Source organism: Pseudonocardia sp. MH-G8, assembly GCF_002262885.1.
Classification (GTDB): Bacteria; Actinomycetota; Actinomycetes; order Mycobacteriales; family Pseudonocardiaceae; genus Pseudonocardia.
Window position 1 is genome coordinate 1,082,360 of sequence record NZ_NKYF01000001.1, and the last position, 113,089, is coordinate 1,195,448.

The window sequence follows — 113,089 nt, forward strand, 5'->3', positions numbered from 1 at the left end:
TCCCGCTGGATGCGCTGCGCTCGGTGGACCGGGACAACCTGCTGGTCGCCGGGCGCGCCATGGACGGGGACCGGGGAGCCGGCGCGTCGCTGCGCGCGATGGGCACCGCCTTCGCCACCGGGCACGCCGCCGGCGTCGCCGCCGCCCTCGGCGGCGGTGCCGGACCGGCCGAGGTCATCGCCGAGCTCGAGCGCCAGGACGCGCGGCTACCGTCGGTGCCGGTCGCCGGAACCGGCCCGGCCACGACGTCCACCTGAGCTCCTACCCACGTCCAGGGGGATCGGATCATGCAGTTCTACCTCGATGGCTACCGGCCCGGCGACCCGCTCGTCGAGGACCCGCACCCGTCGGTCGCGCAGCGGCCGGAAGGCCTCCCGGAGGAGACGGACGTGCTGATCGTCGGTGGCGGCCCCGCCGGCCTCGTGCTGGCGGCACAGCTGGCCCGCTTTCCCGAGATCAGCACGGTGGTCGTCGACCGCAGGCCCGGGCCCCTCGAGGTGGGCCAGGCCGACGGGGTCGCGTGCCGGACGTTGGAAATGCTGGAGGCGTTCGGGCTGGCCGACCGGCTGATCGAGGAGGCGTACGCGGTCAACGAGGTCACCTTCTGGCGCCCCGCCCCCCGGGACCGCACCAGGATCGTGCGCACCGGCCGCATCGAGGACGTCGAGGACGGCCTGTCCGAGATGCCGCACGTGATCCTCAACCAGGCGCGGTTGCTCGAGCACCTGCGCCGGCACATGCGGCGCTCGGCCGCGAAGGCCGAGCCCTTCTACGGACTGCACGTCGACGACGTCCAGGTGGGTAGCGGCGACGTCGAGCACCCCGTGACCGTGACGCTGCGGCACCTGGACGAGCAGGGCGGCACCGACCGGGCCTCGACGATCCGGGCCCGCTACGTCGTCGGCTGCGACGGCGCGCGCAGCCGCACCCGCGAGGCGATCGGGCGCGAGCTGGTCGGCGACCGGACGGACCAGTCCTGGGGAGTGCTGGACGTCCTGGCCGTCACCGACTTCCCCGACATCCGGCTGAAGTCCGCCATCACCTCCGCGCAGGGCAGCATCCTCGTCATCCCGCGGGAAGGCGGGTACCTGGTGCGGCTCTACGTCGAGCTGGACAACGCCCGCGACGCCGAGATGCTCCGCCGCGGCGCCACGCCGGAGGAGCTGGCCGCGGTGGCCAACCGGATCCTGCACCCGTACACGCTCGAGGTGCGCGACGTCGGTTGGTGGGCGGTGTACGAGATCGGTCAGCGCCTCTGCGAGAGGTTCGACGACGTCCCGGCCGAGGACGCCGACACGCGCCTGCCCCGGGTGTTCATCGCCGGGGACGCCTGCCACACGCACAGCGCGAAGGCCGGCCAGGGCATGAACGTGTCGATGGCCGACGCCTGGAACCTCGGCTGGAAGCTGGCCTCGGTGCTGCGCGGCACGGCGCGAGCGGAGCTGCTGCACACGTACTCGGCGGAGCGCCAGGAGGTGGCCCGGGAGCTCATCGAGTTCGACCGCGAGTTCTCCGCGCTGTTCCGCGCCCGCCCCGACGGGTCCACCGGGGGCGACCCCGCCGAGTTCCAGCGGTACTTCCGCGACCAGGGACGGTTCACCGCGGGCGTCGCGGTCCGGTACGGCCCCTCGCTGATCACCGCCGGGGCACCGGCGCAGCACCTCGCCGCGGGGTTCCCGGTCGGGATGCGGTTCCACTCCGCGCCCGTCGTCCGGCTGGCCGACGCCCGCCCCGTGCACCTGGGGCACGCAGCCCGGGCCGACGGCGCCTGGCGCCTCTACGTCTTCGCCGACCGGTCGGACCCGACCGCGGACGGCTCCCCGTTGCGGGACCTGTGCACGTTCCTCGCTTCGGGCGCCTCGCCGATCACCCGGTTCACCCCGCCGGGCGCCGACAGGGATTCCTTGATCGATGTTCGAGCCGTCCTGCAGCAGGGGCATCGTGACGTGGCGGTCGACGCACTGCCGCCGGTCCTGCTCCCGCGCAAGGGCCGCTTCGGGCTCGTCGACTACGAGAAGGTGTTCTGCCCCGACCCGGCGAACGACGTCTTCGACCTGCGCGGCGTGGACCGGGACGCGGGTTGCGTGGTCGTGGTCCGCCCCGACCAGTACGTCGCGCACGTCCTGTCCCTCGACGCGCACGAGGCGCTCGCGGACTTCTTCGGCGACATCCTCGTCGACGCGACCCGCTAGATCCGCTGCCGGATCGTCGGCACGCCGTCGCCGGTGAGCTCGTCGAGGCAGGCACGCCGGCCCGCGAGGACCATCACGAGCGCCTCCGTGCTCCCCCGCACCGACGGCCCGTTTCCGCTGGTGAACGGCCCGTCCGTCGCCTCGAGGTGCAGCCCCTCTGCCACCGTCCGGCTGTTCACGGCGAAGTTCTTCGCCGCGAAGAACTCCGCGACCGCGGTGGTGGCCTCGATCGCCGGCACGCGGGTGAGCCCCAGCGGGCGGCGGACGTCCTGCCCGTGCACGACGACCTCGCCCAGCCAGGCGGCCGTGTGCCCGGACGGCGCGCGCGTGAGCGGAACAGCCGCTCGGAACCGGGAGAGGGTCTCCGCGGGCGTCGCGCCGCGGTGCTCGTCGAGGCGGCGCCGGTTGTGCACGTCGGCGCGGAAGCCCGCGCCGGCCATGCTCAGGATCCAGCGGGCGGGGGTCATGTGCGCGGCGGACGTCAGGTGCGCCACCGTCTCCTCGACGGTCCAGGGAGCGCACAGCGAGGGCCTGGCCCATTGCGCCTCCGTCAGGGCGTCGAGATCCTCGGCGAGGTCGGCACGGGCGGCGTGGATCAGGCCCTGCAGGGCCTCACGGGTGTCTGTCACGACGATGAGACGCAGCCCCGCGCGCAGATTCATCGCCCGTTGCGCGTCCCCCGTGTGCAGCGGGAGCGAGCGGCCGTGCGGGGGTGCTAGCTTCCGCGCTCATGCGATGCCGCTTCGTCCCGGCCGGCTGGTTCTGACGTGGCCACGATCGAGGACGTGCGGAGCCTGGGCTCGAGCCTGGAGCGCTCGTACCAGGTGTACGTCCGGGGCAGCCTGAAGTTCCGCGTCAAGCAGATCGTCTACGTCGCGTTCTCGCTCGACGAGACGGAGATGGGTTTCGCGTTCCCGAAGGAGGAGCGGGCGGCGCTCGTCGCGGCGCAGCCACACCGTTTCCACCTGCCCCGGCCGTCGGAGCTGCGGTTCAACTGGGTGGAGGCCGACCTCGCCGCCCTCGACGCGGCGGAGGCACGCGAGTTCGTGGTCGACGCCTGGCGCATGGTCGTGCCGAAGAAGCTCTCCCGCGCCTACGACCTCGCCCATCCCGACGGACCGGGGTGACCCGCTGATCGGCTCAGTTCGGGACGCGGACCCGGGCCACCACGGCGCGGTGGTCGCTGCCGGCCAGCTCGTGGACCACGAAGTCCTCTGCCGCGATCGGGTCGGTGACCAGGACGTGGTCGATCTGCGCACCGAACCAGCTCGGCATCCAGGTCGGCCAGGTCGGCTGTAGACCCCGCCCACGCTGCGCGGCGATGTCGGAACAGCCGGCGGTGGCATCTCGCAGCGCTGAATGGTCCAACGTGGCGTTGAAGTCGCCGGCGACGATCGTCGGGGTGCTGTCGGTGCAGTACCGCGCCAGCGCACCCAGATCAGACCTCCACTCCGAGACGTCGCTGAGGCGCGGTGCCACCGCGTGGAACGCCACGAACCGCGTTGCGCCCAGCCCGCCGCCCTCGATCTCCACGATCGGGAACTGCGTCGACCTGTCGACGGTGGCCCGCACGTCACCGAGGTGCGCGGCGGCGAGCACCGTCACCCCGAAGACGTCGGTGACGCCGTCGGAGTCGGTCCCGGTTGCGGTGATCATGCGGTAGCCCAGGGGCTCGACCAGCGGCGCGAGCCGATCCCGGTACCACGGCCCGACCTCGATGAGCGCACCGAGATCGGGCCGCTCCGTGCGGATGAGCTCCGCCAGCCCGGTGGGGTCCGCCGAACCGTCCAGCGTGTTGGCGGCCAGCACGGTGAACGGCCGCCCGCCGCCGGACGGCAGCAGTCCGGCTTGCGCGCGGGGAGCGGTGATCGCGACACCGACGATCAGGACGGCCAGCAGCGCCACGGCGGGCAGGATCAGCCGCCGGACGCGCCACGAGAGCCCGGCCAGGACCAGCACCAGCGCTGCCAGGCCACAGAGCACGTACGGCCGGAACGACACGAGCTGGGCGAACGGGGCGAACCGGTCGATGCGCAGGAGGTCGGGCAACGCCAGCAGGCCGACCCCGATGACGAGTCCGACCTCCACCGCGCCGGGGCGCATCCGGCGGCGCCGAGGCGGGCCGGCCGGCGACAGTCCGGCCGTGGGGTGGAACCCGGGGTCAGGCAGTGAACTCACGCGGTGAGTCTTGCGTGCGGTACCTGTGGATGCGGTGAGTGGAGATCACCGAGCCTCGGCCGTCCATCAGTGGCCCACCAGGCGACGGGGTGCCCCCGGTGGGATTCGAACCCACACTGTGACCCTTTTAAGGGGCCTGCCTCTGCCGGTTGGGCTACGGGGGCCGTGCCGGCGACAGACTACGGCGGCCGTGCTCAGGCGTTCACCGACGCGGGGCTGCGCTCCCACGCCCGCGGCGCGGCCGGCGCGGTCCACCCGCTCGCGAACGCGCGCCGGCGCAGCGCCGGCACCGCCGCGCACAGCCGGAAGAACGCGCGGGTCGCCGCCGTCGCCGCCGCGCCCGGGGTGAGCAGTTGCTCGGCCTGCCCCACCGCGTACCGCACGGCGGCGGTCCCGTAGTCGCGCATCTCCGCCTCGTACTCGCCGAGAGCGTCCGGCAGCGCGCGGTCGCCGCGGGCGGCGGCCGGGAGGAGCCTGCTCAGCAGGTGCGCGTCGCGCAGAGCGGTGTTGCCGCCGAGCCCGCCGATGGGCGGCATCACGTGGACCGCGTCGCCGAGGACCGTGACGGCGCCACTGGGCCAGACCGGCACGGGCGGCGCGGCACGGAAGGCGACGGCGCTGCGGCTCTCCGGGTCGGCGCCGGCGAGCGCGCGCCGCAGGTCCGGGTGCCACCCGGCGACGAGGACGTCCACGACGGCACGCAGCGCGGCCGCGTCGAGCTCGGTGACATCGGACGGGAACACCTCGGCCCTGGCGACCAGCGCGCACAGCACGTAGGGCCGGGCGCCGGTGGCGGCAGGCGGCTCGAACACGGAGGTGAACAGGAAGCACGGGGCATTCGGCTGCACCGCGTTCATGCCCGTGCCCAGCCGGCCCAGCGACGCTCGCGCATCGTCGTCGTCGAGCCAGATCTTGTGCGCGACGCCGACCACTCCCGCGTCCACGGGAACGGCCTGCGGCAGCAACTGCCCGCGGACCCGCGAGGCCGGCCCGTCCGCGCCCACCAGGACGTCGCCGACCGCCGTGCTCCCGTCGGCGAAGCGCGCCTCGACCCGCCCGTCGGATCGCTGCTCGTAGCCGACGAACTCGGCCCCGAACCGCACGACGTCCTCCAGCCCGCCGGTCAGCAGGCGACGCAGCGTCGCACGGTCGGCCGCGTAGTGGCCCTCGCTCGCCTCGGCGGCGTCCGGATACATGATCGTCTCTTCGACCACCATCAGCTGCCGCAGCTGCTCGGTGAGGAACCCGAAATCGCCGCCCGGGCCCGCGGTCGCGAGGAACTCCTGCCAGGCGCCGGCGGGCAGGAGCGCGTTCAGCGCCCGCGCGCCCGTCGGGTTGATGTGGATGCGGTATCCCTCCCAGCGACTCCCCACCGCGCGGTCACGCTCGTGCACGGACACCTCCACCCCGGCGCCCCGCAGGCCGTGGGCAAGGGCCAGCCCTCCGATACCGCCGCCGATGACCAGAACGCGCACGTCAGCTCCTCTCGTCGCCGGCCAGCTGGTCGGCCAGCCGTTCGAGCACCGGCCCCGCAACCTGCGGCACCAGCCGCACCCCCTTCACCGCGGCGATCACGAGCTCGGCCGCGGTCTCCGGGTCGGGCACGAGGTCGGTCAGGGTCCGGACGAGCACTTCGCGCCACCCCGCCTCGTACGCGGCCATCGCCGCGGCGACCGCCGGATCGCGCCGGGCCCGCAGGTCCAGCTCGACGGTGACGGCGAACAGGTCCGGCCGCTCGTCCATCAAGCGGTGCAGTGCCCGCAGGTGTCCCCGCAGCCCGGCGCCGGGTGCCTGCGGGCTCGTGCCCCAGAACTGGCGCGTGGTGTAGGCGGCGACCGCCTCGACCAGGTCCTGTTTCGTGGCGAAGTGGTGGTGCAGCGTCGAGTGGTCGATGCCGACGTCCTCGGCGACCTGGCGCAGCCGCAGCCCTTCGAACCCCGCGTCCGCCACGCGCCCGAACGCGGCTTCGACGAGCTGCGTCCTCCGTCCGTCCTGCTCTCCACCAACCACTTGGTTGAGGTTAGCGGTAACGGGTCTACCTGTCCAGGAACAGCAGAACGCCCCGCCCGGCGGATCGCCGGACGGGGCGTGGAGGCGGGGGTCAGGCGCCCTTGGACACCGGGGGAACGGGCTCGCCGCGCGGCGCCGGCGGCTTCGGGGCGCCCGCGACCCGGCTGAAATCGGCCTTCGGATCCATGATCTGCCCGAGCGGCACGACCTCGCGCCCCATCAGCAGCGCCGCGGTCCAGTCGACGACGATCCGGATCCGCCGGTTCCAGGTGGGCATCCGGCTCACGTGGTACGTGCGGTGCATGAACCAGGCGATCGGCCCACGCAGCTTGATCCCGTAGATCTCCGCCACGCCCTTGTACAGGCCGAGGCTCGCGACCGAACCGGCGTAACTGTGCTTGTACTTCGTGAGCGGGCGGCCGTGCAGGTGCGCGACCACGTTGTCGGCCAGCACCTTCGCCTGCCGCACCGCGTGCTGCGCCGACGGGCTGGTGCGCGCCTCCGGGTCGTCCTTGGACAGGTCCGGCACCGAGGCGCAGTCGCCCGCGCTGAACACGTCGGGCATCCCGACGACCTGCAGTTCCGCGGTGCACTCGATCCGGCCGCGGGCGTCGCGGGGCAGGTCGGTGTTCTCCAGCATCGGGTTGGGCTTGACCCCGGCCGTCCAGACGATCGTGTCCGTGTCGAACTCGGTGCCGTCGTCGAGGACGACGTGACCGTCCTCCATCGTCTTCACGCGGGTGTCCAGGTAGACCTCGATGCCGGCGTCGATCAGCCGCTCGACCGTGTAACGGCCCATGCGCGGCCCGACCTCGGGCATGATCCGCCCGGCGGCCTCCACGAGCACCCAGCGCAGGTCCTCGGCGGCGATGTTCTCGTAGTAGCGCGTGGCGTAGCGCGCCATGTCCTGCAGCTCGGCGAGCGCCTCGATGCCCGCGTACCCGCCGCCGACGACCAGGAACGAGAGCAGTCGCCTCCGGAGCGCCGGGTCGAGCGTGGTGGCGGCGGCGTCCAGCCGGGACAGCACGTGGTTGCGCAGGTAGATCGCTTCGCCCACGGTCTTGAACGCGATGCCCTGCTCGGCGAGGCCGGGCACCGGCAGGATCCGGGCCACCGAGCCGGGGGCGACCACGAGCACGTCGTAGCCCACGGTGGTGACGTTGCCCGCGGCCAGCTCGGCCGTGACCTCCCGGGTGGCGTGGTTGATCGCCGTGACCCGCCCCGTGAGGTGGTGGCACTTGCGCAGCACCTTGCGCAGCGGCACCACCACGTGGCGCGGCTCGATGTTGCCGGCCGCGGCCTCGGGCAGGAACGGCTGGTAGGTCATGTGCGGCTGCGGGTCGATCACGGTGACCTCGGCCTCACCACGCCGCAGCTTCTTCTGCAGCCCGAGTGCGGTGTACATGCCGACATAGCCGCCACCGACGACGACGATCCGCGTATTGCGCGCCATACCTCTCATGTTCCCACCGCGCGGATCAGGACACCTCCCCCCGCGGGGTGAGCCTGACTACGCCGGCCGCGTGCGCGGCCCGGTCGAGGACCTCCTCGAGCATCGCGGGGGTCAGACGTCCGGTGAAGGTGTTCTGCTGGCTCACGTGGTAGCAGCCGAAGACGTGCAGCGGCCCGCGCTCACCCGCCAGCTCCACGTGCGCGCCGTGGCCGAACTTCGGCCGGGGCCGGGGCACCGCCCAGCCCGCCTCGGCGAGTACGGGGAGCAGCGCCTGCCACCCGAAACCGCCGAGGACCATGACCGCTCGCGGTCGCAGCAGCGCAAGCTCGGCGCGCAGCCACCCGCCGCAGCGCTCCCGCTCGTCGGGGGTCGGCTTGTTGTCCGGAGGGGCGCAGTGCACCGGGGCGGTGATACGGGTGCCGACGAGCTCGAGCCCGTCGTCCGCGTGCACCGCGGTGGGCTGGGTGGCCAGCCCGACGGCGTGCATGGCCGCGAACAGGACGTCCCCCGAACGGTCGCCGGTGAACATCCGGCCGGTGCGGTTCGCGCCGTGTGCCGCGGGGGCGAGCCCGACGATCAGCAGCGACGCGTCAGCCGGACCGAGGCCGGGCACCGGGCGTCCCCAGTACTCCTGGTGGCGGAACGCCGCCCGCTTCTCCCTGGCCACCAGCTCGCGCCAGGCGACCAGCCGCGGGCAGGCGCGGCAGTCGACGAGCGCGGCGTCGAGATCGCCTACTGTCGCGAACGTGGCCGACGACGACTCCCCTGCCGCGGACGAGACGCCCGCACCGCCCACCGACGACCTGGTCACCACGTCCCACACGCTACGCACGCCCTCGGGCGACCTGGCCTACACCGCGACCGCGGGCCGGATCGTGCTGCGGCACGAGAAGCACACCGACGGCACGTTCGACGGGTACGAGCCGCACGCCGAGGTGTTCGTCGTGGCGTACACGCTCGACGGCGCCGACCCGGGCAGCCGACCGGTCACGGTGGCGTTCAACGGCGGGCCCGGCTCGTCCAGCGTGTGGCTGCACCTGGGGCTGTTCGGGCCGCAGCGGGTCGTGATGGGTGACGCCGGGGCGCTCACACCGCCGCCGTGGGGGCTCACCGACAACGTCGAGTCCCTGCTCGCCCACTCCGACCTGGTGTTCGTCGACCCGGTCTCCACCGGCTACTCCCGCGCCGTGGCGGGCGGGAAACCCGCCGACTTCCACGGCTACACCGCCGATGTCGAGACGATCGGTGAGGTGATCCGGCTGTGGATCACCCGCAACGAACGCTGGCTCTCGCCGAAGTACCTGGCCGGTGAGTCCTACGGCACGCTGCGCGCCGCCGCGCTCGCCGCGCACCTGCAGGACCGCTACGGCATGTACGTGAACGGCCTCATGCTGATCTCCAGCGTGCTGGACATGGGCTCGATCCGGTTCACCGAGGGCAACGACCGGCCCTACCCGCTCTTCCTGCCGACCTACGCCGCGATCGCCCACCACCACGGGCGGCACCCGGGCCGCTCGCTGCCCGACGTGGTGGCCGAGGCGGAGGAGTTCGCCGCCGGGGAGTACCCGTGGGCGCTGGCCCGCGGGAACCGCCTGCCGGCCGAGGACCTCGACCGCGTGGCCGCCCGGCTCGCCGCCCTGTCCGGGCTCGACGAGGGCTACGTGCGCCGGGTGCGGCTGCGGATCGAGCACCACCGGTTCTTCCGCGAGCTGCTGCGCGACTCCGGGCGCACGGTCGGCCGCCTCGACGGGCGGTTCACCGGGTGGGAGGCCGACGACGGGGGCGAACACCCCAGCTACGACCCGTCGATCGCGGCGATCACCGGGCCGTACACCGCAGCGCTGAACGCGCACGTCCGCAGCGCGCTGCGGTACGAGAACGACCTGCCCTACGAGATCCTCACCGGCCGTGTGCACCCCTGGTCGTACGCGGAGTTCGAGGGCCGCGGCGTCTCGGTGGTCGGGCAGCTGTCGGCGGCGATGCGGGCCAACCCGCACCTGCGCGTGCACGTGGCCTGCGGCTACCACGACGGCGCCACCCCGTACTCCGCCGCCGAGCAGGTCCTCGCCCAGCTCCCGATCCCCGACGAGCTGCGGGACCGGATCGAGTTCCGCTACTACGAGGCCGGCCACATGATGTACGTGCACGAGCCGAGCCGGCAGCAGCAGTCCGCCGACCTCGCCGCCTTCGTCACGACCACCTGAGCGCGACACCCGCGCGCCGAGACCCCGACTCGCGGGAAGTAGGGGTGCCCCCCTTTCCCGCGAGTCGGGGTCTGAGCCGCGCGAGTCGGGGTCTGGGGTGCGCGAGTCGCGGGTCAGGCGATGCTGCGGGCGATTCCGTCGAGGATGTCGTGCTCGCTCACCACGAGCTCGCCGACGCCGGCGCGCTCGTGCAGCTCGGCCGCCAGCACGTCGACGATCAGTGCGCCCCCACCGATCACGTCGATGCGGCCGGGGTGGATCGCCGCGTGCTGCCCACGCTCCTCGCGCGACATGCCCAGCAGCTCCTCGGCCACGCGGTGCAGCTCCGCGTGCGGGAGCCGGGACAGGTGCACGGCGTCCGGGTCGTACTCGCGCAGGTTCTGGGACACGGCGGACAGCGTGGTGATCGTGCCGGCGACGCCCACCCAGGTGCGCACGCCCCCGACGGGCACCGCGGCGAACGCCTCGTCGAGGATCCGGGTGGCCAGCTCGCGCGCCTGCGCCACCTCCTCGGGGCCGGGAGGGTCGCCCGGCAGGCAGCGCTCGGTGATCCGGACGCTTCCGACGTCGACCGAGCGCGCGGCCTGAACGGCCGCCGCGCCGTCGGTGATCGTGCCGACGACGAGCTCGGTGGAGCCGCCGCCGACGTCGACCACGACGAACGGACCGTCGTCCGGGTCGAGGTCGCCCACGGCGCCGGTGAACGACAGCTGCGCCTCCTCGTCGCCGGAGATGACCTCCGCGTCGCTGCCGAGGGTCGCGCGGACCATGCCGAAGAAGTCGTCGCGGTTGCGGGCGTCGCGCGTGGCGCTCGTGGCGACCATGCGCACCCGCTCGGTGCCCTTGCGCCGCAGCACCGCCGTGTAGTCGGCGAGCGCGGCCCGGGTGCGCTCGAGCGCTTCGGGGGCCAGCTCACCGCTGGCGTCGACGCCCTGCCCGAGCCGGACGATGCGGGTCTCGCGGTGCACGTCGCGCAGCGCAGGCACCCCGTCCGACCCGGTGGTGACGTCGGCGACGAGCAGGCGGATCGAGTTCGTCCCGCAGTCGATGGCGGCCACGCGCGACATGCACTCTCCTGGGCGGTCCGGCGACGGTGTGCGGGCACGACCGTACGCGGAACCGGTCGACGGACCGACCGCCACACGCGGCCGGCTGCCCCGTCACACACCGACATCTGCCCCGGCACACCGACTGCAACCGGTGTGCCGGCGCCACGATCGGTGTGCGAGCGCCCGGACGGCCGGTCATCGGCGCGTCTCCGACAACCTCGTCGAGCGCCGCTCAGCCGCTACGCTCCCGACGTGGATCCGCTGCATCCCGGCGACGGGCACACCCACCTCGTGGAGAACCAGCCGCCCCCGCTCGACGGGGTCGACCTGCTCGCCTGCGACCCGGCGCTCGCCGACGCCGTGGCCCGCGAGGGCGCGCAGGAGGCCCTGCCGGCGCTTCGGGAGCTCGCCGGCATCGTCGCGTCCCCGGAGGCGCGCGAGCACGCCCGGCTCGCCGACGCCCACCCGCCGGTGCTGCGCACCCACGACCGGTACGGCCACCGCGTCGACGAGGTCGAGTTCCACCCCTCCTGGCACTGGCTGATGCGCACGTCCGTGGGTCGGGGCCTGCACGGGGCGCCGTGGGCGGCCGAGCCGGGCACGGGCGCGCACGTCGCGCGGGCGGCGGGCTTCTACCTGATGAGCCAGCTGGAGGCGGGCCACGGGTGCCCGATCTCGATGACCTACGCCGCCGTTCCCGCGCTGCGCCACGCCTCGGAGCTCGCGGCGCGCTACGAGCCGGGCCTGCGTTCCACCACCTACGAATTCGGCCTGGCCGAGCCGTCGACGAAGGCGGGGCTGCTCGCCGGGATGTCGATGACCGAGAAGCAGGGCGGTTCCGACGTCCGCGCCGGCACCACGACGGCCACCGCGACGGCCGAGGGCACCTACCGCCTCGTCGGGCACAAGTGGTTCACCTCGGCGCCGATGAACGACCTGTTCCTCACCCTCGCGCAGGCGCCGGGCGGCCTCACCTGCTTCGTGCTGCCCCGCGTGCTGCCCGACGGCACCCGAAACGCGATCCGTCTGCAGCGACTCAAGGACAAGCTCGGCAACCACTCCAACGCCTCGGCGGAGGTCGAGTACACCGGCGCCACCGGGTGGCGGCTCGGCGACGAGGGCCGCGGCGTGCACACGATCATCGAGATGGTGTCGATGACGCGGCTGGACTGCGTGCTCGGTTCCGCCGCGCTCACCCGGGCGGCGCTCACCGAGGCCGCGCACCACGTCGCCCACCGCAGCGCGTTCGGCACGCGGCTCGCCGATGCCCCGCTCATGCAGACGGTGATCGCCGACCTGGCGTGCGAGTCGGAGGCGGCCACGGCGTTGGCGCTGCGCCTCGCCGGGGCCGTCGACCGTGGCGAGCGGATGCTGCTGCGCCTCGCGCTGCCCGCCGCCAAGTACCTGGTCTGCAAGCGGACCCCCGCCGTGGTCGCGGAGGCCCTGGAATGCCTGGGCGGCAACGGCTATGTCGAGGAGTCGGGGCTGCCGCGGCTGTACCGGGAGGCGCCGCTCAACTCGATCTGGGAGGGCTCGGGCAGCGTCACCGCGCTGGACGTGCTGCGCGCCGTCACCCGAGCACCCGAATCGGTCGACGCCGTGTTCGCCGAGCTCGAGGCCGCGGCCGGGCTCGACTCCTGGTTCGACCGCGGCGTGCGGGAGCTGCACACCGAGCTGCGTGACCGCGAGGAGCGGCGCGCCCGACGGCTGGCCGAGGTGCTGGCGCTGTGCCTGCAGGGCTCGCTGCTGCTGCGCCATGCCCCCGACGAGGTGGCGCGCGCGTTCGTGGCGAGCCGCTTCCCGCCCGACGGCCCGTGGCGCACCGCCGGCACGTTGCCCGCCGAAGCACACACCGCCGCGCTCCTCGCCCGCGTCACCCCGGGCTGACCGCGCACCCCATCGCCGCTGCATCGAAATTCCATCGGTGCCCCCTACCGTCGCCGGCTGATCCCCCTGGACCAACCCGACGGACGGAACCCCGAATGAGCCCTGCCCCGAACACCGCCCCCTCGCCGCAGGTCCTCGCTCTCGCGGCGGAGCGCGGACTGGGCCGGCACATGACGACGCAACAACTCGGCTACCCGGTCTCCACCGCCCGGCTCGTGGCGGCCTCGGTGTTCACCGCGCTCTGCGCGGCGTGGCTCGTGTTCGCCTGGGTCGGCGACTGGGGACTGCTCCTGCTGTCGCTGGGGCTGCCGTTCTTCCTGATGACAGCGGTCAAGATGTTCGGCACCGTCGCGCTCTACCGCAACCAGCGCGACATCCACCTCTTCGACGACGGCGTCGTCGTGGTCGCGCGCGGGCGGCCGACGGCCTTCCGGCGGTCGACGCTGACCGTGACGCCGAACCGCCTGGGTGACAAGCTCCTCGACGTCCGGCTGAGCGGCGACGGGAACGAGGCCCTCCTCGTGGCGGGGTCGTTCGGCGACGACGTCCTCGCGCGGGTGACCAGGCAGCTCCAGGGTGCCGCCGGCTGACCACGCGCGGGTCCGTCCGATCCCGCCGGTTCGCCCCTACGTCGCGCGTTCCGCGTGGACGCAGGGACCGGCCCGCCACCACTCGCCCAGCTCGGCCAGCGCCTCGTCACCGAACGGGTTCACGCCCGGGCCGGCGGCGAGCGCGTGGGCCACGCAGACGTGCAGGCACTTCACGCGGTCGGGCATGCCGCCCGCGCTGACGTCCGTGCCGAGCGGCTCGATCGCGTCCCGCTCGGCGAGGTAGGACTCGTGCGCGCGGCGGTAGGCGGCGGCCAGCTCGGGGTCCTCGGCGAGCCGCTCGGTCATCTCCCGCATCCACCCGGACGCCTCAAGCCCGCCGATGCGCGAGTTCAGCCGCGAGCAGGTCAGGTAGTACAGCGTGGGGAACGGGGTGCCGTCCTCCAGCCGCGGTGCGGTCTGCACGACGGCGGGCAGGCTGCAGGGGCAGCGGTGCGCCACCTCCCGCAAGCCGCGGGGAGTGCGTCCCAGCTGCGCGGTGACCGCCGCGACGTCCTCGGCGGCGACCTGCTGCTCCGGGGTCATCGCGGTCCCTCCGTCACTTCTCGCCACAGCACGTGGTACCAGGGAACACCGGCGTCGGCTCCCGTGGGCGCGGCCGGTTCCGGCGCAACCGGCAGCTGCACCACGTACGGCACCTCTCCGGGCATCACGTACCCGAGCCGGGACCGCGCCTGCGCCTCGATCTCGGCCGGGTCGGACAGCCGCGCCCGCTGCTGCGTCAGCTCGGCGACCTCCACCCCGAGGGCCTGCTGCTGCTCCGACACCGCCGCGAGCTCCTGGCGTTGGGCCACGTAGTTGCGCAGCGGCACCGCGACGGTGAGCGCGAGCGCGCACACGACGAGCGCGAGGATGGCCGCGCGCTTCGTGGAGGACAGCCCGAGCAGCCCGGTGGTGGCCGCGACCACGCCACGGGCGCGCGGCACCCGCGTCAGCCGCGGTTCGCGGTTGCGACGCCTCGAGGCACCGGTACCCGAGCGTCGCGGGCGGGGGGTGCGACGCGTGCGCTCCCCCCGTGCCTTGGCCCGCTCGTCCCCCACAGCCCCGATGTTCCCTTCCCGGACCGGCTAGGCGCCGGCGTCCGCGGAGGAGTAGCGCGGGAATGCGAGGTCGCCCGCGTACCGGGCGGCGTCCCCGAGCGCCTCCTCGATGCGCAGCAGCTGGTTGTACTTCGCCACCCGCTCGGATCGGGCCGGTGCGCCGCTCTTGATCTGACCACAGCCGGTGGCGACCGCGAGGTCCGCGATCGTGGTGTCCTCGGTCTCGCCCGAGCGGTGGCTCATCATGCAGCGGTAGCCCGAGGACTGCGCGAGCGTGACCGCGTCGAGCGTCTCCGACAGCGTGCCGATCTGGTTGACCTTGACCAGCAGCGCGTTGGCCGCGCCCCGGCTGATGCCCTCGTCGAGCCGCTCCGGGTTGGTGACGAACAGGTCGTCGCCCACGAGCTGGACCTTGTCGCCGAGTGTGTCGGTGAGCGCCACCCAGCCGTCCCAGTCGTCCTCGGACAGCGGGTCCTCGATCGAGACCAGCGGGTAGGCCTCCACCAGCTCGCTGTAGACCGCGGCGAACTCCTGGGAGGAGAGCTTGCGCCCCTCGTAGGAGTAGACGCCGTCGCTGTGGAACTCGGTGGCGGCCACGTCGAGGGCCAGCGCGATGTCGCGCCCGAGGGTGTAGCCGGTCTTCTCGATCGCCTCGGCGATGAGGTCGAGCGCGGCGCGGGTGCCGGGCAGGTCGGGAGCGAAGCCGCCCTCGTCGCCCAGCCCGGTGGCCAGGCCCTTGCCCTTGAGCACCGACTTCAGCGCCTGGTAGACCTCGGCACCCCAGCGCAGCGCTTCCTTGAACGAGTCGGCCCCGACCGGCGCGATCATGAACTCCTGCACGTCCACGGAGCTGTCGGCGTGGGCGCCACCGTTGATGATGTTCATCATCGGCACCGGCAGCACGTGCGCGTTGGGGCCACCCACGTAGCGGAACAGCTCCAGACCCGACGACTCCGCCGCAGCCTTCGCCACGGCGAGCGACACGCCCAGCAGCGCGTTGGCGCCGAGGCGCGACTTGTCCGGGGTGCCGTCCAGGTCGACGAGGCGCTGGTCGACCAGGCGCTGGTCGACGGCCTCCATCCCGGTGAGCTCCGGCCCGATCTCGTCCAGGACGGCGCTCACGGCCTTCTCGACGCCCTTGCCGCCGAAACGCAGCGGGTCGCTGTCACGCAGCTCCACCGCCTCGTGCTCGCCCGTCGATGCGCCCGACGGCACCGCCGCCCGGGCCAGCGTCCCGTCGTCGAGCGCGACCTCCACCTCGATCGTGGGGTTGCCCCGCGAGTCGAGGATCTCCCGCGCGCCGACCTGCTCGATGACCGCCACCAGTGCTCCCGTCGAAAAGGTTCGCTCGTCCGGGGGGCAAGCCTAGTCGGGGAGCCACCCGGAGCCGTGCAGGAACCCGCCCGACAGGGCGGATGACGGCCGGGGTTCACCGCTCGGATCACCGCACGGCGCGCGCAGATCGCGCCATCGACACCTGGCGGCATCGACACCTAACGTAGAGCGACCATGACGAGTCAGCCCGCCGCCGACGGCCTGTTCGAGTCGTTCCGCCGTGCCGAGATGCTCATTGCACGCAGCAGACCGCTCGACGCGCTGCAGGCGCTCTCCCCGGTCCTCGCCAGCCAGCCGAACGACGCATCCGTCCAGTTGCTCGCCGGTCGCGCCTACCTCAACTCCGCGCAGCTGGAGCAGGCCGAGGAGGCGTTCGCGCGGGTGCTCGACCTGGACCCGTCCGACCACTACGCGCGCTTCGCCCTCGGCAAGGCCCTGCACCGCCAGGGTCGGCTCGCGGAGGCGCTCGCCCAGCTCAAGATGGCCGCCGCGATGGACCCGCGCCCCGAGTACCAGGAGGCACTCGGCGAGGTGCGCGCCCGGATCGCCGTCGACGCCGATCTGGACGATCGGGACTGAACCGACAAACCTCGCGCTGACCTGCGGAGACCTACTCCACTCGGCTCTTCCGCGGCCCGCACGGCAAGGCTAGCCTTCGCTCGCTACTGGGAAGCCTGGCCTGAGGGAGCAGCGTGCTCGGCAACGCACTGATCGGACTGCGGGAAGGCCTCGAGGCCGCCCTGGTGGTCAGCATCCTCGTCGCCTTCCTCGTGCGCACCGGGCGCCGCTCGGCGCTGCCGATGGTCTGGCTCGGCGTCGGGATCGCCGTCGTGGTGAGCGCCGCCGTCACGCTCGCCCTCGCGCTCGCGCAGCAGCAGCTGACGTTCGAGGCGCAGGAGGCGTTCGGCGGCGTCCTCTCGATCGTCGCGGTCGGCTTCGTGACGTGGATGGTCTTCTGGATGCGCAGGGCCGCCCGGTCGATCTCCGCCGAGCTGCAGGGCAGGCTCGAAGGCGCGCTCGCGATGGGCCCGACGGCCGTGGTCGTGATGGCGGCGCTCGCGGTCGGTCGCGAGGGTCTCGAGACCGCGCTGTTCTTCTTCACCGCGGCCCGGGCCGCCGGGGAGACCGCGCGGCCGCTCATCGGTTTCCTGATCGGGATCGCGGTGGCCGTCGCGCTCGCGTACCTGATCTACCGCGGCGCGGTCCGTCTCGACCTCGGCCGGTTCTTCACCGTCACCGGGGTGCTGCTGATCCTCGTGGCCGCCGGCATCCTCGCCTACGGCGTGCACGACCTGCAGGAAGCGGGCATCGTGCCCGGGCTCACGACCCTCGCCTTCGACGTCAGCGCGGTGATCCCGCCCGATTCCTGGTACGGCGTCCTGCTGAAGGGGATCTTCAACTTCTCCCCGGCCACGACCGTGGCCGAGGCGATCGTCTGGGTCGCCTACGTGGCCGTCGTCCTCCCGCTGTTCCTGCGACCGCGACGCAGCGCGACCACCCCCGCCTGATCCTTCCTCCTGAATCGTTCCGAGGAGCACCATGTCCCGCACGTCCCGAGCCGCCCTGTTCACCGCCTTCGCGACGGTGGCGGTCGCCGGCTGCACCAGCACCGCCCCGCCCGCCGCCGACGCCGGGGGTGGCGGCGGTCCGATCGCCGTGACTGCGGGCGACACGAGCTGCGAGGTCGCCGCCGCCGATGCACCGGCAGGCACGATCACGTTCGCCGTGCGCAACACCGGCAGCAAGATCACCGAGTTCTACCTCTACGGCACCGGCGACCGGATCATGGGCGAGGTCGAGAACATCGGGCCCGGACTCACCCGCGAGCTGATCGTCGAGGTGCCCGACGGCGGCACCTACACCACGGCGTGCAAGCCGGGCATGGTCGGCGACGGGATCCGCGCCCCCTTCGCCGTCACCGGCGCGGCCACGCGGTCGGTCGACTCGGACACCCGGCTGGCCGAGGCAACCGCGGGATACCACCGCTGGGTCACCTCGCAGATCGAGGCGCTGGTGCCCAAGACGCAGGAGTTCGTCGACGCGGTGCAGGCCGGCGACGTGGAGACCGCCAAGGCGCTGTTCCCCGTCTCGCGGACCTACTGGGAGCGGATCGAGCCGGTCGCGGAGTCGTTCGGCGACATCGACCCGAAGATCGACGGCCGCGAGGACGACGAGCGCGACCCGGGCGTCGGCTTCACCGGCTACCACCGGCTGGAGAAGGACCTGTGGGTCGACGGCCTGCAGCCCGACTCCCCCGCGATCGCCGACCAGCTCATGACCGACCTCGCCGACCTGCAGTCGCGCGTCGCCACCGTCGAGCTCACTCCCGTGCAGCTCGCGAACGGGGCGAAGGAGCTGCTCGACGAGGTCGCCACCGGCAAGATCACCGGCGAGGAGGACCGCTACTCGCACACCGACCTCTGGGACTTCAAGGCCAACGTCGAAGGCTCCCAGGGTGCCGTCGCCGCGCTCCGCCCGGTGATCGACGCGAAGGACCCGGCGCTCGGCCCGCTGCTCGACGAGCGGTTCGCCGCCGTCGACGCGCTGCTCGAGGAGTACCGCGACGGCGACGGGTACCGGCTCTACACGGAGCTGAGCGAGGACGACATCCGCCGCATGACCGAGGCCGTGGACGCGCTGGGCGAGCCGGTGAGCCAGGTCGCCGGCGTCGTCACGGCATGACCGGTGGGCTGCGGCGACGGCAGCTGCTCGGTTGGGCGGGCGCCGGCGCCGCGCTGGCCGGCGCGGGCGCCTTGGCGGGCTGCACGACGCCGGCCGCACCCGCCGTCGACGGGGTGGTCCCGTTCCGCGGGACGCGCCAGGCCGGGATCGTCACGCCCGCGCAGGACCGGCTGCACTTCGTCGCGCTCGACCTCACCACCGGCGACCGCGACCGGGTTCGCGCGCTGCTGCAGAAGTGGACGGTCGCGGCCGAGCGCATGACCGCGGGCGCGGAGACGGCGCCGGGCGGCGCGACCGGCGGCAACCCGGCCGCCCCTCCCGACGACACCGGCGAGGCGCTCGGCCTGCCGGCGTCGTCGCTCACGCTGACGTTCGGCGTGGGCCCCGGGTTCTTCGACCGGCTGGGCCTCGACCCCGCCCTGCGCCCGCCCGGCCTCGCCGAGCTGCCCCGGTTCACCGGCGACCAGCTCGACCCGGCCCTGTCCGGCGGCGACCTGTGCATCCAGGCGTGCTCCGACGACCCGCAGGTGGCGGTGCACGCGGTGCGCAACCTCGTCCGCTCCGGGTTCGGCACCACCACGGTGCGGTGGTCACAGCTCGGGTTCGGGCGCACGTCGTCGACGTCCACTTCACAGGCCACGCCGCGCAACCTGTTCGGCTTCAAGGACGGCACCCGCAACCTCAAGGCCGAGGACGGCGCCGAGCTCGACCGGCACGTGTGGGTGCGGCCCGGGGACGGGCCCGCGTGGCTCGAAGGCGGCAGCTACCTCGTCGCGCGGCGGATCCGGATGCACATCGAGATCTGGGACCGCACGTCGCTCGCCGAGCAGGAGACGATCATCGGCCGGACGAAGGGTGAGGGCGCCCCGCTCGGCGCGGCCGCCGAGTTCGACCCGCCCGACCTCTCCCCCGGGAGCGCCGTCGGCGCCGACGCGCACATCCGGCTCGCCTCCGCCGAGCACCTCGGCGGCGCGCGGATCCTGCGGCGCGGCTACAACTTCGTGGACGGCAGCGACGGTCGCGGCCACCTGGACGCCGGGCTGTTCTTCGTCGCGTTCGCGCGCGATCCCCACGCCCAGTTCGTGCCGATGCAGCGAGCGCTGGCGAACGACGACGTGCTGATGGAGTACATCGAGCACACCGGCTCGGCCGTCTTCGCCTGCCCACCCGGCCTCGGCGAGGGCGAGTACTGGGCCCAGCGTCTCCTCGCTCCGTGAGCACCCGCGAGACGCGCCCAAACACCCGCGAATCGCGCCCAAACACCCGCGAGTCGGGGTCGAGCACCCGCGAGTCGGGGCCTCAGCGCGCACGTATCGCGGTCCGGCTGCACCACAGACGCAAGGACCCTCACCTGGAGCCCGACACACACGCACACCCAAAGCCCGACTCGCCGAGGAGCGGAGCCCGACACACGCAGACCCAAAGCCCGACTCGCGGAAGGGCAGAACGCGACACACACGCACCCAAAGCCCGACTCGCGGAAGGGCGGGGCGCGACATGTGCGCGCCTAGAGCCCGACTCGCGGAGGGGTCAGGCGGCGGTCGTGGTGTTGTACCGGTCGGCGGCGGCCCAGACCAGGCGGGCGTACTCCACCGAGCTGTTGTAGGTGAGGATCCCGTCCCACCAGCCCTCGCCGCTGGCGGTGTCGCGGCCGTCGGCGCAGAGGTAGCGGGCCGCGGCGAGGGCAGCGTCGTCGAGCTGGTGCGGGTCGCGGACGCCGTCGGCGTTGCCGTCGGCGCCGTAGCGCTCCCAGGTGCCGGGCAGGAACTGCATGGGACCGACGGCCCGGTCGAAGGTCGTGTCGCCGTCGAACCGGCCCGTGTCGGTGTCGCGGATCTCGCGGACGCCGGGCGAGCCGTCCAGCGGGACCCCGATGATGCGCGGGCGCGCGACGCCGTCGGCGTCCACCTCCGCGCCGCCGTAGCGGCCGTGGTCGGACTCGACGCGGCCGATCCCGGCCAGGGTGATCCACGACAGGCCGCAGTCGGGCGTGTCGGCCCGCTGCCCGAGCTCGGCCGCGGCATAGGCGCGCAGTGCACGTGCCGGGACACCGCTGCGCTCCTGCGCGGCGCCGGACCACGCGGCGAGGTCGATGCCCTCGGCAAGCGGTGCGGGCTGCGGGACCGGGGTGTTCCGGTCCACGTCTGCAGGGGTGAGGCCGTCCCCGCGTCGGGGCTCGTCGGCGCCGTCGTCGGGGGCCGAGAGGGAGGAGAGGGCGGCGACACCGACCACCACCAGCATCGCCATCACGCCGAGCACTGCCAGCACGATCGGTCCGGCACGGCGAGGGCGGCGCCGGTCGGGTGCGGTCACCCCATCCAGACTAGCGATCTCCGCGGCGGCGCGCCGTCAGCTCCGCTCGCGGGGCCAGTACCGCTTCCAGGCGTCGGGGTCGAGGGCGTGGGGGTCGGCGCCGTCGGCCGCAGCCGTGCGCTCGGCGCTGCGCACCGCCTCGGCGAACCGGCGTGCGGCGGTGCGCAGCGCGGCCTCCGGGTCGATCCCGGCGAGCTTCGCCTGCGCGGCGAGGGCGAACAGCTGCTCGCCCACGCCCGAACCGGACGGGAGCAGGTCGGCGGGCAGGTGGGCCCGGGCCGTGCGGCTGGTGAGCTTCGCGGCGAGCGCGACGGCGGGCTGCCCGAGCGGCACGCCGTCCACGCTGGACTCGCGCTGCTTCTCGGCGCGCTTGAGCTCCTCCCAACGGTGCTCCTGGCGCTCGGCGGTGTCGATCCGCTCGCTGCCGGCGAAGACGTGCGGGTGCCGCCCGACCAGCTTGGCGACGAGGTCGCCTGCCACGTCGTCGATCGTGAACGGCCGCTCCGGGTCCTCTGCGGCGACGCGCGCGTGGAACAGCACCTGCAGCAGGACGTCGCCCAGCTCCTCGCGGACGGCGTGGCGGTCACCGTCCTCGATCGCCTCGTAGAGCTCGTAGGACTCCTCGATGAGGTACTGCAGCAGCGACTCGTGGGTCTGCTCGGCGTCCCAGGGGCAGCCGCCGGGCGAGCGGAGCCGGTCCATCACGGCGGCGGCGTCGAGCAATGCGGCGCCAGGGGGCGGGTCCGCGCGGACGAGGTCACCGTCGTCGCGGGCCGGGTCCGTGGTCAACAGCACCTCGGCGCCGTCACCCCACCCGTCCGACCGCACCGCACCCGTGGCGGCCACGACCTCGGCGGGGACGCTCGCGTCGGCGAGCACCCGGTCGGCGGCACGGAGGGCGGGCAGCGCCGCGGCCGGCAGGACGCCGGTCCACCGCTCGGGCAGGACGACGACGGTGCGGCGCACACCCGGGTTGCCCACCGGCTCAGGCCGCCGCCGGTGGCAGGATCATCCCGGCCTGCTCGTCCTCGCCGACGACGCGGAGCTGGATCGGGTCCATCACCCCGTAGCGGGGGTTGATCTCCACACCGACCTCGTCGATCGTCTGCTGCAGCGAGCGCAGCCCGATCGCGACGAACTCGGCCTGGCTGAGGCTGGAGAGCGCCGCCGGGTCGGTGGGGGCGTCGGTGCGCCGGTCGGTGACGCGCAGGATGAGCCAGCCGTTCTGGCGCGGGTCGGCCTGGTAGGCCACGACCGAGCCGGTGGGCACCCAGAACGCGGGCGACGCCGCGTCGCCGGGCGAGGCCGCTGCCTGAACGGTGAGGCCGCTGCGCCCGGTCTGCGGGTTCGCGGTCAGCGCGTCGGCCTCCGGGCCACCCCGGGCGAGCACCTCCGACTTGGCCTGCGCGTCCTCGCGGGACGTGGCGGCCACGAGGTCGACGGTGACCTGCAGCCCGGGCACCAGACGCTGGCCCAGCTGCGCGGCGATCACCTGGTCGCGCGCCCAGTCGCGCAGCTCCTGGCCCTGCAGGAAGTCCTCGACACCCAGGCGACCGTTCGGGTCGGGCTGGGCGAGCAGGGCCAGCTGCGCGTCGATCTGCGGCTCGGCGACGCTGATGCCCTCTTCGGCGGCGCGGCGCGCGAGCAGGCCGTGCATCACCTCGCGGGTGACGATGTCGCGCGCGAGCCGGGCCGGGGTGACCTGCCGCGCGGCGAGCTCCGCCTGGTCGTGCATCGACAGCGCCGCGTCGAGCTGGCTCTGGACGCGCTCGAGCGGGACGGCCTGGCCGCCGACGACGACCGCCGTACCTGCCTGGCCCGGTCCACCACATCCGCTGACGACCGCAGCGACGACCACGACGGCCGCGGCAACGCGTCCCACCCGCATCCGCATCCGCACGTCCGACACCCTCTCACGGGGGGTGTGGGGTCCGGATCAGAGGTCGGCCTGCACCACCAGCGTGCCGCAGATCTTGTCGGCGAAGGTCTGGTGCTGCTCGTCCCACAACGGCCACACATACCCCAGTCCGAGGGTGAGCCCGTCGAGCAGGTGGGCGATCTGGCGGCCCACCGCCCGCCCGAACCCGACCGGCTCACCGGTGCGCGCCGCGACGAGGCGCGTGCCGAGCGCACTCTTGCCGAGACTCTGACCCGAACGGCCCTGCCGGTAGCCGCTGTTCCACAGCAGGAACACCGACCCGACCACGGCCGCGGCCGGGTACACGAAGCCGATCACGAGGACGTCCCTCGTGGCGAGCGCGGCGATCAGCGCAACGGCGAGCAGCCCGCCGGGGATACCGATGTCGATCAGGAAGCCGCCGACGCGCTGCCCGTACGTGGCGAGCAGCGGGAACCCGTACAGCGGCGGCCGGGCTCCACCTGCAGCGTCCTGACGGAGCGGGTCGGACTCCGGACGGGGTTCGGGCACGCAGTTCTCCGGCGACGTCGTGCCCGCCCGAGCCGGTCTCGGGGGGCTCCAACTAGAAGATCGCCACGAACGGCGGTTCGTTACTCCACGCAGGTGAACGGATGCGGATCGTCAGACCGCAGCAGGGTGACGCACCGGGCTGACGATGTCGGTGAGCAGCTTCGTGCACCACTCGAGCAGGGCGACGTCCCGCAGCGGCGCCCCACCGATCCGTCCGCCCTCCACCGGCTTCGGCACCGTGACGAGCTTGGACGCCGGCTTGTACTGCGCCTTCGGGTGCAGCCGCCGCAGCCGCAGCTGCGCCGAGTCGGGCAGGTCCACCGGGCCGATCCGGACGCTCGCCCCGGCCACCGCCACCTCGCCGACGCCCAACGTCCGGCAGGTCTGCCGGAACGTCGCGACGGCGAGCAGGTTGCGCACCGCGGTGGGCGGCTCGCCGTAGCGGTCGACGAGCTCCTCGACGATCGCGTCGAGCGCGGCGGCGTCCGACGCCTCGGCGATCTTGCGGTAGACCTCGAGCCGCAGCCGCTCTCCCGTGACGTAGTCGTGCGGCACGTGCGCGTCGATCGGCAGGTCCACCCGCACCTCGGCCAGCTGCTCGGGCTCCTCGCCCTCGCCGGCGCCCGCCTGCTGGCGGAACGCCGCAACGGCCTCCCCGACCAGACGGATGTAGAGGTCGAACCCGACGCCGGCGATGTGGCCGCTCTGCTCGGCGCCGAGGATGTTGCCCGCGCCGCGGATCTCCAGGTCCTTCATCGCGACGGCGGCGCCGGACCCCAGGTCGGAGTGCTGGGCGATGGTGGCCAGGCGATCGTGCGCGGTCTCGGTGAGCGGGTGCTCGGGCGGGAAGAGGAAGTAGGCGTAGCCGCGCTCGCGGCCCCGGCCGACCCGGCCGCGCAGCTGGTGGAGCTGGGAGAGCCCGAGGGTGTCGGAGCGCTCGACGATCAAGGTGTTGGCGTTGGAGATGTCCAGGCCGTTCTCCACGATCGTCGTGCAGACCAGGACGTCGTACTCCTTGTGCCAGAACCCGGCGACCGTCCGTTCCAGCAGGTCCTCGTTCATCTGCCCGTGCGCGATGCCGATGCGCGCCTCCGGGACGAGGTCCCGGATCTGCCGCGCCGCGCGGTCGATGGTCGAGACCCGGTTGTGCACGTAGAACACCTGGCCGTCGCGCAGCAGCTCGCGGCGGATCGCCGCGCCCACCTGCTTGGTGTCGTACCCGCCGACGTAGGTGAGCGTGGGGTGGCGGTCCTCGGGCGGCGTGGCGATCGTCGACATCTCGCGGATCCCGGCCAGGCTCATCTCCAGCGTGCGCGGGATCGGCGTGGCGGACAGGGTGAGCACGTCGACGTAGGTGCGCAGCGCGGTGATGTGTTCCTTGTGCTCCACGCCGAAGCGCTGCTCCTCGTCGACGATCACGAGGCCGAGGTCCTTCCACCGGATCCCGGTCTGCAGCAGGCGGTGGGTGCCGACCACGATGTCGACCTCGCCCCCGGCGAGCCCCTCGACCGTCTGCTTCGCCTCCATCGCGTCGGTGAACCGCGAGAGCCCCTTGACGGTGACCGGGAAGGCGCGCATCCGGTCGGCGAAGGTCTGCAGGTGCTGGGTGGCCAGCAGGGTCGTGGGCACGAGCACGGCCACCTGCTTGCCGTCCTGCACCGCCTTGAACGCCGCCCGCACCGCGATCTCGGTCTTGCCGAACCCGACGTCGCCGGAGATCACCCGGTCCATCGGGACCGCGCGCTCCATGTCGCGCTTGACCTCCTCGATGGCCGCGAGCTGGTCGGGCGTCTCGGTGAACGGGAACGCGTCCTCCAGCTCGCGCTGCCACGGCGTGTCCGTGGCGAACGCGTGGCCCGGCGAGGACTGGCGGGCCGCGTAGAGCTGCACCAGCTGGGCGGCGATCTGACGGACGGCCTTGCGGGCGCGCCCCTTGGTCCTGGCCCAGTCGGCACCACCGAGCTTGTTGAGGCTCGGCACCTCGCCGCCGACGTAGCGGCTGATCTCGTCGAGCGCGTCGGTGGGGACGAAGAGCCGGTCCGCGGGCTGCCCGCGCTTGGAGCTCGCGTACTCCAGCACGAGGTACTCGCGGGTGGCACCGGCGACGGTGCGCTCGCGCATCTCGACGAACCGGCCGATGCCGTGCTGGGAGTGCACGACGTGGTCGCCGGGGGTCAGGGTGACCAGGTCGACGGCGTTGCGCCGCTTCGACGCCAGCTTGCGCGGTTCGGTGCCGGTGGCGCGGTTGCCGGTGAGGTCGGACTCGGTGAGCAGCACGAGCCCGGACGCGGTGAGGCCCTCGGTGAGCCGGCCGCAGGTGACGGTGACCAGGCCCGGCTGCGGAGCCTCGAGCAGCTCCTCGACGAGGGTGGCCGGCACGTCGGCCTCGCGCAGCTGCTCCAGCGAGCGCTGCGCGGTGCCGTGCCCGGCCACGACGAGGACGGCGGCGCCCCCGGTGGCCACGTGGGCGCGCAGGTCGACCAGGGCGCGGTCGGTGTCGCCGCGGTAGCTCTCGACCTCGTGGACGGCCGGCGCGAGCACGTCGTCGCGTCCGGAGAGCAGCGGGCTGAGCGTGACGACCGGGCGCCCGGTGCTCGACGCGCGCCCCAGGACCTCGCCGAGGTCGCGGTAGGCGGACGCCCCGACGTCGATCGGCGAATCAGCACCGACACCCGCCGCGAACCAGGACGCCTCGAGGAACTCCTGCCCCGTGCGCACGAGATCGGCGCTGCGGGTGCGGATGCGCTCCGGGTCGGCGAGGAGCACGAGCGACCCGGCGGGCAGCAGGTCGGTGAGCAGCTCGAGCTCGCTGCCGACCAGCGCGGGCACGAGCGACTCCATGCCCTCGGTGGGGATGCCCTCGGCGAGGTGCTCCAGCAACTCGCGCAGCTGCGGGTTGTTCTCGTGGGTGCGGGCCAGGGCGGCGGCCCGCTCGCGCACGGGCTCGGTGAGCAGCAGCTCCCGGCAGCCGGGGGCCAGCAGCTCGTCGACGGGTTCCACCGAGCGCTGGTCCGCCACGGAGAACGAGCGCAGCTCGCTGACCTCGTCGCCCCAGAACTCCACACGCACGGGGTGCTCGGCCGTGGGCGGGAAGACATCGACGATCCCGCCACGGACGGCGAACTCGCCGCGACCGGTGACCATCTCGACCCGGCGGTAGGCGAGCTCGACGAGCCGGACGAGCATCTCGTCGAAGTCGGCGGTGTCGCCGACGCGCAGCCGCACCGGGTCGAGCGTGCCGAGCCCGGGGGCGATCGGCTGGATCAGGCTGCGGGCGGTGGCGACCACGACGCGCGGGGCCGTGGCAGGCGAGGCGAGGCGGCGGAAGATATCCAGGCGGCGCCCGACGGTGTCCGGGCGCGGGGAGAGCCGCTCGTGCGGCAGCGTCTCCCACGAGGGCAGCACGGCCACCGCGGCCGGCTCGAGCAGGTCGGCAACCGCGGCCCCGGCATCCTCGGCCTCGCGGTCGGTGGCGGTGACGAGCAGGACGGTGCGCCCCGCACCACCCTGGTCGGAGGGGATGCCGAACGCCGCGGCGAGGAACGGGCGCAGCGCCGACGGGCCCTCCACGGCCAGAGCGGGCACCTCGTCGGCGCGGGCGTCACGGGCGGCGTCGAGCACCGCGCGCAGATCGGGGTCGGAGAGGGGGAAGCGGAGCAGACCGGAGAGCTTGGCCACGGTTTCAGGACCCCTTGCAAGGCAGGAGAAGCGCACGCAGAGCAGACCCCTGCCCGGGATGCTCCCCCGGCCGGGGCCTCCCCCGCAGCTTACGCCCGCGGCCGGGCGGTTCGTGAGTGGATGCAGCCGGTCGAGCCCGTCAGGGCACACGCCGGCTGCGGGGCAGTGGCAGCATCGCTGCCCATGACCCAGCTGTCGAAGCTGCCCGATGTCGACCCCGAGGTGCCCAACGCCGCCCGCATGTACGACTACTTCCTCGGCGGCTCGCACAACTTCGCGGCCGACCGCGAGGCCGCGGAGCGCATCAAGCGCGTGATGCCCTTCGCCGTGGCGGTGATCCAGGCCAACCGGTTCTTCCTCGGGCGGGCCGTGCGGTTCTGCGCCGAGCAGGGAGTGGACCAGTTCCTCGACCTCGGCTCCGGGATCCCCACCGTCGGCAGCGTGCACGACGCCGCTCGCGCCGTCGTGCCGCAGGCCCGCGTGGCCTACGTCGACAACGAGCCGGTCACCGTCGCGTCCGCGGCCGCGCTGCTCGACGGCGACCCGAACGCCACGATCACCGCGGGCGACATGCGCGAGCCCGACGCCGTGCTCGCCGCCCCCGGCGTGCGCGACCTGCTCGACCTGACGCGCCCGGTGGCCCTGCTCACCGTCTCGATGATGCAGTTCATCCACGACGACGCCGAGGCGATCGGGCTGCTCGAGCGGTACCGCAGCCGGCTCGCGCCCGGGAGCCTCCACGTGCTGACCCACGTGACCGGTGATCACGACACGAGCGAGCTCGAGGCCGCCGAGGAGGTGTACGAGACGACCGCCAACCCGGGGAAGCTGCGCCCCCGGGAACGCGTCGCGGCCTTGTTCGGCGACACCGAGCTCGTGGAACCCGGCCTCGTCGACGTCACCGACTGGCGACCGCAGGAGATGGCAGGCGCCCAGCACCGCGGGCTGTGGGCGGGCGTGGGACGCATCGGCTGAGTTCCGGCTCTCGTGCCCGCCGCCCACCGCTGGCACCATCCACCACCATGACCGAGACGTCGAAGCTGCCGGCCGTCGACCGCGACACCCCCAACGCCGCGCGCATGTACGACTACCTGCTCGGCGGCTCGCACAACTTCGCCGCCGACCGCGCCGCCGCCGATCGGATCAAAGCCACGGTGCCGTGGCTGGCCGACGTGGCCCGCACGAACCGGTTCTTCCTCCACCGTGCCGTCCGGTTCTGCGTGGAGGCGGGCGTCGACCAGTTCATCGACCTGGGGTCGGGCATTCCGACGGCGGGGAACGTCCACGATGCGGCGCGGGCGATGAACCCGGGAGCTCGTGTGGCGTACGTCGACAACGAACCGGTCACCGTGGCCTCGGCGACCGCCCTGCTCGAGGGCGACCCGCTCGCCACCATCTCGGCGGTGGACATGCGGGACCCGGATGCCGTCTTCGCCGCGCCGGGGGTGTGCGACCTGCTGGACCTGAGCCGCCCGGTCGCCCTGCTCACCGTCGCCGTCCTGCACTTCGTGTCCGACGAGGACGACCCCGCCGGTCTCGCCGAACGCTACCGGAGTCGACTCGCCCCTGGCAGCCTCCACGTACTGACGCACGCCACAGGTGATCACGATCCCGACGATGTGACCACGATCGACAGCGTGTACCGGAACACCGCGAACCCGTCGACGCCGCGAACCCGCCGGCAGGTCGCGGCTCTCTTCGGCGACACCGAACTCGTGGATCCCGGCCTCGTCGACGCCACCGAATGGCGGCCGCTCGACAACGTCGGCGCGCAGCACCGAGGGCTCTGGGCCGGCATCGGCCGCATCCGCTGACGCTTCAGATCGTTGCGACGGTTCGGTGACACCGCGCGTCCAGGGCGGGTCCCCAGTGGACGTTCGCGGGGGGTAGCGGCACGATCCGCCTGATGAGCGACGCGTCGGAGCTGCCCCCGCTCGACCCCGACGTGCCGAACCCGGCCCGGATGTACGACTACTACCTCGGCGGCTCGCACAACTTCGCCGCCGACCGCGCCACCGCGCAGCAGGTCGAGGCGAACGTGCCGTGGGTCGTGGCCGCGGTCCGCGCCAACCGGTTCTTCCTGGGGCGCGCCGTGCGGTTCTGCGTCGACGAGGGTGTGGACCAGTTCCTCGACCTGGGGTCGGGCATCCCCACGGTCGGGCACGTGCACGAGGTCGCACAGGACGCCGCCCCGCTCGCGAGGGTCGCCTACGTCGACGTCGAGCCGGTCACCGTCGCGTCGGCAACCGCCATCCTCGGCGGCGACGCCCGCACCACCATCACCGCCGCGGACATGCGCGACCCGGACACCGTCTTCGACGCCCCCGGCGTCCGCGACCTGCTCGACCTGTCCCGCCCGGTCGCCCTGCTCACCGTCGCCGTGCTGCACTACCTGTCCGACGACGACGACCCGGTCGCGCTCGTCGAGCGCTACCGGCGACGGCTCGCCCCCGGGAGCATGCACGTCCTCTCGCACGTCACGGGCGACCACGATCCGGATCCGATCGCTGCGGCGGAGCGCGTCTACCGCGGTACCGCCACACCGTTGACGTTCCGGACGCGGCAGCGGATCGAGGCGATGCTCGCCGGCACCGAGCTGGTCGTGCCCGGCATGGTCGACGCGTCGCAGTGGCGCCCGCAGGACCCGGCGGACGCCCAGCACCGCGGGTTCTGGGCCGGGGTGGGCCGGATCGGGCAGTATCGGCGGCTGTGACGGATCTGTCCCGGCTCCCCGACGTCGACATCACCGTGCCGAACGCCGCCCGCATGTACGACTACCACCTCGGCGGCTCGCACAACTTCGCCGCCGACCGCGCCGCGGCCGACCGAACGCGCGAGGTCATGCCCTGGATCGTGGAGGCGGTGCGGGCGAACCGGCGCTTCCTGGGGCGCGCCGTGCGGTACTGCCGGGCCGCCGGAATCGACCAGTTCCTCGACCTGGGCTCGGGCATCCCGACGGTCGGCAACGTGCACGAGGTCGCCCGAGCCGGCGGGGGGACGGCCCGGGTGGCGTACGTCGACAACGAGGCCGTGACGGTCGCGTCCGCGATTGCCCTGCTCGAGGGCGATCCGTTCACCACGATCACCACGGCCGACATGCGCGACCCCGATGCCGTATTCGCGGCACCGGGCGTGCGGGACCTGCTCGACCTGTCCCGACCGGTCGCCCTGCTGACGGTCGCCGTCCTGCACTTCGTGTCCGACGACGACGACCCGGTCGCGCTGTGCGCCGCCTACCGCAGCCGGCTGGCGCCGGGCAGCATGCACGTGCTCTCGCACGTCACGGGCGACCACGATCCCGACACCGCCGCGGCGGCGGCGAGCACGTACCAGCGCACCGCCCACCCGATCTGGCCGCGTTCCCGCGAGCGCATCAGCGCGATGCTCGGTGACGCGCAGCTCGTGGAACCCGGCCTCGTCGACGCGAGCCGCTGGCGGCCCGGCGACGACGTCGCGGACGAGCACGTGGGCTTCACCGCAGGCGTCGCGCGGCTCCCCTGACCGGACCGCCACGGTGGCCACGGACGTTCACCGGTCCACTCCGCCCGACCCGGCGCTCCGGCGGGTGCGCGGCGCGGATCCGGGGGGGTGTGTGCGAGACGTACGCCAGCAAGGTCGAGAGGCCGCCGGCGTACGACTCGCACACCCTCGCCACCGCGTGTCAAAGCCGGCCGGGCCTCTACCGCGAGCCCCGGATCATGTCGTAGACGCAGGCCGTGACCAGCCCGTAGGCCAGGTGCGGCACGAGGTCGGACACCCAGGAGCTACCCGACCAGGTGCGCGGGTCCGTCACGCCCAGCGCGGCCATCGGCCCGGTCGTCCCCACGTTCACGGCGATCCCCACTCCCGCACCGAGAACCGGCAGCGGCACCCCCGGCAGCCGCCTGCGCACCAGCCCGTAGGCCGCTCCCGTGCCCAGCCCGGCGGCGATCCCGAGCAGCGCGCCGAGGCCGGACCGGCGGTTGCCCGCCTCGTCGCTGTCGGGGCCTTGCGGGGCCAGCTCGACGCCCGCCATCTCCTCGGTCCTGCGCACCGTGGTCTCCGGGGTCGTGCTCGCCGGCCGCGCGCGCACGACCATGTCGAGGTAGGTCACGAGGTTCAGAGCGGTGGTGCCGGCGGCTCCGGCGGCGAGGCCGGCCACGAGGGATCCCATGGGCCGGGACTTCCCCGGCGCAGCCGCGTTAGTCGTGGGAGCCGCTGCGCAGCCGGCGCAGCAGGTCCGCGAGCAGGGCGGCGTGATCGAGGTCGGGCCGGCCGAGCAGCCGTTGCAGCCGAAGCCCGTCGGCGAGCCCGACGAGGAGCCGCGCCGCGTGCACCGGGTCGATCTCGCTGTGCCAGCGGCCGACTCGCTGCTCCAGGCTCACCCCTGCCGCGAGCCGCGCGACCAGCTCCTCGTACCGACGGACGAACCAGTCGTGCGCGGGGTGGTCCGGGCTGATGCTCTCGGCGGACAGCACCGTCATCAGCTCCACCAGGTGCGGCTCCTCGGTGTTGTGGCGGACACCGTCGACGAAGCCGTCGAGCGCGGTCTCGGCCGGGTCGGACGAGCCCGTGTGCTCGCGGACGAACGACGCCGTGCGCGCGTCCCGTTCCTCGATCAGTGCGAGCAGCAGCGCAGCCTTCGTCGGGAAGTAGTGCAGGAGCCCGGGCTGGGTGAGCCCGGCGGCATCGGCGATCGCGGCGAGTGATCCCGCCCGGTAGCCGTCGCGGGCGAAGATGCGCGCCGCCTCGGCCACGATCCGGGCGCGCGCCTGGACCCCTTTCGGCGTGGTCCGCCGCGCGGGGCGACTGGCCATCGGTGCCCCCCTCGTCGATCCGCCGGTCCGCGCCGACCTTAGCCACCGGTCTTGCCACCACCGGGCGGCGTCCCTAAACTTACCTAGCACTCGGTAGGTTTCTTCGACGACGAGCGGAGTGGTCCATGAGCAGCACGGGGGCGCCGCGCGCACTGCGCGCCCCGCACGGGGACCGGGCCGCGGCCGCGATCCTGCTCGCGCCGGACCTGCTCGGCTTCGCCGTCTTCCTCGGCGGACCGATCCTGCTCAGCCTCGGCCTGAGCCTGTACCGCGTGGACGGCTTCGGGCACTACGCGTACATCGGGCTCGAGAACTACGGGCGCATGCTCACCGATCCGCTGTTCGGCAAGAGCCTGCTGGTCACGGTGGTGTACGTCGCGGGGATGGTGCCCGGCGTCTTCCTCGCGAGCCTGGGCCTGGCGCTGCTGCTGCGGCAGAAGATGCCGTGGGTGGGAGTACTGCGCGCGGCGTTCTTCCTGCCGCACGTCGTCAGCCTGGTCGTGATCGGCCTCGTCTGGCAGTTCCTGCTCGTCGACAAGACGGGCGTGGTCAACCGGCTACTGGCCGGGATCGGGATCGAGGGCGTGTCCTGGCTCGGCGACGGCCGGTACGCACTGCTCACCGTCCTGCTGGTGAGCATCTGGTTCTACATGGGCTATTACATGATCATTTTCATCTCGGGGCTGAACGACATCCCCCGTGAGTACTACGACGCGGCGAAGGTGGACGGCGCCGGCCCGATCACGACGTTCCGCGCGATCACCTGGCCACTGCTGAAGCCCACCAGCTTCTTCGTGGTGGTGGTCTCCACGGTGGCCGCGATCTCGGGGGCGCAGGCGTTCGACCTGATCTACGTGATGACCAACGGCGGACCGGCCAACGCCACGTCGCTCGGGATGTTCTACATCTACCAACAGGCGTTCCAGTTCAACAACTACGGCTACGCCGCGGCACTCGCGACGATCGTCGTCCTCACCCTCGTCGTCCTCACCGGCGCGATGTTCCTGCTCACCCGAGGCGGGCGGTTCGACCATGAGTGAGCGCACGCGCACCGGCCGCCCGAACCGGCTCGCCTTCGCGGCCGCCGTGGTGCTGGCGCTGATCACCGCGGGCCCGATGCTGCTGATGCTCAGCGGGGCGCTCAAACCGCCCGACGACGTGTTCGACGGCAAGGTCCTCCCGACCGCGCCCACCCTGGAGAACTTCCAGGAGGTCCTGACCGGCGCGCCGTTCGGGCTCTACCTGTGGAACAGCTTCCTGCTCGCCGCCGGCGTCACGGTGGCAGCGGTCCTGTTCCACTCGATGGCGGCGTTCGCGCTGGCCAGGCTGCGGTTCCGCGGCCGGGACGGCATCTTCTTCACGTTGTTCGCGACGATCCTCGTGTCGATGCCGATGATCATCGTGCCGCTCTTCATCGTGGTCCGGGAGCTCGGGCTGCTCGACACCTACGCGGGCGTCGCGCTGCCGATGGTCTTCCAGGCGTTCGCGCTGTTCCTGCTGCGGCAGTTCTACCTGACCATGCCGGCCGAGCTGGAGGAGGCCGCGAAGATCGACGGCTGCGGCCCGCTGGGCATCTACTGGCGCGTCGCCCTGCCGCTGAGCCGACCGATCCTCGCCGCGCTGTCGATCTTCATCTTCCTCGGTGCCTGGAACTCGTTCCTGTGGCCGCTGACCACCACCAGCGACAGCTCCCGCTGGGTCGTCCAGATCGGGATCGCCTCGCTGCAGGGCGAGTTCGCCGGCGAGTGGAACACGATCCTCGCCGCGTCCACGCTGGCCTCCCTCCCCACGATCGCGCTGTTCCTCGTGTTCCAGCGCCAGATCATCGAGTCGATCAAGACGTCCGGACTGAAGTAGAGGGGGATCCATGACCGAACGACCCAACGTCGTCCTGATCATGATGGACGACATGGGGTACGGCGACCTGAGCTGCACGGGCTCGTCGCTGATCAGGACCCCGAACATGGACGCGATCGCGGCCGGCGGCATGACGTTCACCGACGCCTACGCGGGCGCGCCGACCTGCACGCCGTCCCGGGCGGCGCTGATGACCGGCCGCTACGCCCAACGCGTCGGCCTGCCGCGCGTGATCTTCCCGGACGACGCGGAGGGCCTGCCCGACAGCGAGGTCACGGTCGCGGAGGTGCTGCGCGACGCGGGCTACCGGTGCGCGGTGTACGGCAAGTGGCACCTCGGCGCGAAGCCCGACCACCATCCGATGAGGCACGGGTTCGACGAGTTCATCGGGTTGCCCTACAGCAACGACATGGATCCGGTGTACCTGATGGAGGGCACCGAGCGGGTCGACGGCGAGCTCGACCAGTCGCTGGTGACGCGGCGCTACACCGACGAGGCGATGGCGTTCATCGAGGAGCACCGCGAGGAGCCGTTCTTCGTCTACCTCCCGCACACGATGCCGCACATCCCGCTGCACGTGGAGGAGGAGTTCCGGGGCACCTCCGCGGCCGGCACCTACGGCGACGTGATCGAGTGCATCGACCACCACGTGGGCCGGCTCACCGCTCACCTGGACCGGCTCGGGCTCACCGACGACACCCTGGTGATCATCACCAGCGACAACGGCCCGTGGTTCGAAGGCAGCGCGGGCGGATTCCGCGGCCGCAAGATCCAGACCTGGGAGGGCGGCATCCGGGTGCCGTTCCTCGCCCGGTGGCCGAGCCGGATCGCGCCGGGCACCCGTTGTGCGGAGCCGATCTCCTTCCTCGACCTGCTGCCGACCCTCGCCGGTGTCGCCGGCGCCCCCGCCCCGGACGACAGGCCGCTCGACGGCATCGACATCGGGGCGCTGTTCGACGGCGGCCCGGCGCCGGAGCGCGAGGCCTTGTACTTCTTCAGCCACTGGTCGCTGAACGCCGTGCGCTCCGGGCGCTTCAAGCTGCACGTCGCACGCCACCCGGAGCGGGACCGCCGCGAGCTGCCGCAGCTGTTCGACCTCGTGGCCGATCCGGGTGAGAGCTACGACCTCGGCTCCCTGCACCCCGACGAGGTGCAGCGGCTCCTCGGGCTCGCCCGTGCCTTCACCGACGAGATCGAGGCGCAGCGCCCGGAGGCGCAGCGCCGCGCGGGGACCGACCTGCTCAAGGAGGCCTCCCGCACCGACCTGGTCACGGACCGGACGTTCCAGAAGGGATGACGGGCGTGGGCAGGCAGGTCAGCAGGCGCACGCTGCTGCGGGGCGCAGCCGGGCTCGCGGGAGCCGCCACGCTCGCCGGCTGCGGCGGCGGGGGCGACCCGACAGCGCTGCGGTTCTGGCAGTTCTACTCCCCCGGCGGGGGCAAACCGCTGCAGAGCAAGTGGTTCACCGACCTGGTGGACGCGTGGAACGCCGAGAACTCCCCGAGGGTCGAGCTGGAGTTCGTGCCGAACTCCCAGTACGTCGACGGGCCGAAGCTGCAGACCTCGTTCAGCGCGGGGAAGGGGCCCGACCTGTTCGTCGTGAGCCCCGGCGATTTCCTGCGCTACTACAACGGGGGCGTGCTCGCCGACCTCACGCCCTACCTCACGGAGGAGGCCCGCGCGGACTTCTACCCCGAGCTGCTGGAGAGCCGCAGCGTCGACGGGCGGGTCCACGCGCTGCCGATGGGCGGCGGCCCGCTCGCGATGTACTACAGCGTGCCGGCGTTCGAGGCGGCCGGACTCGCCGAGGGCGACCTGCCCCGGACCTGGGACCAGCTGCTCGACGTCGGTGAACGGCTCACCACGCGGGAGGGCTTCGGAGCGGTGTTCGAGACCGCGCCCGGCTACTTCCAGAACTTCACCTTCTATCCCTACCTGTGGATGGCCGGAGGTGGGCTGCCCGGGCTGGTGGACGAGCCGGGACGGTTCGACTCGAACGGCACCGTCGCCGCGCTGCAGCTCTTCCAGGACCTGGTCAGCCGCGGCGTCGTCCCGCGGACACCGGGCGGCGGCGGTGCCTCCGACCTGGTCGGGAACCTGGGCAGCGGCTACTGCGCGATGCAGTACGCCGGCATGTGGGGTGTGGCCGACCTGCGGCGAGGCAAGCCCGACCTGGAGTACGGCGTGCTCCCGCTCCCGCTGCCCCCGGGCGGGAGCTCCGTCACGGCAACCGGCGGTTGGGCGTTCGCCGCCAACGCGCAGGGCCGCGACCCCGACGCCGCGGCCCGCTTCTGTGCCTGGGCGCTCGGCTCGATGGACGCCGCCTGCGTCGAGCGGGTGGCGCGCTGGTGCGTGGAGGCGCAGTCCTACCTGCCCTACCGGCGCTCGGCGATGCGGCGGGCCGAGGAGCTCGGCGCGTTCGAGGACGCGAAACTGCGCACGTTCCGCGACACGATCTTCCCCGGCGCCCGCGGCGAACCCCGGCTGCCACCGGAGCTGAACAAGGCGGTGTCCGACGTGCTGCAGGCCTGCCAGCTGAACGGCGCCGACCCGAGCCGGGAAGTGGAGCGAGCAGGAGCGATATTCGCCTCAGCCCTGGAGGGCTACGCAGGCGCCCCCCTCGTATAGCCACCTTGGAGGTGCGGTTGTCATGGGCGGGGTGGCAGTTCCGGGCGGCGGCGGGACGGGCGCGTGGACGGGTCCGGTGCCTGTGCGGCCGGGCGCTTCGCCAGCGACTCCAGCGCGATGTCCACGGCCCGTTCCAGCTGCGGGTCCCGCCCGGCCACCCAGTCCTGCGGTGCCATCACGACCTCGACGTCGGGGTCGACGCCGTGGTTCTCCACCGACCACCCGGTGTCGTCGAACCAGTGGCCGTACCTCGGCTGCGTGACGCCCGTGCCGTCCACCAGGCGGTAGCGGCTGTCGATGCCGATCACGCCGCCCCAGGTGCGCACGCCGACGACCGGGCCGATGCCGAGGCGTTTGATCGCCGCCGTGACGATGTCGCCGTCGGAGCCCGCCAGCTCGTCGGCGATCGCGACGACCGGGCCGCGCGGCGCGTCCTCGGGGTAGGTGCCGGCCTGTCGGTGCCGCGGCGAGGACCAGCCGATCACCTTGCGCGCCAGCTTCTCCACCACCAGCTCCGAGGTGTGCCCACCGCTGTTGCCGCGGACGTCGAGGACCAGGCCCTCGCGGGAGGTCTCGCGGCTCAGGTCCCGGTGCAGCTGCGCCCATCCCGGCGCCATCATGTCCGGGACGTGCAGGTAGCCGAGCCTGCCCTCGGAGCGGTCGGCCACGAACGCGCGGCGTCCGGCCACCCAGTCCTGGTAGCGCAGCGCGGCCTCGGACGCCAGCGGCCGCACCACGACGCGGCGCACCTGCCGGGCGTCGGCCCGCTCCGGACCGGACCGGACGGTGAGCTCGACGAGCTCGTCGGCGCCGGAGAGCAGCAGCGGCGCCGGCCCGTACCGCGGGTCGACGGGCCTGCCGCCGACCTCGAGGAGCACGTCGCCCCCGCGGACGTCGACCCCGGGCCCGGTGAGCGGGCTGCGCGCGGCCGGTGCGGACGTCTCCGGCGGCAGCACCCGCACGACGCGCCAGCCCTCGCCATCAGGTGCGGGTTCCAGGTCGGCGCCGAGCAGCCCGGGCCGGCCGCCCGGGTCGCCCGCGGCACCCGCGCGGACGTAGGCGTGGGAGGTACCCAGCTCCCCCTGCAGCTCCCACAGCAGGTCGACGAGGTCGTCGTGGCCGCCGACGGCGTCGACGAGCGGCCGGTAGCGCGCCAGCTCGGCGGTCCAGTCCACCCCCGCCATGTCGGCCACCCAGAAGTGGTCGCGCATCAGCCGGCCCGCCTCGTCGAACATCTGCCGCCACTCGGCGGTCGGCTCGACCGTCACGACGATGCGGCGCGTGTCGACCTCGAACTCGTCGCCCTCGCCACCGCCCGGCGCGTCGGAGCCGGAGCGGTCGCTCCGCAGCACGCGCAGGGCGCGCCCGTCGCGCACGATCAGGCGGGTGCCGTCGCCGCTCACGTCGAAGGCGCTCACCGGGTCGGCGATGACGTCGAGCTTGCGGCGCACCAGGTCGAAGCGCTCCAGCACCGGCCGGCCGGCCCGCTCGTCGGTGCCGGCGATCGTGTCGCCGAGCACGCCCGACACCGGCAGGCGGTACCAGAGCAGGCAGTCCTTGGCCGCACGCATACCGCTGTAGCGGGCGGCCGGCACCGGTACCGGCACGACCCGCGCCGCGAGCCCGTCGATGTCGACGACGACCGGCGGTGGGCCCGCCTCGTCCTTCACGGGTTCCTCGGGAGCCGGTGCGTCGGACGACGGGTCGGCGGCGGCCGGGGCGCGCAGGTCGGCCGGTCCCTCCTCCCCCGGCGAGACCGGCCGCCCGTCCGGGCTCGCCCCGAACGGCGACGGCGTGCGCGCCGCGAGCGGCACCAGGAACGGGCGCCACGACGCGGGGAATGTGAGGTCGAAGGAGTGCTCGTCGTAGATCGGGTCGAAGCTGCGCCGGGACAGGAACGCCAGGAACTTGCCGTCGGCGGTGAACGTGGGGTCGGTGTCGGCGAAGCGCGGCTCGGTGACCGCCACCAGGGTGTCGTCGGCCAGCCGCGCCATCACGATCCGCGAGAGCCCGGCTTCGACCGGGTCGCTGTAGGCAAGCCACGCGCTGTCGGGCGACCAGCACAGGTCCGAGACCTCGCGGTCGGCGCCGCGCGCGAGCTGCCGCAGCCCGCCGGAGGCGACGTCGAGCACCAGCAGCCTGCCGTCGTGGGCGGCGAGGGCCACGGCCGACCCGTCGGGCGCGGGCGCCAGTTCCAGCACGCGCCCGATCTCCCCCGCGCCCACGCGGCGCACCGGCGGCGCCCCGTCCGCGCGGTCGTCCAGCGGGGCGATGCAGACCGCGTCCTCCCCCTCCGCATCGTCGACCCACACGGCGCGGTCCTCGCCCAGCGGTCGGGCGAGCCGGGCGCGCACCCCGGGTTCCGCGAGCAGCGTGCGCGCCGGCCCGTCGCGATGGGTGAGCCGGTGCACCGTGCCGCGGACCAGCGCGATGCTCGTGCGACCGGTGCGGTCCGGGGCCGCCCACGTCAGCTCGCGGTCGGTGGCGACCCGGAACGGCTCGCGGTGGCTGCGCGGCCCTCCGAGGCGGACGTCGAGCCGCCGCGGGGACGCGTCCAGCGAGTCGAGGATCCACAGCTCGCCCGCCGACTCGTAGACCACCCGCTGCCCGTCGGTGCTCGCGTGCCGCACGTAGAACGCCGGCGCGTCCGGGCCGCCGTGGTCGGTGTGGCGGCGCAGCCCGGTGCCGTCGGCGCCGAGGGAGTAGACGTTCCCCCAGCCCTCGTGGTCGGAGATGAACGCGATGCGCATCCCGGCGTCCGAGCCGACGAGCATCGGCGAGGAAAGCTGGCCGTCGAGGTCGGCCGCGAGCCGCTCGAACTCCCCCGAACCGGCGCGGTCCCACCACAGCCGTCCGGCGGTGCCGCCCCGGTAGCGCTTCCACCACGCGGGCTCGCGCACCATCACCGTGCCGACGACGACGGTGGGTCCCCCCGCGCTCAGCGCCACGTCCGACACCGGCCCGAGGTCCAGCCGACGCGGGTTGCCGCCCTCGGACGGGATGGCGTACGCCCAGGCCCGCCGCGCCGATGCCTGCCCGGTCGCGCTCACCGCGAGCACCTCGCCGTCGGGCGTCCAGCCCAGCGACTGCGCCCGGGGATCGCCCCAGTACGTCAGCCGCCGCACGCCCCCGCCATCGACGTCGCTGACGTGGACCTCCGGGGCACCGTCGCGCCACGACGTCCACGCGACGCGCGTGCCGTCGGGCGACAGGCGCGGCTGGGCGACCGGCACTGCGTCGGCGGTGAGCCGGTAGGCGCGCCCACCGGCCAGCGGCGCCGTCCACACGTCGTCCTCCGCCGTGAGGACGAGCGTGTCGCCGTGCAGGTGCGGGAAGCGCAGGTAGTACCTCGATCGCATGAAAACCGACGGTAGCGAGTGACCACGAGTACGGCGAACTCACCCGGATGGCGCCAGGATGGGTGCATGCGTCGTCGGTGGGTGCCCGGTCCGGTCCGACGAGCCGTCCTGGCGGCCGGTGTCTCCACGGTGCTCGGCCTCACCGGGTGCACCGGTCCCGACGCCACGTCCGTGGAGGGCGGGGGTGCGGGCACCGCGCCGGCCGCCACGGGCATGACGGGCAGTCCCGCCCCCAGCCGCACCGGCACCCCGGACCTGCAGGTCGAGGTCGTGGCCGCCGGCCTCTCGCACGTGTGGGACATCGGCGTCCTGCCCGACGGCCGGGCGCTGGTCACCGAGCGGGACGGGCGGATCGCGCTGCTGTCGGCCACCACCCCCGGCGCCGCCGTCACCCCGGTGAACGCCGACCTCTCCGACGTCCACGTCCGCGGCGAGGGCGGTCTGATGGGCATGGTCGTGCACCCCGACTTCGCGGAGTCACGCCGCTTCACCACGTGCCAGACCCACATGCAGGAAGGGCAGCCCACGGACGTCCGGCTCGTGACGTGGGAGCTGTCGACGGACGGCACCGCGGCGTCGCGCGTGGCGGATCCGCTCGTCGGAGGGCTGCCCATCAACCCGTCCGGCCGGCACTCCGGTTGCCGGCCGACCGTCGCGGACGACGGCAGCCTGCTCGTCGGCACCGGCGACACCGCCCGCGGCGCGATCTCGCAGGACCTCACCTCGCTCGGCGGGAAGGTGCTGCGCGTGGACCTCGCCACCGGCGAACCGGCCGAGGGCAACCCGTTCGCCGACGCCGAGAACCCGGCGCAGCAGCTGGTGTGGACCTACGGACACCGCAACGTGCAGGGCGTGGCCGTGCAGCCGGGCACCGGCGAGGTCTACACCGCCGAGCACGGTCCGAGCACCGACGACGAGGTCAACCGCCTGCAGGCAGGCGGCAACTACGGCTGGGACCCCTCACAGGGCGGCACCGTGGGCGGCTACGACGAGTCGGTGCCCATGACCGACCTCGAGCGCTTCCCGGACGCCGTGCCGGCCGCGTGGAGCTCGGGCAGCCCCGTGGAGGCGGTCTCCGGTGCCGCGTTCCTGTCCGGCCCGCAGTGGGGCGAGCTCGACGGCGCGCTGGCGGTCGGGGCCCTGCGCGGGGAGAAGCTGCTGCTGATGGGCCTGGGACCGGACGGCGCGGTCGCGGAGGTCAGCGTGCCGGCCCCGCTGGACGGAGCGTTCGGACGCCTCCGCGGGGTACGCGTGACGAACGACGGAGCACTCCTGATCTCGACATCGAACGGATCGGACGACAGGGTCCTCCGCATCACCCCCGTCTGAGCCACCTTGGTCAGCGCGTGCGGTCAGCGCGTGCCGTAGCGCAGCGCCGCACGTTCCCGCGCTTTCGCCGCTTCCACCTCGCGGTCCTTCGGCGGCGCGGTGGTCACGAGCTCGTCGAGCAACTGCTGCGTGGCTGCGGCCACCGCCTCGACGGCCCGCGCGAACGCCTCCTCGTTGGCCTGCGACGGCCGGGCGGAACCGCTCACCTTCCGCACGTACTGCAAGGCCGCGGCCTGCACCTCGTCGGAGCGGGCAGGCGGGGAGAAGTTGTGCAGGGTCCGGATGTTGCGACACACACCCGTCATCCTGCCCCACCTTGGAGCCGTACTGCTGTTCTCAGCCCGGCGGATTCAAGGAGTGATCGCAACACCCCTCTTGATCTGGGGTGATGACGATGGCGGGTCGGCGGCGTGTGCCTGGCGAACGGGTGCGCAAGTTCTGGCGGGCCTGGAAGAACGGTGCTCGGCTGGCTGAGGCGGCTGCGTGTGCGGGTGTGTCGGAGTCGACGGGCCGCAACTGGGTCGCCGAAGCTGGCGGGGTGGCACCTGATCTTGCTGAGCCCTCGGGACGGAATCTGTCGCAGGCCGAGCGCGACGAGATCGCGGCCGGGCTGTGTGACAGCGATATCGCCCGTGTGCTGGGCCGGCATCGGTCCACGATCGGTCGTGAGCTCAAACGCAACCAGATGATGTGGGGCGAGCGCGAGGCCCGGCGCCGACCGGCGCGGGAGCAGCAGGCGCGTGCTCGCGCTGGACAGGAGCCCCAGCCCGGCCGGTCGAAGGCATCTGCAGGCCCGGTCTGGCGGGAGCGGTTGTGTTACCGGCCCTCGGTGGCCCAAGCCAAGGCCGAGCAGCGGGCCCGGCGCCCGAAACCGACCAAGCTCTCAAGGAACCCCACACTGGTCGAACGGGTGCAGGATGAGCTGACGAAATCGTGGAGCCCGGAGCAGATCGGTCGCAGACTGCGCCGCGAGTTCCCCGACCAGCCGGAGATGCGGTTGTCCCACGAGACCATCTACCAGGAACTTTACGTTCAAAGCCGCGGCCAGCTGCGTCGCGAGCTGACCAAGTGTCTGCGCACCGGGCGGGCGGTGCGCCGCCCGGAACGGCGGGTGGATCGCCGCCGTAAGCGGTCGCATATCCCCGAGGAACTGCTGATCTCCCAGCGGCCCGCTGAGGCCGAGGACCGCAACGTGCCCGGGCACTGGGAAGGCGATCTGATCCTGGGCGCGGACAACACCACAGCCATCGGCACCCTGGTCGAGCGCACCACCCGGTTCGTGATGCTGCTGCACCTGCCCGGCAGGCACGGCGCCGAGCAGGTCCGCGACGCCATGATCACCAACATGCACGAGCTGTCCGCGGCGTTGCGTCGGTCCTTGACCTGGGACCAGGGCGTCGAACTGAGCCGCCACCAGGAGATCACCGTCGCCTTGGACCTGCCGATCTACTTCTGCGACCCGCACAGCCCCTGGCAGCGCGGCAGCAACGAGAACACCAACGGGCTGCTGCGCCAGTACTTCCCCAAGGGCACCGATCTGTCAGTGCACACCGCGGCCGAGCTCGACCGCGTCGCCGCCGAGCTGAACGGGCGACCCCGCAAGACCCTCGACTGGGAAACCCCAGCCGAGGCCCTCGCTCGCTTACAGTCGAGGCCGGTGACAACAACCGGTGTTGCGATCACCCCCTGAAACCGAGCCCCGAAAAACAGCAGTGAGGCTCCAAGGTGCGCCGGGGTGGTGCGGGGGTGTGGGCGTCAGCCGATGACGCGCATGTCCGCGTCCAGCTCGCCTGCCGCCTGGCGGGCGTTCAGGACCGCCAGCCTCGTGAACTTCTTGTCGAACGCCTCCTGGGTCAGGCCGCGCCCCTGGTACTCCTTCGCCAGCTGGGCGGCGCCGTCCGGGATGGACCACTGGGCCTCGAAGCCGAGCTCCTTGCGGGCCCTCGCGAAGTCGACCCGGTAGGAGCGCGGGTCGTTGCCGGCCTCGCCGGTGATGGACAGCTCCGAACCGGGCACGGCGTCGACCACGGCCGCGGCGATCTCGGCGACCGTGCGGTTGTTCTTCTCGGTGCCCACGTTGTAGGCGCGGGCGCGCACCACGTCGGCGGGCGCGACGAGCGCCGCCGCCACCGCACCGGCGATGTCGTCGGCGTGGGCCAGGGGGCGCCACGGGGTGCCGTCGGAGAGCACCTTCACCACGCCGGACAGGACCGCGTGGCCGACCAGGTTGTTGAGCACGATGTCGGCGCGCAGCCGGGGCGAGAAGCCGAACGCGGTGGCGTTGCGCATCGAGACCGGCACGAAGTCGCTGTCGGCGAGCTCGGCGAGGTCGTCCTCCACGCGCACCTTGGAGATCGCGTAGGGGGTGACCGGCTTGAGCGGGGCGTCCTCGTCCACGAGGTCCTCGCCCGACTGGGCGCCGTACACCGAGCAGGTGGAGGCGTAGACGAACCGCGAGACGCCGGCCTCCTTCGACAGCCGGGCCAGGCGCGTGGACGCGTGGTGGTTGATGTCGTAGGTGATCTCGGGAGCGAGCGAGCCCAGCGGGTCGTTCGACAGCGCGGCCATGTGCACGACGGCGTCGAACCCCTGCAGCTGCGAGGTGGTGACGTCGCGCAGGTCGGTGGACAGGCCCTGGACGTCGGGCGAGTCCAGGGAACCGAGCACGCAGTCGGCGAACAGCCCGCTGTCCAGACCGGTCACCTCATGACCGGCCGCAGTGAGGATCGGGGCCATCACAGTGCCCAGGTAGCCCTGGTGCCCGGTCAGGAGGATGCGCACGGGTGCTGTTTCCCTTCGGTCGGTCGTCTTCTTCTCGTCGAGCCGCTGCGCCGCCCTGTTACCGGATCCCGTCCATCGGGTCGGTGCCCGGGAGCGGCGCCACGCCGAGCACGAGCTTCGGGACGTGGAACGCCTCGGCGTAGCGGGCGTGGCACTGCACGCCGCGGATGCGGGCGAGCCCGGCGAACGTCTCGTGGTCGAACCAGGCGCGGTCGCGCTGCGAGCCGTAGTGCTCGTGCAGCTTGGCGACCTTCTCCCGCAGCACGAGCTCGGAGAGCGGCAGGTAGGCGGTGGGCTGGGCGAGGTCGCCGTCCCACTTGAGGATCTCGTAGCCCAGCGTCAGGTGGTCCCGGAAGACGGTGGGCACGAGCTCGGCCAGTGTCCGGTGGTCCTGGTGGGCGTCGTGCGCCGAGGGCGCGAAGATGAGGTCCGGTTCCCCGTGGCCGCGCAGCTCCTCCACGGCGAGCTTCGCCCGCTCCCACCGCGTGGGCACGCGCCCGTCGGGCAGGTCGAGGACGGTGACGTCGAGCGAGGCACCGGGGCAGAACGCGCTCAGCGCGGCACGCTCCTCCTCCTCGCGCAGCGACCCGCCGCCGGTGAGCACCAGCGCCGTGACGGTGACGCCGGGGTGTGCGCGGCACAGTTCCAGCAGCGCGCCACCCGCTCCGATCGCGATGTCGTCGCAGTGGGCGCCGAGCAGCACCATCCGGTCGAGGCGCTCGGGCAGCAGGCTCAGCATGGCTACTTCGCTCAGCGTTCGACGAGCTCGTCCTGCATCGCCGCGATCGCGGCCTGCAGGGGGTCGGGGCCGGGCACCGGCTCGCCGGAGTCGTGCTCCCCGCCGCGCTCCCACAGCATCCACGGCCGGTTCCCGGCCTGGTAGGCCGCCTCCAGCGCGTGCCGCTCCTTCACCGTGTCCGCCGGCTGCCAGAACCCGCGGTGCTGGTAGCCCTGCAGCCGGCCTTCCCTCGCCAACGGCTGGCAGGCATCGGCGATGAGGTCACCGCCGGGAGGCAGGTAGTCGAAGATCTCCGGACGCAGCACGAAGTAGCCGCCGTTCTCCCACAGCGGCATCTCCTGCAGGGTCGAGATCCCCCCGACCAGCCCGTCGTCGCCCATCTCCACGCAGTGGAAGGCCGACTGCGGCGGCACCGCCAGCAACGCCCCCACCGCCGACGAACGCCGGAACCGGTCGACCATCGAGTTCAACGGCAGGTCCGTCAGCACGTCGGCGTAGTTGGCCAGGAACATCTCCTCGCCCTCCACGTGCCTGCGCACGCGCCGCAACCGCTCCCCGATCGGCGAATCCAACCCCGTGTGCACGAACGTGATCGTCCAGTCCGAGATGTCGCTGCCCAGCAGCTGCACGTCCCCGCCACGCAGCACGAAGTCGTTCGACGCGGTCTCGGAGTAGGTGAGGAAGAAGTCCTTGATGTGGTGCGCCCCGTACCCCAGGCACAGCACGAAGTCCTTGTGGCCGAAATGCGCGTAGTAGCGCATCACGTGCCAGATCAACGGCCGCGGGCCCACCGGGTGCATCGGCTTGGGCAGGTCGGACACACCGTCGCGCATCCGCATCCCGTACCCACCGCAGAACAGCACGACCTTCACGAGACCACCTCGAGCTCGGGGATCGGGAACACCAGCTTGCCGCCCCACTCCCGCACGTAGGACAGCTGCTCGATCAGCTCGTCCCGCAGGTTCCAGGGCAGGACGAGGATGTAGTCGGGCCGGTCGACGGCGATCTGTTCGGGCGACAGCACCGGGATGCGCATCCCGGGGGTGAACCGGCCGTGCTTGTAGGGGTTGCGGTCGACCGTGTAGGCGAGCAGGTCCGGGCGGATGCCGCAGTAGTTCAGCAGCGTGTTGCCCTTGCCCGGGGCGCCGTACCCGACGACCGTGCGGCCGGCGCGCCGCGCGTCGACGAGGAACGCCACCAGGTCGTCCCGCACCCGCGACACCGCCTCGGCGAACCCGTCGTGGCCCTCCGCGGTGTGCAGCCCGGCGGCCTCTTCGGCGGCCAGCACCTCACGCACCCGCTCCGACGGCTCCCCCGCCACCTCGCTCGGACGCGCCCACATCCGGATCGATCCGCCGTGGGTGTCGAGCAGCTCCACGTCGACCAGGGTCAACCCGCCCGACTCGAGAGCCCGCTGCCCGGTGAGCAGCGTGTAGTACTGGAAGTGCTCGTGGTAGATCGTGTCGAACTGGGTGCGCTCCACCAGCGTGAGCAGGTGCTGCACCTCGATCGAGACCCACCCGTCGTCGGCCACCATCGCGCGCAGCCCGCGGGTGAACCCGATGAGGTCGGGGATGTGCGCGTAGACGTTGTTGAGGCACACCAGGTCGGCCGGGCCGTGCTCGGCGCGCACCTGCTCCCCCGTCTCCGGGGTGAGGAACGCCGTGAGCGTGGGCACGCCCTTCTCCCGCGCGGCCTCGCCGACGTTCACCGACGGCTCGACGCCCAGGCACCGGATCCCGCGCTGCACCGCGTGCTGCAGCAGGTAGCCGTCGTTGCTCGCGACCTCGACGACGAACGACTCGGGCCCGAGGCCCAACCGCTCCACCGCACCCTCGACGAACCGGCGGGCGTGTTCGACCCAGGACGTCGAGAACGAGGAGAAGTAGGCGTACTCGGTGAAGGTGTCCTCTGGCGTGATCAGCGGCGGGAGCTGGGCGAGCAGGCACTGCTCGCAGACCCGCACGTGCAGCGGGTAGGTGATCTCCGGCGCCTCGGTCTCCTCCGCCGTGAGGATCCTCTCGCACGGCGGTGTGGCACCGAGATCGAGGAAGCTGCGGAGCCGGGTGGAACCGCAGAGCCGGCATGCCAGAGCCGGGATGTCGGCTTGTGTCCCCCCGTGCTCTTCGGCTGTCTGGACGGCATTGTCGGTCAGCACCACGGCGACCCCCCGTTGTGGCGTGGTGCGCTCTCTCCCCTGCGCACGGCGCCAGTCTTCCACGCGCGGCGCGGCGGGAACGCCGGGGTGGGGTGATGCGCCCCGGGAAGATCGACTCGCCCGGTTCCGATGTCCGTCCGGTTCCGCCTGGTCAGAGCGGACGGGTGGTGGTCAGCTCGCGGTGAGGCGGGAGAGCCTGCGCGTGGTCGGCCAGCGGACGTCGTAGGCCCACCCGAAGCGCTCGAAGATCCAGATGAGCCGCGCCGAGATGTCGATCTGCCCGCGGAGCACACCGTGCCGGGCGCACGTGGGGTCGGCGTGGTGCAGGTTGTGCCACGACTCGCCCATGGACAGGATCGCCAACGGCCAGAAGTTGCGCGAGCGGTCCCGCGAGCGGAAGGGCCGCTCGCCGATCATGTGGCAGATCGAGTTGATCGACCAGGTGACGTGGTTGGAGATCGCCAGCCGCACGAGGCCGCCCCAGAAGAACCCGGTGATCGCACCGGCCCACGACCACGAGATCAGCGCGCCGAGCGCCGCCGGCAGCAGCAGGCTGACCGCCACCCACACCCCGAACGCCCGGCTGACCCGCACGATCGCGCGGTCGGCCAGCAGGTCCGGGATGAACCGGCGCTGGTTCGTCTCGTTGCGGTCGAAGAACCAGGTCATGTGCGCGTGCAGGAACCCGCGCGCCACCGCGATCGGTGAGGTGCCGAACAGCCACGGGGAGTGCGGGTCGCCCTCCCGGTCGGAGTACGCGTGGTGGCGGCGGTGGTCGGCGACCCAGTTGAGGACGTTGCCCTGTACGGCCAGCGAACCCGTGATGGCCAGCGCGACCCGCAGCCACGGCTTCGCCTTGAACGACTTGTGGGTGAAGTGGCGGTGGAAGCCGACGGTGACACCCAGCACGGCGATCACGTAGAACACGGCGAGCAGCAACAGGTCGTGCCAGTCGACGCCCCACCCCCAGACGAGCGGCACGGCCGCCACCAGCGCGACCATCGGCACCGCGACGAACACGTAGATCAACGAATGCTGGAGGGCGGTACGCCGTCCGGAGATCACGGGGTTCGATCCCGACGTCAACGGGTCCTTCACGCCGTCATCGGCGGTGGCGGTCATGGTGCTCCTCGGGGTCGAGCGGCGCGGACACGGGCGGGACGCCGGTCCCGGTCCGTCAGGGTGAGGTTAGGCGACCCTCGTGTCGTCCACACCCACCGCACGCCGAACAACGGGAAAACCGGCCGAAGCGCCCGGACGTCGCCCACCCGCACACTCAACGTGGTGCCACACGGACCCGTTCCCGGGTCTGCCAGGATGGGTACCCAGTCCGCCGTGGTGTAACGGCAGCACCTCGGATTTTGGTTCCGATGGTCCAGGTTCGAATCCTGGCGGCGGAGCAAGGCAGATCGCGGCTCGACCTCCCTGCGTCCCGTCCTGGGTCTCAGGTGCCTCTCGTCCGCTGACCGCCCGGCCGGAGCAGACCGCTCTCGTAGGCGACGATGACCAGCTGCGCCCGGTCCCTCGCGTGCAGTTTCGCCAGCAACCGACCGACGTAGGTCTTGATCGTCGCGGGGGACAACCCCAGCCGTTCGGTGATCTCGGTGTTCGACAGACCCCGGGCGATCAGCTCGAGGACCTGGAGTTCCCGCTGCGTCAGCACCTGCAGATCGCGGTGGATCGGCGGGTCGGCCTCGGGGCGTCGGGCGAACTCGGCGATCAACCGCCGGGTGATGCCGGGGGCGAGGAGCCCCTGCCCGTCGGCGAGGACCCGGATCGCGTGGCACAGCTCGGCAGGCGGGGTGTCCTTGAGCAGGAACCCCGCCGCACCGGCCCGCAGCGCGGAGTAGACGTAGGAGTCCTGGTCGAACATCGTGAGGATCAGCACCTGCACCCCCGCAGCCCGCTCCGACGTGCAGATCCGGCGGGTGGCCTCGATGCCGTCCACGACCGGCATGCGCACGTCCATCAGCACCACGTCGGGGAGTTCCGACAGGGCCAGTTCACACGCTTCCGCCCCGTCACCCGCCACGGCGACGACGGTCATCCCCGGCTCGGCCTCGATCAGCGCGCGGAAGCTCCCCCTCAGCAGCGCCTGGTCGTCGGCGATCAGTACCCGGATCGGGGCGGCCGTCGTCACGGGCCCTCCGCCCCGATCGGTGGGTACGGGAGGGCCACGGACACCCCGAAACCGCCCTCGGGCAGGGGCCCCGCGGTGAAGGTGCCGCCGTACATCGCGGTGCGCTCCCGCATACCGGCCAGTCCGTGCCCGGGCCTGCCGGTGCTGCGAGGGCCCTGGGTGCCGTCGTCGACGACCTCGGCCCGGACGACGCCGCCCTCAGCCCACACGTGCACCCGGCACGTCGCCGGTGCCGCATGTGCCATCACGTTCGTCACCGCCTCCTGCACGATCCGGAAGGCGGCCAGCTGGACCGTCCGGGGAACGTCGCCGAACCCGCCCGGGGCCCCGTCCGCGAACAGTTCCACCCGCACCCCGGCACCGGAGGCGGCCTCGACGAGCCCGGCCAGTCCCTCGAGCCCCGGCGTCGGCTCACGCCCGCTGTCCTCCCGCAGCGCGCTCACCAGCCGCCGGGTCTCGGCGAGGGCCTCGCGGCTCGTCGTCTCGATGGTCCGCAGCGCCTCACCCACCGCTTCCGGCCGGCTCGACGCGAGGTGGTTCGCGACGCCGGCCTGCACCGCGATCAGACCCATTCCGTGGGTCAGGACGTCGTGCAGTTCACGGGCGATGTGCAGCCGTTCGTCGACGACGATCCGGTGCTCGCGCTGCCGCTCCAGCTCCACGGCCTGCCGTCGCTGCTCGGCGACCATCCGACCCGCCTGCCAGCAACCGAGGACCAGCGGGACACCGATCCCGAACCACCACGCGGATGTGGGGCGCAGGACCTCGCCGGCGATCGTGCCGACGGCCACCGCCACCAGGGAGCACACCAACGCGTACCGGGCCGGCCGCCGTGGCTGCGAGAGCGCCAGCTGACAGGCCACCAGCGCCGCCCCGAGGAACGGATCCCACAACACGCCGAGCACCGCCCCCGCGAGCCCCGCACCGAGCGCGACCGCGAGTGCCGGGACGGGCCACCACCGCCGTACCGCGACCGCCGCGGCGACGCTCGTCGCGACCGCGAAGGACGCGCCCACCCGCCAGCCCGGGTCCGGATCGTCCTTCAGGAGGTTCCCCCCGACCGTGATGTCCACGGCGAGGACCAGGACCACGAGCAGCACGTCACCGACCAGGCCACGCACGGGGCTCGCCCCGAAGGCAGCGCTGCTGCGGGTGGCCGCCACGGTCATGCCCGCATCGTAAGCACGCAGCTCACGGCGGACATCGGAGCTGAGGTGATCAGCCCCTGGTCCGATCGCCGCTGTGGAAACCGCCCGGGCTCCGGCGCAGGTACCACCCCGAAGTGTCCGCCTCGGGCCGATCCGCGACCGGTGCCCCGGACACCACCCTGGGCCGATGAAGATCACGGCCCCGCGCTGCTTGCAGCGCACAGATCCGCGCCGCGTCACGTCCGGGCCCGGCGGCACCTCCCCGTTCCCGGGGCCCTGGGTCGGGGGCGTCGCCATGCTCGCCGGACCGGTGCTCCTGCTGATCGGCACGTTCCTGCGCATCGGGTACGACTTCTTCTTCACCGATCAGCTGCGCGGTTTCGCGGAGGACCCCGCTCTGATGACCGCGTCCTACAACTGCTGGCTGGCGGGCGACATCCTGCTCTGGCCCGCGGTTCTGGTGCTGGCCCACCGCATCGCCCGCACCAGGCCGCGGTGGGCCACCTGGGCAGCGGTGATGGTGCTCATGGGCCTGTTCGCCCGTTCCTACCACTACGGGGCAGGCTTCCTGGCGTTCCAGCTCGTCGAGCTCCGGGGGCTGCCCGCCGCCACGGCGTTCATCGGCGACGCCTACGGCGACGCGACCTTCCAGGTGATCCGGTACCTCACGTTCACCATCATGTTCGGCTGGTACGTCCTGGCCGTCGCCGCCTACCTCAGCCGGACCTTGGGTGCGGTACGGGCGATCGGCCTGGGAACCATGTCGTTGGTGCCGCTCGGCATGCTGAAGGGCACCGAGACGATGACCGTCATCGGCGCCATCGGACTGTGCGTCGCGTTGCTGCCGACCGGTGTGGAACTGCTCCGCGACGCCGTCCGACGGACCCGCCGACCGCGCCGCGCCGACGTCGGCTTCGGGCTGCTGGCAGCCGTGGCCGTGCTGGCACTCGCCGAGCTCGGCACCTACGGCTGACCGCCCGTTCCCCGAGCTCCGATCACGACGAACGGCACTTCCGTCGGCGGGATGCCGACGGAAGTGCCGTTCGTTGCTGGGTTCAGCGACCGCCGGGACGCGGCGGCGGCTCGGGCGGACGCCCGTTCCCCGTGCACCTCATGTCAACCCCTCTTCTTCGCCAGAACCGTGATCCGCCTCAGTCGAGGGCGGCATCCAGCGTGATCGTGGTGCCGGCCAGCGCCTTGCTGACCGGACAGCCTGCCTTGGCCGCCTGCGCGGCCTGCTCGAACGCTGCCGCGTCCAGCCCTTCGACCTCGGCACGGACGGTGAGCGCGATCTCCGAGATGCGGAACCCGCCCGCCGGGTCCGAGCCCAGCGTCACATCGGCCCGCACGTCCAGCGACTGCGGTGTGCCCCCCGCACGCCCGATCTCCGCCGAGAGCGCCATCGCATAGCACGCCGTGTGCGCCGCGCCGATGAGCTCTTCCGGGCTGGTGGTGCCGTCCGCAGCGTCCGCTGTGCGCTTCGGGAAGCTGACGTCGAACGTGCCGACCCCGCTGCTGGTGAGCTCGACCTGGCCGGACCCCTCCTGGATCGAGCCGTTCCAGGCCGTCCGGGCAGTGCGCGTCGCCATGGTGCTGGTCCCTTCGTCGCTGTCGGTTCCCACCCTGACAACTGGTACGTCGTCCGGATCATCCGCCATGGCACGGGTGATGAGCCGACCGGTCGGTGACCGACGGCGAACGGTCGATCACCGGACCTCGACCCGATCGTCGATCTGGAGGAAGTCGTAGAACTGAATGGCGTCCTCGTGCCCGAGCCGCACGCAACCGGACGACGTGCTGTCCAGGCTGCCCTCGTGGAACGCGATCCCGCCCTCCGCGAAGAACACGGCGAACGGCATCGGTGCGCCGTCGTGCTCCTTGCTGCGGTGGTAGGTGTTCTTCCACTCGACGCGGAAGTCGCCGGTCGGGGTCTCGTGGCCCGGCGAGCCCTTGCTGACCGGGACCGGCCCGCGCACGACCGTCCCGTCCTCGATGAGCCAGGCCTGCTGCGCGGCGAGGTCGACGCACGCGCGGGCCTCGGCGCTGCACGGTGTGCCCGCCACCGGCGCGTCCTCGGCGTACGCGGCGCCGGCCGGCCCGAGCCCGCCCAGGACCACCAGCGCGGCCACGATCACCGACGCCGGACGCAGGTGAGCGGCCCTGCGGTGCTTGCCCATCGAATGCCTTCCGTGACTGGAACCGTCCACACGCCGCCGTGCCCGTGCTGTGACGATTCCGGTACGGAGAGTGCCCGGACCGGACAACGACCAGGTGCCGGTCCCGGTTACGGCGCCTCACCGGGTGACAGCGCGCAGGCGGGTGACCCCGTAGGATTCCCCGGTCCCGACCGCCGGCACCGGCGCGTCGAGCCGCACCCCCGCGGCATCGCCGTTCCGCTCGCCGCACCGGTCCGCAGCAGCAGAACCAGGGAGAGGGCTGAGATGCTCGACCCGTACGGGCCAGGGTCGTCCGACACGCCGGCCCGTCCCGCCGCCGCGATCGTGCTGGCGGCCGGCGAAGGCACCCGGATGCGGTCCGCCACTCCGAAGGTCCTGCACCCGATCGGCGGGCGCAGCCTGCTCGGTCACGCCGTCCACGCCGCGGCCGCGCTGGAGCCCGAGCACCTCGTCGTGGTCGTCGGCGCGGGCGGCGACCAGGTGCGGGCGGCGATGGCCGAGATGGCCGACGAGCTGGCCCGCCCCGTGCTCGCCGCCGAGCAGCAGCAGCGGCTGGGCACCGGCCACGCGGTCCGCTGCGGGCTGGACGCCCTGCCCGACAACCTGGACGGCCCCGTCCTCGTCACCTACGGCGACGTGCCGCTCCTCGCACCGGACACGCTCGGCGCGCTGCTGCAGGAGCACGCGTCGTCCGGCTCGCCGGTCACCGTGCTCACCAGCGCGGTCGAGGACCCCACCGGCTACGGCAGGGTGCTGCACGCACCCGACGGCACCGTCTCCCGCATCGTCGAGGAGCGCGACGCCTCGCTCGAGGAGCGGGCGGTCAAAGAGATCAACTCGGGGGTCTACGCGTTCGACGCGGCGTTCCTCCGCTCGTCGATCGGGCAGTTGCGCCCCACCAACAACCAGGGCGAGCTCTACCTCACCGACCTCGTCGCGATGGCCCGCGGGAGCGGCGCCGACGCCCGCGGCCTGCGATGCGGTGACGCGTGGCAGGTCTGCGGCGTGAACGACCGCGTGCAGCTCGCCACGCTCCGCGCCGAGCTGAACCGGCGCCTGCTCGAGCGGTGGATGCGCGAGGGCGTCACCGTCGTCGACCCGGCCACCACCTGGGTGGACGTCCAGGTGCGCCTCGAGCCCGACGTCGTGCTGCATCCGGGCACGCAGCTGCACGGCTCCACCGCGGTGGCCGGCGGCGCGGAGGTCGGCCCGGACACCACGCTCACGGACTCCGAGATCGGGGCCGGCGCCGTCGTCGTGCGCACGCACGGCAGCGGCGCCGTGATCGGCCCGGGCGCGTCCGTCGGACCGTTCGCCTACCTGCGGCCCGGCGCGCGGCTCGGTGAGCGCGGCAAGATCGGCACGTTCGTCGAGGTCAAGAACTCCGACATCGGGGCGGGCACGAAGGTGCCCCACCTCACCTACGTGGGCGACGCCACGATCGGCGAGCACAGCAACATCGGGGCGTCCTCGGTGTTCGTCAACTACGACGGGGTGCGCAAGCAGCGCACGGTCGTCGGCTCGCACGTGAAGACCGGGTCGGACAACACCTTCGTCGCTCCCGTGCAGGTCGGCGACGGTGCGTACACGGGTGCGGGCGCTGTGCTGCGGGAGGACGTGCCGCCGGGGGCGCTGGCCGTGTCGGCCGGGTCACAGCGCACCATCGAGGGGTGGGTCGCGCGGAAGCGGCCCGGCACTCCGGCCGCCGAGGCCGCCGCACGCGCGGCCGACCCGGCCATCGACGTCCATGGAGGCACAGCACGGTGAGCGCGATGTCGGCGACCCCCAAGAAGAACCTCATGCTGTTCTCGGGACGGGCTCACCCGGAGCTGGCCGAGCAGGTTGCGAAGCACCTCGACGTGACGATCACGCCGCAGTCGGCGTACTCGTTCGCCAACGGCGAGATCTTCGTCCGGTTCGAGGAGTCGGTGCGCGGCTGCGACGCGTTCGTGCTGCAGTCGCACTCCGCACCGATCAACGACCAGATCATGGAGCAGCTCATCATGGTCGACGCCCTGAAACGGGCCTCGGCCAAACGCATCACCGTCGTGATGCCGTTCTGGGGCTACGCGCGCCAGGACAAGAAGCACCGCGGCCGCGAGCCGATCTCGGCCCGGCTGATCGCCGACATGTTCAAGGTCGCGGGCGCTGACCGGATCATGACCGTCGACCTGCACACCGCGCAGATCCAGGGCTTCTTCGACGGCCCGGTCGACCACCTCTTCGCGCTCCCGGTGCTCGCCGAGCACATCAAGCGCACCTACGCCGGGCACGAGATGTCCGTGGTGTCCCCCGACTCCGGCCGCGTCCGGCTGGCCGAGCGCTGGGCCGAGACCCTGGGTGGCACGCCGCTGGCGTTCATCCACAAGACCCGCGATCCGCGCCGTCCGAACGAGGCGGTCGCGAACCGCGTCGTCGGCGAGGTCGACGGCCGGCTCTGCGTCGTGATCGACGACATGATCGACACCGGCGGCACGGTCTCCAAGGCCGTCGATGTGCTGCTGAAGGCGGGCGCCAAGGACGTCGTCGTCGCGGCCACCCACGGTGTGCTCTCCGGCCCGGCTCGCCAGCGGATGGCCGACTCCGGAGCGCGCGAGGTGATCTTCACCGACACGCTGCCCATCCCGGACGACAAGCGGTTCCCGACGATGACGGTGCTGGGGATCGCCCCGCTCCTCGCCCGCGCGATCCACGAGGTCTTCGACGACGGCTCCGTCACGAGCCTCTTCGACGGCAACGCCTGAGCCCCAGCCCTCCTCACCTCCCCCCGCGAGTCGGGGTCCGAGCGTGCACGAGTCGCGATCCGGGTGCCCGGGTCGTGCACTCGCGCCTCGACATGCACGCATCCACACCCCGACTCGCGCACGGTGGGCCCCGACTCGCGGGGTGGCGGCACCCGGGCGTCGGAGGTGGCGGCACCCCGGGCGGCGGGGGCGGCGGCACCCCGGGCGGCGGAGGGGCGGGGCCGGGCGCGTAAAGTCGACAGCCGTTCCGCGGCGAGGGCGGGTGCACGCTGGCCCGCCGTGATCGACGCAGACCCGGTCCCCCCGGTCTGCTTCGCCGCGCGCGTCCACCGCAGCAGTTCCGATCGAGGAGACCATCGTGGCCGAGGCCCGTATCGACGCCGAGACCCGCACGGAGTTCGGCAAGGGCGCCGCCCGCCGCACCCGTCGCGCCGGCAAGATCCCCGCCGTCCTTTACGGGCACGGCACCGATCCGCAGCACCTCTCGCTGCCGCAGCTCGAGTTCGCGCGGGTCGTGCGCGACCAGGGCCGCAACGCGGTGCTCACCCTGAACATCGGCGGCAAGCCGCAGCTGGCGCTCACCAAGACCGTCGTGACGCACGCGGTCCGGCCCTACATCGAGCACGTCGACCTGCTGGTCATCAGCCGCGGCGAGAAGGTCGCCGTCGAGGTGTACCTGGTCGTCGTCGGCGACGCCGCTCCGGGCACGCTCATCGCGCAGGAGCTCAACACCCTCGAGATCGAGGCCGACGTCTCGAACATCCCGGAGCAGATCGAGGTCTCCGTCGAGGGTCTCGAGATCGGCGCCCAGGTCCACGCCTCCGACGTGCGGCTGCCCGAGGGCGCCGAGCTCAAGGCCGACCCGGAGCTTCTCGTCGTCAACGTCGTGGCCTCGCCCACCGAGGCGCAGCTGGAGTCGGAGGTCGACCTCGAGGCCGCCGGTGTGGTCGAGGACGCCCCGGAGTCCGGCGCCGAGGCGTCGGAGAGCTGATCGTGGTGCCGGGCCCCGCTCTGGTGGTCGGGCTCGGCAACCCGGGCCCCGGCTACGCCGAGACCCGCCACAACGTCGGTTTCAGCGTCGTCGAGCTGCTCGCGGCGCGGGCAGGCGGTGGCCGGTTCTCCAAGCACCGCAGCAACGCGGACGTGCTGGAGGGCAGGCTCGCCGGGCGCCGGGTCGTCCTCGCGAAACCGCGGACGTACATGAACGTCTCCGGCGGCCCGGTCGCCGGGCTGGCGAAGTACTTCTCGGTGCCGATCGAGGACGTCGTCGTCGTGCACGACGACCTCGACCTCGGCTTCGGGGTGATCCGCCTCAAGCGCGGCGGCGGCGAGGGCGGCCACAACGGGCTGCGCTCGATCACCGGCGCGCTCGGCACCCGGGAGTACCTGCGGATCCGGTTCGGCATCGGCCGCCCACCCGGCCGCCAGGACCCGGCCGACTTCGTGCTCAAGCGCTTCTCCGGCGCGGAGCGCAAGGAGATCGAGTTCGCCGTCGACCTCGCGGCGGACGCCACGGAGTCGCTCCTGTCCGACGGACTGGAGCCCGCGCAGAACAAGTTCCACGCGCTGAGCGGCTGACAGGCTGACACCGCACCTTGGGAGCCGTACTGCTGTTGTTCGGCGCTCCTGACAGCAGTAGGGCTCCAAGGTGCGGGGGTCTGCGGGGGTTGGTTACCCGCGGGCGCGCAGCAGGTCGCCCGTCGCGGCGCGGCGGAGCTTCCCCGATGGGGTCTTCGGCAGCGAGCCCGGGCCGAGCACGACGACCTCGGCAGGCCGCACACCCACGGCGGACACCACCCGCCCGATGACGTCCTTGCGGATGAGCTGCTCGGCCTCCGCGTCGCCCGCCTTGCGCGACTCCACCGCGACGGCGAACGACTCGCGGTGGCGCCCGCCCTCGCCCCCGGCCGGCACCCGGACCGCGACCGCGTTGCCCGCCCGCACGTCGCCTGCGGTGGCGGCGGCGCGCTCGATGTCGGTGGGGTAGATGTTGCGGCCGCCCATGATGATCACGTCCTTGCGGCGGCCGCAGACGACGACCGCGCCATCGGCGAGGTAGCCCTCGTCGCCGCTGTCGAGCCAGCCGTCGGCGTCCTGCGTGGCGACCGGGCCGTCCACGGTGAGGTAGCCGGGGGTCACCGAGTCGCCGCGCAACTGCAGCACGCCCACCTCGCGCTCGCCCAGCACGTGGCCGTCGTCGTCGACCGCCCGCACCTCGATGCCCGGCAGCGGCGGGCCGAGCAGCGGGAAGGCGCGCGACGGTCCGTCACCGGCGGGCACGGCACGGCGGTGCGTCTCCAGCTGGTCGGCATCGATGTGGTCGACCTCGAGCCCCGTGTCGATCGGCGCGAACGACACCCCGAGCGCCGTCTCGGCCATCCCGTAGGCCGCGAGCACCGACCCGGGATCCAGGCCGAACCGCGCGCCCGCGTCGGTGAAACCCGCGACGGCGGCCGGGTCGATCGGCTCGGCCCCGTTCAGCGCGATGCGCAGCGACGAGAGGTCGAGCGAGCCCTCCTCGGCGCGCGCGAGCTGGCGGCCCAGCACCGCGTAGGCGAAGTTCGGGGCGGCGGTGACCGTGCCGCGGTACTTCGAGATCAGCTCCGCCCAGAGCAGCGGCCTGCTGAGGAAGTCGACCGGTGTGACGGTCACCAGTTCGAGCCCGGTGGCCATCGGGACGGTCAGGAACCCGACCATCCCCATGTCGTGGAACAGCGGTAGCCACGACACCATCACGTCGCGCTCCACGTCCAGCGCCGACGCCTGCACCATCCCGGAGATGTTGGCGTGCAGGTTGCGGTGGGTGATCCGAACGGCCTTCGGCTCCGCCGTGGATCCGCTGGTGAGCTGCAGGAGCGCGGTGTCGTCCTCGCCCGCAACGTCCACGTCGGGCTCGAGGCCCTCCGCGCCCTCGGCGAGCCCGTCGAGCGTCCGGAACGGGATGCCGCGCTCGGTGAGCACGGGCGCCAGCGCATCGAACGGGGCGCCGAGCAGGACCAGGCGTGCATCGATCATGTCCAGCACCGACACCGTGTCCTCGGCCCATGCGGCGAGGTCGGTGCGCGGGGTCGGCTGGTGCAGCATGGTGACGCTGCCGCCGCAGAGCCAGACGGCCTGCGCGGCCGGGGCGATCGACACCGGCTCACCGGCGAGGACCCCCACCGCGGCGCCGCGCTCGATGCCGGGGCTGCCCGCGCGCAGGGCCGCGGCCATGCGCCGCGCGTCCCCGTGCACCTGCGGCCACGTCCGGCGGGACGGCTGCGTCGGTTCGCCCGTCGTCATCCCGCGGGTCGAACGGGCGGCGGAGTCCAGCAGCATCGCGAGGAACCGGGACATGGTCACCGAGCCTACGGTCTGCCGTCGCTCGCGGTGCTGCCGGATCGGACACCGTGGACACCGCCCCGCATAGCGCCGAGGCCGCGACACGCGTGCACCAGACCCCGACTCGCGGAGAAGCGGAGAAGTGGCGCGCCCAACTTCCGCGAGTCGGGGTCTGAGCGCGTGCGTATCGCGATCCACGCTGCGCAGGCAGGAGCTCTGGACGTACGCCGGCGCGGGGAGGGAGCACTAGCATCGGGCGGCATGTCGGACCAGCTTGACAGCGCTCTCGCCTCGGCCGTCGACGCCGCGCTCCCCCGCGCCCGCGCCGACCTGGAGCGGCTCGTCCGCATCCCCAGCATCTGGGCCGATCCGGCGCACGCCGAGGACACGCGCCGCAGCGCCGACGCCGTGGCCGAGCTGGCGCGGGACGCGGGGGCCGCCGACGTCTCCGTGATCGCGGCGGACGGCGGCGCGCCCGCCGTCGTCGCCCGGTTCCCCGGCCCCGCCGGCTCCCCGACGGTGCTGCTCTACGCCCACCACGACGTGCAGCCCACCGGCGGCGACGAGCACTGGACGAGCCCGCCGTTCGAGCCCACCGAGCGCGACGGCCGCCTCTACGGCCGTGGCGCCGCCGACGACAAGGCCGGTGTGATGACGCACCTTGCCGTGCTGCGCGCCTTCGAGGGGCATCCCCCCGTCCACGTCACGCTGTTCGTGGAGGGGGAGGAGGAGTCCGGCTCCCCCACCCTCCCGGCGCTGCTGCGGGAACACCACGAGCTGCTCACCAGCGACGTCATCGTGATCGCCGACGCCGCAAACCCCGCGGTCGACGTCCCGGCCCTCACCACCACCCTGCGAGGGCTCGTCGACGTCACGGTGGAGGTCGCGATGCTGGAACGGCCGGTGCACTCCGGCGTCTACGGCGGCGCGGTCGGCGACGCTCTCACCGCGTTGTGCCGCGCGCTCGCCACCCTGCACGACGCGGACGGCGAAGTCGCCGTGGCCGGGCTGGTGCACGGTGCCTCGGACGCCCCGGACCTCGACGAGGCGGTCTTCCGCTCCGATGTCGGCCTGCTCGAGGGCGTGCAGCTGCTGGGCGGGGGCAGCATCCCGACGCGGTCCTGGGCCAAGCCGGCCGTCGCCGTGCTCGGCATCGACGCACCTCGCGTCGAGGAGTCGGCCAACGTGCTGCTGCCGCGGGCGCGCGCACGGGTCGGCATGCGGCTGGCGCCCGGCGACGACGCCGTCAAGGCGCAGCGCGCGCTCGCCGAGCACCTGGAGGCGAACGTGCCGTGGGGCGCGCACGTGACGGTCACGCCGGAGCCCGGGATCGCCGCACCGTTCACCGTGGACAACACCGGCACGGCCTACGACGCCGCACGCCGCGCGTTCGCACAGGCGTACGGCAACCCGGTGGTGGAGACCGGCATCGGCGGCTCGATCCCGTTCATCGGCGAGTTCGCCCGGGTCTTCCCGGGCGCGTCGGTGCTGGTCACCGGCGTGGGCGACCCGGCGAGCCGCTGGCACGGCATCGACGAGAGCCTGGACCTGGCGATGTTCGGCCGCGCCGCACTGGCCGAGGCGCTGCTCCTGGCGGAGCTCGCCGGGTAGACCCGCGTCGACCTCACCCGTTCGCCGCCTTCGACGACGCGGCGCACGGTGTCGGGGCCCTCGCGGCCACGCTCACGCACGTCTCGCGCGCCGACTCTCCGTCATGAGCGCCAGCGGTGGTGTGAGGGCGTCAGATCTGTCGCCCTCACACCACTCTCGCTGATCTGGCTTGTACCCAACCCGACCACCCTCGGCGCGGAGGTCGAGCTCGGCGCCGGACCGACTGCGCGTGAAGCCCCGGGCGGGGTGGGGCCGGAGGCGTCGAGCCGGGAACGGCGCGCCCACCGCAACCCGGCGGCCGCCCCCTGATTCGTACCGCGCACCCCGCCCACGGAGGAGAGCGGAGGGTGCGTGGGCGGGCCGCGGCCGGACGCTGCAAGGCCCCGGTGGACGCTCGTGGCCACCGCGCTCGTGGCGCTGATGGCCCCGATCCGCACCTCGAAGCTGTCCTGCATTTCGGAGGCGCTCACAATGATGACCGTGGAGTCGAGGTGCGGGGGATCATGATCGAGAAGGCGCTGCGGGAGACCGTGCGCGGCGAGGTCGCGTTCGACACCGCCACCCGCGCTCTCTACGCCACCGACGCGTCGAACTACCGGCGCGTCCCGCAGGGCGTGGTCTTCCCGCGGAACAGCGAGGACGTGGCCGCGGTCCTGGCCGCCTGCCGCGCGCACGGCGTGCCGCTCACCGCCCGCGGGCGGGGCACGTCGATCGCCGGCAACGCCGTCGGGCCGGGTGTCGTGCTGGACACCTCGCGCCACCTCACGCGGATCCTGGAGATCGACCCGGAGCGGCGCACCGCCTGCGTCGAATCCGGTGTTGTCCTGGACGAGCTGCAGGCCGCCGCCCGTCCGCACGGGCTGCGCTTCGGCCCCGACCCGTCCACCCACAGCCGCGCCACGATCGGCGGGATGATCGGCAACAACGCGTGCGGCTCGCACTCGGTGGCCTGGGGCAAGACCTCGGACAACGTCGAGGAGCTCGACGTCCTGCTCGCCGACGGCACGCGGATGCAGCTCGGTGCCGGACAGGACCACCCCCGCCTGCAGGAGCTCGTGTCGCGCCACCTCGGCGAGATCCGGCGCGAGTTCTCCGGGCTGTCGCGCCGGGTGTCGGGCTACGCGCTGGACCAGCTGCTGCCCGAGAACGGTTTCCACGTCGCCCGGTCGCTCGTGGGCAGCGAGGGCACCTGCGCCACCGTGCTCGGCGCCACCGTCTCGCTCGTACCGCTCCCCGCGGCGACGGTGCTGCTCGTGCTCGGCTTCCCGGACGCGATCGCGGCCGCGCACGCCGTGCCCCGGGTCCTGCCGCACCACCCCGCCACGGTCGAGGGCATGGACGCGGAGCTGCTCGCGCTGTTCACGAGCCGTCCCGGCCGCGGAGCCGTCGACCTGCCCGACGGCGGCGCGTGGCTGTTCGTCGAGATGACCGGCGACACGCAGGCCGAGGCCACCGAGCGCGCCCACGTCCTCGCCGCCGAGCTGCGCGACGCGGCGACCGCCCAGGTGATCACCGAGCCGGCCGCGCAGCGCGTGGCGTGGCGGGTGCGCGAGGAGGGGGCGGGCCTGGCCACCCGGCTGGCCGACGGCTCGGAGGCGTGGCCCGGCTGGGAGGACGCGGCCGTCCCACCCGAACACCTCGGCGCGTACCTGGAGGACTTCGCCGCACTACTGCGCCGCCACGGTCGCAAGGGCGTGACCTACGGGCACTTCGGCGAGGGCTGCCTGCACGTGCGCATCGACTTCGACCTCGTCTCCGACCGCGGCCGGGCCGGATTCCGGTCGTTCTCCCACGACATCGCGGACGTCGTCGTCGCGCACGGCGGGTCGCTCTCCGGCGAGCACGGCGACGGGCGGGCCCGCGCCGAGCTGCTGCCGCGGATGTACAGCGAGCCGGTCATGCGGGCGTTCGGCGCGTTCAAGGCCATCTGGGACCCGGAGGGGTTGCTCAACCCGGGCGTCCTCGTGCAGCCCGACCCGGTGGACGCCGGCCTGCGCTTCCACCCGCCGCTCGACCGGGGCACGCTGCTGGCGTTCGCCCACGACGGCGGCAGCATCGACCAGGCCGCGCGGCGCTGCGTCGGTGTCGGCAAGTGCGTGGTCAAGGAGCCGAGCGGGGTGATGTGCCCCAGCTACGCCGTCACCGGCGCGGAGGAGCACTCCACCCGGGGCCGGGCGCACATGCTGATGGAGATGCTGCGCGGGGAGACGATCACCGACGGCTGGCGTTCCACCGAGGTGCGCGACGCGCTGGACCTGTGCCTGTCGTGCAAGGGCTGCAAGAGCGACTGCCCCGTCGACGTCGACATGGCCTCCTACAAGTCGGAGTTCCTCGCCCACCACTACGCGGGCCGGCTGCGCCCGGCGTCGCACTACTCGATGGGCTGGCTCCCACTCTGGGCGCGGCTCGCCTCGCTCGCGCCCGGCCTGGTCAACCTGGCCGGACGCACCCCCGGCGTGCGTGCGCTGCTCAAGCGCGTGGGCGGGATCGCGCAGGAGCGAGCGATCCCGCGGTTCGCGCCCGCGACGTTCACCCGCGCGTTCCGTCGCCGCCCGCAGCGGCCACCGGTGGCGGCGCGGCCCGCCGTGGTGCTGTGGCCCGACACGTTCAACAACCACCTCACCCCGGAGGTCCTGCGCGACGCCACCGAGGTGCTCGAGGCCGCCGGCTTCGACGTGCTGGTGCCGCCCGGCCAGGTCTGCTGCGGGCTCACCTGGATCACTACCGGCCAGCTCCGGATCGCGCGCCGGGTGCTGGAGCACACCGTCTCGGTGATGCGGCCGTACCTGGACGCGGGGCTTCCCGTGGTCGCGCTCGAGCCCAGCTGCGCCGCCGCCCTGCGGGCCGATGCCACCGAGCTGCTCCCCGACGGCGCCCGTGCGCTGGCCGAGCAGACGCTCACGCTCGCAGAGTTCCTGCAGCGCCACGCCCCGGACTGGGATCTGCCCGCCCTCGGTCGCACGGCGATCACCCAACAGCACTGCCACCAGCACGCCGACCTGGGTTTCGCCGCCGACGAGGCATTGCTCGCGAAGGCCGGCGTCGCCAACCGCACGCTCGATTCGGGCTGCTGCGGCCTGGCCGGCAACTTCGGCTTCGAACAGGAGCACTATGCCGTCTCGACGGCGGTGGGCGAGCGGGTGCTGCTGCCCGCCGTCCGCGACGCCGACGCCGACACCCTCGTGGTGGCCGACGGCTTCAGCTGCCGCACCCAGATCGCCCAGGAGACGCCGCGGCGGGCGCTGCACCTGGCGCAGGTGCTGCGCATGGCGCTGCGAGCCCGCTGAGCCGTCCACCACTTCGAGATACGCTGACCGGCCCCTGCCACCCTCGACGGGCAGGGGGCCGGTCGCGCTGCGCGAGACTCCCCACCGGGGTCCCCCCGACCCCGCCCGCGCACAGATCACGCTAGGCCGTCACCCCCCTCGTCCGGATCGGTCGAAAGGTTGATCCTCACCCCTACTTCGGTTGGAGCCCGTCGCGCACCACGGCGAGCAGCCGGTGGCGCAAAGCCGGATCGGGGTCGGTGCGCACCGCGTACAACAGGCCCTTGAGCAGGGCGATCAGGTCGGAGACGGAGACGTCGCGGCGGACCGCACCGACTTCCTGCGCCCGGGCGAGGAGGACACCGAGCGCCTCGTGCATCTCCGCCACCGCCTCGGCGACCCGCGCGGCACCCGCACCGGCGAACGCGTCCGGGAGGTCGCGCTTCGCGTCCGCCTCCTCGGTGACCCGGTCCAGGAACCCGGAGAACGCGGCGCCGGGGTCGGAAGCGCCGGCGCGGGCGCGCGCATCGGCCGCCAGCTCCTGCACCCGGACCAGCGAGACGGCTTCGAAGAGCGCCTCCTTGGTCGGGAAGTGCCGGTAGACGGTGCCGGGCCCGACGCCCGCGGCGTCAGCGATGTCGTCGAGGGGCACCGCGAAGCCGTGTTCGGAGAAGGCCTGGCGGGCCGCGGCGAGCACCCGGTCGCGGTTGCGCCGGGCGTCGGCGCGCAGCGCTCGCTCAGACATCGCAGTCCGCGATACGTGCGCGCCCCGACCCGCGAGTGGCGAGGGGTTCGGGCTCGAGGCCGCCAAGCGGGGCACGCGTTCCGTATCGTCGAAGCGGGGTCACCGTTCCGATTCTAGGGAGAACGAGCATGCACCGCAGCCCGCGTGAGGTCGTCGAGCAGGTCCGCCGGATGGTCGCCGGCGAGGGGGTCGAGTTCGCCGACCTCTTCGCCCTCGACGGCGTGCTGCGCTACCCGTTCGCCCCGCCGGGCACACCAGGTGAGCTGCGCGGCCGGCAGGCGATCCGCGAGTTCCACGGGCTCGCGTCCGGGCAGCGCGAGCTGCTCGAGATCGCGGGAGTCGACGCGCTCGTCCGGGAGACCGACGACCCCGAGGTCGTCGTCGTCGAGATCGAGCACCACGGGCACTCGCGCGCCACCGGCGGGCCCTACCGGTTCCGGGCCCTCGGCGTCATCCGCGTGCGGGACGGCGAGATCGTCGCCTACGACGACTACATGGACCCCATCGCGATGGCAGCACTGCTGGGGCGCACCCCGGACCTGGCCGCAGCACTCTCCGCTGCCTGATCCGCACCCCGACGCACTGGCGAGTAGGGCCCGACTCGCGGGGGTGAGGGCGCGACTCGCGGAAGGGCGGGCCCGACTCGCGAGGGGTGAGGCCCGACTCGCGGGGGGGCGGGCACACCCCCGCGAGTCGGGGCGTGCGGCGCGCGTGTCGCGCTCCGTTCAGAGATGGCGGGCTCCCACGCAGTAGGCGGCATCCGCCGCGCACTTGACTCCTCCCGGTCGCGACGGCTAAGACTGCACCCGTCAAGCCGTGAAATCGATTCCACGGGTCGGAGGACGATGACGTCGCGGAGCACGCGAGCCCCTGCCACCGGGTTGCCGGGGCGTGCCGATCCCCCTGTCCGCTTCGGCCGCCGCCGCCTGCTCGCCGGGGCCGCCGCCCTCGGCGCCGCCGGGCTCGGGCTGGCCGGCTGTTCGGGCACGGGGAGCTCGGAACCCCTGCAGTTCTGGAACGCCCACGCGCCGCAACCGTCGGGCGACCCCGAGGTGGTCGCGCAGAGCGAGTGGTACTTGGCGGCGATCGACCACTGGAACGCGCACCACCCCGAGCAGGTCGTGCCGATGTTCGTGCCCGACTACGTCAACCCGATGAACCCGCGGATCGCCACGGCCTTCGCCGCGGACAACGGGCCGGACATCTTCATGATCTCCCCGGGCGAGTTCCTGCGCTACTACAACGGCGGGGTCCTGCTGGACCTCAAGCCGTACCTGACGCAGGAGGCGCTCGACGACTTCTACCCCGAGGCGCTCGGCACGCGCATCGTCGGGGACGGGATCTACGGTCTCCCGATCGAGATCGACCCCATCAGCCTGTACTACGACGTGGCGGCCTTCGAGGAGAGCGGCCTGTCCGAGGGCGACCTGCCCACCACGTGGGACCAGCTCCTCGACGTCGCCGAGCGCCTCACGACCCCGCGGCGCTCCGGGCTGGTGCTGGAGACCAAACCGGGCTACTACCAGAACTTCATGTTCTACCCCTGGCTGTGGCAGAGCGGCGGCGAGGTGATCGATCCCGCGACACAGCTGCCCGGACTGGACTCGGACGCCGCGGTGGCCGCGCTGGAGTTCTTCGGCGCAGGCATCGCCCGCGGTGTCTCCCCGCGGACGCTGCCGGCCGGGGGCGAGATCGTCCCGGGGTTCACGCAGGGCCTCGCGGCGATGTGGCAGACCGGCCCGTGGACCGTCGCGGAGTTCGAGCTGCAGGCGCCCGACCACCGGTACGGCGTGCTCCCGCTGCCGCAGCCCCCTGGTGGGGAGCGGATCACGTCCGCGGGCGGGTGGGCGTGGGCCGTCAACAACCGGGGGCGCAACCCCGACGCGGCCGCGCGCTTCGTCGTGGAGTCGATCGGCAGCATGAGCGCCGAGAGCGTCGCGCGCGGCGCGGACTGGAACTACCGCGCCAAGTCGAACCTGCCCCCGCGCAAGTCGGTGGCCTCCGCCAGCGAGCAGCTGCCGTCCTACCACCAGCCGGCCCGGGCCGCGCTGCGCGAGCTGCTCGACTCCAGCCGCGGCGAGCCGCGGTACCCACCGGTGCTCTACAAGGCGCTGTCCAACGCCATCCAGTCGGTGCAGCTGGCCGGAGGCGACGCGCGCGCCCAGGCCCGGCTCGCCCAGGACGCGATCGAGAGCTTCCTCCAGACCTACGAGGGAGGCACGCTGGTATGACGGCAGTGTCGCTGAACCGCACGGCCGGGCGTTCGAGCACCGGCCGCGCCCCGCTCACCCCGATGCGCAAGCGCGAGCGCCGGGCCGCCTTCCTGTTCCTGCTCCCCGACTCCCTCGGGCTCTTCGTCTTCGTCGTCGTGCCGATGATCCTGGCGATCGCGCTCGCGTTCTTCTCGCTCGACGGGTTCGGCCACCTCGAGTTCATCGGCCTCGACAACTACATCCGGCTGGCCCAGGATCCGCAGTTCTGGGCCAGCCTGCGCACCACCGCGATCTACGTGGTCGTGACGGTGCCGGTGATGTTCGTCGTCAGCCTCGCGCTCGCCGTCCTGGTGAAGGAGCAGTTCCCCGGGGTGGGCATCGTCCGCAGCGCGCTGTTCCTGCCCTACGTGATCAGCCTCGTGGTCGTGGGCATGATCTGGCAGTTCATGCTCACCGACAAGGTCGGCGTGGTGTCGCGCGCGCTCGCCTTCGTGGGGCTCGACGGGATCTCGCCCCTCGGATCGCCGAACCTGGCCCTCACCGCGGTCATCCTGATCTCCGTCTGGTTCCAGATGGGCTACTACATGATCATTTTCCTCGCCGGGCTGCAGGACATCCCGCGCGAGCTCTACGAGGCGTCCCGCGTGGACGGGGCGAGCCCGTGGCAGCAGTTTCGCGGCATCACCCTGCCGCTACTGGCCCCCACCAGCTTCTTCGTGCTCCTCACGAGCACGATCGCGGTGGTCACCGGAGGTCTCGACCTGGTCTACGTCCTCACGCAGGGCGGCCCGGCGGGCGCGACCAGCGTGATGATCTTCTTCGTCTACGAGCAGGCGTTCCTGTTCGGCGAGTACGGCTACGCCGCCGCGGTCGGCTCCGTCCTGCTGGTGGGGCTGCTGGCCTGGTCGGCCCTGATGTTCTTCCTCACCCGCGGAGGGCGGTTCAGCCATGCCGACGACTGACCAACTCCTGGAGGCGACGGCGCCCGCCGGCTCCGTCGGTGCGAGCCCGGAGCGGCGCAGACCCGCACCTCGCGCCCGGTGGACGCGCCGCAACATCGGGCTGTTGACCCTCGGCCTCGTCCTCGGCGTCCTCACGGTGCTGCCACTGGTGATCATGGTGTTCGGCTCGTTCAAACCCGAGGCCGAGGTCACCGCGCCCACGATCCTGCCCCAGGAACCCACGTTCGAGAACTACGTCTACGTCTTCACCGAGGTCCCGTTCCTGCGCTACCTGCTCAACAGCGCATTCATCTCGGCCGTGATCACGGTGCTGGCGCTGTGGTTCCACTCGATGGCCGCCTACGCCCTGGCCCGGCTGCGCTTCCCGGGCCGCGAGGCGATCTTCCTCGTGATCTTCTCGACGCTGCTGGTCAGCCTGCCCGTGATCATGGTCCCGACGTTCGCGGTGGTCCGCACGCTCGGCATGGTGGACAGCTACGCCGGCCTCATCGTCCCGGCGATCTTCAACGCCTTCGGGATCTTCCTGCTCCGCCAGTTCTACCTCTCGATCCCGGCGGAGCTCGAGGAGGCGGCGCTGCTCGACGGGGCCGGCTACTGGCGCGTCTACTGGAGCGTCATCCTGCCGCTCTCGCGGCCGATCCTCTCGGCGCTGACGGTGTTCTTCTTCCTCGCCAACTGGAACTCGTTCGTCTGGCCGCTGACGATCACCTCCGACCCGAACCTGCGCACGGTCCAGGTCGGCATCGCGAGCTTCCAGCTGCAGTACACCGGCAACTGGAACTACACGCTCGCCGCCGCCACCGTGGCCGCCGTGCCGATGCTGGCGCTGTTCTTCTTCTTCCAGCGCCACATCGTGGAGTCGATCAAGAGCGCCGGCTTCAAGTAGCGGCCCGGCGACGTCAGCCGGCCAGGCTCGCCAGCGCCGCAGCCGCGTCCTCGGGCCGCTTGCGCAGGTCGGCACTCATCTCGACGTGCGCGAACGGCAGGCCGAACAGGGACGCGGCGTGGCCCTGCACGTTCGTCGTGCCCTCGAGCCCGCGGCAGCGCTGCGACCACGCCCGGCAGACCGACAGGTCGGCCTCCTCCAGCCGGTCGGCAAGGTCACGCACCGCGGGCGCGGGCTCCTCCGGGCCGCCACCCAGCACGACGTCGTCGTCGAGGTCGTCCCGCTCGCCGAAGCCGTGCAACTGCAGCTGCGGGAGCCGCAAGCGGACGCTCAGGTCCACGGCGAGCGCGTGGAACAGCGAATCGACCTCGTGCGCCACGTCGGCCCGCTCGTCCGCCGCCCTGCGGTGCGCGCCGGCCTGCAGGTAGATCGCGTCCGGTCGGGCCGCGAGCACGGCCAACCCGACCTCTTCGGTGCCGTAGTCCGCGTTCGGGTGCGGTACCTCGATCAGCAGCCGGGGTTCCTTGTCGAGCGGGAGAGCGAGCAGCCCCCAGGACCGCTCCGAGTCCGGGTCGCTGCGCGCCACGAGGAACTCGTCCCCCGTGGCGTTCGCCGAGACCCCGACCGTGAACCCCGCGTCCTCCATCGCGCGGCGGGCCGGGTCGCCCCCCGCCTCACCCGCGCCGAGCAGCGCGGCGACAGCCCCCACGACGGCCTCGCGCTCCGCCCGGTCGGGCGGGCGGTAGGGCCCGCTCGGCAGGAGCTGCCCGGTGAAGTCACGCACGTGCTGTTCCAGCAAGGGGCCGTCCTCTTCACGGGGGGCGAGTGTCGCAACCAGCGCCGCCACCGCGACGAGCGAGAGCACCACGAGTACGGCGACGGCGGCACGGGTCCGGGTCGGCGTACGCGTCACAGCCGCTTCGCCACCCGGAACGAGCGGGCGTAGTGCCCGCCGCCGTCGAGCAGGGAGGGGCCGCCGAGGTCGCCGAGCGTCGGTCCGTCGGCACGCACGCGGCTCGAGAGGAACCGGTGCTGCCCCGTCTCGTCGCGGCCGAGGTAGATCGCCGAGTGGTCGATCCGCTGGTCGGGCGCCCCGTCGAGATCGAAGAAGAGCAGGTCGCCCGCCTGCAGCATCCCCAGGTTCGACGGGGGCGTACCGGTGTCGGGCAGCAGGACCGTGCCGGGCCCGACCTCCACCATCGCACGGGCGCGGCGCGGGAGCCCCTCGCCGCGCTCGTTGTCACCGCGCAGGGGGTAGCCGGCCCGGTAGCCGTACACGAGCCGGATGAAACCCGAGCAGTCCGCGGCCCCGTAGTGGTTGGGATCCGGCTCGCCCACGGCGCCGTCCTCGAAGGTCCACGGGATGCCGAGGTAGTCGAGGAAGTCGGAGTTCTCCACGGGCGGGGCGCCCTCCGGCGCGGCCGGGCCGTAGTGCGCGTCGCCCCGGATGCGCACTCCCTCGGGATTGCGTTCCTCCGGCGCGCCGTCCAGGTACTGGGTAGCCATGGTGAGCACGTCGGGCTGGGCACTGCTCAGGTTCTGCTGGAACCACGATCGGAACCACGGCGCGTTCTCGGCACCCGCCTGCCACTCGTCGGGGAGCAACCGCACCCAGACGCGGGTGGTCACGGGTGCCCCGCCGAACTGCGGCTCGGCGAAGGTGCGCTCCGGTCCGTCCAGGGTGACGGTGCGCGACCCGTCGGTGAACGTCGCGAGCACCCTGCCCGACGCGTCCACCACGGTGGTGCGCGCGGGCTCGTCCCGGCGCAGGAAACGCATGTCGCTCGCGGCGGTGCGGGACGGCGGCGCCGCGACGGCCGTGGCCGGCACGACGGCCTCTTCGCGCACCGCGCCGACCACGATGCCGCTGATGCCCACGACCATGGCGAGCCCGCCCATCGCGGCCCGACGGGCGGTGAGCGCCGAGCGCCGGGTCACAGGGCGGACACCGCCCCGAGCACCAGGCCGCTGGCCAGCACGCCGTAGCTCGCGAGGCTCACGGCCGACGTGGCCAGCACGGTGGCCAGCGGCGGCTGCCGCACCAGCTGGTAGGCCACCAGCCCCGGGATGACGAAGCCGAGCGTCTCGTGCGCGAAGAGCAGCGGGTAATCCCGCTGCACCAGCAGGAAGAGGCCGGTCGAGAGCAGGACCGAGAGCATCATCACGGCGGCGAACAGCCGCTTGCCGTAGAGGATCACCACCCGCTGCAGCCCGCGGATGGCGAGGTAGGCGACCACCGTGACGCCGGCGATCACCGCCACCTTCATGGCGTCCTCCACCAGCGTCAGCGCCAGCCAGCCCGGCGTGATCATGCCGCCGGGCGAGAGGTTGGTGGTGAGGTAGCAGACGAGTGCGAACAGCAGCCCGATCGCCAGCGCGATGGTGGCTGCCTGCGGCGCGAGCGTGCCCGCGAGCATCAACCCACTCCGACCGGGACGGCGGGCGGCAGGCCGTGCATGCGGGAGAGGAGCACCTCACCCTGCCCGTGGATGTTGCCGACCGCCACGACGGAGCCGATCCCCGCGGGACCGATCGCCACCGCCTCGAGGAACGCGGCCAGGTCGAGGGCGCCCCCGAGGTCGACGACCCGGTCGGCCAGCTCGCGCGGCACCCGGCTGCGCGCCGTGTGGGTCTGCTCCCCGATGAGCACGATCCGGTCCGGGCGGACCCGCCCGGACAGCTCGCCCATCTGCCCGTTGCGCTCGACCCGGTCGGGGCGGCAGTTCACCACCATCGTCAGCGGCGCGGAGATCATGCCGCGGCTGCGCAGCAGCTCGATGTTCATGAACGTGGACTCGGGGTCGTTGGCGGCGAAGATGTTGGCGAAGGCGATCCGGCCCCGCGGGGTGGCGTAGGTGTCGACGGCGACCGTGCCGGGGTCGGGGCGAGCCGCCACCATCCCGGCCATCGCCTCCCCGCGACCGACGCCGCACAGGTGCGCGACGGCGAGCGCGACGGCCACGTTCTCCTTGAACGTGATCCAGCGGAAGCGTTCCATCTCGTCGTCCCGGACCGACTCAGGATCGACGGCGACGAGCCGGCAGTTCCGCCGGTCGGCTTCCTCCTGCAGGATGTGCAGCCGGTCGCGCTCCGCGGTGACGCAGATCCCGCCCACCGGCATCGAACGCGACAGCGAGCGGGCCACGTCGTCCAGCGTGGGGCCCATCTCGTCGAGGTGGTCCTCCCGCACGTTGCAGATCACGCAGATCGTGGAGCGCACCAGCTTCCGCTCGTTGATCTCCTGCAGCTCCGGCAGCACCGCCATACACTCGATGACCAGTGCGTCCGGCCGCCAGGTGGCCGCGCGCTTGATGATGCCGATCTGCTCGACGATGTTGGCCAGCCCGAACTTGCGGTGGATCGGTTCCTCGGTGCCGTCGGGGAAGACGAAGCGGGCGGCCGTGCCGGTGGTCTTCCCGACCGTCCGCAGGCCACCGCCGCGCAAGGCGCCCGCGCACAACCGGGTGATCGAGCTCTTGCCCCGGATGCCGTTCACCACGATGCGCTCCGGGATCGACTCCAGGCGGCGGTGGTGGCTGCGCTGCTCCACGAGGCCGGCCACCAGCAGGATCAGGCAGCCGGCGACGTACACGCCGAACAGGAACGTCATGCGATCACCGCACCCGGCCGGGCCCGCGCCGCCGCGAACCGGTTGGTGGCCGCCACGGCCGTGCCGATCTCGTCGAGGCGCTGCGCGGCCAGCGGCGGCACCGGGTTCCCGGCCGCCAGCGCCTCCACGTGCCGGACCAGCCGGCGGGCCGGGGTGACGACGGTGACCGCGGTCCACCCCAGCGCCGCCAGCGCGAGGCTCGCGCTCACCACGATCACGACGAGGGCGGCGCGCCTGCTGTCGTCCCCCGCGAACGCGGCGGCGGCGACGTCCTGGTCCTCGATCAGCACCCAGCCCACGTCGATGGCCGAGCCGGGGGCGCCCACGCGCGCGGCGGCGGCGACCCGCTCACCTTCCGGCGTGGCGATGGCGGGTGCGCCGGTGGACGCGGTGGCGGCGATCGTGCTCAGCGCCGGGTCGTTCAGCGGGGCGAACGCGGTGTATCCGGCCGTGTCGAGGACCGTGGCCTGCTGCGCGTCGATCACCCGGGTGTGCACGCCGTCGGCACGGAGCACGTTGTTGAGCCCACGGGGGTCGAACTCGGCGACGAGCCTGCTCTCGCCGTCCCACATGGGGGTCGAGGCCACCACCAGCGGCTCGGCGCCGCTGGTGTTGGCCTGCACGACCCGCGACTCCTGACCCACGGCGTCCAGCGGGGCGGCGGGCGGGCGTCCCGCGGTGGCGACGGGCTGCCCGGAGGCGTCGACGACCGAGACGGACCGGAACAGCGCCTCCGCCTCGAGGGCCTGTGCGGCCGTCGTAGCGGGGTCGGCGACGGCGGCGCCGGTGGGCGGATCGGCAGCGCGTTCCAGGACGGTGAGCCCGTCGCGCAGCGCGGCGCCCAACTCCTGGGCCCGTGCCCCCGCACCCGCACCCGCTTCGCGTGCGACGAGGTCGGCCTGCGGGGCGACGCCGCCGACGGTGGCGGCCGCGGCCGGGATCGCCCACCCCAGGACGAGGACGGCCGCGAGGCACGGCGCGACGGCCAACGAGACGTGGCGTCGGGACCGGAGCCTGCGGCGCCCGGGGCGGATCCGGTGGAAGCGGTACAAGGCGAGGGCGATCCGGTCGAGCTCACCGGCCCGGGAGCGCGGCACCACGTCGGCACGATCCTCGGTGACCATCCGCGCCATCGCGTCGCCGAACCGCCGGACCGGCGCCACGAGCCCGGCCCAGAGCAGGACGTGGCTGAGCACCGCCACCCCCACGAGGACGGCGGCGAGTCGCCAGTCCGGCCACCGCCCGTCGCCGCTCACCGCCACGGCGAGCAGCGCGACCACACCCGCCAGCAGCGCGGTGAGCGCCGCGAGCGGGCCGGTGTTCACGCCACCCGCGAACCGGGGCTGCGGGAAGGGCGGGATCTGCGGGGCGGAGGTCCTCCTCATCGGGAGAGGGATCGTCGGCGGGGAGCCGGGCGTGCTCAACGAGCGTGTCCCTTCGAACGGTTCCTGGGGCTGCCGGTGGTCACGCGGCTGGGGATCCGCGCGCTCTACTGGCCCCGTCATGTCACGAGCACAGGTCCGAGGAGTCACGATAGCGTGACGGTGTACCCCGAATGTCGCAGTGTCAGGTCACTGTTCGACGACCGGGAGTCGGGGAGTCGGCGAACGGCAGGCGAATCCGACTCACCCGCTCGTGTTCACCGTGACGCACCGCGATCAACCCGTGATGTACACCACCTGAGCGAGCGCCCGGACCCGCTGGTGTCCCCCGCCGGAAGTCCGTTGGGTAAGTCGGTGGATCCAGGTTCTCGCTGCGCGTGCCGGGCGGCGGGCCTCGTACCGGGTGTACTCGGGTCGTCGACCGGTGCGCGCAGCGTGGAGCTGGGCCGCCGAATTACTCGGCGGACTTCCGGCGGGGGACACTAGGACTCGGCGAGCTCCGCGGCCGCCAGCCAGTCCAGTTCGACGCTCTCGCGCTCGGTCACCACGGCCTTGAGCTCGCGGTCGAGCTCCAGCAGGCGAGTGGGGTCGGTGGCGGCCTCGGCCAGCTGCGCGTGCAGCCGCTCCTCCTTGGCGGTCAGCGTCTCCATCCGCCGCTCCAGGCGAGCGGCGTCCTTGCGCGCAGCCCGCTGCTCGGCCGCGCTCATGGCAGGCCTTGCGGGCGAGGTGGTCTGCGCCGGGCTCGCCGGTGCCGCGCTGAGGCCGTTGACGGTGCCGTGCGCGGCGGCGCGGCGCTGCAGGTACTCGTCGATGCCGCCGGGCAGGTGCGTGACCTTGCCGTCGCCGAGCAGCGCGACGACGGTGTCGCACGCGCGCTCCACGAGGTACCGGTCGTGGCTGACGACGACGAGCGTGCCCGGCCAGCCGTCGAGCAGGTCCTCCAGCCGGGCGAGGGTGTCGACGTCGAGGTCGTTGGTGGGCTCGTCGAGCAGCAGGACGTTCGGCTCGGCCATCAGCAGCCGGGTGAGCTGCAGCCGCCGGCGTTCGCCACCGGACAGGTCGCCGACCGGCGTCCACTGCCGCGCCGCCGGGAAGCCCAGCCGCTCCAGCACCGAGGACGCCGTCAGCTCCAGCTTGCCCAGGCGCACGAACTTGGCGACCTGCTCCGTGGCCTCCAGTACCCGCATGTCCTTGGGTAGGTCCACGAGCTCCTGGGTGAGCTCCGCGAGCTGCACGGTGCTGCCCCGCACCAGCCGCCCGCCGTCGAGCGCACGCTCACCGGTGAGCGTGCGCAGCAGCGTGGTCTTGCCCGACCCGTTGACCCCGACGATCCCGATCCGGTCCCCCGGCCCGATCCGCCACGTCACCCGGTCGAGCAGCGTGCGCCCCGCGACGACGGCGGTGGCGTCCTCCAGTTCCAGCACGGTGCGCCCGAGCCGGTTGGTGGCGAAGCCGAGCAGCTCCACGGTGTTGCGCGGCGGCGGCACGTCGGCGATCAGGGCCTCCGCGGCCTCGATCCGGAACCGCGGCTTCGACGTGCGCGCGGGCGCGCCGCGGCGCAGCCACGCCAGCTCCTTGCGGGCCAGGTTCTGCCGGCGCGCCTCGGCCGCGTCGGACTGGCGGGCGCGCTCGGCGCGGGCGTAGACCCAGTCGGCGTAACCGCCGAGGTAGCTCTCCACCCGCCCGTTCGACACCTCCCAGGTGCGCGTGCAGACCGCGTCGAGGAACCAGCGGTCGTGGGTGACGACCACGACCCCGCAGCGCCGGGCGATCAGGTGACCGGCCAGCCAGGTGATGCCCTCGACGTCCAGGTGGTTGGTGGGCTCGTCGAGCACCACGAGGTCCGGGTCGCCGACGAGGGCGGCGGCCAGCGCGACGCGGCGCTTCTCGCCGCCGGACAATCCCTCCACGCCGCGGTCGAGGTCGCCGATGCCCAGCCCGTCGAGGACGTCGCGGACCTTCGCGTCACCGGCCCACTCGTGGTCGGCCGCACCCGCCCACTGGGCCAGTACGACGTCGCGCACGCGGGCACCCGCCGGCAGGGCGTCGCCCTGGACCAGGTGCGCGAGGTTCAGCCCGCCGATCCGGCTGACCCGGCCACCGTTCGGTGGCCGGATGCCGGTGATGATGTCGAGCAGCGTGGTCTTGCCGCCACCGTTGAGCCCGACGACGCCGATCCGCTCGCCGCGCTCCACCCCGAGCGAGACGGCGTCGAGCAGCACGCGCGAGGCGTCGCCCGGTACGTGCGCGGTGACGGCCTCGAGGTTGACGAGGTTCTGTCCGGTGCGGGGCGCCATCAGGCACGCACCGGGGGCCACGAGGTGGGCGGGCCGGGTGTGAGGCCCGGGGGTTCGTGCTGATCGATCACCCGCGCGCCCGGTACCGGGCCGTGCGCCACCCGCACCGTGCGGCAGACGCCCACGCCGGCCAGCTCGGCGGCCACGTCCATGGCGGCCTCGGAATCGGCGCACAGGAACGCGCACGTGGGCCCGGAGCCCGACACCAGGCCGGCCAGCGCGCCCGCGCCCACCCCCGCGCGCAGGGTGCGACGCAGGTCGGGCGCCATGCTCACGGCAGCGGCCTGCAGGTCGTTGCCGAGGTTGAGGGCGAGTTGACGCGGGTCACCACCGCCGAGCGCCTCGAGCACCGGTTCCACCGGCCGTTCACCGGGCGGGTTGTCGCCGCGCAACCGGTCGAGCTCCCGGAAGACCTGCGGGGTGGACAGGCCGCCGCGGTGCAGCGCGATCACCCAGTGGTGGGGGTGGCGCGACAGCACCGGGACGATCTGCTCGCCGCGCCCGGTGCCGACGGCGGTGCCACCGTAGAGCGCGAACGTGACGTCGCTGCCCAGTTCGGCGGCCAGCACCGACAGCTCGTCGCGGCCCAGGTCGAGCTTCCACAGGGCGGAGAGACCCACGAGCGCCGCGGCGGCGTCGGCGCTGCCACCGGCCATACCGCCGGACACCGGGATGCCCTTGCGCAGCACGAGCCGGACGTCCGGATCACGGTCGGCGCGCTCGGAGAGCAGCTGCACGGCGCGCCAGGCGAGGTTCGTCTCGTCGGCGGGCACCTCCGAGACACCCTCGCCGTGCACCTCGATGCCGGGAGCGTCGCTCACCTCGACCGACACCTCGTCGAACAGGCTCACCGCGTGGAACACGGTGACCAGGTCGTGGTAGCCGTCGCCGCGCAGCGGCCCGACGGCGAGATGCAGGTTGATCTTGGCGGGCACGCGCACGGTGACCGGTGGTGGGACGGCGGCGAGCACCGTTCAACAGTACGTGCGTCGGCGCCCGCCGTGCCGACGCCCTGGTGATCGGTCTGATCAGTACCTGGGAGCGGTCGGCGCGACAGTGGCGTACTTCTCGGAGTGATCTGGGCCTGGTGATCGATCCGAGCAGTGCGTGGGTGCTGTCGCGGCGACGTCAGGTACTTCTCGCAGCGATCACCATCCGGCCTCCGCGGGCCGGGCAGTGGCTGCGAGCCGGGGACGGCGCGCCCACAGGTGTTTCACGACCATAGAGACGTGAGGGTTTTTGGATCTTTCCCGGAGCGCCCTCAGGTCTATCTGATCGTGAAAAGTGCGTTCCGCGGAACGCAGGGGCGGCCATGCCGGCCTGCGAGAAGTACGCGAGCGCGGCCGCAAGACCATGACGCGCGACTCGCACCGATCACACGCCGCCGAGCACGGCCTGCGGCCGCAGCACTACCCGGTGAAGCCGTTCTCCTGCAGGAACTGCTCCGCGACCTCCTCCGGGAGCTCGCCACCCACGTCCACGCGCTCGTTGAGCCCGCGCACCAGCTCGGTGGTGAGCGTCGCGGCGATGGGGTCGAACACCTCGGCCAGGCGCGGGTTCGCGTCCAGCACCTCCTGCCGCACGGTCATCGCGGCGTTGTAGGGCACGAAGAACTGCTTGTCGTCCTCCAGCAGCACCAGGTTGTTCGCCGCGACGGCGCCGTCGGTGGCGGTGACCTCGCCGAAGTTGCAGTTCTCACCCGTGGCGGTCTGCTGCGGGATCAGCGACAGCTCCAGCTCCGCGATCCCGTCGGCCGGCAGGTCGAAGCCGTAGGCCTGCTCGAGGCCGGGCCAGCCGTCGTCGCGGGTGAGGAACTCGGCTGCGGCGCACATCCGCGCCTGCGCCGGATCCCGGCTGACCAGGGCCGCGTACTCGCTCAGGGTGCGCACACCCAGCTCCTGGTCCCGGCCCTCGGCGGTCGCGACGGCGTAGGTGTTGTCGAGCGGGGCCGCTGCCAGCCAGGCGATGCCGTTCTTCCGGTCCTCCTCGGCGACGGCCTGGTACAGCGCCTCGTCCCCCTCCGGGGCCGACTGCGGCTCCCGCTGGAAGTGCGTGGTCCAGCCGGTGCCGGTGTACTCCCAGTACATGTCGATCTCGCCCGCGGTGAGCGCGGTGCGCACGTTCGTGCTGCCGGTGATCGTCACCAGGTTCCCGACGTCGGCGCCGGTGGCCTCCAGCGCCTGCACCGCGATCTGGCCCAGCACGATCTGCTCGGTGAACTCCTTCGAGCCGACCGTGAACGAGGCGCCGGAGAGGTCGATCGCCGACAGCGATCCCTCGCCGCCACCGGCGCCGCCACCGCCGCCCTCGCCGCCACCGCACGCCGTGACCGTCAGCGCCGCGACGGCCAAGCCGGCCAGGAGCCGGACGGCCCTTCTCGGGTGGTGCATGGCTTCTCCTTCAGATCGGTCTAGAGGCCCTTGGGCCGGAGCACGTCCTCGGCGACGCGGCCCAGGTAGTCGATGAACAGCGCGAGCACCGCGACGAGCACGCTGCCGACGATCGTGACGAGCGGCCGGTTCTGGACCAGGCCGGTGATGATGATCGCGCCGAGCCCTCCGGCGTCGGTGAGCGCGACGAGCGTTGCGGTGCCGACGTTGATCACGAGCGCCGTGCGCAGGCCCGTGAGGATCACCGGCACCGCGAGCGGCAGCTCGATGCGCGCGAGCACACCGGTGCGGCTCATGCCCATCCCGCGGCCGGACTCGACGACCGCGGGGTCCACCTGCTGCAACCCGATCATGGTGTTGCGCAGCACCGGGAGCGCGGAGTAGGCCACCAGCGCCACCACGGCGGGCCAGAACCCGATGCCCCACACGATGGCGAGCAGCACGAGCAGGCCGATCGAGGGCACCGCCTGTCCGATGTTGAACACCGCCACGGCCGGCCCGGTGAGCCGCCGTGCGAACGGGCGCGTCAGCAGGATCCCCACCGGGATCGCGATGACGAGGACGAACGCCGTGGAGACGACGGTGAGCGTGACGTGCTCCAGCGCCGCGGGGAGGATGAAGGCGAGGTTGACGCGCCGTTCCTCGATGCTGTCGAGCGTCCGGCTGTTGACGTACACGGCCAGCGCGACGAGCACCCCGACCAGCACCGCAGGCGTGACGAGGTAGCCGGCGACCGAGCGCCTGCGCTCGTGCTCGACCTCCTCCGCGAACGCGATCGTCATGGCGCGGGTTCCGGCTGCGCGCCGGCCTCCAGCCGGTTCCGCGCGGCGCTGCGTTCGCCGGTCCGCATCCCGCGGATGGCCTCGTTGATCGTGTCGATGTCGACGACGCCCGCGTAGGCGCCGGACTCGTCGACGACGACGGCGGTGCTGTAGCGCGCGGTGATCATCTCGTTCAGGGTGTCGCTCAACGTGGCGTGCGGCGTCACGACGGCCACCGGCAGCCCCATCTCCGAGAGCCGGTGACCGCCCGTCCGCCCCAGGTGCTCCGCGCCGACCCAGCTGCGCGGCCTGCGCCGGTCGTCGAGCACCAGCAGGCACCCGCGGTCACTCGCCAGCAGCGTGCGGCGCGCGTCGCCCGGGTCGGCGCCCTCGTCGACGGTGGGCCACTGCCCCAGCTCGATGTCGCGCACCCGCGACAGCGACAGGCGCTTGAGCGAGGCGCCGCGGCCGATGAAGTCGGCGACGAAGTCGTCGGCCGGGTCGACCAGGATCCGCTCGGGGGTGTCGTACTGCGCGACGTGCGAGCCCTCGCGCAGGATCGCGATCCGGTCGCCCATCTTGATGGCCTCGTCGATGTCGTGCGTGACGAAGACGATCGTCTTCTTGATCTCCGACTGGAGCCGGAGGAACTCGTTCTGCAGGCGGTCGCGGGTGATCGGGTCGATCGCGCCGAAGGGCTCGTCCATCAGCATGACGTCCGGGTCGGCGCTCATCGCCCGCGCGACGCCGATGCGCTGGCGCTGGCCGCCGGACAGCTGCTTGGGGTAGCGGTCGCGGTAGGTCGCGGGGTCCATCCCGACCGTCTCGATCAGCTCGTCCACCCGGTTCGTGATCCGCTTCTTGTCCCACTTGAGCAGGCGCGGCACGGTGGCGATGTTGTCCGCGATCGTCTGGTGCGGGAACAGCCCGATCTGCTGGATGACGTAGCCGATGCGGCGCCGCAGCCGGTCCGCGTCGACGCGCGTGACGTCCTCCTCGTCGAGGAAGATCCGGCCCGACGTCGGCTCGATCAGGCGGTTGATGAGCTTCATCGTCGTGGTCTTGCCACACCCGGACGGGCCGACGAAGATCACGATCTCGCCCTCGGGGATCTCCAGCGTCAGATCGTCCACGGCAGGCTGCCGCTGCCCCGGGAAGCGTTTGGTGAGGTGCTCGAGGCGGATCTTCGTCCGGCTCATCGGATCCCCCGCGAAGTCGTCAGTCGGTGGAGCAGGACGTAGAGCAGGTCGAACAGCACGGCGAGGACCACCACGCCGAGGGTGCCTCCCAGCACGAGGTTCATCGCGTTCGGGCTGCTCAGCCGGGACAGGCCGGCGAAGATGTCGTTGCCGAGCCCGGGGCCCTGGATGTAGGCCCCGATCGCCGTGATGCCGAGCGTGATCAAGGTCGAGACGCGCATCCCGGTGAGGATCACCGGCCACGCGAGCGGCAGCTCGATCCGCAGCAGTCGCTGCCGGCGCCCCATGCCCATGCCCTGCGCGGACTCGACGACCGCCGGGTCCACCTCGCGCAGCCCCACGACCGTGTTCGCCACGATGGGCAGCAGCGAGTACATCACCAGCGCGACGACGACGGACGTCGTGCCGATGCCGAAGACGTTGATGAACAGCCCGAACAGCGCGAGCGACGGGATGGTCAGGAACACCGATGTGGTGGCGACGACGGCCTGGCGCCACCGCGGCCGCGCGTACGTGGCCGTGCCGAGCCCCACCCCGACGACGGTGGCGACGAGCACGGCCGTGATCGTGACGAGCGCGTGCTCGATGCCCAGCTCGAGGAGGTTGTCCCAGCGGGAGGAGAGGTAGTCGAAGAAGTTCACGCCACGACCCGGCATGCGACGCGGTGGGACTCCTGCACGACCACCTCCTGATCGAATGGTCCGGCGACTCTGACACGGGCTCGCCGGGGGCACAACCGGAGTGTCCGAGCGGCAACACAGTCGAGACCTGCGGTGATGCGGCCGACGTCACAGGAACCCGCCGCCTGACCCGGCACGACCTCGAGTACGGCCGCGCGCTGACGACACCGCGCGCGAGGCATCAACCCGCGTGGTCGAGCATGAGCTCCCGGTAGCGGTTCAGCTCGTCGTCCGTGGCGCCGGCCTGCCGGAGCAGCGGTTCCGCCTGCGTGTCGGGGTTGCGGTGCAGCAGGCGCTGCGCTCCGAACCCGGGTGCGGTGCCGGGGACGGGATGATTCGATCGGCCGGGTGGAGACGCTCGCGAGGTTCGGACCGCAGATCGACGCTCTCGAGGCGTTCACCCGCGACCGCGCGGTGCTCCTGGACCTCGTGCGGGGCCTCGACGCGGACGAGTGGGATCGTCCGACCGCCGCGGCGCCCTGGCGGGTCCGGGACGTGGTGGCGCACATGATCGGGGACGACCTCAACCGGTTGTCCCGCACCCGGGACGGGCACAGCGGGCCGGGCCCACGCGCCGGTGAGGCGCTGACGTCGTTCGTCCACCGGATCAACGACGAGTGGGTGCAGGTCACGCAGCGCACGAGTCCGCGCGTACTGACCGACCTGCTCGCGCTGACCTCACCCCAGGTCCTCGCGATGTGGGGCGGGCTCGATCCGGGTGTGCTGACCAAAGCGGTGTCGTGGGCGGGCCCGGACCCCGCACCGGTGTGGCTGGACCTCGCCCGTGACTTCACGGAGTACTGGGTGCACCAGCAGCAGATCCGCGACGCCATCGGCCGCCCGGATCCCGGGGACCCCGCAGTGGTGCACACGGTGCTCGACACGTTCCTGCGAGCCGTCCCGCACACCCTGTCCGCGCATCCGCGCCCCGACGGCGAGACCCTGGACATCACCGTCGACGGCGCGGCGGGCGGGCGGTGGACGTGGCGTTGCGACGGGCAGCGCTGGCGCTGGGCGCAGAACCCCGGCACGCCCGGGACGCTCCTCGCCTTCCCCGGGCCGGAGCCGCTGTGGCGGCTGTGCGTGCGGATGGTCGAGCCTGCCGAGGCGCGGCGCTCGGTGACGGTCTCGGGCGACGAGGCACTCGCCGCGGCGGCCATGCAGATCGTGTCCATCATCCGCTGATCCGGGGTCGGCCCCGGCCGGGTGCCACCGATCAGCGAACCGCGGCCAGGCGCGCGAAGTCCTCGACGCTTAACGTCTCCGCACGGGCCATCGGGTCGATTCCGGCCGCGTGCAGCGCCTCCTCGGCCGCGGCAGGCGAGCCCGCCCATCCGGCGAGCCCCGAGCGGAGGGCCTTGCGGCGCTGCGCGAAGGCGGCGTCGATCAGCCGGAACACCGCCACCCGGTCGCCGGGCGGCGGGTCGCGGCGGGTGAAGGCGAGCAGGCCCGAGTCGACGTTCGGGACCGGCCAGAACACCGCTCGCGGCACCGGGCCGGCACGGCGTGCGGTGGCGAACCAGGCCAGCTTCGCGCTGGGCACCCCGTACGCCCGGCTGCCCGGCGCCGCGGCCAGCCGCTCGGCCACCTCCGCCTGCACCATCACCAGACCGCGGCGCAGCCGTGGCAGCTCCGCCAGCAGGTGCAGCACGACCGGCACGCCGACGTTGTAGGGCAGGTTCGCGACGAGCGCCGTGGGCTCGGGGGCGGGCAGGTCGGCCGCGCGCAGTCGCAGCGCGTCGGTGGCGATCACGCTGAGCCGTGCGGCGAGGCCGGGGGCCCGGTCGGCCGCGGTGGCCGGGAGCCGGGCCGCGAGCACCGGGTCGATCTCCACGGCGTGCACCGCCCGGACGGCGGGCAGCAGGGCCAGGGTCAGCGATCCGAGGCCGGGCCCGACCTCCACGGCCACATCGTCGGGCTCGAGCTCGGCCGCCCGGACGATGCGCCGCACGGTGTTCGGGTCGTGCACGAAGTTCTGCCCGAGCCGCTTCGTCGGGCGCACGTCCAGCTCCGCGGCCAGTGCCCGCACCTCCGCGGGGCCCAGCAGCCGCGATCCACCGTCGTCCGTCACCCCGCAAGCTTGCCGTGGCTCAACGAGGCAGGCCGAGGCGGCTCGAGCACGCCGGCCACGCGCCGTACCCGCCGCGGTCGTCCCGCACCTTCGACGCCACGGCGATCTGCTCCTCGCGGCTTGCCTGGTGGGGCAGCGGGGCGTAGTCCGTGCCGCCGTAGGCGCGCCAGGTGCCGGCGTCGAACTGGAGACCGCCGTAGTAGCCGTTGCCGGTGTTGATCGACCAGTTGCCGGTGGCCTCGCACTGCACGAGCCGGTCCCACACGGCACCGTCGGCGACAGCGGGCGCCCGTGCGAGCTCGTCGTTGGTGCCCAGGCGCACCACGCGCGGCTCCGGGGGCGTCATGCTGCCGGCCCGGACCTGCTCGCGGCGTACCTCCTGGCCGTTCTGGACGTACACGCGCATGATGGCGGTCTGCTCGCCGGCCTTGCCCGGCTCCTCGACCTCCCGCTTGTCGCGGGCCAGGTCCGGGTCCTCGATGATCTGCTCCGGCGGCGGGATCGGCCGCACCTCGACCACCTCGCCGACGCCGTTGCGCACCACGTGCACCGCGAGGCCCTCGGTGAGCGGCGTGTCGTCCGAGGGGACCGCCACGTCGTCGATCCCGAGCTCGATGCCCTGCTCGGCGAGCAGGCCACCCACCGTGCCCGACGTCGTGGTGATCGGCGTGGGAGCGGCAGTGCCGTCGGCGAAGGTGACGGTGCGCGGCACCCGCAACTCGAGCGACAGCCCTTCGAGCGGGATGGCCGTCTCCGGGGCCTCGGACATCTGGATCGGGGTCGCCGCCACGTCGAGGATCTGCAGTGCCTCGCCCACCGACGTCGCCGTGGTCCACAACTCGCGCTGCGAGCTGCCCTCGACGAGCGTCAGCGGCCGGGCGTGGCTGAAGATGACCTCGTCGCCGTCGGCCAGTTCGGTGGGCAGCGCGGGTTCGACGCGGTCCTGCGGGGTCACCTCGATCCCCGTGGACTGGAGCGCGGAGGCGACGTCGGCCCCGAACGTGTGCACGACGCGTTCCTGGCCGTCCACCGTCACGGTGATCGTCTTGTCGGCCGCGAGTGCGCTCGCGGCACCGCCGAGCATCGCGAGCACCACGACGATCACGGTGATCTGCAGGCCCCTGCGCCGCGGCGGGGGCTCCTCGGCGGCCCGCCGGTCCCGGCGGGACCGGCGCGGGGCCTGCGGCGCCGCAGCCGGGGCCGGGGCAGCGGGGGCCGGGGTGACGAAGGCGGCGGGGGCCGGTTCCGCGGGCTGGTCCTCCGGCGCGGCGGGGCTCTGCGGCGGGACGGGACTCTGCGGCGGGGCGGGGGCCGGGGCCGGCGGGGCGGCCGCTGCCGCCACGTGCCCGACCGGCGCGGTGAGCGTGCCGAAGGGGTGCGTGAACGTGTCGTCGTCGATCCGCGGCATCGGCCCGGTCTCCGCGTCGTCCACCGGGCGGGCGGGCGCGGCGGCGACGCCGGTGGCCGTGCTCGCGGCGACGAACCCACCGGTGCGCTCGGGGGCGGCTGCCGCGCTCCGCTCGACCCGCTCGGAGTCGCGACGGTGCGAGCCGGTGCGTTCCACCGCGGGCTGCCGCCCGGTGCTCACCGGCGTGACGATCGCGGGCTGCGGGCCGGTCACCTCCGTGGCGGCAGGTCGCGCGTGGCCGCCGGTCCGCTCGAGGGCCGGGGCGGCCTGGGCGGGTCGCGGGTAGCCGCCGGTGCGCGCGACGGTCGGGGCGGCCTGGGCGGCGGCGTGCCCGCCGGTGCGCTCGGCAGCGGGTGCGGGCTGCCACCCGTCGATGCGGGGCAGCGGGCCGGTGGCGTCGTCGGCGGCGACCCGCGGCAGCTGCCCGGTCTCCGGGTCGGCGGACGCGTCGTCGGCGTCGCCGGCCGCGCCCAGGCGCGACACGATCGGCCGGGACTGCCCGGTGGCGGTCGACGACCGCGCGGGCCGCGGGGTGGGGCGCGGGGCGTCGGCTGCGGCGTCCGGGGAGCGGGTGGTCCGCGGCGCCGGAGAGGCGGGCGGGACGACCTCGATCGCGGACGTGGCGGGCGCCGCGGGCGCCTCCGGGTCACCGCCCGCGTACCAGTCGGCGTACGGGTCGTCGACCGTCTCCACGTCGGTGCTCGGCGGTGCCGCCCAGGGGAGGCGGGCGCGGGCCGCGGGGCGATGCCGGGCGCGCGTTGGGACGTCGACCACACCGCTTCCAGACGTCGTCGGTCCGGGCAGGGGAGGAATCACGGTCACGGTGGCCCGGAGGCGATGATCAGGGGAGCACCCCGGACCACCGTGACCGTTCTGCTGGGGAGCGTTCCCCACCCCGGCTTGCGATCACGGAACCGTAACGGACCGTGAGCGCTCCGTGCCAACCTCGACACCGCGCCAGCGCCGAGCGGCCCGCCCGCTACGCCGAACGCACCCGGTCCGCGCCCGGCGCGGGGGCCTCCACGGCGGGCGGCAGTTCACCGAGTCGGAAGACCCGCTCGGCGTTGCGTCCCGCACAGTCCGCCAGCCGCTCCTCGGACACCCCGCGCAGGTCGGCGAGGCCTCGCACGGTCCAGGGCAGGCAGTACGGCTCGTTGGCGCGTCCGCGGTGGGGGTGCGGCGTGAGGAACGGCGCATCGGTCTCGACGAGCAACTGGTCCTCCGGCACGACGACGGCCGCCTCCTGCAATTCGCGGGCGTTGCGGAACGTGACCGGGCCTGCGAACGAGAGCACGTAGCCGGCGTACGCGCACTCGCGTGCCATCGCGGCGTCGCCGGAGAAGCAGTGGAACACCACGGTGTCGGGCGGGCCCTCCTCGCGGAGCATCCGCAGCACGTCGTCGTGGGCGTCGCGGTCGTGGATCATCAGCGGCTTGCCGAGCCGCTTCGCGAGGTCGATGTGCCACCGGAACGCCGCCTGCTGCGCCTCCGGTGGCGAGTGGTCCCAGTAGTAGTCCAGGCCGGTCTCCCCCACCGCGACGACGCGCGGGTCGCCTGCGAGACGCTCGATCTCGGCGTGGTCGTCGGCGGTGAGCGCGGCGGTGCGCGTGGGGTGCAGCGCGACGGCGGCGACGACGCGCTCGTCCCAGTGCGCCGCCCGCACCACCCAGCGGGCCGAGGGCAGGTCGTCGGCGACGGTGACGACGCGCGTGACCCCCACCGCTGCGGCGCGGTCGAGCGCAGCACGGACGTCAGCAGCCGAGACGCACCCGCACGCGTCGAGATGGGTGTGCGAGTCGACGGTGGAAGCACCCAGGGGCTCAGGCGGAGGCGGCGCCGCGCGCCGCCCGTGCGACGTCATGACCCCTCCGCGGGGCTCCGCCGCGAACGAACGGCACTTTCGTTGCTACCTAGCCGACGAGAGTGCCGTTCGTTGCCACGGATGCGGATCACTTCGCGATCGGGGCCCAGTCCGGGCCCGTCTCCCCCAGTTCCGGGTCCAGCTTCTTGAAGATGGGGCTCGGCTTCGCCAGGGGCCGGCCCACCGCGATCGGCGTGGACTCCCAGCGCGCCTGCTCGCGGGTGTAGTCGCCGGTGAGGATCGGGTTGATCCGGCCCGGGACGTCCAGGTCGGGCACGTCGTGCAGCTCCGGCTGCGACGCCCACACCCCGGTGCCGCCCAACGCCTCGTGCACCTTCTGCGCCGAGTGCGGCAGGAACGGCGTGAGCAGCGTGTTGGCGTCCTGCACGACCTGCAGTGCCGTGTGCAGGACGGCGTCGCGCCGCTCCGGGTCGCCCTTCAGCTTCCACGGCTCCTGGTCGGACAGGTACCGGTTGGCGGCCGAGACGACCTTCATCGCCTCCGCGAGGCCCGCACGGAAGCGCGAGCGCGCCACGTGCGCGCCGACGGTGCCGAACGCGGCCTTGGACAGCGCCAGCAGCTCGGCGTCGGCGGCCGCGGGCCGGGTGGGCGCCGGGACCGCCCCGTTGTTCTTGTGCGCCATCGAGATCGCGCGGTTGACGAGGTTGCCCCACTCGTTGGCCAGCTCGAAGTTCACGCGGCGGATGAACTCGTCCCACGTGAAGTCGACGTCCTGCGTCTCCGGGCCCGCGGCGGAGATGAAGTACCGCAGGCTGTCCGCGCCGAACTCGCGCAGGAAGTCGTGCAGGTAGATCACGGTGCCGCGGGAGGTGGAGAACTTCGACCCGCTCATCGTGAGGAACTCGCTCGAGGCGATCTCCGTGGGCAGGTCCAGCGCCCCGTAGGGCCCCGGCTCGCCGCCGTGGTCACCCTGACCGTTGTGCCCGAGCAGCAGCGCCGGCCAGATCTGGGCGTGGAAGGTGATGTTGTCCTTGCCCATGAAGTAGACGTGCTCGGCGTCGGGGTCGTTCCACCACGCCTTCCACGCGTCGGCGTCGCCGGAGCGCCGCGCCCACTCGACGCTCGCCGAGAAATAGCCGATCACCGCGTCGAACCAGACGTAGAACTTCTTGAGCGGCTGGTCGCGCCATCCGTCGAGGGGGATCCGGACCCCCCAGTCGAGGTCCCGGGTGATCGGCCGGGGGCGCATGTCGTCGACGAGGTTGCGCGTGAAGTTGAGGACGTTGGGCCGCCAGCCGGTCTTGGTGGACAGCCACTTGCCGAGCGACTCGGTGAACGCGGGCAGGTCGAGGAACAGGTGCTCGGTCTCGACGAACTTCGGCACCTCGCCGTTGATCCGCGACCGCGGGTTGATGAGGTCGGCCGCGTCGAGCTGGTTGCCGCAGTTGTCGCACTGGTCGCCGCGCGCGCCGTCGTAGCCGCAGATCGGGCAGGTGCCCTCGACGTAGCGGTCGGGCAGGGTGCGGCCGGTGGACGGGCTGATCGCCCCCGTGGTGGTCCTCGGCACCACGTACCCGTTGCGGTGCAGGGCCAGGAAGATCTGCTGCGTGACCTCGGCGTGGTTGCCGCTGGTGGTGCGCGTGTAGAGGTCGTAGGTGACGCCGAGGCCGCGCAGGTCCTCCGAGATCACCCGGTGGTACTTGTCCGCGGTCTGCTGCGGGGTGAGGCCCTCCTTCTCGGCCTGCACCAGGATCGGGGTGCCGTGCTCGTCGCTGCCCGAGACCATGAGCACCCGGTTGCCCACCATCCGCTGGTAGCGGGAGAACACGTCGGAGGGCACGCCGATGCCGGAGACGTGGCCGATGTGCCGCGGGCCGTTGGCGTAAGGCCAGGCCACGGCGGTCAGCACGTGGGAGCTCATGCACCCCAGCCTATGCCCGGGCCGCAGCGGGATTTCGCGGCCCGCTCGTACGGTGGCGCAGCCGCCTCCCGTGGACGGCTGCGTTGCATCGACTACCGTGGGCGAACGTGAACGTGGAGGTCACGCCCCTGCCGGGGATCGGTGTGCGCAAGGACTTCGGGCTGCGTAACGGCCGACGCATCGGAGTCGTCACCCACCGTGACGGGAAGATCGACCTGATCGTGTCGAAATCGGACGATCCGGACGCCTGTCTCGCCGAATTGCCGCTCACCGCCGACGAGGCGGGGGCGCTGGCGAACCTGCTGGGCGCCCCGCAGCTCGTCGCGCAACTCACCGAGGAGCACCGAGATCTACCCGGTATCCATACCCGCCAGCTCGCCGTCGGCACCCCGTTCGACGGTCGCACGCTCGGGGACACCGCGTTGCGCACCCGTACCGGCGTCTCCGTCGTCGCCGTGATGCGCGCGGGCCAGGTGCACGCGAGCCCCACGCCGGACTTCACCCTGACCGCGGGCGACCTCATGGTCACCGTCGGAACGTCGGAGGGGCTCGACAACGCTGTCAAGATCCTCAAGCGCGGCTGACCCGCGTGGACGAAACCGCGCTTGAGTTGATCGAACTCGGGGCCGTCTTCTTCGGGCTGGGCCTGCTCGGCCGCCTCGCCGGGCGGATCGGCCTGTCCCCCATCCCGCTCTACCTGCTCGGCGGCCTGTTCTTCGGCACCGGTGGGGTCGTCCCGCTGCACGGCATCGAGGGTTTCACCGCCCTGGCCGGCGAGGTCGGCGTCGTCCTGCTGCTCCTGCTGCTCGGCCTGGAGTACTCCGCCACGGAGCTGATCAGCGGCATGCGCCGCTCGTGGACGGCCGGGATCCTCGACATCGTGCTCAACGCCGCCCCCGGCGCGGCGGTGGCGCTGATCCTCGGCTGGGGCCCGGTCGGCGCGCTCGTGATGGGCGGCGTCACCTACATCTCCTCGTCCGGGATCATCGCCAAGGTCCTGGGCGACCTCGGCCGGCTCGGCAACCGCGAGACCCCGGTCGTGCTGTCGATCCTCGTGTTCGAGGACCTCGTGATGGCGCTCTACCTGCCGATCCTCACCGCCGTCCTGGTCGGCGTCACGCTGGTCGGCGGTCTCACGGCGGTGGGCATCTCGGTCGCGGTGCTCGTCGTGGTGCTCGTCGTGGCCCTGCGGTACGGGCGGTTCGTCTCGGCCGTCGTGGACTCCCCCGACCGCGAGGTGTTCCTGCTCAAGGTGCTCGGGCTCGCCCTGCTCGTGGCGGGTTTCGCCTCGGCGATGCAGGTGTCGGCCGCCGTCGGGGCGTTCCTGCTGGGGATCGCGATCTCGGGGTCGACGGCCGAGAACGCCACGAAGCTGCTCGAACCGCTGCGCGACCTCTTCGCCGCCGTGTTCTTCGTGGTGTTCGGCCTCAACACCGACCCGGCGTCGATCCCGCCGGTGCTCGGGTGGGCCGTCGTCCTCGCCATGGTCACGACGCTCACCAAGCTGGCCACCGGGTGGTTCGCCGCACGCCAGGTCGGCATCGGCCCCCTCGGCAGGGCCCGGGCGGGCGCGGCGCTCATCGCCCGGGGCGAGTTCTCGATCGTCATCGCCGGGCTGGCCGTCGGCTTCACCGCCGTGGACGCCCGGTTGGCCGCCCTCGCCACCACCTACGTGCTCCTGATGGCCGTGATCGGACCGGTGGCTGCGCGTCTCGTCGAGCCGGCCGCACACTGGGTCCGCACCCGGCGCCCGTCGGCGGCGCCCGCGCCGTCCGCCGGCAACTGACACCTACTACGCCGATCGGCCTAGTGGCAGGACCGCTCATCGCAGAGATCATTCCTCTTACCGGTGCGCAGGCAACCGATCATGAAGTCACCGATAGCTTTCCCACCGACAGGATCGGTCACGGAACGGACACGGGACTCCCCACCCGCCGGCATCCCCGAGCCGGGCGTTCGCCGGCCGGTCGTCGCTCCGGAAGGCAGGTTCGTGTCCCGGCATCGCTCCCCCGAAGGCCGGCACCCGCGCACCACCCGTCCGTCGCGCCGCGAGGTGCGCTCGGACCACGGTGATGACGCGCGTGTCACCCGGGGCGTTCGCGCCCCCGCACATCGCAGCGCAGCGCTCTTCGTCGCCGTGGCGGCCGTGATCGCCGTCATCGGCGGCACGCTCTCCATGAACGGGGTGCTCGGCGCCTCGGAGTCCGACGCAGGTGTCGACCTCGCGTCGGACGACCTGGCGATCCTCCCCCCGCCCCCCACCCTCCCGGTGCTCGAGGCCCCCGAGCCCACCGAGGAACCCACCGAAGAGCCCACCGAGGAACCCACGAGCGAGGAGGCGGAGCCCACCGAGGAGTCCGAGGGCGGCGAGGAGTCCGAGGCCGCCGAGGAGTCGGACGGGCCCGCGGCCGCCGCGCTGCGCAAGGCGGAGAAGTTCCCCGCCGAGCTCATCGACCCGGACAACTGGTACCTCACGCTGCCGACGGGCGAGGAGGGCAGCCCGGACACGGTCGAGGGCTCCGAGCTCGACACCTACGACAGCGAGTACTTCCGGCTCAACGACTCGCGCGACGGCGTCGTCTTCACCGCGAACGCCGGCGGTGTCACCACGGAGAACAGCAAGTACCCGCGCTCGGAGCTGCGGGAGATGAAGGGCTCCGAGAAGGCCAGCTGGGACGGCCGGTCCGGCACCCACGTGATGGAGCTCGACCAGGCCATCACGAAGACTCCGTCGACGAAGCCCGACGTCATCGCCGGTCAGATCCACGGCGGCGACGACGACGTCATGCAGATCCACCTCTCCGGCAACGAGCTCACCGTCAAGTACGCCGACGGGAAGAAGGACGTTCCCCTCGACGACGCCTACCGGCTCGGCGAGCGGTTCCGCGTGAAGATCGAATCGTCCGACGGGCAGGTGAAGGTCTGGTACAACGGCGACCTCAAGGCCGACCTGCCGATCTTCGGTGCGCAGAGCTACTTCAAGGCCGGTGCCTACGTCAACTCCAACACCTCCAAGGGCGCGTCCAGCTCGGACGAGGGCCAGGTCGTGGTCTACGACGTGAACATCAGCCACAGCGGCTGACCGGCCGGGCTCACCCCTCGTGGCGGCGGCGCATCTCCCGCGTCAGGTCCTCGGCGCGCTGGGCGTGGACGTCGGGGACCTGGGCGGCGAGCCCGTCCGCGCCGGCGACGACCAGCTCGAGCTGGGTGCACAGCTCCCGGGCCGCACGCTCCGCCGGAGTCGACGGTGCGCGCCCCAGGTAGGTGTCCACGCAAGCCGGCACGTCCACGCGCACGATCTCGGCCGCGCGGGCGAGCTGGTCGGGTGCCGCGATCCGGTCGGCCTCCCGGTCGGCCACCTCGTCGAGCCGGTCGAGGACGAGCCGGACGGTGCGCACGATCCGCCGGACGAGGGCGAGCGCGCCGGCCGGCAGCTCGCGGTCCAGGGTCACGGCACGGTCGAGCAACGCGTCGGCCTCGACGCGCAGCACGTCGGTCAGGCGCGGCTCGGCAGCCGGCACCGGGTCGGCGGGTCCGACCAGCGCGCCCACCCCGTACAGCCCCGCCGCGACCACCGGCCAGACGTCACCGATCACCCCGGCGGCGTGCAGCCCGACCCCGGCCAGGGCGCCGCTCATCCCCGCGATGTTCTTCCGCGAGCCGAGGTAGCGGCGGACCGCGTCCTTCCGGTCAGACATAGCCGCGGATCTCCTGGAAGACGTCCGCGAGGTCGCTGGTGCGCGCGTCGAACGTGCGGCCACCGGTGAGCCGCGCCACCTCGGTCATCTCGTCGGCGTCGGTCTCGCCGAACAGCACGCAGAACACCGGCACGCTGCGCAGCACCGCCGATCGGGACGCGACGAACGACCGGAACGCACCGAGATCGGCGCCCGTGGTGTTCTCGCCGTCGGTCATCAGCACGATGGACGTGAAACGGTCCGGGTCGGCGGCGATCTGCTCCGCCGCGATCCGGTAGGCGGCCTCCAGGCTCTCGTAGATCGCGGTGTCCCCGCCGGGTCGCAGCGTGGCGCCGGCGTCGGCGATCCGCTGCCGGTCCGGGCCCGCGTCGTCCTCGGCCACGGTGAACGTCCGGGGTGGAGCGGGCACGGTGGCGAACGGCAGCAACGTCACCTCTTCGCGGCCCCGGAACCGCCGGAACTGCGCCGTGAGCGACGGGTCGGCCCCCGCGAGTCCTGCGAGCGAGCGGCGCAGGGCCCCGATCCGCTCGTCGCCTTCCATCGACCCCGAGGTGTCGAGCACGTAGATCGTGCGCGACGGCCTGCGCAGCTTGTCGAAGTAGGTGGCCAGCAGCGCGTCGACGACATCGGCCTCCGCCGGGAACGGCAGCTCGACGACCGTGCCCGACGGCGGCGCTGCCACCCCCGGCACCGCAGGCCGCCGGTGGGTGCGCTCCGCGATCGCCCGCTGGACGTCCGGGGTGCGCAGGTGCTCGGTGAGCCTGCGGTAGCCGTCACGCGCCTGCTCCGACGCCGACGCCAGCACGGTGAACGGGTACTCCGCGGTGACCACGCCGTCGGCCGGGCGGATCAGCTCGAGTGGTTCGGGGAGCGCGCCCGAGGCGTTCATCGCCAGGAGCACCGACTCGTAGTTGATCAAGCCGTCCACCGGCTCGCCCGGATCCGCACCGGTGGCGCGGCGCACGTAGGCGTCCTGCAGGAACCCCGACGAACCGGCGGCGAGCCGCTGGGCGGCGAAGAAGTCGCGCAGCCCGGGAGCGGTCGACTCCGCCTGCGCCACCGTGAGCGCCGACCCGGCCCCCACCAGTGCCGTCGCCACCGCGACCACGGCCGAGAACCCGGAGTTGGACGCCGACGGGTCGGTCATCCCGTAGGTGAACCCACCGGCCCCGGCGGCCGCGGCGATCTCCGCCCAGGTGACGGGCCGGTCCACCCACCCGAGCCGCTCCGCGACCGAGCGGCGCAAGCCGAGCACGACCGGCGAGGACATGATGTCGGTGGCCGTGCCGAGCCGGGACTGCGCTTCGGGCCGCAGCGCGAGGTAGCGGTTGGAGGAGAACCAGATCGCGTCGTGGTCCGCCTCCGCGGCGCCGGAGGCGACGGCCTCGGCTCCGTCCAGGGTGCCCACGGGGTCGAGCTCGACCCGCACGCCGGTGGCCGCCGCGGCCTCCTCGAGGACCGGCGCGAGGTCGGCGAGCTCGCTGCCGGCCAGCACCCGCAGGGTCACGGGCGCGCCCGGACCCGGCTCCGGCCCTCCCGCGCCGCCGCACCCCGTCACCAGCGCGAGCACCACTGCGGCGAGCGCGACCGGGCGCCTCACGGGCCACACCCGAGTTGCGTCAACATCCCCTCCAACGTGTCGAACGACGGCGGCTCGACCACGTCCACCAGCGCGGGCGGGTCCGGCAGGCCCCGGTCCCGGAAGGCGGCCGCGAACGGCCGCGGGTCGGTGGGCCGGAACCCGTGCTCCGCGGCGAGCGTGGCCAGCCGCGGATCGGAGGTCAGCAGTTCCCCGACGCGCTCCCCCGCGGGTGTCAGCGGCACGAGCGTGTGCCGCGAGAAGATCGTCGGGCTCGGGTAGAGCAGGCGCGCGTCGGGCGGCAGCACCGGGTCCGACGAGAGCGCCTCCGCCAGGTACTGCGCCTCGTACACCAGCGCCATCGGCACCCGGCCCATCCCGGCCGACAGGTAGTCCTCGAAGAGCACCTCGGTGGTCGGCGGTAGGTAGCCCTGGTCGCGGAAGAGCGGCTGCACGGCGGGCAGCACCGCGGCGGTGGCTGCCGGGCCGGCGACGACGGCGTCGGCGTTCGCCACGTAGGAGGCGATGCCGAGGTACATGGCCGCCGAGTTGGACTGGCACGGCGCCGTCGTCGAGAGCAGCACGTCCTTGCGCGCGGGGAACGCCGTGTTGCCGGGCAGCGTGTCCCAGCGGGTGCCGGTCGCCGCGAGCTCGAGATATCGGCTCACGTCGAAGGTCGTGCCGCCGGGAGCCACCACACCCGCCTCGGTGAGCAGGTCGACGATCGGGGCGAACGTGGCCACCGCCATCGGCGAGGAGAACGGCGCGTAGGTACGCACGCCGGGGTGCGTGGCCAGCAGCTTGTCCGCGGCGGGCGAGCTGGAGGGGAACGCGAAGTCGTAGGCACCCAGGTCCACCGCGGTGGCGATCTGGCGCGAGCCCGCCGGGTCGGCACGGACCTCCAGGCCCTCGGCGCGCAGCACCTCCCGCACGCGCTCGTCCGCGAAGAACGCCAGCTTCTCCGACCCGATGACCCCCGTGACGACGGCAGGGGCTGCGGGCGCGGCCCCGCGGACGTCCCGGAACACCACGAATCCCAGAACCCCGAGCAGGAGGACGGCGAGGAGCCGGCTGAGGACCCGCCGCCGGCGGGGAGGGGTCATGGCGGCATCCAAGCGGAGCACGATGAACGCCCCCTGAACAACAGCCGGCGTCTGGTGGCCCTCGCCGGAAGCCCACCGGCGCGTGGGTGGGGAGAACCCCGGCTGCGAACGGGGGCAGGCACCAGTTCCTGGGCCCGGGGATTCGACCACGCTGCGCGGGGTGAACATTCGGGAACGGCATCCGGCACCGCGACCGACCGGTCGGGCCGATCCGCCGCCGCTGCCGGTCCGGCGGCTCGTGCAGTTCGGCGCGTTGTGCCTGGTGCTCTCGTGGGTGCCGTGGTCGGTGCTGGGGGTGCTCGGGGCCGACCTCGACGAGGGCTTCGCGGCGCTGGTGTTCGGCCTCGCCGCGGCCGGGCCGTCGCTGGCCGCGCTGGCGATGTGGCTGATGATGCGGCGGGAGCGCCGCGGCGGCCCGCCGCGAGCGGACGTCCGGGTGAGCGCGGTGTGGCCGGTCGTCGCGATCGTGCTGGGCGCCACCCCGCCGGTGGTCGCGGCGGTGGTGCTGGGCCTGGACGACCTCGGCGCCATACCGCTGCACGCCGCGTCAGTCGCGGCCGGTGTCGGCGGTCCGCTCGGTGTGCTCGCCTACACGCTCGTGTCGGGGCCGCTCTCCGAGGAGTTCGGGTGGCGCGGGTTCGTGCAGCCGCGGCTGCGCCTGCGGTACGGGCGGGTGCGCACGGCGGTCGTCATGGCGATGGTGTGGGGGCCGTGGCACCTGCCGCTGTTCTTCCTGGTCGGCACCGGACAGCACGCCAAGGGTCTGTTCTCGCTGCAGGGCGCGCTGTTCTTCGCCTGCCTGTTCCCGCTCTGCTACACGATCCTGTTCGTGACCGAGCACCTGCGCGGCGGGGTCTGGGCCGCGGTGCTGGTGCACGCCGCCTGGAACGCGGCGGATGCGCTCCTGCCGGCCCACGGGGACATCGGAGCGGTGGTGCAGACGGCCGTGGCCCTCGCCGTCGCCGGTGCGGTGGCGATCGTGTGGCGGCACGGACCGGCCGAGGAGCCCGATCGATCCGGCCTGAAGCGCTAGGGGCGGTTCGCGAGCGCGGCCTCGTAGAGCTTGCGCTTCTGGACGCCTGCCGCCTCCGCCACCGCCGAGACCGCGTCCTTGAGCCGCTCGCCGTCGGCCACCCGCTCCTGCACCGCGCCCACCAGGGACTCGACGCTCGGTGCCGCCGTGGGCGCAGCACCGGCCAGCACCACGGTGATCTCGCCCCGCACGCGTCCCTCGGCCGCCCACCCCGCGAGCTCGCCCAGCGGCCCGCGCCGGACCTCCTCGTAGGTCTTCGTCAGCTCCCGGCAGACCGCGCCCGCCCGGTCCGCGCCCAGCAGTTCGGCGGCCACGGCGAGCGTCTCGGCGAGCCGGTGCGGCGACTCGAAGAACACGACCGCCCGCGGCTCGGCCACCAGCCCGGCCAGCCAGCGGCGGCGTTCCCCGTCGCGGCGCGGGGCGAAGCCCTCGAAGCAGAACCGCTCGGCGGGCACCCCGGCCAGCACCAGCGCCGTGGTCACGGCGGACGGCCCGGGCAGGCAGGTGACCGGCAGGTCCTCGGCGGCGGCCGCGGCCACGATCCGGTACCCCGGGTCGGACACCGCGGGCATCCCGGCGTCGGACACGACGAGCACGGTGCGTCCGGCGCGCACGTCGTCGAGCAGGCGGGGCAGGCGCGCGGCCTCGACGGCGTCGTAATGGCTGATCACCCGCCCGCCGACGGCCACCCCCAGCGCCGCCGCGAGCGAACGGAACCTGCGGGTGTCCTCGGCCGCGACGACGTCTGCGGTGGCCATGGCCTCGCGCAGGCGCGCGGACGCGTCCCCCGCATCACCGAGCGGCGTCGCCGCGAGCACCAGCCTGCCGACGCCTGAGCTCTGGGACACCTCCACAGCCTACGATCGTCTGCGTGGCCACCCGCACCGCCGACGGCTCGCCGCCCGGCCCGGCCACCCCGGCCGGCGGACAGGACCCCCGCGCGTCGGGCGTCCGGCCGATCGGAACCGTCCCGGTGCACGGCCCGCGTCCGCTCGATCCGACGGCCGTGCTCGGCCCGCCGCCGCCCACCGACCGGCTGCGCGGCTGGGTCGTCACGATCGTCCTCGCGCTCGTCGCGGCCGTGGTGCGCTTCTCGGGCCTGGGGAGCCCCACCGACGCGGGCACCCCGATCTTCGACGAGAAGCACTACGTTCCGCAGGCCTGGCAGATCCTGCGCAACGGCGGGGTGGAGGACAACCCGGGCTACGAGCTCGTGGTGCACCCGCCGCTGGGCAAGCAGCTGATCGCGCTGGGCGAGATGCTGTTCGGCTACGACGGCGTCGGCTGGCGGGCCGCCTCGGCGCTCGCGGGCGTGCTCACCGTGCTGCTGGTGGTGCGCGTCGCCCGCAGGCTCACGCGCTCCACCCTGCTCGGCGGGCTCGCCGGCGTCCTGCTGATCTGCGACGGGATGTCGCACGTGCAGTCCCGGATGGGGATGCTCGACGCCTTCTCCGCGTTCTTCGTGCTCGCCGCGTTCGCGGCCCTGCTCTGCGACCGCGACGACGTGCGTGCCCGGATGGCCCTCGTCGTCACCGAGGCCCGCGTCGACGACACCCCCTACGGGCCGCGGCTGGGGGTGCGCTGGTGGCGGCTGCTCGCCGGTGCGCTGCTGGGCTGGGGCTGCGCCGTCAAGTGGTCCGGGTCGTACTGGGTGGCGGCGTTCGCCCTGCTCGTCATGCTCTGGGACGTCACCGCCCGGAGGGCTGCGGGCGTGCGCAGGCCGTGGGTCGGCACGCTGCGCCGCGACCTCCCGCCCGCGCTGTGGGCGCTGGCCCTCGTGCCGGTGCTCGCCTACCTCTCGGCGTGGTGGGCCTGGTTCCGCAGCGAGACCGCCACCGACCGGTACGCGGTGGGGACCGAGATCGGCGAGGGCGGCCCCTGGTCCTGGATGCCCGACGCGCTGCGCTCGCTCTGGTACTACAGCGGCAAGGTGCTGGAGTTCCACAGCGGCCTGACCACCGAGTCCAGCGGGGTGCACCCGTGGGAGTCGAAGCCGTGGACGTGGCCGATGGGGCTGCGACCCATGCTCTACCACTACGCGTCGGGCGAGCAGGTCAGCGGCTGCGGCACCACCGACTGCGTGAGCGCCGTGATGCTGATCGGCACCCCCGCGCTGTGGTGGCCCGCGCTCGTGGTGCTCGCGTTCGCGCTGTGGCGCCTGGTCACGCGCTTCGACTGGCGCTACGGCGCGGTCCTGCTCGCCTACGGCGCCGGCATCCTGCCGTGGTTCGCCAACCTCGACCGGCAGATGTACTACTTCTACATGGCGCCGCTGGCGCCGTTCCTGGTGCTCGCCACCGTGCTGGTCATGGGCGAAATCCTCGGCCCGTCCGCGGCCGGGAGGGAGCGCCGCCAGACGGGGCTGCTGGTCGTCTGCCTCTGGGTGGGCGCGGTCGTGGCGAACTTCGTGTGGCTGTGGCCCATCCTGGTGGGCGCGCCGATCACGCCGGACATGTGGGACGCGCAGCTGTGGCTGCCCTCCTGGCGGGCGTGAACCCCCAGCCCCGCGAGTCGGGGTCTCGGCGCACGCGTGTCGCGCTCTCCGCAGCCGCGGTTCAGCAGCCGTCGGCGCGCAGCGGGCGGTGAACGGGGTCGACGTCGAGCGTGACGGCTTCGACCTCCGAGCGGTAGGCACAGCCGGCCCCGGTGCGCACCTCGACGGTGTCGGGATCGACGAACCGGATCTCCGCGGGCGCCGGAGCGGCCTCGACGCCCTGGTAGACCACGGTCTCCTGCTCGAAAGGCCCCCCGCCCGAGCGCAGGACCACCGCGTAGACGGGGGCGATCGCCTCGCGGGCGCCTTCGACGACCACGAGCCGCCTGCTGCCCTCGGCCACCTCCGACACCGTCCGGTTCTCGACGCTCACCCGGTCGGCAAGCACGACGATCCCCACCCATCCGAGCGCTGCGATGCCCCCGATGACCAGCACACACGCCCGCAGCAGCCCTCGGCGCGCGAGCACCGCGAACGTCGCGGTCAGCAGCAGCACGGCGAGCAGCACCAGCCCTGCGGTGAACCACCGGATGTTCCGCAGGTGGAAGGGATCGGCGACGGCCAGCACGGCCAGCCCACCGACCAGCACGGTGAGGGCGGCGAGGACGACGGCGTGACGCAGTCTCGGCACACGGGCATCCTGCCCCACCGGCGAACGGTGCAGCGCGGAGCGGAGCCGGCCGGCGACGTGACGTAACACCCGGAGCCGGCCGGACGAACTCCATCCCGGCCCCGCACTGCGGGGCCGGCGCCGATGACCTCGGCCGACGAAGGCCCGTTCCCATGCCCCGGGACGGGCCTTCGCCGTTCCCGCTCCCAGCGCGGCGACCCGCCGCGAACCTCAGCAGGTGGCGCCCAGGGGCCGCAGCGCCACAGCCCCGGGCCCCTCCGGCGGCGAGTTGGTGCCGGAACCGCGGCCGGCGGGAACGCCCGTGGCCGGCGACCGAAGAGCCATGATCACCGAACGGGCGCAGAACCGGCCACATATCGCCGCTTCTGCACCGGATCAGCGATCACCGCCTCCCTGCCGACCCATGATCACCAGATGGGTGCAGAAACGGCCATATATCGCCGCCACCGCTCCCATCCGGTGATCACGGCCGCAACTCGCCCCGGCCCAGAGGTGGGTCGGACGGGGCAAGCGCGCGGTCCGACAGTCGGGGAGGCCTCTCACCCCGGAGAAACCCACCACGACGGCTCGCCCAGAGGATCCCACGCACACGCGAGGCACCCGAGACAGACGGAACACATCCGACGCAGACGGAGACGGAGACGCCCGAGCAGACGGAACACATCCGACCGACGGGAGGCATCTGTCGCAGACAGAAGGCATCCGTCGCAGACAGAAGGCATCCGTCGCAGACAGAAGGCATCCGTCGCAGACAGAAGGCATCCGTCGCAGACGGGAGGCATCCAACGCAGAGGAACCACAGAGGATGGGGGTCCGGGGGCGAAGCCCTCCGGCCGGGGGTCTGGGGGCTTGGCCCCCAGAGAAAACGCGACACACGACAACGGCGAGCGCACTCCGCGAGCACACCTCACCAACCGGGTGGAGCTGAGGGGAATCGAACCCCTGACCTACTCGATGCGAACGAGTCGCGCTACCAACTGCGCCACAGCCCCGTGCCCGGCGTTCCCGCCGGACCTGACGACCTTATCAGCCGGTCACTCGCCCGCTGCACGGCGGTAGTCGGGACGGGCCGGGCCGTCGAGCTCGTACAGGTCGGGGTCGTCGTCGTCGGCCTCGACCAGGGCGGTTCCGGCGGGGAGCGCGGGTGGCGGGGCGGGGCGCAGCCGCGGCAGGGCGGGCTCGCCGTCGGTGGGGTCGTCCTCGGGCTCGGCGCGGCCCTTGGCGCGGCGCAGCGGCTCGCCGGTGCCGGGGATCCGTTCGGGCTCCTCGTCGAGGAGGTCCTCGTCGGCGTCCGCGTCGTCGTGCTCCAGGTCCTCCTCGTCGTACTCGTCGTCGAGCTCGTCGGCGTACTCGTCGTCCTCGAGGCGGGTGACGTCACGGCCGCGGCGGGCCCAGGTGTCGAGTTCCGGGTCGTCGGCGGCGGGGGTCCGGCGGGTGCCTGCCATGCGTGCGGCACGGCGTTCCCGGATCGACTCCTCCATGCGCACCTGGCGGCGCAGGTAGACGAGGTAGCCGACGAGGGCGAGGTCGACGGCGGCGTGGGGCCACCACATCCCGGGGAGCGCGATGGCGGCGATCACGCCGGTGATGACGGCGACGATCAGCATGGCGAGCACGACCCGCTGCCGGAAGGCGTAGCGGGCGCGGGCGGCGAGCGCCGCGGCCTCCGGATCGAAGCCGCCTCGGCCGGGGCGGTAGCGCGGCGTCGGTCGCTCCCAGCGCCGGTCGTCGCGCTCCTCCTCGGCCCGGTCGAGGTCGTCGTCGTGATCGCGGCTCGTGTCGCGCGTCACCTCGTCCATCCCGTGCACCTCCCGTTCACGGCCCGTGGCCGGGCGCCGGTGCTGCAGCGGTCGCTCCAGCACCCGCCCGGAAAGGGCGGCGACGCTCGGCCGGGCCACTTCCTGCCGACGCCGCGCGACCGCGGGGACGAGGATCAGCAGCCAGAGCACCACCAGGCTCGCGAAGATCATCGAGCTCGGCACGGCTGCCTCCTACCCCTCCCCCATGGGCGCAGTCCGGGAACGTCCCGGTTCCCCGGCCAAGATCGCTCCCGGCGTCCACGGTAGTCAGCGCCGGTGCATGAAACGGGCAGCGACGCGCCGACGCGATGAGGTTCACCCGCGTGCCGGGCGGCAGCGACACGATGCGCACGTCGAGGAGTCAGGTGCGCGGGCTCGGGTCACCCATCCGCTCCGCGCGCCCGGCTGCGACCAGGCGTGCCGTCAGGCCGCCCGGGCGCATCTCGTCGGCGGTGAGGGCGAAGCAGGCGTGGTCGCGCCAGGCCCCGTCGACGTCGAGGTAGCGGCGGAACAGTCCTTCCTCGCGGAACCCGAGCTTCTCCAGGACCCGCAGGCTCGCGGCGTTCTCCGGCCGCACCGTCGCTTCCAGGCGGTGCAGCCCGACACGCCCGAAGCAGTGGTCCACCACGAGCGCGACCGCCGCGGTGATCACACCGCTGCCGGAGACGCGGGAGTCGACCCAGTAGCCGACGTAGGCCGAGAGCAGTGGCTCGCGCACCACGTTGCCGACCATGACGTGGCCGACGAAGCGGCCGTCCAGGGTCACCGCGAACGGCAGCGCGGCGCCCCGGCGCGCCGCCGCCCGCAGCTGCACCCAGCGGGCGGGCCACTCGCCGCGCGAGTGGCGCTCGGCCCATCCGCCGGGCATCGTCGGCTCCCACGGCGCGAGGTGATGCTCGTCGCGGATGCGGATCGCCGACCACGCAGCGCCGTCGCGCAGCCACACCGGGCGCAGGGCCACCACGCCGCCGGGGACGCGCAGCGGCCCGAGCCTGGCCGGCCAGCCGGGATGGCGCGCCGGGGCCCGCCCGGGGTACGCGTGCGCCATTGGGCGCTCAGGCCGGGGCGGGCAGGAACGCGACGGTGACGATCTCGTCGACGGTGGCCTCTGTGAGGTCCTCGGGGAGCACGATCAGGCCGTTGGCCTCGCCGAGCGACGACAGCAGGTGCGTGCCCGACGTGCCGATCGGCTGCACGAGGTAGTCGCCGGTGGCCTGCTCGCGCAGCAGCCGGCCGCGCACGTAGCCGCGCCGGCCCGGCTGCGAGACGACGGGCGAGGTGAGGCGCGCCGAGAGCATCCGCCGGTGGGGGTCGGTGCGGCCGAGCGCGATCCGCAGCAGCGGGCGCACCAGCACCTCGAACAGCAGTAGCGCGGTGGCCGGGTAGGACGGGAACAGGAAGGTGGGCACGCCGTCGGGGCCCAGCCGCCCGAACGCCTGAGTGGAGCCCGGGTGCATGGCGACGCGCGTGGTGTCGAGCTCGCCGAGCCCGGCGAGCGCGGACTGCACCTCGGCGCCCGCCGCGCCGCCGACGGCCCCGCACACCACGATCACGTCGCTGAACGGGAGCCGGTCCTGCATCGCGGCGCTGACGTCGCGCGCGTCACCACGGACGAGCCCCGGACGCGTCGTCTCGGCCCCCGCCTCGCGCGCCGCGGCCGCGAGCGCGGGCGAGCAGACGTCGGGGATCTGACCGGCGCCCGGCGTGCGGGCGAGGTCGACGAGCTCGTCGCCGACCGAGATCACCGAGACCCGCGGCTTCGGGTGCACGAGGACCTTGTCCCGCCCGGTGGCGGCCAGCATCGCCACTTGGGGCGCGCCGATCACCGCATCGCGGCGCACCGCGACGTCGCCGGGCTGGACGTCCTCGCCGATCCGCCGGACGAACGCCGCGGACGGCACACCCTGGTGGACGCTCAGCCGGGCGGTGCCGGCATCGGTGTTCGCCATGGGCACGACGGCGTCGGCCAGCGTCGGCAGCGGCGCGCCCGCGTTGACGCGGACGGCCTGGCCGGGTTGCAGCCGCAGCGGCTGCCGCGATCCCGCCGGGATCTCCCCCACGACCGGGATGGACGCCGGTTCGTCGGGGCACGCCCCGGCCAGGTCGACGCTGCGCACGGCGTAGCCGTCGATCGCCGCCTGGTCGAATCCGGGCAGCGGGCGCGAGGAGACGACCTCCTCCGCGCACCGCAACCCGTGGGCGTCCGAGAGCGCCACCCGCACCGGTGCGGGGCGCACCGCGGTGGCGAGGACCCGCTCGAGCTGCTCGTCGACCGTCCGCACGTCGGTGTCAACCCTTCAGGCGGGCGGCCAGCCAGGCACGCAGGTCGGGACCGAGGTCGGGGTCGTCGAGGGCGAAGTCGACGAAAGCGCGCACGTACCCGGCGGGGTTGCCGAGGTCGTGGCGGATGCCCCGGTGCACGACCACGTGCACCGGATGCCCTTCCTCGATCATCAGGGCGACGGCGTCGGTGAGCTGCAACTCACCACCCGCTCCCGGGGTGATCCGGTCGAGCGCGTCGAAGACGGCCCGGTCGAGCAGGTAGCGGCCGGCTGCCGCGAGCGTGGACGGCGCCTGGGCGGGCTCGGGTTTCTCGACCATCCCGTGGACGCGCTTCACGTCCTCGTCGTCGGTGTCGGTGATCTCGAAGACGCCGTAGGCCGCGATCTCCTCCCGCGGCACGTCGAACGCGCACAGCACGCTGCCCCCGTGCCGTTTCCGGACCTCGGCCATCGTGGAGAGCACACCGCTGGGCAGCACGAGGTCGTCGGGCAGCAGCACGGCGAAGGCCTGCTCGTCGGGCCCCAGGGCCCCGCGCGCGCAGCCGACGGCGTGGCCCAGGCCCTTAGCCTCGTCCTGGATGACCGTCTGCACGGCGATCAGCTCGTGCGCCCGCCGCACCTTCGCGACCAGCGCGTCCTTGCCCCGGGCCGCGAGCTCCTTCTCCAGCTCGGCCGAGTCGGCGAAGTGCTCCGCCACCGCGTCCTTGCCCGGAGAGCTGACGATCAACAGCCGCTCGGCACCGGCCTCGGCGGCCTCCGCGGCAACGAGCTCGATGCCCGGCGTGTCGAGGACCGGCAGGAGCTCCTTGGGCACGGTCTTGGTGGTGGGCAGGAACCGAGTGCCCAGGCCGGCGGCCGGGACCACCGCGGAGCGGAACGGCAGCTCCCGGTACGCAGGCTCGTTCATGGTCGGCGAGCCTAATGGCGCCGGTAGGTTTATTGCGTGATGGGACGCGCCGTTCTCACCGAGAAGAACCGTTGGCGCACCGCTCTCATCGCGGCGCGCGAGGCCCTGCCGCCGCCGGTGCGGGCGGCGCGGGCCGTGGCGCTGGCCGGGGCGGCCGTGCGGCTGGCCGGCCGGACGGGCGGTCCGGTGTGCGCCTATCTGCCGGTCGGCCTCGAGCCCGGATCCCCCGAACTGGTGGACGCCCTGCTCGCCGCGGGCCACCGCGTGCTGCTGCCGGTGGTGCCGTCGACTCCCGGCCCCTTGGACTGGGCCGCGTACACCGGCCCGGCATCCCTGCACGCAGGGCCGCTCGGGTTGCGGGAACCCACCGGGACCCGGCTGGGGCCGGCAGCGGTGGCGGACGCACGGTTGGTGCTGGTGCCCGCGCTGGCCGCCGACCGCACGGGAGCCCGGCTCGGCCGCGGGGGCGGCTACTACGACCGGACGCTGCCGCTGGCGGCGCCGGGCGTCCCGCTCGTCGTCGTGCTGAACGACGAGGAGCTGGTGGAGCGGCTGCCCGCCGAGCCGCACGACCGGCGGGTGACGGCCGCGCTGCTCGCCGACGCCGGTCACACCCCGCTGGGGAACAACCGCTTCCCCTGACGGGTTATGCTGGCACTCGACTCGATCGAGTGCCAGCTCGTTCGCCCCGGAGGGACTCGTGCCGACCTACCAGTACGCCTGCAAGGCCTGTGACCACCGGTTCGAGGCAGTGCAGTCATTCACCGACTCCGCGCTGACGGACTGCCCGGCCTGCTCAGGCCCCCTGCGCAAGGTCTTCAACTCGGTCGGCATCGTGTTCAAGGGCAGCGGTTTCTACCGCACCGACAGCCGCGCGAGCGGTGGCGGCGTGGCGAGCGAGTCGGCCAAGAGCGACTCCGGCAAGAGCGATTCGGGCAAGAGCGAGCCGGCCACGAGCGGGTCGAGCACGAGCGAGTCGTCGAGCAGCAGCAGCAGTACGTCGCAGAGCTCATCGAGCTCGTCGAACGGCTCCTCCTCGTCGAGCACGCCGGCAGCCGCAGCGTCCTGACCGGTAGTTGTCCACATGACGACTGAGTTGTCCACAGGTCAGCTCGCCCCGGCCCGCTGAGGGTGTTGCCGCTCTAGCGTCTGCCGCATGTCCGATGCCCGGCTCGCACCCCGGCCGCTCGCCCGCCTCGCGGCGGTGGTGACCGGCCCCGGATGGCGCAGGCTCGCGCTGCTACGCCGCGTCGCCGCCGGGCTGCTGGCATCGCTCGCCCTGGTCCTCGCGCTCGCGCCGAGTGGCGTCGACGGTGTCCCCGTGTTGGTGGCGGCGGTCGATGTCCCGGCCGGGTCCACGCTGCACGCGCCCGACCTCGCCGTCCGGCAATGGCCTCCCGACCTCGTGCCGGCCGGTGTGCTGCGCGAGCCCGCCGCGGCCGACGGCCGCGTCCTCGTCGGGGCCGCACGAGCGGGCGAGCCCCTCACCGACACCCGCCTCGCCGGTGCCGCCGCGGTGTTCGGAGCGCCCGCCGGCGCCGCTGCCGTACCGGTACGCCTCGCCGACGAGGGCGTGGGCGCCCTGCTCGTCCCGGGCAGCAATGTGGACGTCGTCACGGTCGGTGCGAGCGCCGGCGAACCGGTGATACTGGCCACCGCAGCGGCCGTGCTCGCGGTGCTCCCGCCGGAATCCCCGTCGTCAGGGCGGTTGGTCCTCGTCGCGATGCCCGCGGAGATCGCCGCCCGGGTCGCCGCCGCGTCGCTCACCGAGCAGGTCGCCATTACGCTGCGCTGACGTGATCAAAGGTTTCAAGGACTTCATCCTGCGCGGGAACGTCGTCGACCTCGCGGTCGCGGTGGTCATCGGCGCTGCGTTCAGCAGCATCGTCACCTCCGTCACCCAGCGCATCCTGCAACCGCTCATCAACGCGATCCCCACGCCGAGCGACACCGGACTCGGGATCCAGATCGTGGGTGACAAGGAGAGCACCTACCTCGACATCGCCGCGGTGATCAGCGCGGCGGTCAACTTCCTCATCGTCGCCGCGGTCGTCTACTTCCTCGTGGTGCTCCCGCTCAACACGCTCAAGCAGCGGCGCAAGCGTGGTGAGGAGGCAGGCCCTGCCGAGGCCACCGACGTGGAGCTGCTCACCGAGATCCGCGACCTGCTGAAGGCCCAGGCCCACAGCACGGGTGGGCGGCACGAGACCTGATCCCCGGGGTCGTCGGTCCTGGTCAGTCCTGGTCGTGGTGCGGCGGCCGGTTCGCCAGCAGCTCCGCGTCGCCGTCCCCGGAGTCGGGACGGTCCTCACGCTCGTCCGAGGTGGTGGCGGGGAGCACGTCCCCGAAGACCTCGTCGAGCCTGCGACGCACCGGATCGGGCAATTCGTCCACCTGTCCATCCTGCACCGGTGCGACGATGGGCGCATGGGATTCATGGACAGAGCCAAGGAGCTCGCCGACACAGCGCTGCTGAAGGCGGGCGAGGTGTCGGAGCGGGCGGCCGAGCTGTCGGGCACCGCCCGGGAGAAGGCACCCGGCTATCTCGACCGGGCGGCGGACCTCGCGGTGAAGGCCACCGACGTCACGACCGGCGGGCTGGACCGGGCCACCGGCGGGCGCTTCCACGACAAGCTGGAGGGCGCCAGCACGCGGGTGGGCGAGACGCTCGACCGGCCTCGTGCCGCGCAGCAGCCCACCACCGTGGACGCCGACCCGGAGCCGACACCGCCGCCCGGGCCCGCGGGCATGGCGGGCCCGGCGGGAGAACGGATCACCCCCGCCGCGACGAACCCCGAGGCCACCGACCCGGACGGCCCGCCGCGCACCCCCTGAACGGACCCGCGGCCCCGCCCGACAGCCGTGGTGCGGTCGCCACGGACGTTCACCGGGTCACGCAGCGCCCCCCTCTCCGCCGACGCAAGCCGTCGACGGGGTGCGCGGCGCCAGTTCGAAGGCGTGGCGGGGTACGTGCGCGCCTCGGCTCGGTGTCGCGAGGCGTTGCCACTGCTCCTCCCGGTGGTCATGCCCCGCCACCGCCCGGGGTCTCACACGCAATCGGTCCGGCGCCGAGGTCGTCCTCCGCGCCGGGGTGGCTGGATGGGGTACAAGCAACGAATATGCGTGGTCGACCGGGCGGCCGTTCCCGACCTGGCCCAGGCCTGTTCCGGACGAGTCCGCGGCGGCCGGGTCCGTGCCCACCTGGCTGTGGTGCCGTTCTCGAACCCACTTCAAAACGGCCTTGACCAGTGGGACAGGGACCTGAGCCGCGCCACTTCGTCGCAGCTCCTGATCCCGCCGATCACGGGAAGTGGGCACGCCGCAGACGTGACCGCTGATCGTCGATAAGAGGTGTGGAACGGGACCACCGCAAGGTGAGCACCCGTCCCGAACGGGCCTGGGCCCGCGCCGGGGACGGCTGTCCATCCAGCCCGGATATTCGGTAGTTCCGCCAACCCGGCCACCCCGCCGACGAGCGGCAGCAGCGGAACCGGCCGACTGCGCCGAAGACCAGGACAGGGGTGAGGAGCAGTGGATGCGAGCCGGGGACGACGCGCCCACAGATGTTTTCATGACCAGATAGACGTGAGGGTTTTTGGATCTTCCCCGAATCCCTCTCAGGTCTATCTGATCATGGAAAGTGCGTTCCGCGGAACGTGAGGGGCGGACTTGACCAGCGAAAGTAGTTCCGGAGCGGCAGATCTGCGGCCTGGAACCACTCCTGGCGATCATGGCGGCGAGTCGAGGCCTGAGAAGCACGTGAGCGCGGTCGTGAGCGCCCTGACGTGCGGCTCGCACCGCGCGCCGCCGCATGATCGAAGCCGGCGGGCGCGGGTGGGTGGGTGACGTGCTAGTCCAGGCCGGACAGCTCCTGGACCACGTGGGCGACGAGCGGGGTGAGGGTTGCCATCCCGTCGCGCACCGCGGCCCGGGACGGGGCGAGGTTCACCACCAACGTGCTGCCCGAGACCCCGACGAGGCCACGGGACAGGCCCGCGTCCATCGCCCCGGCGGCGAGGCCGGAGGCGCGGATGGCCTCGGCGATGCCGGGGATCGGGCGGTCGAGCACGCCCGCCGTGGCATCGGCGGTGACGTCGCGCGGCGACACGCCGGTGCCGCCGACCGTGACGACGAGGTCGACGCCGCCGATCACTGCGGTGTTGAGCGCGTTGCGGATCGCGACCGGGTCACCCGGCACCACGACGACCGCGTCGACGACGAGGCGCGCCTCCTCGAGCAGCTCGGTGACCAGCGGCCCGATGCCGTCTTCACGTTCACCGTGGCTCACCCGGTCGTCCACGACCACCACGAGGGCTCGACCGATCTGAGGCGGCGCCATCTCCATGTGCTCACCGTAGTGGTGTGGCCCTCGGGGGCCTGGCACCGGTCGGACGCCGGGTGGGGCGGGGTCGCGCCGGCGCTGGGAGGGGGTACCGGCGCCGACGCGACCGACGCCCGGCGTGGGGCACCACGACCGGGACCAGTGAACGACACCAGACGGTCACGGCGACGTCAACCGCTGAGCTGGGACACCCCCCGTGAGTGGATACGAGTGCCCCGGCACCCGTATCCACTCACGGCTGGGGCTGCTAGTTCGGGGCCGCGATGAGGGTGACCTGAACCGTCCGGTCGCCCAACTGCACGTCGACGACCTCGCCGGGCGCGCGGGAACCGACGGCAGCCTGCAGGTCGGTGCCGGTGCTGATCCGCTGGTCGCCGAAGCGGAGCACGACGTCGTCCGGACGGATCCCGGCCTGCTCGGCCGCGCCACCGGGCACGACCTCGCGGATGATCGCCCCCGCCTGCTGCGGGTTGTCCTCCACGGTGACGCCGAGGACGGCGCGCGAGGCGCGTCCGGTGCGCTCGAGCTCCTCGGCGACGCGGCGGGCCTGGTTCACCGGGATGGAGAAGCCCACGCCGATCGAGCCGCCCTGGGCGCCCGTGGTGGCGATCGCGGAGTTGATGCCCACGACCCGGCCCTGCATGTCGACCAGCGGGCCGCCGGAGTTGCCGGGGTTGATCGCGGCGTCGGTCTGCAGGGCGTTGAGCACGGTGGGGGTGTTGGCGCCGGTCTCCGGGCCGACGTTCACGGCCCGGTCGACGGCGCTGATGATGCCGGTGGTGACGGTGCCGCCGAGCCCGAGCGGTGCCCCGAACGCCACGACCTGCTGGCCGACCCGCACCGAGTCGGAGTTGCCCAGCTCGACCGGAACCAGCCCGGTGACGTTCTGCGCGCGGATCACCGCGACGTCGGAGCTGGGGTCACGCCCGACGATCAGGGCGGCGGCGGTGCGGCCGTCGTCGAACACCGCGGTGACGGTGCCCGACTGGGCGGCCGCCTCCACCACGTGGTTGTTGGTGAGCAGGAGCCCGTCGGCGCTCAGCACCATCGCCGAGCCCTCCCCCGTTGCTCCCGGGGTGTCCACGCGCAGTTGCACCACGCTGGGCAGTACGCGTGCGGCGACGGCCTCCACCGGGGTGGTGGGGGCCGCCCCCTCCTCGACCCCGGGCAGCGGCTGGCCGAGCACGCCCACCGAGCCGTTGCGCCCGTTCTGCGCCAGCATGGTGCCGACGACTCCGCCGATGAGTCCCGCGATCAGCATCCCGACCAGCCCGAGCGCGAGCAGCCCTCGCCGCGACCCGCGCGCGTTGCCGGCAGGCGCGTCCGGATACCGGACGGCCGGCAGCAGGTGGGCCCCGGGGCCGGGCCACCGGGGGTCACCGCCGAGCTGGCCCGGCACCCCCGACGGGAATCCGGACGGCGGAGGGCCGGGGGGCGGGTACCACCCGGCAGCGCCGTGCCGGCCCGCTCCCAGGTACATCGTCCGGCCGTCGTGCTGCGGGATCTCCGGCTGCGGACCGGGCGCCGGCCATCCAGGGGGCGCAGGGCGACCGGCGGGTGCCCACGCGCCCGGGGCCGCGGGCCACCCGGCGTGGCCCGCGGGTTGGTGGGCCCCGCCCGGCGGAACCGCTGGACGGGGCGCGGTCTGCTCCCCGTCGGTCATCTCGGTGCGGTGCTGGCCACCCGGCGTTCCGGCGGCCTCCGCGGCCGCGGGAGCGGCGTGCTCGTCGCTGCGGGGCGGCGACTCGGGCTCCGGCGGGGCCTGCGCAGTCGGTTGCGGTTCCCCCTCGGGCGGCCTGCCTGCGGACGCATCGGGTTCAGAGGGGTGGTTCACCATGCCATCACCGCGTTCGCGTCCGGGAGCCTGCCGACTCAGCCTAGCCGCGCCGCGCGGCCGTCGCCGATCTTCGGGGTCGGGGTTGCGGTCAGGGGAAGAGCCTGCGGCCCGGCAGCCGAATCGCGAGCAGCGCGCCGCCCTCGGGCGCCCGCCCCGCCCACACGGCGCCTCCGTGGCGCACGGCGACCTGCCGGACGATGGCCAGCCCGAGCCCGGATCCGGGCATGGTGCGGGAGGTGGCCGCGCGGTAGAAGCGGTCGAACACCCGCGGCAGGTCCTCCTCGGCGATGCCGGGACCCGCATCGGCCACCTCGAGCACGACCGACCACTCGTCGAGCGGGCGCATCTGCACCCGCACCCGACCGTCGGGCGGGCTCCACTTCGCCCCGTTGTCGAGCAGGTTGAGCACAGCGCGTTCCAGGGCCGTGGCGTCGCCGGCGAGGGTCCACGGCACGAGGTACGGGACGAACTCGACGTCGCCCGAGCGGCGGCGGGCCCGTTCCAGCGCCCGCTGCACGACCTCGGTGAGCTCGAGGGGCTCGTGCACGACCATCGGTGCGTCGTCGCGGGCCAGCTCGACCAGGTCGCCGACGAGCGTGGACAGCTCGGCAACCTGCGCCTGCACGTCGTCCAGGATCTCGGCGCGATCGGACTCGGGCAGCACCGGTGCGCCCGGCTTGCTGGCGGCGGCCAGCAGCTCGAGGTTCGTGCGCATGGAGGTCAGCGGGGTCCGCAGCTCGTGCCCGGCGTCGGCGACGAGGCGCCGCTGCTGCTCCTGCGACGCCGCGACCGCGCCGAGCATCTCGTTGAAGCTGGCCGTCAGGCGGGCGAGCTCGTCGGACCCCTCGACGGGGATCGGGCGCAGGTCACCGGTGGCCGCGACGCGCTCCGTGGCCGCGGTGAGCCGGTCGACCGGCCGCAGCCCGGCACGCGCGATCGCCACGCCGGCGAACGCCGCGACCACCACCCCGATCCCCCCGACGATCGGCAGCGCGACCCCGAGTTTGGTCATCACCTGCTGTGTGGAACCGAGCTGCTGGGCGATCACCAACGCCTGCCCGCGACCGGCCTGCACGGCGACCACGCGGTAGGGCACGCCGTCCTCGACCGCGGTGCGCGTGGAGGAGGATTCCACGCCCTGGGCCACGGCGAGCTCGTCACGTCCCAGGGGCGGGGCGGAGGCAGCGCCCTCCGCGGAGATGGCCGGCCCGGCGGCGAGGAGCAGCGCGAGCCGGATGTCCCCCGCCCCCAGCACCTCGGTGGGGATCGTGGCCAGCTGCTGGGGATCGGCGAGCTCGCTCTGCGCCGCCGCGGACGCGCGCTGCAACAGGTTGGCGTCGAGCGTCTGCAGGATGTTCACGCGCACCGTGACGAACGCGGCGGCCGACACCAGCACCACGGCGAGCGCCGCCACCAGCGCGGCGAGCATCCCGATGCGGCTGCGCAACGAGAGCTGCTCGAGGGCGTCGATCCGGGGCGTCGAGCCGTCCAGCCGGACGTGGCGCTGCGACACGGAACGGCTCACGGTGGGGTGTCGCGCAGGACGTACCCGACGCCGCGCACCGTGTGGATCAACCGGTGCTCGCCGTCGGCCTCGGTCTTGCGCCGCAGGTAGCCGATGTAGACCTCCAGCGCGTTACCGGTGGTCGGGAAGTCGTAGCCCCAGACCTGCTCCAGGATCTGGGAGCGCGAGAGCACCCGCCGCGGGTTCGTGAGCAGCAGCTCCAGCAGCGAGAACTCGGTGCGCGTGAGGCTGATCGTGCGCTCACCGCGGCGCACGTCGCGCGTATCCGGATCCAGCGACAGGTCGGCGAACTCCAGCGGCTTGCTCTGCCCGGCGGCGGCCGCGATGTCCTCGGGGCTGCGCCGGCGCAGCAGCGCGCGCAGCCGGGCGAGCAGCTCCTCGAGGGCGAACGGCTTGGGCAGGTAGTCGTCGGCGCCCGCGTCGAGCCCGGCCACCCGGTCGGAGACCGCGTCACGGGCGGTGAGCACCAGGATCGGCAGCGCGTCGCCCGCGGCCCGCATGCGCCGGCACACCTCGAGGCCGTCCAGGCGGGGCATCATCACGTCGAGCACCATCGCGTCGGGCCGCTGCGCGAGCACCGCGTCGAGCGCCGCCTGCCCGTCGTTGGCGAGCTCGACCTGGTAGCCGTTGAACGCCAACGACCGGCGCAACGACTCCCGGACCGACCGGTCGTCGTCGACGACGAGGATGCGCATGAGGCCAGTCTGACCCGGCGATCTGAGACGCGCCTGAGAGCTGCCTGTGGTACGCGCAACGCTGCCCAGCCGGGTGAGCAGCGGTTTTCCCGTTGCCGGCACGCCTATTCTGGGTGCCATGGCGCTCACGCGGCGATTTCCCCGCCCCCGGCCGCAGCGCGGCCGCGAGGGCACCGCCACGCCTGCCTGAGCGTCCTCGCGCCGCAGCGACCGGGGGTGTGCCGCCCGCATCCGCCGCACCCGTGAGGACCTCGCCATGACCGCAACTCTCGAACCCGACGCCGTCGCTGCCGCTCTCGCCCTGCGCGACCTGACCGACCCCGCCCACGGCCCGCACGCACTGCAACTGCTGCTCGACGCCGCCGTGGCCGCCCTCGGGCGGCACCGCGCCGTGTCCGTCCAGCGCCAGGGGGCCGCCGTCGCCGTCGAGGACAACTACGACCGGCTCGGTTACGCGCCGTCCGCCGTCACGCGGGAGAGCCGCTACTCCCGCTACCTGAGCGAGACCGTGATGCTGCGCAGCCACACATCTGCCGCGGTGCCGCCCGCGCTGCGCGCCCTCGCCGGCCGTCCCGACGCGCCCGACGACCTGCTGCTCGTGCTGCCGGGCCTGGTCCACCGCCGCGACGCCATCGACCGCCTGCACGTCGGCGAGCCGCACCAGGTGGACCTGTGGCGGATCGTGCGCGGCCGCCGCATGACCCCCGCGGACCTGCAGGAGATGCTGGCCGCACTCGTCCCGGCGATCCTGCCGGGCGCCCGCTGGCGCACGGTGGCCGCAGACCACCCGTACACCGCGGCGGGACGGCAGCTCGACGTCGACACCGGCGACGGCTGGGTCGAGCTCGCCGAGTGCGGGCTGGCGGCCCCGGGGGTGCTGCGCCGCGCCGGGCTCGACCCGGACCGGTGGAGCGGCCTCGCGCTCGGCATGGGTCTGGACCGCGCGCTCATGCTCCGCAAGGGCCTCCCCGACATCCGGCTGCTGCGGGCGGCCGACCCGCGGATCGCCGGGCAGATGCAGGACCTCGAGCCGTGGCGGCCGGTCTCGATGCTGCCGCCCACGGGACGGGACCTGTCGATCGTGGTCGCCGCCGGCACCGACACCGATCTGCTCGGTGACCGCGCCCGCCGCGCGCTGGGCGCCGACGCCCAGGTGCTGGAGAGCCTGTCGGTGCGCACGGCCACGCCGCACGAGCGCCTGCCGCAGCACGTCCGGGCCCGCCTCGGTTCCCGCCCGGGTCAGGAGAACCTGCTGGTCCGCCTGGTCCTGCGCCCCCTGGACCGCACGCTCACCGACCACGAGGCCAACGACGTCCGCGACCGCGTCTACGCCGCCCTGCACGAGGGCCCGCACCACGAGTGGACGCTGCCGCCCCGAGTTACGCCCTGAGCGGGCCGGCGCGCCCGTCACACCCCGACTTCGGCCCTCAGGAATCGGTGTGTGAGCTCCCGGCCGGCGTCACGGTGACGGCAGGCTCGCCCATTCGGTGAGGACGTCCTGCGCGTCGCCGACCACCCGGGCGTGGAACGCGGGGTCGGCCGGGCCGTCGGGATGCAGGTCGATGTTGACGCAGTACGCCCCCGCCGCCCGTGCGGTGGGCGCGAGCCAGGACGCCGGTGCCACCCGCCCGGACGTGCCCACGGCGAGGAACAGGTCGCAGGACGAGACCAGCCGCCGCGCTTCGCCGAGCGCCTCCGGGTCGAGC

General features: G+C 73.2%; 103 protein-coding genes and 3 tRNA genes (2 of these 106 cut by a window edge). 44 read left to right on the forward strand and 62 right to left on the reverse strand.

Annotated elements, in window-relative coordinates; genetic code table 11:
- Together CFP66_RS05155 and CFP66_RS05160 are read left to right on the forward strand one after the other, a co-directional pair.
- Positions 1 to 257: the 3' portion of an FAD-dependent oxidoreductase gene (locus CFP66_RS05155; protein ID WP_094920707.1), read on the forward strand. The gene continues 1,021 nt to the left of window position 1, outside the view; only the last 257 of its 1,278 coding nucleotides appear in the window; its start codon lies beyond the left edge, outside the window; its stop codon occupies positions 255 to 257.
- Positions 258 to 287: 30 nt separating this feature from the next.
- Positions 288 to 2,192 (forward strand): FAD-dependent monooxygenase, encoded by a 1,905-nt coding sequence (locus tag CFP66_RS05160; RefSeq protein WP_094920709.1) that lies wholly within the window; start codon positions 288 to 290, stop codon positions 2,190 to 2,192.
- On the opposite strand, the gene CFP66_RS05165 is transcribed toward CFP66_RS05160, so the two are convergent.
- Positions 2,189 to 2,821, reverse strand: coding sequence for a maleylpyruvate isomerase family mycothiol-dependent enzyme (locus CFP66_RS05165; RefSeq protein ID WP_233159148.1), 633 nt, complete (start codon positions 2,819 to 2,821; stop codon positions 2,189 to 2,191). The two genes, CFP66_RS05160 and CFP66_RS05165, sit on opposite strands and share 4 nt — an antisense overlap.
- Positions 2,822 to 2,959: 138 nt before the next feature.
- Here CFP66_RS05165 and CFP66_RS05170 point away from each other — a divergent pair, with 138 nt between their 5' ends.
- The gene (locus CFP66_RS05170; RefSeq protein ID WP_094920712.1) at positions 2,960 to 3,319 is read left to right on the forward strand and encodes a hypothetical protein; all 360 of its coding nucleotides are present in this window, start codon (positions 2,960 to 2,962) and stop codon (positions 3,317 to 3,319) included.
- Between the two features lie 13 nt (positions 3,320 to 3,332).
- Here the strand turns inward: CFP66_RS05170 and CFP66_RS05175 are convergent, their stop codons facing one another.
- The 6 genes from CFP66_RS05175 to CFP66_RS05200 all read right to left on the reverse strand — a co-directional run bounded on the left by CFP66_RS05175 (position 3,333) and on the right by CFP66_RS05200 (position 8,647).
- On the reverse strand, positions 3,333 to 4,370 hold the full coding sequence (locus tag CFP66_RS05175) for an endonuclease/exonuclease/phosphatase family protein (protein WP_143517119.1): 1,038 nt from the start codon (positions 4,368 to 4,370) through the stop codon (positions 3,333 to 3,335).
- Positions 4,371 to 4,460: 90 nt separating this feature from the next.
- Positions 4,461 to 4,534, reverse strand: a tRNA-Leu gene (locus CFP66_RS05180).
- Positions 4,535 to 4,564: 30 nt separating this feature from the next.
- Entirely contained in the window at positions 4,565 to 5,845 is a 1,281-nt protein-coding gene (locus tag CFP66_RS05185; protein ID WP_158228028.1) for an NAD(P)/FAD-dependent oxidoreductase, read from the reverse strand.
- Position 5,846: 1 nt separating this feature from the next.
- Positions 5,847 to 6,380 carry a TetR/AcrR family transcriptional regulator gene (locus CFP66_RS05190; RefSeq protein WP_094920716.1) on the reverse strand — a complete coding sequence of 178 codons (534 nt, stop codon included), beginning with the start codon at positions 6,378 to 6,380 and terminating at the stop codon, positions 5,847 to 5,849.
- 91 nt (positions 6,381 to 6,471) lie between these two features.
- The gene (locus tag CFP66_RS05195; RefSeq protein ID WP_094920718.1) at positions 6,472 to 7,842 is read right to left on the reverse strand and encodes an NAD(P)/FAD-dependent oxidoreductase; all 1,371 of its coding nucleotides are present in this window, start codon (positions 7,840 to 7,842) and stop codon (positions 6,472 to 6,474) included.
- Positions 7,843 to 7,858: 16 nt separating this feature from the next.
- Positions 7,859 to 8,647 (reverse strand): uracil-DNA glycosylase, encoded by a 789-nt coding sequence (locus CFP66_RS05200; protein WP_304528758.1) that lies wholly within the window; start codon positions 8,645 to 8,647, stop codon positions 7,859 to 7,861.
- Between CFP66_RS05200 and CFP66_RS05205 the strand changes: the two genes are divergently transcribed.
- Positions 8,580 to 10,037: a S10 family peptidase gene (locus CFP66_RS05205; protein ID WP_094921577.1), complete on the forward strand. Its 1,458-nt coding sequence runs from the start codon at positions 8,580 to 8,582 to the stop codon at positions 10,035 to 10,037. The genes CFP66_RS05200 and CFP66_RS05205 overlap by 68 nt on opposite strands.
- A 113-nt stretch (positions 10,038 to 10,150) precedes the next feature.
- Here the strand turns inward: CFP66_RS05205 and CFP66_RS05210 are convergent, their stop codons facing one another.
- Complete coding sequence (locus CFP66_RS05210; protein ID WP_094920721.1) at positions 10,151 to 11,104, reverse strand: Ppx/GppA phosphatase family protein; 954 nt, start codon at positions 11,102 to 11,104, stop codon at positions 10,151 to 10,153.
- A 234-nt stretch (positions 11,105 to 11,338) separates the two neighbouring features.
- Here CFP66_RS05210 and CFP66_RS05215 point away from each other — a divergent pair, with 234 nt between their 5' ends.
- Positions 11,339 to 12,973 carry an acyl-CoA dehydrogenase family protein gene (locus tag CFP66_RS05215; protein WP_233159150.1) on the forward strand — a complete coding sequence of 545 codons (1,635 nt, stop codon included), beginning with the start codon at positions 11,339 to 11,341 and terminating at the stop codon, positions 12,971 to 12,973.
- Between the two features lie 95 nt (positions 12,974 to 13,068).
- Positions 13,069 to 13,563 carry a hypothetical protein gene (locus CFP66_RS05220; RefSeq protein ID WP_094920723.1) on the forward strand — a complete coding sequence of 165 codons (495 nt, stop codon included), beginning with the start codon at positions 13,069 to 13,071 and terminating at the stop codon, positions 13,561 to 13,563.
- Positions 13,564 to 13,599: 36 nt separating this feature from the next.
- On the opposite strand, the gene CFP66_RS05225 is transcribed toward CFP66_RS05220, so the two are convergent.
- The 3 genes from CFP66_RS05225 to eno form a co-directional block, all read right to left on the reverse strand.
- Positions 13,600 to 14,106: a DUF501 domain-containing protein gene (locus tag CFP66_RS05225; protein ID WP_094920725.1), complete on the reverse strand. Its 507-nt coding sequence runs from the start codon at positions 14,104 to 14,106 to the stop codon at positions 13,600 to 13,602.
- Positions 14,103 to 14,507, reverse strand: a complete 405-nt coding sequence (locus CFP66_RS05230; protein ID WP_233159151.1) for a septum formation initiator family protein — start codon at positions 14,505 to 14,507, stop codon at positions 14,103 to 14,105. The genes CFP66_RS05225 and CFP66_RS05230 overlap by 4 nt, the downstream gene beginning before the upstream one ends.
- 141 nt (positions 14,508 to 14,648) lie before the next feature.
- Complete coding sequence (gene eno, locus CFP66_RS05235) at positions 14,649 to 15,944, reverse strand: phosphopyruvate hydratase (protein WP_094920729.1); 1,296 nt, start codon at positions 15,942 to 15,944, stop codon at positions 14,649 to 14,651.
- Positions 15,945 to 16,130: 186 nt separating this feature from the next.
- Between eno and CFP66_RS05240 the strand changes: the two genes are divergently transcribed.
- From CFP66_RS05240 to efeB, 4 genes are all read left to right on the forward strand, one after another.
- A complete protein-coding gene (locus tag CFP66_RS05240) occupies positions 16,131 to 16,535 on the forward strand; it encodes a tetratricopeptide repeat protein (protein WP_094920731.1) in 405 nt (134 codons plus the stop codon).
- 113 nt (positions 16,536 to 16,648) lie between these two features.
- On the forward strand, positions 16,649 to 17,464 hold the full coding sequence (gene efeU, locus CFP66_RS05245) for an iron uptake transporter permease EfeU (RefSeq protein WP_094920733.1): 816 nt from the start codon (positions 16,649 to 16,651) through the stop codon (positions 17,462 to 17,464).
- Positions 17,465 to 17,495: 31 nt separating this feature from the next.
- A complete protein-coding gene (gene efeO, locus CFP66_RS05250; RefSeq protein ID WP_094920735.1) occupies positions 17,496 to 18,638 on the forward strand; it encodes an iron uptake system protein EfeO in 1,143 nt (380 codons plus the stop codon).
- Positions 18,635 to 19,855, forward strand: coding sequence for an iron uptake transporter deferrochelatase/peroxidase subunit (gene efeB / locus CFP66_RS05255; RefSeq protein ID WP_094920737.1), 1,221 nt, complete (start codon positions 18,635 to 18,637; stop codon positions 19,853 to 19,855). Before efeO ends, efeB begins: the two co-directional genes overlap by 4 nt.
- 313 nt (positions 19,856 to 20,168) lie before the next feature.
- On the opposite strand, the gene CFP66_RS05260 is transcribed toward efeB, so the two are convergent.
- The 5 genes from CFP66_RS05260 to mfd form a co-directional block, all read right to left on the reverse strand.
- Entirely contained in the window at positions 20,169 to 20,951 is a 783-nt protein-coding gene (locus CFP66_RS05260; RefSeq protein ID WP_233159152.1) for a lytic transglycosylase domain-containing protein, read from the reverse strand.
- Between the two features lie 36 nt (positions 20,952 to 20,987).
- On the reverse strand, positions 20,988 to 21,932 hold the full coding sequence (locus tag CFP66_RS05265) for a MazG family protein (RefSeq protein ID WP_094920739.1): 945 nt from the start codon (positions 21,930 to 21,932) through the stop codon (positions 20,988 to 20,990).
- A gap of 4 nt (positions 21,933 to 21,936) precedes the next feature.
- On the reverse strand, positions 21,937 to 22,851 hold the full coding sequence (locus tag CFP66_RS05270) for a SurA N-terminal domain-containing protein (RefSeq protein WP_143517120.1): 915 nt from the start codon (positions 22,849 to 22,851) through the stop codon (positions 21,937 to 21,939).
- A gap of 36 nt (positions 22,852 to 22,887) precedes the next feature.
- Positions 22,888 to 23,379 (reverse strand): RDD family protein, encoded by a 492-nt coding sequence (locus CFP66_RS05275; protein ID WP_158228029.1) that lies wholly within the window; start codon positions 23,377 to 23,379, stop codon positions 22,888 to 22,890.
- A gap of 111 nt (positions 23,380 to 23,490) precedes the next feature.
- The gene (mfd, locus tag CFP66_RS05280; protein ID WP_094920745.1) at positions 23,491 to 27,057 is read right to left on the reverse strand and encodes a transcription-repair coupling factor; all 3,567 of its coding nucleotides are present in this window, start codon (positions 27,055 to 27,057) and stop codon (positions 23,491 to 23,493) included.
- Between the two features lie 183 nt (positions 27,058 to 27,240).
- Between mfd and CFP66_RS05285 the strand changes: the two genes are divergently transcribed.
- From CFP66_RS05285 to CFP66_RS05300, 4 genes are all read left to right on the forward strand, one after another.
- Positions 27,241 to 28,032 carry an SAM-dependent methyltransferase gene (locus tag CFP66_RS05285; protein WP_094921582.1) on the forward strand — a complete coding sequence of 264 codons (792 nt, stop codon included), beginning with the start codon at positions 27,241 to 27,243 and terminating at the stop codon, positions 28,030 to 28,032.
- 47 nt (positions 28,033 to 28,079) lie between these two features.
- Entirely contained in the window at positions 28,080 to 28,871 is a 792-nt protein-coding gene (locus CFP66_RS05290; protein WP_094920747.1) for an SAM-dependent methyltransferase, read from the forward strand.
- 92 nt (positions 28,872 to 28,963) lie between these two features.
- The gene (locus CFP66_RS05295; protein ID WP_094920749.1) at positions 28,964 to 29,770 is read left to right on the forward strand and encodes an SAM-dependent methyltransferase; all 807 of its coding nucleotides are present in this window, start codon (positions 28,964 to 28,966) and stop codon (positions 29,768 to 29,770) included.
- The gene (locus tag CFP66_RS05300) at positions 29,767 to 30,558 is read left to right on the forward strand and encodes an SAM-dependent methyltransferase (RefSeq protein WP_233159153.1); all 792 of its coding nucleotides are present in this window, start codon (positions 29,767 to 29,769) and stop codon (positions 30,556 to 30,558) included. The genes CFP66_RS05295 and CFP66_RS05300 overlap by 4 nt, the downstream gene beginning before the upstream one ends.
- 178 nt (positions 30,559 to 30,736) lie before the next feature.
- Here CFP66_RS05300 and CFP66_RS05305 read toward each other — a convergent pair whose 3' ends face one another.
- Both CFP66_RS05305 and CFP66_RS05310 read right to left on the reverse strand, forming a co-directional pair.
- Positions 30,737 to 31,210, reverse strand: coding sequence for a hypothetical protein (locus tag CFP66_RS05305; protein WP_094920751.1), 474 nt, complete (start codon positions 31,208 to 31,210; stop codon positions 30,737 to 30,739).
- A gap of 28 nt (positions 31,211 to 31,238) precedes the next feature.
- Entirely contained in the window at positions 31,239 to 31,853 is a 615-nt protein-coding gene (locus CFP66_RS05310) for a TetR/AcrR family transcriptional regulator (RefSeq protein WP_094920753.1), read from the reverse strand.
- Between the two features lie 125 nt (positions 31,854 to 31,978).
- Between CFP66_RS05310 and CFP66_RS05315 the strand changes: the two genes are divergently transcribed.
- The 4 genes from CFP66_RS05315 to CFP66_RS05330 are packed head-to-tail and all read left to right on the forward strand — an operon-like array spanning position 31,979 to position 36,338.
- Positions 31,979 to 32,893, forward strand: a complete 915-nt coding sequence (locus CFP66_RS05315) for a carbohydrate ABC transporter permease (protein ID WP_094920755.1) — start codon at positions 31,979 to 31,981, stop codon at positions 32,891 to 32,893.
- On the forward strand, positions 32,886 to 33,710 hold the full coding sequence (locus CFP66_RS05320) for a carbohydrate ABC transporter permease (protein ID WP_094920756.1): 825 nt from the start codon (positions 32,886 to 32,888) through the stop codon (positions 33,708 to 33,710). Before CFP66_RS05315 ends, CFP66_RS05320 begins: the two co-directional genes overlap by 8 nt.
- Positions 33,711 to 33,720: 10 nt before the next feature.
- A complete protein-coding gene (locus tag CFP66_RS05325) occupies positions 33,721 to 35,007 on the forward strand; it encodes a sulfatase (RefSeq protein WP_094920758.1) in 1,287 nt (428 codons plus the stop codon).
- A gap of 5 nt (positions 35,008 to 35,012) precedes the next feature.
- Positions 35,013 to 36,338: a sugar ABC transporter substrate-binding protein gene (locus CFP66_RS05330; protein ID WP_158228030.1), complete on the forward strand. Its 1,326-nt coding sequence runs from the start codon at positions 35,013 to 35,015 to the stop codon at positions 36,336 to 36,338.
- A 20-nt stretch (positions 36,339 to 36,358) separates the two neighbouring features.
- Here CFP66_RS05330 and CFP66_RS05335 read toward each other — a convergent pair whose 3' ends face one another.
- A complete protein-coding gene (locus CFP66_RS05335) occupies positions 36,359 to 39,697 on the reverse strand; it encodes a S41 family peptidase (protein ID WP_094920761.1) in 3,339 nt (1,112 codons plus the stop codon).
- 66 nt (positions 39,698 to 39,763) lie between these two features.
- Between CFP66_RS05335 and CFP66_RS05340 the strand changes: the two genes are divergently transcribed.
- A complete protein-coding gene (locus tag CFP66_RS05340) occupies positions 39,764 to 41,026 on the forward strand; it encodes a sorbosone dehydrogenase family protein (protein ID WP_094920763.1) in 1,263 nt (420 codons plus the stop codon).
- 23 nt (positions 41,027 to 41,049) lie between these two features.
- On the opposite strand, the gene CFP66_RS05345 is transcribed toward CFP66_RS05340, so the two are convergent.
- The gene (locus CFP66_RS05345; protein ID WP_094920764.1) at positions 41,050 to 41,322 is read right to left on the reverse strand and encodes a DUF2277 domain-containing protein; all 273 of its coding nucleotides are present in this window, start codon (positions 41,320 to 41,322) and stop codon (positions 41,050 to 41,052) included.
- Positions 41,323 to 41,420: 98 nt separating this feature from the next.
- Between CFP66_RS05345 and CFP66_RS05350 the strand changes: the two genes are divergently transcribed.
- Positions 41,421 to 42,716, forward strand: a complete 1,296-nt coding sequence (locus CFP66_RS05350; protein WP_233159210.1) for an IS30 family transposase — start codon at positions 41,421 to 41,423, stop codon at positions 42,714 to 42,716.
- 65 nt (positions 42,717 to 42,781) lie between these two features.
- Here the strand turns inward: CFP66_RS05350 and CFP66_RS05355 are convergent, their stop codons facing one another.
- From CFP66_RS05355 to CFP66_RS05375, 5 genes are all read right to left on the reverse strand, one after another.
- Positions 42,782 to 43,807, reverse strand: coding sequence for an NAD(P)-dependent oxidoreductase (locus CFP66_RS05355; protein ID WP_094920766.1), 1,026 nt, complete (start codon positions 43,805 to 43,807; stop codon positions 42,782 to 42,784).
- 58 nt (positions 43,808 to 43,865) lie between these two features.
- On the reverse strand, positions 43,866 to 44,546 hold the full coding sequence (locus CFP66_RS05360) for a PIG-L deacetylase family protein (protein ID WP_094920767.1): 681 nt from the start codon (positions 44,544 to 44,546) through the stop codon (positions 43,866 to 43,868).
- 11 nt (positions 44,547 to 44,557) lie between these two features.
- Complete coding sequence (locus CFP66_RS05365) at positions 44,558 to 45,418, reverse strand: sugar phosphate nucleotidyltransferase (protein WP_233159154.1); 861 nt, start codon at positions 45,416 to 45,418, stop codon at positions 44,558 to 44,560.
- Positions 45,415 to 46,638 carry a class I SAM-dependent methyltransferase gene (locus tag CFP66_RS05370; protein WP_094921586.1) on the reverse strand — a complete coding sequence of 408 codons (1,224 nt, stop codon included), beginning with the start codon at positions 46,636 to 46,638 and terminating at the stop codon, positions 45,415 to 45,417. The genes CFP66_RS05365 and CFP66_RS05370 overlap by 4 nt, the downstream gene beginning before the upstream one ends.
- Positions 46,639 to 46,875: 237 nt before the next feature.
- On the reverse strand, positions 46,876 to 47,826 hold the full coding sequence (locus CFP66_RS05375; RefSeq protein ID WP_094920769.1) for an acyl-CoA desaturase: 951 nt from the start codon (positions 47,824 to 47,826) through the stop codon (positions 46,876 to 46,878).
- A 207-nt stretch (positions 47,827 to 48,033) separates the two neighbouring features.
- On the opposite strand from CFP66_RS05375, the gene CFP66_RS05380 reads away from it, so the two are divergent.
- Positions 48,034 to 48,104 (forward strand) — tRNA-Gln (locus CFP66_RS05380).
- A gap of 44 nt (positions 48,105 to 48,148) precedes the next feature.
- Here CFP66_RS05380 and CFP66_RS05385 read toward each other — a convergent pair.
- Positions 48,149 to 48,844, reverse strand: a complete 696-nt coding sequence (locus CFP66_RS05385; RefSeq protein WP_094920770.1) for a response regulator transcription factor — start codon at positions 48,842 to 48,844, stop codon at positions 48,149 to 48,151.
- Positions 48,841 to 50,013: a sensor histidine kinase gene (locus CFP66_RS05390; RefSeq protein WP_094920772.1), complete on the reverse strand. Its 1,173-nt coding sequence runs from the start codon at positions 50,011 to 50,013 to the stop codon at positions 48,841 to 48,843. Before CFP66_RS05390 ends, CFP66_RS05385 begins: the two co-directional genes overlap by 4 nt.
- 166 nt (positions 50,014 to 50,179) lie before the next feature.
- Here CFP66_RS05390 and CFP66_RS05395 point away from each other — a divergent pair, with 166 nt between their 5' ends.
- Complete coding sequence (locus CFP66_RS05395) at positions 50,180 to 50,965, forward strand: hypothetical protein (protein WP_094920773.1); 786 nt, start codon at positions 50,180 to 50,182, stop codon at positions 50,963 to 50,965.
- Between the two features lie 178 nt (positions 50,966 to 51,143).
- Here CFP66_RS05395 and CFP66_RS05400 read toward each other — a convergent pair whose 3' ends face one another.
- Entirely contained in the window at positions 51,144 to 51,581 is a 438-nt protein-coding gene (locus tag CFP66_RS05400; RefSeq protein WP_094921588.1) for an OsmC family peroxiredoxin, read from the reverse strand.
- A 117-nt stretch (positions 51,582 to 51,698) separates the two neighbouring features.
- The gene (locus tag CFP66_RS05405) at positions 51,699 to 52,169 is read right to left on the reverse strand and encodes a L,D-transpeptidase (RefSeq protein ID WP_094920775.1); all 471 of its coding nucleotides are present in this window, start codon (positions 52,167 to 52,169) and stop codon (positions 51,699 to 51,701) included.
- Between the two features lie 264 nt (positions 52,170 to 52,433).
- Between CFP66_RS05405 and glmU the strand changes: the two genes are divergently transcribed.
- The 4 genes from glmU to pth all read left to right on the forward strand — a co-directional run bounded on the left by glmU (position 52,434) and on the right by pth (position 56,491).
- On the forward strand, positions 52,434 to 53,936 hold the full coding sequence (gene glmU / locus CFP66_RS05410; protein ID WP_094920777.1) for a bifunctional UDP-N-acetylglucosamine diphosphorylase/glucosamine-1-phosphate N-acetyltransferase GlmU: 1,503 nt from the start codon (positions 52,434 to 52,436) through the stop codon (positions 53,934 to 53,936).
- Between the two features lie 5 nt (positions 53,937 to 53,941).
- Positions 53,942 to 54,913 (forward strand): ribose-phosphate diphosphokinase, encoded by a 972-nt coding sequence (locus CFP66_RS05415; RefSeq protein ID WP_094921589.1) that lies wholly within the window; start codon positions 53,942 to 53,944, stop codon positions 54,911 to 54,913.
- A 358-nt stretch (positions 54,914 to 55,271) separates the two neighbouring features.
- A complete protein-coding gene (locus CFP66_RS05420; RefSeq protein ID WP_094920778.1) occupies positions 55,272 to 55,904 on the forward strand; it encodes a 50S ribosomal protein L25/general stress protein Ctc in 633 nt (210 codons plus the stop codon).
- A gap of 5 nt (positions 55,905 to 55,909) precedes the next feature.
- Positions 55,910 to 56,491: an aminoacyl-tRNA hydrolase gene (gene pth / locus CFP66_RS05425; RefSeq protein WP_094921591.1), complete on the forward strand. Its 582-nt coding sequence runs from the start codon at positions 55,910 to 55,912 to the stop codon at positions 56,489 to 56,491.
- Positions 56,492 to 56,584: 93 nt separating this feature from the next.
- Here the strand turns inward: pth and CFP66_RS05430 are convergent, their stop codons facing one another.
- Positions 56,585 to 58,249: a fatty acyl-AMP ligase gene (locus CFP66_RS05430; protein ID WP_094921592.1), complete on the reverse strand. Its 1,665-nt coding sequence runs from the start codon at positions 58,247 to 58,249 to the stop codon at positions 56,585 to 56,587.
- A 246-nt stretch (positions 58,250 to 58,495) separates the two neighbouring features.
- Between CFP66_RS05430 and CFP66_RS05435 the strand changes: the two genes are divergently transcribed.
- Entirely contained in the window at positions 58,496 to 59,845 is a 1,350-nt protein-coding gene (locus tag CFP66_RS05435; RefSeq protein ID WP_094920780.1) for a dipeptidase, read from the forward strand.
- Positions 59,846 to 60,348: 503 nt separating this feature from the next.
- Positions 60,349 to 63,132, forward strand: a complete 2,784-nt coding sequence (locus tag CFP66_RS05440; protein ID WP_094921594.1) for an FAD-binding and (Fe-S)-binding domain-containing protein — start codon at positions 60,349 to 60,351, stop codon at positions 63,130 to 63,132.
- Positions 63,133 to 63,304: 172 nt separating this feature from the next.
- Here CFP66_RS05440 and CFP66_RS05445 read toward each other — a convergent pair whose 3' ends face one another.
- The gene (locus tag CFP66_RS05445; RefSeq protein WP_094920781.1) at positions 63,305 to 63,856 is read right to left on the reverse strand and encodes a TetR/AcrR family transcriptional regulator; all 552 of its coding nucleotides are present in this window, start codon (positions 63,854 to 63,856) and stop codon (positions 63,305 to 63,307) included.
- A gap of 128 nt (positions 63,857 to 63,984) precedes the next feature.
- On the opposite strand from CFP66_RS05445, the gene CFP66_RS05450 reads away from it, so the two are divergent.
- From CFP66_RS05450 to CFP66_RS05465, 4 genes are all read left to right on the forward strand, one after another.
- Positions 63,985 to 64,422 carry a nuclear transport factor 2 family protein gene (locus CFP66_RS05450; protein ID WP_094920783.1) on the forward strand — a complete coding sequence of 146 codons (438 nt, stop codon included), beginning with the start codon at positions 63,985 to 63,987 and terminating at the stop codon, positions 64,420 to 64,422.
- A gap of 279 nt (positions 64,423 to 64,701) precedes the next feature.
- Positions 64,702 to 66,087: a sugar ABC transporter substrate-binding protein gene (locus CFP66_RS05455; RefSeq protein ID WP_158228031.1), complete on the forward strand. Its 1,386-nt coding sequence runs from the start codon at positions 64,702 to 64,704 to the stop codon at positions 66,085 to 66,087.
- On the forward strand, positions 66,084 to 67,031 hold the full coding sequence (locus CFP66_RS05460) for a carbohydrate ABC transporter permease (protein ID WP_094920786.1): 948 nt from the start codon (positions 66,084 to 66,086) through the stop codon (positions 67,029 to 67,031). Before CFP66_RS05455 ends, CFP66_RS05460 begins: the two co-directional genes overlap by 4 nt.
- On the forward strand, positions 67,018 to 67,917 hold the full coding sequence (locus CFP66_RS05465) for a carbohydrate ABC transporter permease (RefSeq protein WP_094920788.1): 900 nt from the start codon (positions 67,018 to 67,020) through the stop codon (positions 67,915 to 67,917). Before CFP66_RS05460 ends, CFP66_RS05465 begins: the two co-directional genes overlap by 14 nt.
- Positions 67,918 to 67,930: 13 nt before the next feature.
- On the opposite strand, the gene CFP66_RS05470 is transcribed toward CFP66_RS05465, so the two are convergent.
- From CFP66_RS05470 to CFP66_RS05520, 11 genes are all read right to left on the reverse strand, one after another.
- A complete protein-coding gene (locus CFP66_RS05470; RefSeq protein ID WP_094920789.1) occupies positions 67,931 to 68,830 on the reverse strand; it encodes a hypothetical protein in 900 nt (299 codons plus the stop codon).
- A complete protein-coding gene (locus tag CFP66_RS05475; protein WP_094920791.1) occupies positions 68,827 to 69,855 on the reverse strand; it encodes an NlpC/P60 family protein in 1,029 nt (342 codons plus the stop codon). Before CFP66_RS05475 ends, CFP66_RS05470 begins: the two co-directional genes overlap by 4 nt.
- Entirely contained in the window at positions 69,852 to 70,334 is a 483-nt protein-coding gene (locus CFP66_RS05480; RefSeq protein ID WP_094920793.1) for a poly-gamma-glutamate biosynthesis protein PgsC/CapC, read from the reverse strand. The genes CFP66_RS05475 and CFP66_RS05480 overlap by 4 nt, the downstream gene beginning before the upstream one ends.
- Positions 70,334 to 71,527, reverse strand: coding sequence for a poly-gamma-glutamate synthase PgsB (gene pgsB, locus CFP66_RS05485; RefSeq protein WP_094920794.1), 1,194 nt, complete (start codon positions 71,525 to 71,527; stop codon positions 70,334 to 70,336). Before pgsB ends, CFP66_RS05480 begins: the two co-directional genes overlap by 1 nt.
- Positions 71,524 to 72,912, reverse strand: a complete 1,389-nt coding sequence (locus CFP66_RS05490; RefSeq protein WP_143517122.1) for a HAMP domain-containing protein — start codon at positions 72,910 to 72,912, stop codon at positions 71,524 to 71,526. The genes pgsB and CFP66_RS05490 overlap by 4 nt, the downstream gene beginning before the upstream one ends.
- A 479-nt stretch (positions 72,913 to 73,391) precedes the next feature.
- Positions 73,392 to 75,206 carry an ABC-F family ATP-binding cassette domain-containing protein gene (locus tag CFP66_RS05495; protein ID WP_094921595.1) on the reverse strand — a complete coding sequence of 605 codons (1,815 nt, stop codon included), beginning with the start codon at positions 75,204 to 75,206 and terminating at the stop codon, positions 73,392 to 73,394.
- On the reverse strand, positions 75,206 to 76,177 hold the full coding sequence (locus CFP66_RS05500) for a 4-(cytidine 5'-diphospho)-2-C-methyl-D-erythritol kinase (protein ID WP_094920798.1): 972 nt from the start codon (positions 76,175 to 76,177) through the stop codon (positions 75,206 to 75,208). The genes CFP66_RS05495 and CFP66_RS05500 overlap by 1 nt, the downstream gene beginning before the upstream one ends.
- A 438-nt stretch (positions 76,178 to 76,615) precedes the next feature.
- Positions 76,616 to 77,596: a glycine betaine ABC transporter substrate-binding protein gene (locus CFP66_RS05505; protein ID WP_094920799.1), complete on the reverse strand. Its 981-nt coding sequence runs from the start codon at positions 77,594 to 77,596 to the stop codon at positions 76,616 to 76,618.
- Positions 77,597 to 77,616: 20 nt separating this feature from the next.
- Positions 77,617 to 78,378, reverse strand: a complete 762-nt coding sequence (locus CFP66_RS05510) for an ABC transporter permease (protein ID WP_094920801.1) — start codon at positions 78,376 to 78,378, stop codon at positions 77,617 to 77,619.
- The gene (locus tag CFP66_RS05515) at positions 78,375 to 79,556 is read right to left on the reverse strand and encodes an ABC transporter ATP-binding protein (protein WP_094920803.1); all 1,182 of its coding nucleotides are present in this window, start codon (positions 79,554 to 79,556) and stop codon (positions 78,375 to 78,377) included. The genes CFP66_RS05510 and CFP66_RS05515 overlap by 4 nt, the downstream gene beginning before the upstream one ends.
- A complete protein-coding gene (locus CFP66_RS05520) occupies positions 79,553 to 80,212 on the reverse strand; it encodes an ABC transporter permease (protein ID WP_233159155.1) in 660 nt (219 codons plus the stop codon). The genes CFP66_RS05515 and CFP66_RS05520 overlap by 4 nt, the downstream gene beginning before the upstream one ends.
- A 372-nt stretch (positions 80,213 to 80,584) precedes the next feature.
- On the opposite strand from CFP66_RS05520, the gene CFP66_RS05525 reads away from it, so the two are divergent.
- Entirely contained in the window at positions 80,585 to 81,421 is an 837-nt protein-coding gene (locus CFP66_RS05525; RefSeq protein ID WP_158228032.1) for a maleylpyruvate isomerase family mycothiol-dependent enzyme, read from the forward strand.
- Positions 81,422 to 81,452: 31 nt separating this feature from the next.
- Here CFP66_RS05525 and rsmA read toward each other — a convergent pair whose 3' ends face one another.
- The 4 genes from rsmA to metG form a co-directional block, all read right to left on the reverse strand.
- Complete coding sequence (gene rsmA, locus CFP66_RS05530; RefSeq protein ID WP_233159156.1) at positions 81,453 to 82,307, reverse strand: 16S rRNA (adenine(1518)-N(6)/adenine(1519)-N(6))-dimethyltransferase RsmA; 855 nt, start codon at positions 82,305 to 82,307, stop codon at positions 81,453 to 81,455.
- A gap of 19 nt (positions 82,308 to 82,326) precedes the next feature.
- Positions 82,327 to 84,489 (reverse strand): transglycosylase family protein, encoded by a 2,163-nt coding sequence (locus CFP66_RS50140; RefSeq protein WP_094920807.1) that lies wholly within the window; start codon positions 84,487 to 84,489, stop codon positions 82,327 to 82,329.
- 205 nt (positions 84,490 to 84,694) lie between these two features.
- Positions 84,695 to 85,576 (reverse strand): TatD family hydrolase, encoded by an 882-nt coding sequence (locus CFP66_RS05540; RefSeq protein WP_094920809.1) that lies wholly within the window; start codon positions 85,574 to 85,576, stop codon positions 84,695 to 84,697.
- Between the two features lie 88 nt (positions 85,577 to 85,664).
- A complete protein-coding gene (metG, locus tag CFP66_RS05545; protein ID WP_094920811.1) occupies positions 85,665 to 87,458 on the reverse strand; it encodes a methionine--tRNA ligase in 1,794 nt (597 codons plus the stop codon).
- A 107-nt stretch (positions 87,459 to 87,565) separates the two neighbouring features.
- Here metG and CFP66_RS05550 point away from each other — a divergent pair, with 107 nt between their 5' ends.
- From CFP66_RS05550 to CFP66_RS05560, 3 genes are all read left to right on the forward strand, one after another.
- The gene (locus CFP66_RS05550) at positions 87,566 to 88,042 is read left to right on the forward strand and encodes a cation:proton antiporter regulatory subunit (protein WP_094920812.1); all 477 of its coding nucleotides are present in this window, start codon (positions 87,566 to 87,568) and stop codon (positions 88,040 to 88,042) included.
- 5 nt (positions 88,043 to 88,047) lie between these two features.
- Positions 88,048 to 89,244: a cation:proton antiporter gene (locus CFP66_RS05555; RefSeq protein WP_094920814.1), complete on the forward strand. Its 1,197-nt coding sequence runs from the start codon at positions 88,048 to 88,050 to the stop codon at positions 89,242 to 89,244.
- A 204-nt stretch (positions 89,245 to 89,448) separates the two neighbouring features.
- Entirely contained in the window at positions 89,449 to 90,540 is a 1,092-nt protein-coding gene (locus CFP66_RS05560; protein WP_143517123.1) for a polysaccharide lyase family 7 protein, read from the forward strand.
- A 10-nt stretch (positions 90,541 to 90,550) separates the two neighbouring features.
- Here the strand turns inward: CFP66_RS05560 and CFP66_RS05565 are convergent, their stop codons facing one another.
- From CFP66_RS05565 to CFP66_RS05575, 3 genes are read right to left on the reverse strand one after another with little or no spacing between them, the layout of a single operon-like run.
- Entirely contained in the window at positions 90,551 to 91,156 is a 606-nt protein-coding gene (locus CFP66_RS05565; protein ID WP_094920817.1) for a hypothetical protein, read from the reverse strand.
- On the reverse strand, positions 91,149 to 92,756 hold the full coding sequence (locus tag CFP66_RS05570; RefSeq protein ID WP_094921598.1) for a VWA domain-containing protein: 1,608 nt from the start codon (positions 92,754 to 92,756) through the stop codon (positions 91,149 to 91,151). Before CFP66_RS05570 ends, CFP66_RS05565 begins: the two co-directional genes overlap by 8 nt.
- A complete protein-coding gene (locus CFP66_RS05575; RefSeq protein ID WP_094920818.1) occupies positions 92,753 to 93,838 on the reverse strand; it encodes a hypothetical protein in 1,086 nt (361 codons plus the stop codon). The genes CFP66_RS05570 and CFP66_RS05575 overlap by 4 nt, the downstream gene beginning before the upstream one ends.
- A 160-nt stretch (positions 93,839 to 93,998) precedes the next feature.
- On the opposite strand from CFP66_RS05575, the gene CFP66_RS05580 reads away from it, so the two are divergent.
- On the forward strand, positions 93,999 to 94,871 hold the full coding sequence (locus tag CFP66_RS05580) for a CPBP family intramembrane glutamic endopeptidase (RefSeq protein WP_143517124.1): 873 nt from the start codon (positions 93,999 to 94,001) through the stop codon (positions 94,869 to 94,871).
- Here CFP66_RS05580 and rsmI read toward each other — a convergent pair.
- Complete coding sequence (gene rsmI / locus CFP66_RS05585) at positions 94,868 to 95,719, reverse strand: 16S rRNA (cytidine(1402)-2'-O)-methyltransferase (protein ID WP_094921600.1); 852 nt, start codon at positions 95,717 to 95,719, stop codon at positions 94,868 to 94,870. The genes CFP66_RS05580 and rsmI overlap by 4 nt on opposite strands.
- A 110-nt stretch (positions 95,720 to 95,829) precedes the next feature.
- Here rsmI and CFP66_RS05590 point away from each other — a divergent pair, with 110 nt between their 5' ends.
- Positions 95,830 to 97,365 carry a dolichyl-phosphate-mannose--protein mannosyltransferase gene (locus CFP66_RS05590; protein ID WP_094921601.1) on the forward strand — a complete coding sequence of 512 codons (1,536 nt, stop codon included), beginning with the start codon at positions 95,830 to 95,832 and terminating at the stop codon, positions 97,363 to 97,365.
- A 61-nt stretch (positions 97,366 to 97,426) separates the two neighbouring features.
- Here the strand turns inward: CFP66_RS05590 and CFP66_RS05595 are convergent, their stop codons facing one another.
- The 6 genes from CFP66_RS05595 to CFP66_RS05620 all read right to left on the reverse strand — a co-directional run bounded on the left by CFP66_RS05595 (position 97,427) and on the right by CFP66_RS05620 (position 102,984).
- Positions 97,427 to 97,996: a hypothetical protein gene (locus tag CFP66_RS05595; RefSeq protein WP_094920822.1), complete on the reverse strand. Its 570-nt coding sequence runs from the start codon at positions 97,994 to 97,996 to the stop codon at positions 97,427 to 97,429.
- A 919-nt stretch (positions 97,997 to 98,915) separates the two neighbouring features.
- Positions 98,916 to 98,988, reverse strand: a tRNA-Ala gene (locus CFP66_RS05600).
- Between the two features lie 42 nt (positions 98,989 to 99,030).
- Positions 99,031 to 99,978, reverse strand: coding sequence for a hypothetical protein (locus CFP66_RS05605; protein ID WP_094920823.1), 948 nt, complete (start codon positions 99,976 to 99,978; stop codon positions 99,031 to 99,033).
- A gap of 178 nt (positions 99,979 to 100,156) precedes the next feature.
- Complete coding sequence (locus CFP66_RS05610) at positions 100,157 to 100,843, reverse strand: GNAT family N-acetyltransferase (RefSeq protein WP_094920825.1); 687 nt, start codon at positions 100,841 to 100,843, stop codon at positions 100,157 to 100,159.
- Positions 100,844 to 100,850: 7 nt separating this feature from the next.
- Complete coding sequence (glp, locus tag CFP66_RS05615; RefSeq protein WP_094920826.1) at positions 100,851 to 102,077, reverse strand: gephyrin-like molybdotransferase Glp; 1,227 nt, start codon at positions 102,075 to 102,077, stop codon at positions 100,851 to 100,853.
- Positions 102,078 to 102,084: 7 nt separating this feature from the next.
- Entirely contained in the window at positions 102,085 to 102,984 is a 900-nt protein-coding gene (locus tag CFP66_RS05620) for a UTP--glucose-1-phosphate uridylyltransferase (RefSeq protein ID WP_094920828.1), read from the reverse strand.
- A 39-nt stretch (positions 102,985 to 103,023) separates the two neighbouring features.
- Here CFP66_RS05620 and CFP66_RS05625 point away from each other — a divergent pair, with 39 nt between their 5' ends.
- The 4 genes from CFP66_RS05625 to mscL all read left to right on the forward strand — a co-directional run bounded on the left by CFP66_RS05625 (position 103,024) and on the right by mscL (position 105,197).
- Complete coding sequence (locus tag CFP66_RS05625; RefSeq protein ID WP_094920829.1) at positions 103,024 to 103,626, forward strand: 5-formyltetrahydrofolate cyclo-ligase; 603 nt, start codon at positions 103,024 to 103,026, stop codon at positions 103,624 to 103,626.
- 58 nt (positions 103,627 to 103,684) lie between these two features.
- Positions 103,685 to 104,053, forward strand: coding sequence for an FmdB family zinc ribbon protein (locus CFP66_RS05630; RefSeq protein ID WP_094920831.1), 369 nt, complete (start codon positions 103,685 to 103,687; stop codon positions 104,051 to 104,053).
- A gap of 87 nt (positions 104,054 to 104,140) precedes the next feature.
- Positions 104,141 to 104,779, forward strand: coding sequence for an SAF domain-containing protein (locus CFP66_RS05635; RefSeq protein WP_233159157.1), 639 nt, complete (start codon positions 104,141 to 104,143; stop codon positions 104,777 to 104,779).
- Position 104,780: 1 nt separating this feature from the next.
- Positions 104,781 to 105,197: a large-conductance mechanosensitive channel protein MscL gene (mscL, locus tag CFP66_RS05640; protein WP_094920833.1), complete on the forward strand. Its 417-nt coding sequence runs from the start codon at positions 104,781 to 104,783 to the stop codon at positions 105,195 to 105,197.
- 22 nt (positions 105,198 to 105,219) lie between these two features.
- Here mscL and CFP66_RS48440 read toward each other — a convergent pair whose 3' ends face one another.
- Positions 105,220 to 105,378, reverse strand: a complete 159-nt coding sequence (locus CFP66_RS48440) for a hypothetical protein (protein WP_198961242.1) — start codon at positions 105,376 to 105,378, stop codon at positions 105,220 to 105,222.
- Positions 105,379 to 105,411: 33 nt separating this feature from the next.
- Between CFP66_RS48440 and CFP66_RS05645 the strand changes: the two genes are divergently transcribed.
- Positions 105,412 to 105,819: a hypothetical protein gene (locus tag CFP66_RS05645; protein WP_094920834.1), complete on the forward strand. Its 408-nt coding sequence runs from the start codon at positions 105,412 to 105,414 to the stop codon at positions 105,817 to 105,819.
- 1,015 nt (positions 105,820 to 106,834) lie between these two features.
- Here the strand turns inward: CFP66_RS05645 and CFP66_RS05650 are convergent.
- The 4 genes from CFP66_RS05650 to CFP66_RS05665 all read right to left on the reverse strand — a co-directional run bounded on the left by CFP66_RS05650 (position 106,835) and on the right by CFP66_RS05665 (position 111,383).
- Entirely contained in the window at positions 106,835 to 107,323 is a 489-nt protein-coding gene (locus CFP66_RS05650) for a molybdenum cofactor biosynthesis protein B (RefSeq protein ID WP_369804974.1), read from the reverse strand.
- 250 nt (positions 107,324 to 107,573) lie between these two features.
- Positions 107,574 to 109,163 (reverse strand): S1C family serine protease, encoded by a 1,590-nt coding sequence (locus CFP66_RS05655; protein WP_233159158.1) that lies wholly within the window; start codon positions 109,161 to 109,163, stop codon positions 107,574 to 107,576.
- 88 nt (positions 109,164 to 109,251) lie between these two features.
- Positions 109,252 to 110,676, reverse strand: a complete 1,425-nt coding sequence (locus CFP66_RS05660) for a HAMP domain-containing sensor histidine kinase (protein WP_233159159.1) — start codon at positions 110,674 to 110,676, stop codon at positions 109,252 to 109,254.
- A gap of 8 nt (positions 110,677 to 110,684) precedes the next feature.
- Positions 110,685 to 111,383 carry a response regulator transcription factor gene (locus CFP66_RS05665; protein ID WP_094920837.1) on the reverse strand — a complete coding sequence of 233 codons (699 nt, stop codon included), beginning with the start codon at positions 111,381 to 111,383 and terminating at the stop codon, positions 110,685 to 110,687.
- Between the two features lie 256 nt (positions 111,384 to 111,639).
- On the opposite strand from CFP66_RS05665, the gene CFP66_RS05670 reads away from it, so the two are divergent.
- Entirely contained in the window at positions 111,640 to 112,773 is a 1,134-nt protein-coding gene (locus CFP66_RS05670; protein ID WP_094920839.1) for a hypothetical protein, read from the forward strand.
- Between the two features lie 69 nt (positions 112,774 to 112,842).
- On the opposite strand, the gene CFP66_RS05675 is transcribed toward CFP66_RS05670, so the two are convergent.
- Positions 112,843 to 113,089 carry the 3' portion of a Sir2 family NAD-dependent protein deacetylase gene (locus CFP66_RS05675; RefSeq protein ID WP_158228033.1) on the reverse strand. Its footprint extends 503 nt past the window's final position, so only the last 247 of its 750 coding nucleotides appear in the window; the start codon falls outside the window, past its right edge; it ends in the stop codon at positions 112,843 to 112,845.

Excerpts from the sequence above, each read along its gene's own strand:
- CFP66_RS05160 (WP_094920709.1), top strand. The coding sequence starts at position 288 with ATGCAGTTCTACCTCGATGGCTACCGGCCCGGCGACCCGCTCGTCGAG.
- CFP66_RS05195 (WP_094920718.1), bottom strand. The coding sequence starts at position 7,842 with ATGAGAGGTATGGCGCGCAATACGCGGATCGTCGTCGTCGGTGGCGGC.
- CFP66_RS05210 (WP_094920721.1), bottom strand. The coding sequence starts at position 11,104 with ATGTCGCGCGTGGCCGCCATCGACTGCGGGACGAACTCGATCCGCCTG.
- CFP66_RS05220 (WP_094920723.1), top strand. The coding sequence starts at position 13,069 with ATGAGCCCTGCCCCGAACACCGCCCCCTCGCCGCAGGTCCTCGCTCTC.
- CFP66_RS05225 (WP_094920725.1), bottom strand. The coding sequence starts at position 14,106 with ATGACCCCGGAGCAGCAGGTCGCCGCCGAGGACGTCGCGGCGGTCACC.
- CFP66_RS05240 (WP_094920731.1), top strand. The coding sequence starts at position 16,131 with ATGACGAGTCAGCCCGCCGCCGACGGCCTGTTCGAGTCGTTCCGCCGT.
- efeO (WP_094920735.1), top strand. The coding sequence starts at position 17,496 with ATGTCCCGCACGTCCCGAGCCGCCCTGTTCACCGCCTTCGCGACGGTG.
- efeB (WP_094920737.1), top strand. The coding sequence starts at position 18,635 with ATGACCGGTGGGCTGCGGCGACGGCAGCTGCTCGGTTGGGCGGGCGCC.
- CFP66_RS05285 (WP_094921582.1), top strand. The coding sequence starts at position 27,241 with ATGACCCAGCTGTCGAAGCTGCCCGATGTCGACCCCGAGGTGCCCAAC.
- CFP66_RS05290 (WP_094920747.1), top strand. The coding sequence starts at position 28,080 with ATGACCGAGACGTCGAAGCTGCCGGCCGTCGACCGCGACACCCCCAAC.
- CFP66_RS05295 (WP_094920749.1), top strand. The coding sequence starts at position 28,964 with ATGAGCGACGCGTCGGAGCTGCCCCCGCTCGACCCCGACGTGCCGAAC.
- CFP66_RS05305 (WP_094920751.1), bottom strand. The coding sequence starts at position 31,210 with ATGGGATCCCTCGTGGCCGGCCTCGCCGCCGGAGCCGCCGGCACCACC.
- CFP66_RS05310 (WP_094920753.1), bottom strand. The coding sequence starts at position 31,853 with ATGGCCAGTCGCCCCGCGCGGCGGACCACGCCGAAAGGGGTCCAGGCG.
- CFP66_RS05315 (WP_094920755.1), top strand. The coding sequence starts at position 31,979 with ATGAGCAGCACGGGGGCGCCGCGCGCACTGCGCGCCCCGCACGGGGAC.
- CFP66_RS05320 (WP_094920756.1), top strand. The coding sequence starts at position 32,886 with ATGAGTGAGCGCACGCGCACCGGCCGCCCGAACCGGCTCGCCTTCGCG.
- CFP66_RS05325 (WP_094920758.1), top strand. The coding sequence starts at position 33,721 with ATGACCGAACGACCCAACGTCGTCCTGATCATGATGGACGACATGGGG.
- CFP66_RS05335 (WP_094920761.1), bottom strand. The coding sequence starts at position 39,697 with ATGCGATCGAGGTACTACCTGCGCTTCCCGCACCTGCACGGCGACACG.
- CFP66_RS05340 (WP_094920763.1), top strand. The coding sequence starts at position 39,764 with ATGCGTCGTCGGTGGGTGCCCGGTCCGGTCCGACGAGCCGTCCTGGCG.
- CFP66_RS05350 (WP_233159210.1), top strand. The coding sequence starts at position 41,421 with ATGGCGGGTCGGCGGCGTGTGCCTGGCGAACGGGTGCGCAAGTTCTGG.
- CFP66_RS05360 (WP_094920767.1), bottom strand. The coding sequence starts at position 44,546 with ATGCTGAGCCTGCTGCCCGAGCGCCTCGACCGGATGGTGCTGCTCGGC.
- CFP66_RS05375 (WP_094920769.1), bottom strand. The coding sequence starts at position 47,826 with ATGACCGCCACCGCCGATGACGGCGTGAAGGACCCGTTGACGTCGGGA.
- CFP66_RS05390 (WP_094920772.1), bottom strand. The coding sequence starts at position 50,013 with ATGACCGTGGCGGCCACCCGCAGCAGCGCTGCCTTCGGGGCGAGCCCC.
- CFP66_RS05395 (WP_094920773.1), top strand. The coding sequence starts at position 50,180 with ATGAAGATCACGGCCCCGCGCTGCTTGCAGCGCACAGATCCGCGCCGC.
- CFP66_RS05400 (WP_094921588.1), bottom strand. The coding sequence starts at position 51,581 with ATGGCGACGCGCACTGCCCGGACGGCCTGGAACGGCTCGATCCAGGAG.
- CFP66_RS05405 (WP_094920775.1), bottom strand. The coding sequence starts at position 52,169 with ATGGGCAAGCACCGCAGGGCCGCTCACCTGCGTCCGGCGTCGGTGATC.
- glmU (WP_094920777.1), top strand. The coding sequence starts at position 52,434 with ATGCTCGACCCGTACGGGCCAGGGTCGTCCGACACGCCGGCCCGTCCC.
- CFP66_RS05415 (WP_094921589.1), top strand. The coding sequence starts at position 53,942 with ATGTCGGCGACCCCCAAGAAGAACCTCATGCTGTTCTCGGGACGGGCT.
- CFP66_RS05430 (WP_094921592.1), bottom strand. The coding sequence starts at position 58,249 with ATGTCCCGGTTCCTCGCGATGCTGCTGGACTCCGCCGCCCGTTCGACC.
- CFP66_RS05435 (WP_094920780.1), top strand. The coding sequence starts at position 58,496 with ATGTCGGACCAGCTTGACAGCGCTCTCGCCTCGGCCGTCGACGCCGCG.
- CFP66_RS05440 (WP_094921594.1), top strand. The coding sequence starts at position 60,349 with ATGATCGAGAAGGCGCTGCGGGAGACCGTGCGCGGCGAGGTCGCGTTC.
- CFP66_RS05445 (WP_094920781.1), bottom strand. The coding sequence starts at position 63,856 with ATGTCTGAGCGAGCGCTGCGCGCCGACGCCCGGCGCAACCGCGACCGG.
- CFP66_RS05450 (WP_094920783.1), top strand. The coding sequence starts at position 63,985 with ATGCACCGCAGCCCGCGTGAGGTCGTCGAGCAGGTCCGCCGGATGGTC.
- CFP66_RS05455 (WP_158228031.1), top strand. The coding sequence starts at position 64,702 with ATGACGTCGCGGAGCACGCGAGCCCCTGCCACCGGGTTGCCGGGGCGT.
- CFP66_RS05460 (WP_094920786.1), top strand. The coding sequence starts at position 66,084 with ATGACGGCAGTGTCGCTGAACCGCACGGCCGGGCGTTCGAGCACCGGC.
- CFP66_RS05465 (WP_094920788.1), top strand. The coding sequence starts at position 67,018 with ATGCCGACGACTGACCAACTCCTGGAGGCGACGGCGCCCGCCGGCTCC.
- CFP66_RS05480 (WP_094920793.1), bottom strand. The coding sequence starts at position 70,334 with ATGCTCGCGGGCACGCTCGCGCCGCAGGCAGCCACCATCGCGCTGGCG.
- pgsB (WP_094920794.1), bottom strand. The coding sequence starts at position 71,527 with ATGACGTTCCTGTTCGGCGTGTACGTCGCCGGCTGCCTGATCCTGCTG.
- CFP66_RS05490 (WP_143517122.1), bottom strand. The coding sequence starts at position 72,912 with ATGAGGAGGACCTCCGCCCCGCAGATCCCGCCCTTCCCGCAGCCCCGG.
- CFP66_RS05495 (WP_094921595.1), bottom strand. The coding sequence starts at position 75,206 with ATGGCGCCCCGCACCGGACAGAACCTCGTCAACCTCGAGGCCGTCACC.
- CFP66_RS05505 (WP_094920799.1), bottom strand. The coding sequence starts at position 77,596 with ATGCACCACCCGAGAAGGGCCGTCCGGCTCCTGGCCGGCTTGGCCGTC.
- CFP66_RS05510 (WP_094920801.1), bottom strand. The coding sequence starts at position 78,378 with ATGACGATCGCGTTCGCGGAGGAGGTCGAGCACGAGCGCAGGCGCTCG.
- CFP66_RS05515 (WP_094920803.1), bottom strand. The coding sequence starts at position 79,556 with ATGAGCCGGACGAAGATCCGCCTCGAGCACCTCACCAAACGCTTCCCG.
- CFP66_RS05520 (WP_233159155.1), bottom strand. The coding sequence starts at position 80,212 with ATGCCGGGTCGTGGCGTGAACTTCTTCGACTACCTCTCCTCCCGCTGG.
- CFP66_RS05540 (WP_094920809.1), bottom strand. The coding sequence starts at position 85,576 with ATGACGTCGCACGGGCGGCGCGCGGCGCCGCCTCCGCCTGAGCCCCTG.
- metG (WP_094920811.1), bottom strand. The coding sequence starts at position 87,458 with ATGAGCTCCCACGTGCTGACCGCCGTGGCCTGGCCTTACGCCAACGGC.
- CFP66_RS05565 (WP_094920817.1), bottom strand. The coding sequence starts at position 91,156 with ATGTCTGACCGGAAGGACGCGGTCCGCCGCTACCTCGGCTCGCGGAAG.
- CFP66_RS05575 (WP_094920818.1), bottom strand. The coding sequence starts at position 93,838 with ATGACCCCTCCCCGCCGGCGGCGGGTCCTCAGCCGGCTCCTCGCCGTC.
- CFP66_RS05610 (WP_094920825.1), bottom strand. The coding sequence starts at position 100,843 with ATGGCGCACGCGTACCCCGGGCGGGCCCCGGCGCGCCATCCCGGCTGG.
- CFP66_RS05620 (WP_094920828.1), bottom strand. The coding sequence starts at position 102,984 with ATGAACGAGCCTGCGTACCGGGAGCTGCCGTTCCGCTCCGCGGTGGTC.
- CFP66_RS05625 (WP_094920829.1), top strand. The coding sequence starts at position 103,024 with ATGGGACGCGCCGTTCTCACCGAGAAGAACCGTTGGCGCACCGCTCTC.
- CFP66_RS05635 (WP_233159157.1), top strand. The coding sequence starts at position 104,141 with ATGTCCGATGCCCGGCTCGCACCCCGGCCGCTCGCCCGCCTCGCGGCG.
- CFP66_RS05645 (WP_094920834.1), top strand. The coding sequence starts at position 105,412 with ATGGGATTCATGGACAGAGCCAAGGAGCTCGCCGACACAGCGCTGCTG.
- CFP66_RS05650 (WP_369804974.1), bottom strand. The coding sequence starts at position 107,323 with ATGGCGCCGCCTCAGATCGGTCGAGCCCTCGTGGTGGTCGTGGACGAC.
- CFP66_RS05655 (WP_233159158.1), bottom strand. The coding sequence starts at position 109,163 with ATGGTGAACCACCCCTCTGAACCCGATGCGTCCGCAGGCAGGCCGCCC.
- CFP66_RS05665 (WP_094920837.1), bottom strand. The coding sequence starts at position 111,383 with ATGCGCATCCTCGTCGTCGACGACGACCGGTCGGTCCGGGAGTCGTTG.
- CFP66_RS05670 (WP_094920839.1), top strand. The coding sequence starts at position 111,640 with ATGACCGCAACTCTCGAACCCGACGCCGTCGCTGCCGCTCTCGCCCTG.